This window comes from Rudanella lutea DSM 19387 (assembly GCF_000383955.1).
Classification (GTDB): domain Bacteria; phylum Bacteroidota; class Bacteroidia; order Cytophagales; family Spirosomataceae; genus Rudanella; species Rudanella lutea.
In genome coordinates this window covers 6225236-6328514 of record NZ_KB913013.1, presented here as the reverse complement: position 1 = coordinate 6328514, position 103279 = coordinate 6225236, and the positions used below count along the sequence as shown (strand labels likewise).

The 103279-nt window shown below is 54.3% G+C and carries 64 protein-coding genes; 41 read left to right on the top strand and 23 right to left on the bottom strand.

The genetic code is table 11. From position 1 onward, the window contains the following. The coding region (locus RUDLU_RS0125710; protein WP_211220230.1) for a beta strand repeat-containing protein at window positions 1-4448 on the bottom strand (4448 nt) is incomplete at its 3' end. Window positions 4449-5052: 604 nt separating this feature from the next. Between RUDLU_RS0125710 and RUDLU_RS30490 the strand changes: the two genes are divergently transcribed. Continuing rightward, window positions 5053-5187: a hypothetical protein gene (locus tag RUDLU_RS30490; RefSeq protein ID WP_281168795.1), complete on the top strand. Its 135-nt coding sequence runs from the start codon at window positions 5053-5055 to the stop codon at window positions 5185-5187. Window positions 5188-6388: 1201 nt separating this feature from the next. Here the strand turns inward: RUDLU_RS30490 and RUDLU_RS0125705 are convergent. Further along, window positions 6389-7654, bottom strand: coding sequence for a hypothetical protein (locus tag RUDLU_RS0125705; protein WP_019991327.1), 1266 nt, complete (start codon window positions 7652-7654; stop codon window positions 6389-6391). 253 nt (window positions 7655-7907) lie between these two features. On the opposite strand from RUDLU_RS0125705, the gene RUDLU_RS0125700 reads away from it, so the two are divergent. The 15 genes from RUDLU_RS0125700 to RUDLU_RS0125625 all read left to right on the top strand — a co-directional run bounded on the left by RUDLU_RS0125700 (window position 7908) and on the right by RUDLU_RS0125625 (window position 30322). Beyond that, the gene (locus RUDLU_RS0125700) at window positions 7908-9260 is read left to right on the top strand and encodes a sigma-54-dependent transcriptional regulator (protein ID WP_019991326.1); all 1353 of its coding nucleotides are present in this window, start codon (window positions 7908-7910) and stop codon (window positions 9258-9260) included. 278 nt (window positions 9261-9538) lie between these two features. Further along, the gene (locus tag RUDLU_RS28350) at window positions 9539-9640 is read left to right on the top strand and encodes a potassium-transporting ATPase subunit F (protein ID WP_245581724.1); all 102 of its coding nucleotides are present in this window, start codon (window positions 9539-9541) and stop codon (window positions 9638-9640) included. A gap of 36 nt (window positions 9641-9676) precedes the next feature. Then, entirely contained in the window at window positions 9677-11419 is a 1743-nt protein-coding gene (gene kdpA / locus RUDLU_RS0125685; RefSeq protein WP_019991325.1) for a potassium-transporting ATPase subunit KdpA, read from the top strand. 171 nt (window positions 11420-11590) lie between these two features. Next, window positions 11591-13663 carry a potassium-transporting ATPase subunit KdpB gene (kdpB, locus tag RUDLU_RS0125680; protein ID WP_027303385.1) on the top strand — a complete coding sequence of 691 codons (2073 nt, stop codon included), beginning with the start codon at window positions 11591-11593 and terminating at the stop codon, window positions 13661-13663. A gap of 20 nt (window positions 13664-13683) precedes the next feature. Beyond that, window positions 13684-14244, top strand: a complete 561-nt coding sequence (locus RUDLU_RS0125675; RefSeq protein ID WP_027303384.1) for a K(+)-transporting ATPase subunit C — start codon at window positions 13684-13686, stop codon at window positions 14242-14244. A gap of 52 nt (window positions 14245-14296) precedes the next feature. Further along, window positions 14297-15448, top strand: a complete 1152-nt coding sequence (locus RUDLU_RS0125670; RefSeq protein WP_019991322.1) for an outer membrane beta-barrel protein — start codon at window positions 14297-14299, stop codon at window positions 15446-15448. 31 nt (window positions 15449-15479) lie between these two features. Then, entirely contained in the window at window positions 15480-16616 is a 1137-nt protein-coding gene (locus tag RUDLU_RS0125665; protein WP_019991321.1) for a histidine kinase, read from the top strand. Then, on the top strand, window positions 16613-18400 hold the full coding sequence (locus RUDLU_RS0125660; RefSeq protein WP_019991320.1) for a HAMP domain-containing sensor histidine kinase: 1788 nt from the start codon (window positions 16613-16615) through the stop codon (window positions 18398-18400). The genes RUDLU_RS0125665 and RUDLU_RS0125660 overlap by 4 nt, the downstream gene beginning before the upstream one ends. Window positions 18401-19416: 1016 nt before the next feature. Then, complete coding sequence (locus tag RUDLU_RS0125655) at window positions 19417-22500, top strand: SusC/RagA family TonB-linked outer membrane protein (protein ID WP_019991319.1); 3084 nt, start codon at window positions 19417-19419, stop codon at window positions 22498-22500. Window positions 22501-22513: 13 nt separating this feature from the next. Next, complete coding sequence (locus RUDLU_RS0125650; RefSeq protein WP_019991318.1) at window positions 22514-23866, top strand: RagB/SusD family nutrient uptake outer membrane protein; 1353 nt, start codon at window positions 22514-22516, stop codon at window positions 23864-23866. 12 nt (window positions 23867-23878) lie between these two features. Next, window positions 23879-25204 (top strand): hypothetical protein, encoded by a 1326-nt coding sequence (locus RUDLU_RS0125645; RefSeq protein WP_019991317.1) that lies wholly within the window; start codon window positions 23879-23881, stop codon window positions 25202-25204. Between the two features lie 11 nt (window positions 25205-25215). Next, window positions 25216-26949 carry a hypothetical protein gene (locus RUDLU_RS0125640; protein ID WP_027303383.1) on the top strand — a complete coding sequence of 578 codons (1734 nt, stop codon included), beginning with the start codon at window positions 25216-25218 and terminating at the stop codon, window positions 26947-26949. After that, the gene (locus RUDLU_RS0125635) at window positions 26942-27541 is read left to right on the top strand and encodes a c-type cytochrome (protein ID WP_019991315.1); all 600 of its coding nucleotides are present in this window, start codon (window positions 26942-26944) and stop codon (window positions 27539-27541) included. The genes RUDLU_RS0125640 and RUDLU_RS0125635 overlap by 8 nt, the downstream gene beginning before the upstream one ends. 3 nt (window positions 27542-27544) lie before the next feature. Next, on the top strand, window positions 27545-28822 hold the full coding sequence (gene soxC / locus RUDLU_RS28345) for a sulfite dehydrogenase (protein WP_019991314.1): 1278 nt from the start codon (window positions 27545-27547) through the stop codon (window positions 28820-28822). A 21-nt stretch (window positions 28823-28843) separates the two neighbouring features. After that, window positions 28844-30322, top strand: coding sequence for a phytoene desaturase family protein (locus tag RUDLU_RS0125625; protein WP_019991313.1), 1479 nt, complete (start codon window positions 28844-28846; stop codon window positions 30320-30322). A 90-nt stretch (window positions 30323-30412) separates the two neighbouring features. On the opposite strand, the gene RUDLU_RS0125620 is transcribed toward RUDLU_RS0125625, so the two are convergent. Then, the gene (locus RUDLU_RS0125620; protein ID WP_019991312.1) at window positions 30413-31336 is read right to left on the bottom strand and encodes a LysR family transcriptional regulator; all 924 of its coding nucleotides are present in this window, start codon (window positions 31334-31336) and stop codon (window positions 30413-30415) included. Between the two features lie 96 nt (window positions 31337-31432). Between RUDLU_RS0125620 and RUDLU_RS0125615 the strand changes: the two genes are divergently transcribed. The 6 genes from RUDLU_RS0125615 (at window position 31433) to RUDLU_RS0125590 (ending at window position 44406) form a co-directional block, all read left to right on the top strand. Next, complete coding sequence (locus tag RUDLU_RS0125615; RefSeq protein WP_019991311.1) at window positions 31433-32869, top strand: NADP-dependent isocitrate dehydrogenase; 1437 nt, start codon at window positions 31433-31435, stop codon at window positions 32867-32869. A gap of 291 nt (window positions 32870-33160) precedes the next feature. Further along, window positions 33161-34141, top strand: coding sequence for a ThuA domain-containing protein (locus RUDLU_RS0125610; protein ID WP_027303382.1), 981 nt, complete (start codon window positions 33161-33163; stop codon window positions 34139-34141). Window positions 34142-34360: 219 nt separating this feature from the next. Beyond that, on the top strand, window positions 34361-35365 hold the full coding sequence (locus RUDLU_RS0125605; RefSeq protein WP_019991309.1) for an amidohydrolase family protein: 1005 nt from the start codon (window positions 34361-34363) through the stop codon (window positions 35363-35365). Between the two features lie 272 nt (window positions 35366-35637). Continuing rightward, entirely contained in the window at window positions 35638-36189 is a 552-nt protein-coding gene (locus RUDLU_RS0125600) for a GNAT family N-acetyltransferase (protein ID WP_019991308.1), read from the top strand. Between the two features lie 44 nt (window positions 36190-36233). Then, the gene (locus RUDLU_RS0125595) at window positions 36234-42938 is read left to right on the top strand and encodes a hybrid non-ribosomal peptide synthetase/type I polyketide synthase (protein ID WP_019991307.1); all 6705 of its coding nucleotides are present in this window, start codon (window positions 36234-36236) and stop codon (window positions 42936-42938) included. Between the two features lie 268 nt (window positions 42939-43206). Next, the gene (locus RUDLU_RS0125590; RefSeq protein WP_245581723.1) at window positions 43207-44406 is read left to right on the top strand and encodes a tyrosine-type recombinase/integrase; all 1200 of its coding nucleotides are present in this window, start codon (window positions 43207-43209) and stop codon (window positions 44404-44406) included. 76 nt (window positions 44407-44482) lie between these two features. On the opposite strand, the gene RUDLU_RS28340 is transcribed toward RUDLU_RS0125590, so the two are convergent. The 9 genes from RUDLU_RS28340 to RUDLU_RS0125545 all read right to left on the bottom strand — a co-directional run bounded on the left by RUDLU_RS28340 (window position 44483) and on the right by RUDLU_RS0125545 (window position 56388). Continuing rightward, window positions 44483-45442, bottom strand: a complete 960-nt coding sequence (locus tag RUDLU_RS28340; RefSeq protein ID WP_019991305.1) for an NAD(P)/FAD-dependent oxidoreductase — start codon at window positions 45440-45442, stop codon at window positions 44483-44485. Between the two features lie 13 nt (window positions 45443-45455). Next, window positions 45456-46667, bottom strand: coding sequence for a GTP-binding protein (locus RUDLU_RS0125580; protein ID WP_019991304.1), 1212 nt, complete (start codon window positions 46665-46667; stop codon window positions 45456-45458). A gap of 125 nt (window positions 46668-46792) precedes the next feature. Continuing rightward, window positions 46793-47860 (bottom strand): CobW family GTP-binding protein, encoded by a 1068-nt coding sequence (locus RUDLU_RS28335; RefSeq protein ID WP_019991303.1) that lies wholly within the window; start codon window positions 47858-47860, stop codon window positions 46793-46795. A gap of 226 nt (window positions 47861-48086) precedes the next feature. Beyond that, window positions 48087-49517 (bottom strand): TolC family protein, encoded by a 1431-nt coding sequence (locus tag RUDLU_RS0125570; RefSeq protein ID WP_019991302.1) that lies wholly within the window; start codon window positions 49515-49517, stop codon window positions 48087-48089. After that, a complete protein-coding gene (locus RUDLU_RS0125565; RefSeq protein ID WP_027303381.1) occupies window positions 49510-52713 on the bottom strand; it encodes an efflux RND transporter permease subunit in 3204 nt (1067 codons plus the stop codon). Before RUDLU_RS0125565 ends, RUDLU_RS0125570 begins: the two co-directional genes overlap by 8 nt. 103 nt (window positions 52714-52816) lie before the next feature. Further along, complete coding sequence (locus RUDLU_RS0125560; protein ID WP_019991299.1) at window positions 52817-53917, bottom strand: efflux RND transporter periplasmic adaptor subunit; 1101 nt, start codon at window positions 53915-53917, stop codon at window positions 52817-52819. Window positions 53918-53953: 36 nt separating this feature from the next. Next, window positions 53954-54256, bottom strand: coding sequence for a hypothetical protein (locus RUDLU_RS28330; RefSeq protein WP_019991298.1), 303 nt, complete (start codon window positions 54254-54256; stop codon window positions 53954-53956). Window positions 54257-54330: 74 nt separating this feature from the next. Then, window positions 54331-55695, bottom strand: coding sequence for a sensor histidine kinase (locus tag RUDLU_RS0125550; protein ID WP_019991297.1), 1365 nt, complete (start codon window positions 55693-55695; stop codon window positions 54331-54333). A gap of 21 nt (window positions 55696-55716) precedes the next feature. Continuing rightward, on the bottom strand, window positions 55717-56388 hold the full coding sequence (locus RUDLU_RS0125545; protein ID WP_019991296.1) for a response regulator: 672 nt from the start codon (window positions 56386-56388) through the stop codon (window positions 55717-55719). A gap of 166 nt (window positions 56389-56554) precedes the next feature. Between RUDLU_RS0125545 and RUDLU_RS0125540 the strand changes: the two genes are divergently transcribed. The 9 genes from RUDLU_RS0125540 (at window position 56555) to RUDLU_RS0125500 (ending at window position 68282) form a co-directional block, all read left to right on the top strand. Next, on the top strand, window positions 56555-58156 hold the full coding sequence (locus tag RUDLU_RS0125540; RefSeq protein ID WP_019991295.1) for a DUF1593 domain-containing protein: 1602 nt from the start codon (window positions 56555-56557) through the stop codon (window positions 58154-58156). A gap of 29 nt (window positions 58157-58185) precedes the next feature. Next, complete coding sequence (locus RUDLU_RS0125535; protein WP_019991294.1) at window positions 58186-58578, top strand: hypothetical protein; 393 nt, start codon at window positions 58186-58188, stop codon at window positions 58576-58578. An 84-nt stretch (window positions 58579-58662) separates the two neighbouring features. Continuing rightward, window positions 58663-61755 carry an efflux RND transporter permease subunit gene (locus RUDLU_RS28325; RefSeq protein WP_019991293.1) on the top strand — a complete coding sequence of 1031 codons (3093 nt, stop codon included), beginning with the start codon at window positions 58663-58665 and terminating at the stop codon, window positions 61753-61755. 6 nt (window positions 61756-61761) lie between these two features. Further along, a complete protein-coding gene (locus tag RUDLU_RS0125525; RefSeq protein ID WP_019991292.1) occupies window positions 61762-62925 on the top strand; it encodes an efflux RND transporter periplasmic adaptor subunit in 1164 nt (387 codons plus the stop codon). Between the two features lie 298 nt (window positions 62926-63223). Continuing rightward, complete coding sequence (locus RUDLU_RS0125520) at window positions 63224-64174, top strand: PDDEXK nuclease domain-containing protein (RefSeq protein ID WP_019991291.1); 951 nt, start codon at window positions 63224-63226, stop codon at window positions 64172-64174. Between the two features lie 349 nt (window positions 64175-64523). Then, window positions 64524-65237 (top strand): CPBP family glutamic-type intramembrane protease, encoded by a 714-nt coding sequence (locus RUDLU_RS0125515; protein WP_019991290.1) that lies wholly within the window; start codon window positions 64524-64526, stop codon window positions 65235-65237. Window positions 65238-65406: 169 nt separating this feature from the next. Then, the gene (locus RUDLU_RS0125510; RefSeq protein ID WP_019991289.1) at window positions 65407-65934 is read left to right on the top strand and encodes a DUF2975 domain-containing protein; all 528 of its coding nucleotides are present in this window, start codon (window positions 65407-65409) and stop codon (window positions 65932-65934) included. A gap of 3 nt (window positions 65935-65937) precedes the next feature. Then, a complete protein-coding gene (locus RUDLU_RS0125505; protein ID WP_019991288.1) occupies window positions 65938-66147 on the top strand; it encodes a helix-turn-helix domain-containing protein in 210 nt (69 codons plus the stop codon). 134 nt (window positions 66148-66281) lie between these two features. Then, the gene (locus RUDLU_RS0125500; protein WP_157580478.1) at window positions 66282-68282 is read left to right on the top strand and encodes a hypothetical protein; all 2001 of its coding nucleotides are present in this window, start codon (window positions 66282-66284) and stop codon (window positions 68280-68282) included. 61 nt (window positions 68283-68343) lie between these two features. Here RUDLU_RS0125500 and RUDLU_RS29040 read toward each other — a convergent pair whose 3' ends face one another. The 3 genes from RUDLU_RS29040 to RUDLU_RS0125485 all read right to left on the bottom strand — a co-directional run bounded on the left by RUDLU_RS29040 (window position 68344) and on the right by RUDLU_RS0125485 (window position 73913). Beyond that, window positions 68344-70047, bottom strand: a complete 1704-nt coding sequence (locus RUDLU_RS29040; RefSeq protein WP_019991286.1) for a S8 family peptidase — start codon at window positions 70045-70047, stop codon at window positions 68344-68346. 162 nt (window positions 70048-70209) lie between these two features. Then, the gene (locus RUDLU_RS0125490) at window positions 70210-71394 is read right to left on the bottom strand and encodes a PepSY-associated TM helix domain-containing protein (protein WP_027303380.1); all 1185 of its coding nucleotides are present in this window, start codon (window positions 71392-71394) and stop codon (window positions 70210-70212) included. A 92-nt stretch (window positions 71395-71486) separates the two neighbouring features. Further along, complete coding sequence (locus RUDLU_RS0125485) at window positions 71487-73913, bottom strand: TonB-dependent receptor (RefSeq protein WP_019991284.1); 2427 nt, start codon at window positions 73911-73913, stop codon at window positions 71487-71489. Between the two features lie 226 nt (window positions 73914-74139). On the opposite strand from RUDLU_RS0125485, the gene RUDLU_RS0125480 reads away from it, so the two are divergent. Both RUDLU_RS0125480 and RUDLU_RS0125475 read left to right on the top strand, forming a co-directional pair. Next, window positions 74140-74457, top strand: coding sequence for a DMT family transporter (locus tag RUDLU_RS0125480; RefSeq protein WP_027303379.1), 318 nt, complete (start codon window positions 74140-74142; stop codon window positions 74455-74457). A gap of 170 nt (window positions 74458-74627) precedes the next feature. Next, window positions 74628-75008, top strand: a complete 381-nt coding sequence (locus tag RUDLU_RS0125475; RefSeq protein WP_019991282.1) for a hypothetical protein — start codon at window positions 74628-74630, stop codon at window positions 75006-75008. 89 nt (window positions 75009-75097) lie between these two features. Here RUDLU_RS0125475 and RUDLU_RS0125470 read toward each other — a convergent pair whose 3' ends face one another. The 5 genes from RUDLU_RS0125470 to RUDLU_RS0125450 all read right to left on the bottom strand — a co-directional run bounded on the left by RUDLU_RS0125470 (window position 75098) and on the right by RUDLU_RS0125450 (window position 81553). After that, the gene (locus RUDLU_RS0125470) at window positions 75098-76651 is read right to left on the bottom strand and encodes a sulfatase family protein (RefSeq protein ID WP_027303378.1); all 1554 of its coding nucleotides are present in this window, start codon (window positions 76649-76651) and stop codon (window positions 75098-75100) included. A gap of 125 nt (window positions 76652-76776) precedes the next feature. Next, entirely contained in the window at window positions 76777-77946 is a 1170-nt protein-coding gene (locus RUDLU_RS28315; RefSeq protein WP_019991280.1) for a sialidase family protein, read from the bottom strand. Further along, window positions 77943-80291, bottom strand: a complete 2349-nt coding sequence (locus tag RUDLU_RS0125460; RefSeq protein WP_019991279.1) for a TonB-dependent receptor — start codon at window positions 80289-80291, stop codon at window positions 77943-77945. The genes RUDLU_RS28315 and RUDLU_RS0125460 overlap by 4 nt, the downstream gene beginning before the upstream one ends. A gap of 163 nt (window positions 80292-80454) precedes the next feature. Next, complete coding sequence (locus RUDLU_RS28310; protein ID WP_019991278.1) at window positions 80455-80826, bottom strand: hypothetical protein; 372 nt, start codon at window positions 80824-80826, stop codon at window positions 80455-80457. A 142-nt stretch (window positions 80827-80968) separates the two neighbouring features. Continuing rightward, window positions 80969-81553 carry a hypothetical protein gene (locus RUDLU_RS0125450; protein WP_019991277.1) on the bottom strand — a complete coding sequence of 195 codons (585 nt, stop codon included), beginning with the start codon at window positions 81551-81553 and terminating at the stop codon, window positions 80969-80971. Window positions 81554-81823: 270 nt separating this feature from the next. On the opposite strand from RUDLU_RS0125450, the gene RUDLU_RS0125445 reads away from it, so the two are divergent. Both RUDLU_RS0125445 and RUDLU_RS0125440 read left to right on the top strand, forming a co-directional pair. After that, entirely contained in the window at window positions 81824-82519 is a 696-nt protein-coding gene (locus RUDLU_RS0125445) for a response regulator transcription factor (protein ID WP_019991276.1), read from the top strand. After that, window positions 82516-83883, top strand: a complete 1368-nt coding sequence (locus RUDLU_RS0125440; protein WP_019991275.1) for a sensor histidine kinase — start codon at window positions 82516-82518, stop codon at window positions 83881-83883. The genes RUDLU_RS0125445 and RUDLU_RS0125440 overlap by 4 nt, the downstream gene beginning before the upstream one ends. 31 nt (window positions 83884-83914) lie before the next feature. Here RUDLU_RS0125440 and RUDLU_RS0125435 read toward each other — a convergent pair whose 3' ends face one another. Continuing rightward, window positions 83915-84493, bottom strand: coding sequence for a Crp/Fnr family transcriptional regulator (locus RUDLU_RS0125435; RefSeq protein WP_019991274.1), 579 nt, complete (start codon window positions 84491-84493; stop codon window positions 83915-83917). 8 nt (window positions 84494-84501) lie between these two features. Next, window positions 84502-85083: an NAD(P)H-dependent oxidoreductase gene (locus RUDLU_RS0125430; RefSeq protein WP_019991273.1), complete on the bottom strand. Its 582-nt coding sequence runs from the start codon at window positions 85081-85083 to the stop codon at window positions 84502-84504. Window positions 85084-85245: 162 nt separating this feature from the next. On the opposite strand from RUDLU_RS0125430, the gene RUDLU_RS0125425 reads away from it, so the two are divergent. The 5 genes from RUDLU_RS0125425 (at window position 85246) to RUDLU_RS28305 (ending at window position 101596) form a co-directional block, all read left to right on the top strand. Continuing rightward, window positions 85246-86727: a flavin-containing monooxygenase gene (locus RUDLU_RS0125425; protein WP_019991272.1), complete on the top strand. Its 1482-nt coding sequence runs from the start codon at window positions 85246-85248 to the stop codon at window positions 86725-86727. A gap of 579 nt (window positions 86728-87306) precedes the next feature. Further along, window positions 87307-93678 (top strand): SdrD B-like domain-containing protein, encoded by a 6372-nt coding sequence (locus tag RUDLU_RS0125420; RefSeq protein WP_019991271.1) that lies wholly within the window; start codon window positions 87307-87309, stop codon window positions 93676-93678. A gap of 529 nt (window positions 93679-94207) precedes the next feature. Next, window positions 94208-99748 (top strand): SdrD B-like domain-containing protein, encoded by a 5541-nt coding sequence (locus RUDLU_RS0125415; protein ID WP_019991270.1) that lies wholly within the window; start codon window positions 94208-94210, stop codon window positions 99746-99748. Between the two features lie 54 nt (window positions 99749-99802). Continuing rightward, on the top strand, window positions 99803-100225 hold the full coding sequence (locus RUDLU_RS0125410; protein ID WP_019991269.1) for a hypothetical protein: 423 nt from the start codon (window positions 99803-99805) through the stop codon (window positions 100223-100225). Between the two features lie 267 nt (window positions 100226-100492). Beyond that, entirely contained in the window at window positions 100493-101596 is a 1104-nt protein-coding gene (locus RUDLU_RS28305) for a sensor histidine kinase (RefSeq protein WP_044130896.1), read from the top strand. 8 nt (window positions 101597-101604) lie between these two features. On the opposite strand, the gene uraH is transcribed toward RUDLU_RS28305, so the two are convergent. Then, complete coding sequence (gene uraH / locus RUDLU_RS0125400; protein WP_019991267.1) at window positions 101605-102027, bottom strand: hydroxyisourate hydrolase; 423 nt, start codon at window positions 102025-102027, stop codon at window positions 101605-101607. A gap of 481 nt (window positions 102028-102508) precedes the next feature. Here uraH and RUDLU_RS29035 point away from each other — a divergent pair. Next, window positions 102509-103279: BspA family leucine-rich repeat surface protein (locus RUDLU_RS29035; RefSeq protein WP_169578080.1), on the top strand; the 771-nt coding region annotated here is incomplete at its 3' end.

Below are 103279 nucleotides of genomic sequence, written 5' to 3'. Positions count from 1 at the left end.
GTGGCGGTACAGCCGTTGACCCCCGTTACGGTCACGGAGTAGGTGCCAGCTATGCTCACGGTACGGGTTGCGCTTGTGGTATTGTCCTCCCAGCGATAGGTACCTCCACCGGTCGCGGTGAGTGTCGCGGTGGGGTTGGGGCAGGTGAGCGTTGTTGTGCTCGGGCTAATGCCAGCCGTAGGTGGCGTGGTGTTCCCCGATACAGTGACGGTCGCGAGTGCCGAGCAACCACCAGCGGCTGTAATCACCACCGAATACGTACCTGCTGCCGACACGGTGGCCGTATTGGTCGCTCCGGTTTGGTTCAGACCGGGTCCACTGAAGGCATAGCTCGCTCCCGCCGGTGACGCCGTGAGCGTCACGGTGGAGTTGTTGCAGGTGATCGTACCCGAGGCCACCAGCGAAGCATTCACCGCATTGGTTGCACTCTCCACGGTGGTCGTCGCCGAAGCCGTACAGCCATTGGCGGCCGTAACGGTCACCCCATAGACCCCTCCGGCCGAGACGGTGGCCGTGTTGGCGGCACCCGACTGGTTGAGGCCCGGACCGGTGAACCGGTAAGTACCTTGGCCGGCTGGCGACGCGGTGAGCGTGACGGTGGGGTTGGCACAGGTCACCGTGCCAGAGGCCGACAAGCTGACCGTTGGCGGAGTTTTGTCTTCGGAAATCGTCACCGACGCGGTGGCGGTGCAGCCGTTAGCAGCCGTAACGGTCACCGAATATGTACCGGCCGTGTTGGCCGTGCGCAAAGCATTGGTGCTGCCATCCTCCCAGCGGTAGCTACCCCCGCCCGACGCGGTGAGTGTCGCGGTGGGGTTGGTGCAGGTGAGCGTGGCCGAAGTGGGGGCGATGCTCGCCGTGGGCGGGGTGGTGTTCCCCTGCACGGTTACGGTGGCAACCGCTGAACAGCCTCCGGCTGCGGTAACGACTACCGAGTAGGTTCCGGCTGTTGAAACGGTGGCCGTGTTGCTTGCACCTGACAGGTTCAGGCCCGGTCCTGAGAAGGCGTAACTGGCCCCGGCGGGTGATGTCGTCAGCGTCACTGTCGGGTTAGCACAGGTAAGAGTCCCCGATGCGACGAGCGACGCGTTCACGGTGCTGGTCGCACTCTCCACGGTGGTCGTCGCCGTGGCCGTACACCCAGCCGCATTCGTGACCACTACGGTGTACGTGCCCGGCAATGAAACCGGGGCCGTGTTCCCGCTGCCCGACTGGCTCAGACCCGCCCCGCTGAAGGCATAGCTGCTGCCCCCTGTGGCCGTCAGTACAACCGAGGTCTGGGCGCAGGTCAGCGTGCCACTGCTGCTCAGGGTGGCCACCGGCAAGGCATTCACTGTGACCGTGCTGGTAGCCACACTGCGGCCATTGCCCGCTACCGTCAAGGTAAAGGTTTGCACACCCGAGCCTGCGGTTTGCCATACCTGGCTGAACGACAGGTTCGACGAGGTGCCCGAGCTGGTGCTGCTGCCGTTGGTGAGTGTATAGGCATAGCTGCCCGTTACGTTGCCAATCGTGGCGGTAAACGTAACCGGGCTACCCGTACAAACCGCCGTTGGTGAAGCACTCAACCCGGCAATAGTAGGTAGTGGCGCATACGTGAGGGTGAACCGGTTGGATGCCCCGTTGAGGTTGTTTGCCGCATCCTGAGCGACGCCGGCAACCACACTCACGGACACTAACCCAGGGGTTGCGGGCGTGAAGTTGGCCGTGTACGTGCTCCCCGAGCCAACAAACCCGCTCAGCCCCCCGTTGCCCACCGTGATGTCCTCCACCACAAACCCGGTGACCGACTCCGAGAAGGTGAAGGTAAGGGGAATGGGGCTGGTGGGGGTGGGGTCCGTCGCCGAGCTGGTAATGGTCACCGTGGGCGCATTGGTGTCGACGGTAAACGTGTTGGTATTGCTGTTCACACTGGTGTTACCCGCCCCATCCGTCGCGCGAGCCCGAACGGTATGAGATCCCTGCGCGAGCGGGGTGCTTTGGGCGAAGCTCCAGTTGCCGCTTGCATCGGCGGTGGCGGTGCCCACGGTTGATCCATCCACGATCACCGTCACGGTGCTCGCAGGCTCGGCTGTGCCGGTGTAGGTGGGCGTGTTGTTGCTCAGCAAAGCGCCGTTGGCGGGGGTGGTCACGACCGGAGCGGGGGGCGGGGTCGTGTCGACGGTAAACGTGTTGGTGTTGCTATTGGCACTCAGTATGCCATCGCGAAACACGCTGGCGTATACGGAATGAGGCCCGTCGGGTAGTGGCGACGAGGAGGTGATTGACCAGTTGCCGCTTGCATCGGTGGTCACCTGGCCTTCAATAATGTTGTCCACCCGTACAGTGACAACATCGCCCGGCGCGGCCGTACCAGTGTAGGTAGGCCGGTTCTGATTGGTTACGCTACCATTGGCTGGTGTGAGCACCACAGGGGCCAGAGGGGCCGATGAGGTGGTGAAGGTTTGGAGGTTGCCGTAGCTGGTGCCCGCCCGGTTGATGGCGTAAGCACGTACGCTGTAGGCGGTGGCGGGGCTGAGTCCGGTTACGAGCTGACTATACGTTCCCACACCGGCCCCCATCATCACTTTGGTGTTGCTGGTGGTTGGCGTGCCTGCCCCGGTCAGATACACTATTCCGACTTCAGTGACCGTCGCTCCTCCGTCGGCAGAAACGGTGCCGCCAAGGAATGCCTGCGTGCCCGAAATATTGTTTGGCGCGTCTGTCGAAACCGTGGCGGTGGTGCTTAGAACCAGGGTGTAGACGGCACTGACGCCCGTACACCCGTTAGCATCCTGAGCGCGCACGGTGAAGGTAAATGAACCCGTCTGGGTGGGTGTGCCCGCCAGTATTCCGGTCCCGCCTAGATTCAGGCCAGTGGGTAGAGTACCATTGTCCAGGCTAAAGGTGTAGCCTGCCTGCCCCCCGGTAGCGGTAAATGTGACGGAAAAGGGTGCATTGACGATGCCGGTGGTGGTGGTCGGTGTGGTAACGGTAACGACGCCGGTATTGCTGAACACGCTGGTGCTGGCGGTGGCCGTACAGCCGTTGGCAGCCGTGACGGTGACGGAGTAGGTGCCTGCCGTGTTAACCGTGCGTGTTGCCGTGGTCGTGTTGTTATCCCAGCGGTAGGTGCCGCCACCGGTTGCGGTCAGGGCGAGCGACGTGGTCGTACAGGTCAGGGTTGTACTGGTCGGTGTGAGAATGGTAGCCGAGGGGGCGGTGTTATTCTGAGTAATCACTTGGGTATCCACAGCTGTGCAACCGTTGGCACTAGTGACCGTTACCGAGTAGGTGCCTGCCGCGTTGACCGAGCGGGTTGCTGCGGTGGTGTTATTATCCCAACGATAAGTGCCCCCGCCGGTTGCGGTTAGAAGGATGCTTGGCACCGTACAGGTAATTTCGGTCGCAGGCGCCGAGATATTGGCTGCCGGGGCGGTGTTATTCTGCGTAATCACTTGTGTATCCACCGCAGTACAGCCGTTGGCTGCCGTGACTGTTACCGAGTAAGTGCCTGCCGCGTTGACCGAGCGGGTCGCGCTAGTCGTGTTATTGTCCCAGCGGTATGTGCCTCCGCCTGATGCAGTGAGGGTGATGGTGGGGTTTGCACAGGTAATCTCCGTGCTGGCTGTCGTGATGTTGGCCGTAGGCGGAGTGTTATTCTGAGTAATCACTTGCGAATCCACAGCCGTACAGCCATTGGCACTAGTCACGGTCACCGAATAAGTCCCGGCCGCGTTAACCGTGCGGGTCGCGCTAGTCGTGTTATTGTCCCAGCGGTAGGTACCCCCGCCCGAGGCAGTGAGGGTGATTGTAGGGACCGTACAGCTAACCTCGGTGACCGCGGCTGAGATGTTTGCGGATGGAGCCGTGGTGTTGCTGGTAATCACCTGAGTATCCACTGCCGTACAACCATTGGCACTCGTAACCGTGACCGAATAGGTGCTGGCTGCGTTGACCGAGCGGGTTGCGCTGGTGGTGTTATTGTCCCAGCGGTAGGTGCCGCCACCGGTGGCTGTCAGGTTGATGGTGGGGTTCGCACAGGTAATCTCCGTGCTGGCTGTCGTGATGTTGGCCGTGGGCGGAGTGGTGTTTTGGGTAATCACCTGGGTGTCTACCGCCGTACAACCGTTAGCCGAGGTAACGGTGACCGAATAAGTGCTGGCTGCATTGACGGTGCGGGTCGCGCTGGTCGTGTTATTGTCCCAACGGTAGGTGCCGCCACCGGTGGCTGTCAGGTTGATGGTGGGGTTCGCACAGGTAATCTCCGTGCTGGCTGTCGTGATGTTAGCCGTAGGCGGAGTGTTATTCTGAGTAATCACTTGCGAATCCACAGCCGTACATCCGTTGGCACTAGTGACCGTTACCGAGTAAGTGCCAGCGGCATTAACCGTACGGGTTGCTGCGGTGGTGTTGTTATCCCAACGATAAGTGCCTCCACCGGTTGCGGTCAAGAGGATACTTGGCACCGTACAGGTAATTTCGGTCGCAGGTGCCGAGATATTAGCTGAGGGGGCGGTGTTATTCTGAGTAATCACTTGCGAATCCACAGCCGTACAACCGTTAGCACTAGTGACCGTTACCGAGTAAGTGCCGGCCGCATTGACTGTGCGGGTCGCGCTGGTCGTGTTGTTATCCCAGCGGTAGGTACCCCCGCCTGAAGCAGTAAGAGTGATTGTAGGGACGGTACAGGTAATCTCGGTGTTTGACGCGGAGATGCTGGCCGTAGGTAATGGGTTGACGGTTAATGTTGCTGAAGTTGATGTATCCGTGCCACCGAGTCCAGTTGCTATGCAACGGTATTGATATCCATTTAATGCGCTGACATTACTAATCGTTAACGTAGTGCCGGTTGCTCCCGAATACGTGGAGTTGTTAGTCACGTTGACGAAGCCAGATCCTGTGTTTACCTGCCATTGATACGAGGTAGCATTGCTGGCTGCAATGGTAAACGTCGTGCCTAACCCAGTACAAATAGAACGGTTAACCGGATCTTGTGTAATAACTGGCGGTAGATTGTAGGTGTAGCTGAATGGAACTACGTAATTACAGGCGCCACCCGATGGGGTAATTTTGGCATACAGCGTTTGTGATCCCGTTGGAAGCCCTGAAGGCGAAAAGGTATTGGGTGCCGTGAACGTACCGGCCGACGTAGTAGCCGCCGAATTGGTGAAAATTCCGTTGACAGTGCCTGTAAACGTACCCTGATAGGTAAAAATGGTGCTGTTGGTCGGGTTTTCATTAACGATTACCGACCCATTATTATTCGTTATGGTGCCTGATAACGACCCGTAATTCAACACGCCACCACTCGAATTAGTAAACGTACCTCCCGGGCGGGTCAGTGTACCGTTTATTTGTATAAGCCCTAAGTTGTTTATACTTCCGCTGTAATGAGCAAAGTTATTAGAGACCGAGACTTTGCCACAGGCATTGTTGGTAAATGTAAGGTTTGAAGTACCGTATATACCAAAGTCAAAACTCGGTTGGCTGTAGGTTATTGTTCCGCTGTTGGAAAAGGTTAGTGGGCCACCATCATACGCAAAGGAATCGCAACCAACTATGTTGATGATACCTGTTGAGTTATTCGTTAGTTCCCCTCCAGTGGTTGAGTAAATATAAATGCAAAGGTAGAGAACGTTAAATGTAATTGTTCCATTATTGATGAATCTCCCTGCGTAAACATTTCCGTTGTATGTTAATCCATTTCCATCAAGAACTCCTCCACCCTCTGCTTGAAAATTAATGGTTCCATTATTGGTTACTTGGCCATTATCTTCTAAGGCAATTTGTCCAGTATAAATACCTCCACTATTAATTGTGAGGGTTACTCCATTACCACTGACAATGGCAATAAGTCCTTTTGCGTTAGTTCCGCTGTAGATTACAGGGTTGTTGGGAGATTGATAGATATAGGCTCGCTCTGAAATTGATGGTGCCCCTACAGGATCCCAGTTTGAAGCCGTTGCCCAGTTGTTACTCGTAGCTCCTGTCCACCGTCTGTCCACAGCGAAGCCGTCAAGAGACACGCCAAGGGTCAGCAAAAAAAGTAAGAGGTAAAGGTTCGGTTTCATACGCGTTGGATTAAAGGGTTCATACACTTGGGGTTTAGAAAAAGAGTAAGACGGCGGAGCAACGGGAGCTGCCCGGCCATGAGGGAGGAGGACTCGTAAGACAACTGGTTTGAGTAGGTTGGTTTGTGCCCGCAAGTACGGCCCTGGACCTCTGGTGCGCTAACACACACGTTTCATGGATTAACACGTATGTTACATTTTCGCCTAAAAAGGCCGTTATGTCCATGATGAAGCCCTTTATTCATAAAAAAACGCGACCCGGATCAAATCCGGGTCGCGCGGAGTAAACGAAGAGGGCAGGTGGGTTCAAAGCCACTAACCGTTAGGTGTACACGTCATTTGATTGGTGCGAAAAGGAGATTCTTTTTGTTCAACACCGTACCCTTCCATGTGCCGATTCCTTCCATTCTGTACGTCGGTGGTACGCCCATCATGGTTGCCACAATGCTGTGAAGTTTCTGACCCGGCTTCATGGTGCCATTCAGTGCGTCCACCACGGGTTTGTGGGTTTTCTCGTAATCAGGAATCATGGTCTGATACTTCACCAAAACCGGGGCAACCCTGATTTTGCTCGTGCCACCGAGGCCAAGCTGATCAAAGGCGTCGGCTTGCGTTTGGGCGTCATTGGCCGATCCGTTTTGCTTTTTGAAAAGCCGCAGAAACTCGTCGGCACTTTTGCCGTCGGCCGAAAAGAAATTGAGCCGTAAGAGGTACTCACCCGCGTCAACAGGGTGCGACGAGATGTTTTCGAACGTCGCGTCCACCACGTAATAATCGAGCGAGTAATCCACTTTGATAAGGTCATATTGCCGGGTAGCCGGGTCGGGGTTAAACTTGGTCAGGTTGTGCACTGTTATCCTGATCTCGTCGTTTTGCAGAATAGCATTGACCGGTATCGTTTGGGTCTTGCCCGTCACGGTTGGCGTAGTGCCCGTATTGGCGGTTGCGGGGGCGGCACCTAATCCACCAGCCGAGGTAACCGTAGCGTCGGAGAAATCAGTTGCCTGGTTGGCCACGATCGCCAGGCTAACCGGCGTATTGGCGGGTAGGCCGTCCATAAGTACTGTAGGGCGTAGCTTCTGGGCAACCACAATCTCCTTAATCTTACCCTGACCGCGCTGCCCTTTGAAGTTCTGATATTCCAGCAGGTCACCTATTTTCAGTGTCCCCTTTGGGTTGCTGATGGTTGTGAAATATTCATTGGCCCCATCGCCCAGAAAAGCTGTGGTGGTTTTAAACGAAAACGTTCGGTTAGCGGGCACGGTTGGGTTTGCCAAATCATGCGAGCCGAGCGTTTGCCCGGCCGATACGCCATCCCCCAACACATACAAGACCTCGTCGTATCGGGTCGACTGCCCCGCCGACAGGGGTTCGGCGAGTTCGAGCTGCGCGTAGCCTTTTAGAGCCCCGTTGCGAACAAGGCTAAATTCAGACCGGTTTTGAACGGTGCCACTCACTACCTTAAATTGAACCTGATACACCACAAACGGGTCTTGTTTGGCTGCGAGCGTGGCTTTGGTAAGCTGAATTTTGAAGCTCTGCGCGAACCCGGACGACGAATAATACAAGGCAACTGCCAGTAGAAGATGAATGCGTAGCATGGCTGGATGGGGCAAATGGTTGTCTGTGAGTCAATAATACACATTTTTAGTAAGTCTGCATTCTGGTGAGTAAGTATGGGTGTGAGTAGACCAATGCCAAACCTTTCGGGTTTCGATCGGAGGAGGGTTACCAACCGGTCGGTTGAATTGGCTTAAACCCTTCCGGAATGGTAGGGTCTCCGTTTGTTTTTTTGAGTAGCTTGCCCCGGCAAATATTACCCGCTACCCAGCGTTAGCCCGAATCGAGTTTATTTTGTCTGCTACCATCCTCATCATCGACGACGAACCCCGCCTGCGGACACTGCTGGCCCGGATGCTTCAACTGGAAGGCTACCTTGTGCTCGAAGCCGACGACGCCCGAACCGGCCTGAAAATCCTCGAACGAGAATCGGTGCAGGTGGTAATTTGTGACGTAAAGCTGCCCGATAAAAGTGGTATCGACCTGACGGCGCAACTCAAAGAGCTGTATCCAGCCACCGAAATCATTTTGCTCACCGCCTACGGTACCATTGCCGATGGCGTTACGGCCATAAAAAACGGGGCCTTCGACTATATCACCAAGGGCGACGATAACGACCGGATTTTACCCCTGCTGAGTCGGGCTGTCGACAAGGCCAACCTGCAATTTCGGATCCAGGCACTTGAGCAGCGCATGAATCGCACCCACGGTTTTGGCACCATCATCGGCGAATCGACCGCTATCCGGCAGGCTGTAGACCTTGCCCGTAAAGTGGCCGTGACGGATGCTACCGTACTGCTTACGGGCGAAACCGGCACGGGTAAAGAGGTATTTGCGCAGGCCATACACTACGGTAGCGCCCGGAGCACGGGGCCGTTTGTGGCTGTCAACTGCGGGGCGCTTGGCAAAGACATTCTGGAGAGTGAGCTGTTTGGCCACCGGGCGGGCGCTTTTACCGGGGCCATGCGCGATCAGAAAGGCCTTTTCGCCGAAGCCGACAAAGGAACTCTGTTTCTGGATGAAATTGGAGAGCTACCTCTTGACTTGCAAACGAAGCTCCTGCGTGTACTCGAAACCCGCGAGTATCTGCGCGTGGGCGATACCAAACCGACCAAAACCGATGTTCGGGTGATTGCCGCCACCAACCGAGGCTTGCAGACCGAAGCGGAAGCCGGTACGTTTCGACTCGATCTGTACTATCGTTTGTCGGTGTTTACCATTCCGTTGCCGCCCCTCCGCGAACGACCCGATGATGTGGTGCTGCTGGCTGAACAGTTTGCCCGACAGATTGGCGCTAAAATGGGTCGGCGCAACCTCCGTATCGATCCGGGTTTTGGTCGACAACTGCAAACCCACACCTGGCGAGGCAATATCCGCGAGTTGAAGAATGTCATTGAACGGGCCGTGATCCTGTCTGATCCTCAGCCGGATGGCTCGGTGGTGCTGACTCCCGATTTGTTGCCGTTCGAAACCGCTATGGGAGCAACCGCGTCAGACGAGACAGCTCTCCGGCTTTCCACCGTGGAGAAGAATCATATCCGGCGGGTGCTGCGCCAAACAGCGGGACACAAACCGGAGGCCGCCCGTTTGCTGGGTATTGGCCTTACGACGCTGTACCGCAAAATCGACGAATACGGTATTGAGTAAGGGCGGCTTGGCAGAACTGCTTTTTTCATTTTGAAAAAATGCGTTTTCAAAATGAAAGAAATAACCGGCTTTGGGCCCGTCTTCTGGCAATGAAGGCGGGTTTTATTGTGTTGTGGGTCAGGAGGTTGCTGTTTTTTTAGTTTGGCGTGGAGCAAAATGGAACGCTTGTTGGCCTCTGAACTGGCATAACCAACCAATCTGAAACACGCTATGGCTACCTGTTTGCTTTTGCTCGTGTCGGCGCTGCTTTGCTTCGCCCTTTTTTACAAGGCCATCGAGTGGTTCGAAAAAATCTGACCATGCTGACCTCCCTGTTTATTCTGGCGCTGCTGGTGTTCGCCTACATGCTGTACGTACTCCTTCGCCCCGAACGCTTCTGAATCGGGCTGTCTGCCCCAACTACTTCTTTCTTTAGTATGAATACCGAACTAATCGGCGTGGTGGTCACCTACCTTGCGACCCTACTGCTGGCTGTACCGCTCGGGCGGTTTATCGCTTCCTGTTTTCGGGAAAAGCCCGAACCAAATTCCCGCCCGGCAATGGGCTTTATGGCTCCCCTTGAACGACTGATTTTTCGTTTTGCCGACATCGACCCCGATCGGCAAATGAGCTGGAAAGAAAACCTGGTGGCCCTGCTCACAATCAATGCTTTGTGGTTTGTGTACGCGTTTTTTATGCTGCTGTTTCAGGACAAACTGCCCCTGAATCCCGACGGGAATCCGGCCATGACGCCCGATTTAGCCTTTAACACCGCAATCAGTTTCATGGTCAATTGCGACCTGCAACACTACGCGGGTGAAACAGGCCTGACGTACCTGACCCAGTTGGGCGTCATTAACTTTCTGATGTTTGTGTCGGCGGCCACGGGCATCGCGGCTCTGTTGCTCATGGTGCGGGCATTCCGGCCTGAGCGCACAGAGATATCAGGCAATTTTTATGTGTATTTCACCCGGGCCATTACCCGCATTGTGTTGCCCGGCTCGCTTATTCTTGCCTTTTTTCTGACGCTGAATGGCGTTCCTGCCAGCCTCGACAGGCGAGGCCAGTTTGTCTCGATGGAGGGCGACACGGTTCATGTTTCGCGGGGGCCAGCAGCTGCTGTCATTGCCATCAAACACCTCGGTACCAATGGGGGTGGGTACTTCGGCGCTAACTCGGCGCACCCACTCGAAAACCCCACGTACGGCACCAATATGGTCGTGTTGATGGCGCAGGTTCTGCTGCCTATTGCCCTCCTGTTGGCTTTCGGCTACTTGACCAACCGCCGACGCTTTATCTGGGTTGTGTTCGGGGTGATGACCACCGGGTTTTTGCTGTTGGTGATTCCGACGCTGATGACCGAGTATAGCGGGAGTCCGGCACTGGCTAACCTTGGCCTGGCGCAACCGACCGGCGCGATGGAGGGGAAAGAGGTGCGATTCGGCCCGTTATCGTCGGCATACTGGAGTATAGCAACCACGGCAATTTCGACGGGTTCGGTTAATTCGATGCACGACTCATCCATGCCTTTATCGGGTGCCTTCCAATTGCTGGGTATGATGACCAACGCGTTTTACGGCGGTTGTGGTGTTGGTTTCCTGAACTACTTCTACTACCTCATCATTGCGGTGTTCATTGCCGGTCTGATGGTTGGCCGCACCCCCGAACTGTTTGGTCGGAAAGTTGAAGCGCGCGAAATCAAAATTGCCTCGCTCGTAGCGTTGCTGAGCACCCTGTTGATCAAAGGCGGTACCGCGCTGGCTGCCTGGCTGGTGGTACAGCACCCCGAAGCAGTTGGCCCGCTCGTATCTGTCCACGACGCGTCGAATGCCAGCCATGCCGATCATTATCACGGCTTTACCCAGATGCTGTACGAATTTACCTCTGCGAATGCCAACAATGGGTCCGGGTTTGAAGGCCTGACCGACAACACACTGTTCTGGAATGTGGCCACGGGGTTTGTCTTGTTGCTGGGTCGGTTTATCCCGATTATCGGGCCGCTGACAGTGGCTGGGCTACTGGCAAGCAAGAAATACGTACCGGCAACCTCGGGGACATTACCTACCGACACGGCAACGTTTGGGTTGATGACCCTGGCCGTTATTCTGATTATTACCGCTCTGTCGTTTTTCCCGGTTCTGGTGCTGGGGCCGCTGGCGGAGTACTTTACGCCCAGGTAGTTAGCCGTGGTGCTTCTGATAGAAACAAAAAGCACTCACTAAATCGTCTTCGTTTCCGAGAATGCCTACTCGTTTGTGGGCCGTTTTGCCCAGACCCGTAGCTCGTTAGGCGAACGCACCCAGACTCATATTGTACGTCTGTATAGCTTCCGTTTTTTCAAAAATAACAAAATGGTTCAGAATCAATCCGCTCCCAACCTGTTCCGGCACCACGTGCTGCGTTCAGCGATTCGGGAGTCGTTTGTCAAATTAAACCCGGTTTCACTGATTAAGAATCCGGTCATGTTCACCGTCGAAATCGGTACGCTCATCATGTTTCTCGTAACCGGCTACATCGCTCTGTCGGGCGATAGTACGCAGGGCTCACTGATCTATAACGCGCTGGTTAGCGGGATTCTGTTGCTGACGGTATTGTTTGGCAATTTTGCCGAAGCCATCGCCGAAGCGCGGGGCAAAGCGCAGGCCGAATCACTCCGGCAAACCCGGCAGGAGACACCCGCTAAAATCGTGGTAGCAGGCCGAGGAAATAACCCGTCGGGGAATGAATATACCCTTGTTTCATCGGCACGGTTGCAGAAAGGGGATGTGTTTATCTGCGAACCGGGCGACATTATTCCGGCCGACGGGGATATTATCGAGGGGTTAGCTACTATTGATGAGTCGGCCATTACGGGGGAATCGGCTCCGGTCATCCGCGAAGCCGGTGGTGATAAGTCGTCCGTGACGGGCGGCACCAAAGTGCTGACGGACTACATCCGCGTTCAAGTAACTACCCAGCCCGGTGAGTCGTTTCTGGATAAAATGATTGCGCTGGTCGAAGGGGCATCGCGCCAGAAAACGCCCAACGAAATCGCCCTGACGATTCTGCTGGCCGGGTTTACGCTCATTTTTATCATTGTCTGTGTAACCCTTAAACCCTTTGCCGAATATGCCCATACACCCATGACCGTGGCGGCCCTGATTGCCCTGTTTGTTTGCCTCATTCCCACCACCATTGGGGGGCTGTTGTCCGCCATTGGCATTGCAGGCATGGACCGTGCGCTGCGGGCCAACGTAATTGCCAAGTCGGGGCGGGCGGTAGAAACTGCGGGCGATATTGACACCCTTCTGCTCGACAAAACGGGCACAATCACGATTGGCAACCGCCGGGCCACCCATTTCTACCCGGCACCGGGGGTATTGCCTGTCGATATGGTACGGGCGAGTGCACTCAGCTCGCTGGCCGACGAAACACCTGAAGGGAAGTCAATCCTTGAGCTGGCTCGCACGGGGGAGTTCGGTGCTGAGTTAATGCCCCAGCTCAGCACACGGGGCGCAAAACCCATCAAGTTTACGGCCCAGACGCGCTCGTCGGGGATCGATTTGGGTACCCAGCGGATACGAAAGGGGGCGCTCGACGCAATCCGTTCGTTGGTCGAACAGGCCGGAAACGAGTTTCCGGCGGCAACGGATGAGCAGGCGAAGTCGATTGCGGCTAACGGAGGCACTCCGCTCGTAGTGACCGAAAATGAACAGGTGATGGGCGTACTCGAGCTTCAGGATATTATCAAGCCGGGGATCGCCGAGCGTTTTGAGCGACTCCGTAAGATGGGGGTTAAAACCGTAATGGTCACGGGCGATAACCCGCTTACGGCTCGTTTTATTGCCGAAAAAGCGGGGGTTGATGACTACATCGCCGAGGCCAAACCCGAAGATAAAATGCACTATATCCGGCAGGAGCAGGCAAATGGCAAACTGGTAGCCATGATGGGCGACGGTACCAACGACGCCCCCGCCCTGGCGCAGGCTGATGTGGGGGTGGCCATGAACTCAGGCACGCAGGCCGCCAAGGAGGCTGGCAATATGGTCGACCTCGACAACGACCCGACCAAGCTTATTGAAGTGGTGGAGATTGGAAAGCAGTTGCTTATAACGCGGGGTACACTAACTACGTTCAGCATTGCCAACGACGTGGCCAAGTATTTCGCCATTGTACCCGCTTTGTTCATCACCTCCATTCCGGGCTTACAGGCCCTGAATATCATGCGGTTGCACTCGGCCGAGTCGGCCATTCTGTCGGCGGTGCTGTTCAACGCGCTCATTATCCCGTTGTTGATTCCATTGGCCCTGCACGGGGTGGCCTACAAGCCCATTGGGGCGAGTGCCTTGCTCCGGCGCAACCTGCTCGTGTACGGATTGGGTGGAGTTGTGGTGCCGTTTGTGGGGATCAAGCTAATTGATGTGGTGGTTGGGTTGTTTTTCTGATTATCAGTTTTCTACATACTATGAAAAAGCATTTTTCTCCCGCTATACGCCTGACCGGCGTGATGCTGGTTTTACTTTCGGTGGTGTATCCGTTGCTGGTAGCTGGTTTTGCCCGGTTTACGCCGGGTGGTGGAGCCGGCGAAACGGTCATAGCAAACGGTAAAGTGGTCGGCTTTGCCCGGATTGGCCAGTCGTTTAGGGACGATCGTTACTTTAACACACGCCCCTCGGCGGTGGGCTACAACGCGGCCGGTTCGGGTGGGTCGAATAAGGGGCCTTCAAACCCGGAATACCTGAAACAGGTTCAGGCCCGCATCGACACGTTTCTGGTGCATAATCCAGACATTCGCAGGGCAGATATACCGGTTGAGCTGGTGACGGCTTCGGGTTCGGGGCTCGACCCTGACTTATCGCCCGGAGCCGCTAAAATTCAGGTTGCCCGGATTGCGCGGGTGCGAGGCATCTCCGTGGATCGATTAAATACGTTGGTTGATGCCCACACCGAGGGGCCATTGTTCGGTTTGTTTGGACCGGCTCGTGTGAATGTGCTCAAATTGAATGTGGCGCTCGACGCTCTGTAAATGATATGAATGGGAAGTGTATCCGGCCCGGTTGGTTGGGGAAAGAAAAATGATGAAACCTATTATTTGTACGGCCGTGCTGATGACCGTTGGGTTGAAGGCCTATGCGCAGGTATCGACTAAAATGACGCCTGATACCCTCCGGCAGCGGGTCGATTCTGCCGGGCGTAGTGCCGTTGTGGCTCCGTCCCCGCTGGTACTCAGTGGGTATGTGGAAGCCTATTACGCCCATGATTTCACGGCCCCCAAAGTCGCTCCTGAACGGCCGGGTTTTCTGTACAACCACCGGCGCAACCGCGAGGTGAATATCAATCTGGCGTATGCAAAGCTGGCGTATGCCGATGGGCCGGTGCGCGCTAACCTGGCGTTGCAGGCGGGTACGTATGCGCAACACAATTACGCAGCCGAGCAGGAGCTGGTGAAAACTATTCTGGAAGCCAACGCCGGGGTGAAACTCTCGAAAACGGGCCTCCTCTGGTTCGACGCGGGCATTTTTACCTCGCATATTGGCTTCGAAAGCGCCATTTCGAAAGATTGCTGGACACTCACCCGGAGTCTGATGGCCGAAAATTCGCCGTATTATCTGGCCGGGGCTAAAGTCACGTACAACTCGCCAAACAACCGCTGGACGGTGCTGGGCATGGTAGCCAATGGCTGGCAACGTATTCGGAAAGTGCCCGGTCGCGGAGGGATGGCTTTCTCGGGGCAGGTGCAGTACCGCCCCAACACCAGGGTCACGCTGAACTGGAGTAGTTTTCTTGGCTCCGACCGGCCCGACTCGTTGCGGCAGGGACGATTTTTCAATAACTTCTACGCCATACTGAACCCGACCAACCGGCTTGGCGTGATTCTGGGCTTCGATATCGGCATGGAGCAAAAGCCGTTTGTTCGACAGACTGGTGAACGTGTTGCGGGGTACAACGTCTGGCTTTCGCCCGCGCTGATTGCCCGTTACCAGATAACAGACAAAACGTATGCGGCCGGGCGGATTGAGTACTACGACGACAACCGGGCGGTTATCATCGGCATACCCGGTTTTCAAACCTGGGGGTACTCTCTCAACTACGACTACGCCATCTGGCCGAACGCTCTTTGGCGTATCGAAGGGAAAGCGTACCAGAGCCGAACTGCTATTTTCGAATCGAAAAACGGCCTGACACCAACGAACGTTAGCCTGACAACGAGCCTGGCTATTTCCTTTTAAGCGAGAACCTGCTACTAAGTTCGCCACCGACATGAACCCAAACGACCCAAACCGCACCGGTGCGCCCGAACGATTTTTGAACCTCCTCCGCGAGTCGCGCCGGGGTAAGTTTAAGGTCTATATCGGGATGAGTGCGGGGGTGGGTAAGTCGTACCGGATGTTGCAGGAAGCGCACACATTGCTGCGGAGCGGGTTTGATGTCGCGATTGGATTTATCGAAACCCACGGCCGGGCCGAGACCGAAGCACTTGTGCCGGGATTACCCCAAATTGGGCGACGGCGATTATTTTACAAAGGGCGTCAGCTGGAGGAAATGGATACGCAGGCCATTCTGAACCGGCACCCCGAACTGGTCATTGTCGATGAACTGGCGCATTCCAACATTCCCGGTTCCAAACATGAAAAACGTTGGCAGGATGTGCTCGAAATTCTGGACGCGGGCATCAACGTCATCTCAGCGGTCAACATTCAGCATATTGAAAGTTTGTACGATGAGGTGCGTGGCATTACGGGCGTCGACGTAACCGAGCGCGTACCCGACCGCGTGCTTCAACTCGCCGATGAGGTTGTGAATATTGACCTGACCGCCGACGAACTAATCACCCGGCTCCGGGAGGGTAAAATTTATGACCCGGCCAAGGTGCAAACTGCCCTGAACCATTTTTTTCAACCCGAAAAAATTCTCCAGCTCCGCGAACTTGCCCTGCGCGAAGTGGCCTCGGCCGTTGAACGCAAAATTGATACCCTGTTGACGCCGAATGGCGTGAGTCGGCCGGAGCGGTTTCTGGCGGCCATCAGCAGTAGTGCCGAGGTGGCCCGGCGCGTGATTCGCAAAACGGCCCGGCTGGCGGCTTATTACAACTCACGCTGGTACGTGCTGTACGTGCAAACGCCCGCCGAAGCCCCCGATCAAATCCGGCTCGATGTACAGCGTCACTTGATCAACAACCTTAAACTGGCCACCGAGCTGGGGGCCGAAGTAGTACAGGTGAAAGGTACCGATGTGGTCGAATGCATTATGCAGGAGGTGCAGCAACGGGGCGTTACCACGGTTTGTATGGGCAAACCGCATGTTAATCTGGTACAGGTAATCTGGCGGACGTTTGCGTTTAACCGCTTGCTGAATCGCTTGTCGGAATCTGATACCGATCTGATTATTTTATCATGAGCATCAAAACCAAAATATCGCTCGCTCTGACGTTTTTGTTCGTCATTCTGCTGATGCTGGGCGGCCTGAGTGCTTATTATCTCAACCGGGTATCGAGTGATGCCGGGGCCATATTGCAGGACAATTACATTTCGCTGGAGTATGTCAGTGCCATGCAACGCGCCCTAACCGACCGGCCAAACCCCGACGCGCTAACCGATTTTGAAACCGCTCTGAGTGGCCAGGAGGCCAACGTGACGGAAGTAAGTGAGGGTCGGGCAACGCGTTTGTTACGACGTGCATTTGACCAGTACCGTAGGGGCGCAACGGATTCGCTGACTGTAGGCCGAATCGAACAAAGTTTACTGACCATTGCCGATCTGAACCGGCAGGCTATGATTCGCAAAAACGAAACGGCGAAAGAAACCTCCCGGCAAGCACTCAAATGGTTGGCACTCGTGGGTACAGCCAGTTTTCTGGTCCTGTTTTCGTTTATCATCAATTTCCCCGGCTATATAGCCAACCCCCTCCGCGAATTGACACGGGGAATTCGGGAGGTGGCCAGTCGTAATTTTGAAGAGCGACTTCATTTTCGGTCCGAAGATGAGTTTGGCGAACTGGCCCGATCGTTTAACTCGATGGCCCAGAAGCTCGACGAGTTCGAACACTCTAATCTGGCCCAGGTACTCCACGAAAAACGGCGTATCGAAACGCTCATTCAAATTATGAGCGAAGGCATTATTGGCCTCGACGAGAACCGCTGGATCCTGTTTGTGAACAACGTAGCGTGCCGGTTGCTGGGAGCCGAGCAGTCGGCCCTACTGGGTCGCTATGCGCCCGATCTGGCAGCCCAGAACGATTTGTTACGTACGCTGATTCAGGATGTGATGAGCGAGCCGGACGTTGCCATGGATAACACCGCTCGTGACGGTCGGGCACTCCTGAAAATCTACGACCCTGCGCCTGATAGTGCCGAGGGGCGTGGAAAAGAAGGGTACTACCATCGGCGTACGCACCGGGTTGAAGTAACCCGCACGGGTGAAGTGAGCGCCGAACTGGCTGGGTACGTGATTGTGCTCGAAAACGTGACTTCGTACAAAGAGCTTGACCTCGCCAAGACTAACTTCATAGCCACGGTTTCACACGAGCTGAAGACCCCCTTGGCGGGCATCAAAATGAGTTTGAAACTACTCGAAGATGCGCGGGTAGGTGCCTTAAACACCGAGCAACAGAGCCTGCTGGCCCACGTTCGCGCCGATGCCGACCGACTCCTGAACCTGACGGCCGAACTGCTGAATATGGCTCAGGTAGAATCGGGGCAGATTCAGTTGAAACTACGGCCGGTTGCGCCAGCGGATATTGTACACTACGCAATGCATGCGCTACGCCTTCAGGCCGAACAGAAGCAGCTCAGGATTGTGGAGTCAGTGCCCGACGGTTTGCCACCGGTGCTGGCCGATGCCGAAAAAGCGTCGTGGGTGCTTGTCAATTTCTTGTCAAACGCTATTCGCCACAGCGCAAATGAGGGCATAGTCGAGGTGAGTGTTGCGCTGTTGGCGGACGAAAATAGGGTTCAATTCAAGGTGCGTGATTACGGCGTTGGCGTTCGGCCTGAACACCAGCCGCTTGTTTTCGAACGGTATTTTAAAGTGCCCGAACAGGCGGGACAATCGGGAGGAACAGGCCTCGGGCTTGCCATTTCGCGTGAGTTTATCGGGAGTATGCACGGTCAAATCGGCCTCGACGCTGAGGTTACGGATGGTGCCGCGTTTTATTTTAGATTGCCGGTAAGCACAATTGCCTAATTTGTGAGTGATGGATGGCTTAGTCGGGGTTCTTCGTACAAAAAAACACCCGGCGCAGGCACAGGTTGGTATGAAATCATTATTAATTAACGTGAATTATGGATACTGGCTGTCGAAGGCCCATGTGTAGCAACTACTTGTAGGACAGGGGTTGTACAGTGCGCATTATCCATAACTCACGTTAATTAGTCTCGCCCGTAACCATCCCATCCGGTAGGTTCAGTGCAGTCTCTTTAGGTAAAAGCCCCCTTTTCGCCGACCCCCTGAATATAGTTGTTTAGTGTAGCCTCGGTTGTTTGTATGTTCTACGCTGATGCAGCAAGCCAAATAGAGCTGAGCAGAGTGCACAGCGAGGAAACCTTTATTATCATTTGTCTTGGTCAGACAGGAAATGCATGCGACGAGAAAAATTGCATTCTAAGCTAAACTGAGACCGCTCCCAACGCCAAAAAGATAACGCGGAGAAATATCCAGACATTTTTAAAATATTGAATACGAAAGTATTAAGTACATCTTGTCTTCACGGATACGCTTTGTATGTACAGTCATGTGCGATTGAAGTAGCCACAGCCGATACGAAAAAAACAAGAATAAAAATTTGCAGCCTTCCCCAATCATACCCTTTATTTGCATAAATCTATAAAATCAATAGATTATAAGTACTAATAGTCTATCTAACAGCAGGACTATAGGGAGAAAAGGTCTTTTAGGTATCTGAGGTATGGAAATCAATTGGCTCGCCTATTCGCTTTTGTCTTTTCAAATTCTGGTCGGATCAGAATATTGGATCACCCACGGCGTCACGCCAGAGAGGTTAAGTTTCCAGGCGGCCCTTGCGTTCGCTGGGGCATTTGTTAGCGTTGAGTAGCGTAAAGCCCAATTCTGTTGGCGGCAACCACTGGATGGGGAACAAAAAAGCCGGAACGGCGGCAACCGTCCCGGCTGGCTTAAAAACAAGGTCTTGGCAGCCGACTATGTCGGACAGACCTCATTTTTCACGTAACCAGTACAAAGTAATGCAAAAACGCGTACTTTTTGTAGTAGTCTGTCTACTACTGTCGGGTCGTTTGTTGGCACAAACGACGTCCGAAAACACGAACGGGCGACCCTCGAATGGGCGGCCCACAATTGGGCAGCCGTCGGCACGAATCACCGGAACCGTCCGGTCCGACAAAGGGGAGGCAATCCCCGGCGTCAATGTGATTATTCAGGGGCAGCAGCGGGGCACGGTGACCGACGCCAACGGACAGTACTCGATTGAAGCGGGCCCCGGTCAACTGCTCATTTTCTCGTCGATCGGCTACGAGGGGGGGCAGGCTCGGGTTGAAGAGGTTGGCGGTTCAACGAAGCTGAACGTTACCCTGCGCGAATCGTCGGCCCAACTGGGTGAGGTAATTGTGGTTGGTTACGGCACGCAGGAGCGTAAAAACCTGATCGGCTCGGTCACCAAAATAGACCCATCCGAAACAAAATCAATCCCGGTAGGCAGTTTCGATCAACAGTTGCAGGGAAAGGTGCCGGGCGTACAGATTTCGTCGGCGACGGGCGTACCGGGCGAACGAACAAACATCCGGGTACGGGGAGCTACCTCCATTAATGGCAGCAACGACCCACTCTACGTTGTCGACGGGGTGTTTATCAACGGCAATAGCCTGCAAACTATCGGCACAGGAGGCAAAGCAACCTCGCCCATTGCCGACCTGAACCCCGCTGATATTGAAAGCATCGAGATTCTGAAAGACGCCGAGGCTACGGCACTCTACGGCTCGCGCGGGGCCAACGGGGTTATCCTGGTCACAACCAAGCGGGGTAATTTCGGTCAGAAGCCCACCATTAGCGTCAATGCATCGGTTGGGGCTGCGCGGGCGGCCAAATTGTGGGACCTGACAACCGGCCCCCAACATGCTGAACTCGTGAATGAATGGTGGATCAACACGGGAAAAGATACCCCATCGCTGAACCGCACGTTTTCTAATCGGCCGTTCAGGCCGGTTGCGGAGGGTGGGCGCGGCCTACCCGAAGAGCAGAAAACCTACGACCGCCTGAGCGAACTGTTTCGGACGGCCCGATTGCAGAATTACGACATTGCCCTGTCGGGCGGAACCCAAACCACCAAATACTACATCGGTGCGGGTTTCAATAGTCAGGAAGCCATCATCCGGCCCATCACGTTCGATCGGGCTAATTTCAAAGTCAATCTCGATCAACAGGTTAGCGATAAGGTGCAGATTGGGGTGAGCAATACCTTTTCGCGCACGTATCGGAATCAGGCACGGGCTGGCGATGGCCCGGCGGGTGGATTGCTGCAAGCGGCTCTGCATACGCCAACGTACCTGTCGCCGGTCAATGAACAGGGCGTGTTGGTGGGCCGGGCCGGTTTTGATAACCTGACGCTGCTGCTCCAAAATTACGATGTCAACACCACCAGCCTACGCTACATCGGTAACCTCTACGCCGACGCCGAGCTGTTGCCCGGGCTAAAATTTCGGAGCAGCTGGGGCATCGATTACAACAATTACAACGAGTCGGAGTACTGGAATTCGCTCCTGATTTCGGGCAGCCCGAATGGGTTGGCGACCTCCAGCGTGAGTCAGTTTACGACCTGGCTAAACGAGCAAACACTCTCGTACCGCGTTCGGATTGGTGCCAGACACAACGTTGGTTTGCTGGTGGGCAACACCTTACAGAGCGATGTTCTCACCCGCACCTACGCCGAAGGACGGGGTTTTGCCAACAATGATTTCACCCAGATTTCGTCGGCAGCGACCACGGCTGCATCGCAAAGCTGGAGTAAGAACACGCTGGCGTCATTTTTCGGCCGGGCTAACTACAATTTCGGGGGTAAGTACCTGTTCGATGTTAGCCTGCGCGCCGACGGCAGCAGCCGGTTCGGGACCGACCGAAAATGGGGGTATTTTCCCGCCATTGGGGCAGCCTGGCGTATCAAACAGGAGCCCTTTTTGCAAAACGTCTCCCTCATCAGCGACCTTAAACTCCGGGGCAGTTGGGGCGTAACCGGCAATCAGAACGGCATTGGCAATTTTGCCGCTCAGGGGTTGTGGACCGGCGGCACGGGGTATCAGGGTAATCCGGGTATTTCACCCCAGCAACTGGGCAACCCCGATTTGCAGTGGGAGCGCACCGGGCAAAGCAGCCTCGGCCTCGACCTGGGCCTTCTGAACGAGCGTGTACGTTTTGAGCTGAACCTGTACCGTAAGTTGACCACTAATGGCCTGATTCAACTGGCCCTGCCCGCTACAACCGGCTTCAGCCAGTATTGGAGCAATGCCGCTGAAATCAGCAACCGGGGCTTCGAACTATCACTCTCAACGGTCAATGTACAGCGCGGCAACCTGACCTGGAGCACCAGTTTCAACATTGCCCGTAATGTAAACCGCATTGAGCGCTTACCCAACCCCCTTCGGTACGGTAGTCGCGATCTTATCCTGCAACAGGAGGGCTCTCCGCTGTACTCGTTCTGGGTGTACAAGCAGTTGTACGTGGACCCGCAAACCGGCAATGCCGTGTACGACGACGTAAATAAAGACGGGCAAATCACCGTGGCCGACCGGCAATTGCTTGGGAGTATCTGGCCTAAATTCTTCGGTGGGCTCACTAATAACCTGACCTACAAAGGGTTCGATGTAAACCTGTTCTTTGCGTTTCAGTACGGCAACCAGATTTATAACCACAACCGATTCTTCGGTGAAGGGGGCGGGGCCCGCGATGCCGCCCGGATCATTTTTGCCTCTAATCTGGTCCGCTGGCAGAAACCCGGCGACGTGACCGATGTGCCCCGAACCGACGGAATCAACGTAAACAACTACCGCGACGGCGGGAGCCGTTGGCTCGAAGATGGCTCGTTTTTGCGGCTACGGTCGCTGACGGTGGGCTACACCTTACCGAAAGAGCTGACCACAAAGGTTGGCCTGCAAAATCTGCGTATCTACGCCGTGGGAACCAATCTTTGGCTCCTCACCCGCTACACGGGTCTCGACCCTGAATCATCGGCGAGCAGCGACCCCAACGCGCAAGGTATTGATTTGGGCACTCCTCCACAGCCTATTGGTATTCAGGGTGGCATAAGCCTTACATTCTAACATTTCCGACCTCATGAAACGAATCAAATACATCGCTCTGCTGGGCGTTGGGTTGGCGGTTAGTGCCTGCCAAACCTTTTTAGACGTCAAACCGCTCGAATCCATCTCCGATGCGGTAACCATCAAGGACCAAACCTCGGCACTGACGGCCCTGCGGGGTGTGTACAGCGCCCTGGCCGATGCGGGCTACTATGGTACGAGTTTTCCGAGTATCGGCTACCTGTCGGGCGACAACATCGCCTGGACGGGTTCGCAGTCACAAGTGCAGGAGTTTATCAACAAGCGGGTAAGCGCCGAAAACGCAACCCTCAGCTCGGCCTGGATTGCCATTTACCGGACCATCAACCGGGCTAACAATGTGCTGGATAAAGTGCCCGCCGTGACCGATCCGGCCCTGACTCCAGCCCTTCGAAATGCCTATCTGGGGCAGGCCTATGCTATTAGGGCGCTGGCTTATTTCGATTTGGCCCGGACCTGGGGCGGGGTGCCTATTATCACGAAGCCAACCCTTGGCCCTACGGATAATGCTGGCATCCGGCGGGCTACGTTGGCGGAAACCTACGCGCAGGTGCTCAGGGATCTGGAGGCCGCCGAGCCGCTGTTGCCGCTCACCACCGACCGGTACAACGTGACCCGCAAAACGGTATTTGCCCTCAAAGCACGCTATTTTCTGTACAACAAAGACTGGGCAAAAGCCGAGGATTTCGCGGGCCGTTTAGTCGGTGATTCGACCAATTACCGGCTCCTGCGTCCGTTTGGCGCCTTTTTCCAGAACGACGCCCGGGGCACGCATGAGTCGGTTTGGGAGATTTTCTACAATGGTACTACCGAAGTGAACACCCACCGGAATCAGTGGCAACCCCAAACGGCTGGTGGCACCCGGCAGTGGGCACCCAACGACGCGCTGGTGGCCTTGCTGAACAACCCGGCTATCGGCGGCAACCGATCTGTGCTGGTAGCCCGCGACAATCAGAACCGCGCGTACGGTACGCTGTACTACCGCAACCCGGCCTCCGACCCGTCGTACATTTTCCGAATTGCCGAAGCGTATCTGATCCGGGCCGAGGCCCGTGCCCAGCAAAATAAGCTTGCCGACGCTCTGACTGACTTCAACGCCGTTCGCGAACGGGCGGGGCTTGCCCCGCTCCCCACCTCGGCCGTGGCTACGTCCGAAGCGTTGTTGCTGGCGATAGAAAATGAACGTCGTGTTGAGTTTGCGCTGGAGCCGCATCGCTGGTTCGACATTGTCCGGACGGGCCGCGCCCCCGCCGTGTTCAACCTGACCGACCCGAACCGGTATCTCATGCCCCTGCCCATTCAGCAACTGCTTTCTGATAAGGCACTCGAACAAAACCCTGGCTACTAAACCCTTGTCGTCATGAAGATCTCATTTATCCAGACCACCGCACTCCGGTTTGTGGTGCTGTATGTAGCCATCCAACTGTTGCCGATCGACGTCCGATTTTTTACGAACCTCTTCGATTGGTCGGGCGATACGGCCGCCTATGCCTTTACGCGTTGGCTCTTTAACCTGTCGCGGTATTCGCCCTCGTTTTTCGGTTCAGCCGATACGTTTGCTAATTGGGGAGTAGTGGTGCTACTGGCCGGAATTGGCACTTTTGTCTGGGGACAACGCCCGACGAATTCCGAAACAGATGGGCGCGTGTATGCCTGGGTGCGGGTGGCCGTTCGGTACCGACTTGCCTGGGCTGTGATTGCCTACGGTTTCCTCAAACTGTTTCCGATTCAGGCCCCGCTACCGTCACTCAGTAGCCTCAATACAGCCTACGGCGATCATTCGGCCTGGAAACTATTTTCGCTCTCGCTCGGGGTTGTGCCGGGGTATCAGGCATTTCTGGGTGGGGTCGAGGTGCTGGGCGGTTTGTTGTTGCTTCATCGCAAAACTACCGCCATCGGCACCCTGATTCTGCTGCCATTTTTGGGGAATGTATTTTTCTCGAACCTCGCCTATGAGGGTGGGGAGTACGTGTACAGCGGGCTGTTGGTCACGTTTGGTCTGTTTCTGTTTGGGCACGATGCCGTACGGCTGTTCCGCCTTGTGTCGCTCGAACGCCCAGCCCGACCCAATCGGGATTTTCTCGATTTATCGACTATTCCAAGAGCGGCTCGCTATGGGCTGAAAGGGGCATTTTTGGCTTTGGTTGTGGGTTTGTACGGGTTCACAACGGCGCTTACACCCCGTAACATTCGGTACCCACAAACGCCCGGCCTGCGGGCCGATGGTGTGGTAGGGCTGTACCGGGTAGAGACGTTTAAGCAGGATGGACAGGTTATTCCTTACGCAAAAACGCACCCGAGCCGCTGGCAGGATGTGGTTTTTGAGCCCTGGAATACGCTCAGCATCCGTTCGAATCGCCCGGTAACGATCCACCATGTTTCGACGGAGGAGCTACCCGCTGGGGCTGCCCAAAGTGATTACGAACTGGCGGGCTCGCAGGGGCGGCATTACTACCGGTACACAACCGATGCTGCCCGACGCGAGCTGACCCTACAAAACGCTAACCCCCATCACGCTACCGACCAGCTCCGGTTACGACTGACCCGATCGGCTAACAATCGGCTTACACTCCAGGGCACCGATTCGGAAGGGCACCGGGTGGAGGCTACTCTGGTGAAAGTGGACAAAAAATACCTGCAGCACGAAGCCGCTAAGGCTGGTCGGCGCGGCTCACTCACTCTTTAACTGACAGACTCATGGCAACCTATCCAATCACGCCTGAACAAATCGAACTCGGTTTAAGAAAACCGACTTCGGCGGCTGCTACGCCCCTAAATCCGCCGGTTTCTGCATCTGTGCCCGGCCATTCCTGGACCGAAGGCCAGAAAATCCTGTTCAGAATTGCGTTCGTGTTTTTCATCGCCATGTCGTTACCCAATGATCTGGCCTGGTACAAAAATGCCCTCGCCCTCGACTGGCTACACCCGCACTACCGCGATTTCTACGATCTGGCCCGGTTCGGGTCGGGCCTGGGGCTGTTCGGGAATCGTATCTTCGGGAGCACGCTTGACGGCTACGCCATTTGGGTAATCACGCTGCTGTTTGCCATTGGGGTAGGGGCCGTCTGGACGGTCGTAGTTCGGCTGCGTAAGGTGGAACCGGCTCATTATGAGCGCCTTTACTATTGGCTGCGGGTGGTGGTGCGGTACCGCGCGGGTATCGGCATTATCGGGTTTGGGTTCACCAAACTGCTGCCCACCCAGTTACCATACCCATCTTTGGGCGTGTTGAATACCGATTTTGGCGACCTGACGCTGCAAAAAATTTACTGGTTGTCGATTGGCATTGTGCCCTGGTACGAGGTGTTTACGGGTGTGGTCGAAGTGGCCGCCGGGGCATTCCTGTTTTTTCGGGCTACTACGTTCTGGGGGGCGGTGTTGTTGTTTGGAGCCCTGGCCGACATTGTGTACGTCAACTTTGCCTACGACGGGGGCGTGCATGTGTACAGTTCGTATTTCGTGCTGCTATCCGGCTTTCTGCTGGTCTATTACGTCGCCGATCTCTACAAATTACTCATTCTGGAACAGCCCGTCGTGCCAACGTACTTTGCCCCAAACTTTAAGGGCTGGCAGCAATATGTACGCATCGGGCTGAAAGCGGCTACCCTCGGCATTTTTCTGGTCTGGCTGTTCTGGCTCCAATGGACCAACTGGAAGTACGACCCATACAAACAGCCCGCGCAGAAAGGGATTAAAGAGCTGCGGGGCAACTACGCCGTAACCGAGTTCCGAATCCACGGCGGTCCCGAAACCGGCCAACTCCTGCCTGAGTCGCCCACAGACACCCTCCGCTGGCAACAGGCGACCTTTGAAAATTGGACCACGCTGACGTTTAAAACGGCCAAACCCGTCCAATTGGATTTGTCGAATGGTGGGGGAGCCCCCATGCGCGACATCAACCGGACGTTTGAACTAACAGGCGTAGCCGGTGGGCAGCGGGTGTTCTATTACGAAGCCGATACGGTGAATGGCGTGCTGTATTTGCAGGATAAAAATCGGGGTGCCCGGGCGAGCCAATCCGAAAATGTCACCCGCGAATATCTGGTGAACAACCGGGATCTGGGTGGGCAGGGTGCCCGGCCGGCGGGCCCCGGCGAGCCTCGCCCAAAACGCGACCCAGTTCAGGCGGCTAAAGACTCGCTCGAAGCCGTTTCATTCATCCCCAAAGCAGCTCAGACGGTCATCGGCCCGGAAGACCCCAAAATTCACCCGCTGGCACGTTCTACCCGGCGCACTAAAGGCATCCGGGCGGAGAGCAAACCCGGAAAACGCAACCGAATGGTGCTGGCCTATACGGTACAAAAGGGTGGTCAACGGGTCATTCTGCGCGGTATCAATGAACACAAAGATTCCATCTACGTGGTGCTCGATCGCTATGAACGCCCGTACGCACTCAGTCGAAGCACACTCGAAGCTGGTACGTATGAATAAGCGGATTGGCCTCTTGTTCGCGCTCATGGTCGGACTGGGCGGGTGGGTTGGTCAACACCCCTCGCCCAAATCTGGCTACTCCTTTGCGCAATCTGACTCTATTCCGGGTCGGTTTGGTTTCGGCCGGTTTGCATCCGCCCAACACCTGGCCCGACTCGACAGCGATGTACGCCCTGATGGGGTGGGCTTGCCGTCGGGTTGGGGTACGGCAGAGCAGGGCGCGATCCTTTTTCGGGCCAAATGTGCCGCCTGTCACGGGTCGGGCGGTACGGGGGGGCCAAACGGTGCCCTCGTTGCTACGGCTGGCGCTGACGCCCAGGCATCATCTGGCAAACGGCCCGAGCGCGTCATTGGCAATTATTGGCCCTATGCCACAACCGTATTTGACTATATCCGGCGGGCCATGCCCTTCAACGCACCCGGTTCGCTCACCGACAGGGAGGTCTATGCCCTGACCGCTTACCTGCTGTCGGCCAATAATCTAATGGACGCCAAGACGGTGCTCAACGCTAAAACGCTGCCGGCCGTCCGTATGCCCGCCCAGCAGCTGTTTGTCCCCGACGACCGACGGGGTGGCCCCGAAATTCGATAAACGATGAAGAAAAACGAACCAGATACAACCCAACATGTGAGCCGTCGGAGCCTGCTGGGCGGTGCGGCAACAGCGGCTGTGGCTTTGGTGCAAAACGCATTTGCGAAAGGCTGGCCTGCAACGTCGGTTCAGATTGGCATTTTGGAAGCCGAACGGGCCGTACTCGATGATCCGACCCGCGTACCGGGTTTACCGCCGGGTGAGGTCGGAACACGGTCGGCGTTTGAGAAGCTGGTCAAAAAGCCCTCCGATATTTCATCTCGTTCGCCCTTGCAGGATTTTCACGGTATCATCACTCCGTCGGACCTGCACTTTGAGCGACACCATAACGGGGTACCCACGGTCGACCCGGCCCGGTACGAGCTAACCATTCACGGGCTGGTTCACCGACCCACGGTGTTTTCACTGGCCGACCTGAAGCGGTTTCCGAGCGTGTCGCGGATTGCGTTTCTGGAGTGTTCGGGTAATTTTCGGACGGGTAAGGAAACCATGAGCCCGCAGGACATTGCCGGATTGACGAGCCAAAGTGAATGGACAGGCGTTAAATTGTCGACCCTCTTTCGGGAGGTGGGGGTGAAGCCCTCGGCCACCTGGTTTCTGGCCGAGGGGGGCGATGCGGCCCGGATGACCCGCAGTATTCCGGTGCAGAAAGGGCTCGACGACGCCATCATCGCGTATGCCCAGAACGGCGAAGCGCTCCGGCCCGAACAAGGCTATCCGGTGCGTTTGTTTTTACCCGGCTGGGAGGGAAATATGAGCGTTAAATGGCTCCGTCGCCTTGAGCTGGGCGACGCCCCCTGGCACACCCGCGAGGAAACGTCCAAATACACCGAGCCAGTACGCGCCCCCGGTGGAGGGCCGGGTAAGATCCGGCAGTTCAGTTTCGTGATGGACGCCCGGAGCCTGATTACCTACCCGGCCTACCCGGTACAGGTGGAACGAGGTTGGATCGAGATTCGGGGCCTTGCCTGGAGCGGGCGGGGCAAGGTGGTTCGGGTGGAGGTCAGTACCGACGCGGGGCGCTCGTGGAAAGTGACCGAATTGCAGCAACCTGTGCTCGACAAAGCTCACGTCCGGTTTCGGCATTTCTGGCGCTGGGACGGGGCCGAAACCGAAATCTGTAGCCGGGTAACCGATGAAACGGGCTACACACAACCGACACTGAAGCAATTGATGGATGCCCGCGGCCCCGATACGGGCGGTTATCACCTGAACCCGATTACACCTTGGGTATTAAAAACGGATGGCCGGGTGCTTCATAAACCTCAAAACTGGCGGTAGTTTGTCCGGTACAAATCCATAATGGGTACAGAAAAAAAATACGATGCGGTCATTGTGGGCGCGGGTCCCAATGGCCTGAGTGCCGCCATTGTGCTGGCGCGGGCGGGCCTGTCGGTGAAGGTACTGGAGGCACAGCCCACGCCCGGCGGAGGGGTTCGGTCGGGCGAGCTGACGCTGCCGGGCTTTGTGCATGACCTTGGCTCGGCCATTCACCCGCTGGCGGTAGCTTCTCCGTTTCTGAGTCGTTTGCCGCTGGCCGAGTTCGGGCTCGAATGGATAACTCCCCCCGTTGCGGCCGCTCACCCACTGCCCGATGGTCGGGCGGCCCTCCTGGCGGGGTCGGTAGCCGATACGGCCGAACGGCTCGACGCTGACGGCCACCTATACCGAAAGCTATTCGAGCCAATTGTCGAACAGCTGCCCGGCTTACTGCCCGATATTCTTGGTCCACTGCGTTGGCCGGGCCACCCGCTCCAGCTGGCTCAATTTGGATTGAATGCGGTGCAACCGGCCACATTGCTGGCCCGTCGGTTCCGTACGCCCGAGGCACGGGCGCTGTGGGCGGGTATGGCGGCCCATTCCATTCAGCCGTTAAGCAACCTGACTACCTCGGCCATTGCCCTGGTGCTGATGGGGGCAGGGCACCGGGTTGGCTGGCCTTTGCCCAAAGGCGGAGCCCAGCAGATTACCGATGCGCTGGTTCGCTATTTGCAGTCGCTGGGGGGCGAGGTCGAAGTGAATCGGCCCGTCCGCTCGCTCCATGACCTACCGCCCGCGCGGGCCATCCTGCTCGATCTGACCCCAAAAAGTGTGCTGCAGCTTGCTGGCGATCGGTTCCCGTGGTTGTACCGGAAACAACTGGAAACCTACCGGTATGGCCCCGGTATTTTTAAAGTTGACTGGGCGCTGGATGGCCCCATTCCGTGGACTAATCCCGATTGCGGCCGGGCGGGGACCGTTCACCTGGGTGGAACGTTGGAAGAAATAAACCTGGCCGAAAAAGTCACCTATAACGGCTATCACCCAGACAAGCCCTACGTGCTGCTGGCTCAACAAAGCCTGTTTGATAACACGCGAGCCCCGGCCGGTCGGCACGTGGGCTGGGCGTACTGCCACGTTCCCAATGGCTCGACAGTCGACATGACCGAGCGCATCGAGCAGCAGGTAGAGCGAGCTGCGCCCGGTTTCCGCGACCGGATTCTGGCTCGGCATACCCAGAATACAAAGCAGATTGAAGACTGGAACCCGAACTATGTCGGGGGCGATATCAACGGGGGCATTATTGATGTCGGGCAATTGTACACCCGACCCACGCTGAGCTTCACACCTTACCGGACCGGCGCTCCCGGCTTGTTTATCTGCTCCTCGGCAACTCCGCCCGGTGGTGGTGTACACGGTATGTGCGGGTATCTGGCGGCCCGTGTTGCCCTGCGCGATTGTTTCGGAAAAGATGTGCCCACCGATTTTTCTCGTTCCCCTCCTTCAACCCTGCCTATCTGAATGGGCAGTAGGCCTTGTACAATGCGTTACGAGGGTTTTAGTTGATCTATAGTTCGTTTCGTATTTATTGAAAGCTACTCGACTCCGTGCTCAAAAGAGCTTACACCACCCGAAGCCTTGTTCAATAATCTGCTCTTTATGTTCTTCCAGAGATTGTACGTATGCCTCGGCTACAGGCGACAGTTTTTTGTCTTTGTGCCAAATGAGCATCCAGGATGTTTGCAAGGGTAACCCTTCAATGGGAATAATCTGCAAATCGTTGTTGAGGAGTTCATTCCGGATACCAATTAAGGGCATAATGGAGTAGCCAAGACCGGCCAGGAGGGCTTGTTTTACCGCTTCGTTGGAGGTGAGTTCCAGACGCTTGCGAACTACGAGTTGATGATCGGCGATAAACGCTTCCATCATGGAGCGAGTCCCCGAACCCGCTTCCCGATAGATGAGCGGAAGCTTTTCCAGTAGTTGGGGTGTAGTGTCGGGGGGGACGGGCTGGTCAGGTCGACGCCCCACAAGAAAAAGCTTATTAGGCATCAGCTCCAGATAGTTTACCCCTAATTGATGGGGTATAATTGACATCAGCGCGAAATCGACTTCGTTGTTTGCCAGACTACTGATCACCTTCTGCCGGTTTGTCACATCCATTACCAATTCAATGCCCTCATGCTTGCGTAGAAAATCCGACAAAAAATAAGGCATCACATACTTTCCCGTAGATACCACCGATACTTTCAGCTTGCCATGCAGTAAACCCTTATAAGCTAATATCCGGTTGTTAATGGCATGGGTTTCGTTCAGAATTTTCTCGGCTGCCCGGGCAATTTCCCAGCCAAAATCAGTTAAGTAAATCCGCCGGCTGATGACCTCTGTGAGGGGAATTTCAAATTGATCCTGAAAGTTTTTTAACTGGATTGAGATGGCTGGCTGGGTCAAATGCAGCACCTCAGCGGCTTTTGTAATGCTTTGTGTTTGTGATATGGTCAGAAAGACATGTAGCTGGTGTAAAGTATAATTCATAAGTGAAGTTTATGTTTAACATCAAATATATAAATTATTATTTATAAACTATTCCAATCACCTTTGCCCTCGATTCACATACACACATTCAACACAATGACACGAATTACCGTAGCCAAAGGGGATGGAATTGGCCCTGAGATTATGGATGCTACGCTGTCTATTTTACAGGCGGCTGGTGCTCAATTGGAAATTGACGAAATCCAGGTTGGCGAGCAGGTGTACCTGGCTGGAAATATGTCGGGCATTTCGGCCGAATCATGGGACATCATTCGACGCAATAAAGTGTTTTTGAAAGCGCCCATAACTACACCGCAGGGGGGAGGCTACAAAAGCCTGAACGTAACTATCCGTAAAATGCTGGGGCTGTACGCCAATGTTAGGCCATGTACGAGCCTGCACCCGTTTGTCAAAACCAAGCATCCGAACATGGATGTGGTTATTGTGCGCGAAAATGAGGAGGACCTGTATGCCGGAATTGAGCATCAGCAAACCGATGAGGTGGTGCAATGCCTCAAGCTGATTAGCCGGCCGGGGTGTGAGAAAATTGTACAGTATGCCTTTGCGTATGCCCGTCAGTATGGCCGTAAAAAAGTAACCTGCTTTACAAAAGATAACATCATGAAACAGACCGATGGTTTGTTTCATCGGGTATTCGATGAGGTAGCCCCCGCGTTTCCTGATCTGGAAACCGAGCACTGGATTATTGACATTGGAGCCGCCAAATTAGCTGACACCCCTGAGGCTTTCGATGTTGTTGTGATGCCTAACCTGTACGGCGATGTCCTGTCCGATGTGGCGGCTCAAATTGCGGGTTCTGTTGGTTTGGCCGGTTCGGCCAATATTGGCGAAGAATGTGCCATGTTTGAAGCTATACACGGATCGGCTCCCCGCCGGGCCGGTCAGAATCTGGCAAACCCATCGGGATTATTGCAGGGGGCTATCATGATGCTCAACCACATTGGACAGGCCGAAGTAGCCGAACGCGTGCAGAATGCCTGGTTGAAAACCATCGAAGATGGCGTGCATACCTACGATATCTACAAAGAAGGTGTTAGCCAGCAAAAAGTGGGTACGAAAGAGTTTGCTCAGGCTATCATTGACCGGCTTGGTCAGCAACCGAGTATTCTGAAGCCGGTATCGTACGCAAACTCGCAAGCTATCGAATTGCCGGTGTATGAACGCAAACCGGCTGTTGCTAAAGAGTTACTGGGTGTTGATGTGTTTGTTCATTGGGCAGGTACTGACCCCGAAGAGTTAGCGCAGCAGGTGGGCGCCTTATCCACCCCTGAGTTGCCCCTAAGCATGATTACGAACCGCGGTATAAAGGTTTGGCCGAATGGCTTCAAAGAGACATTCTGCACCGATCATTGGCGTTGCCGTTTTCTGCCTCAAACGGGCAAGACAATCAGCAAACAGGATATTATCCAGATTCTGTCGAAAGCGATTGAGCAAAATATCGATACGATCAAAACCGAAAACCTTTACGCGTTTGCGGGAAAGCAGGCCTTCTCAATGGGGCAAGGACAGTAAAAAATCCTTCATAGGGGTGATTAACTCAGATTAAGCTGATAAGGCCGCCTGCTACACAAGCAGGCGGCCTTATCATTGCTTCATACCGAACCGAGAAGTTAACAGATCCATGTTCTCTCCCATCAACAGGCAACGACTCCTAAGATGAGTCTGTATCGGGCGCACGGGCGTTAAGCAGAGGGGGTAAAAATCCGCTCGTTCTACTAACTGAAAGTAGGGATGGTAGGCTTGTGCGCTTTTTTGGGCGTTACAACACAGGCAGACCCCTTACGATCTTAAACCCCTTTGTGCATGAAGCCCATCGCCAAATTTTCCGTCATAGCGCTCCTCTTGCTATGCCTTTTTAGTCTGACAACAGCCTTTGCCAAACCGGCTCCTCGCTTGCGGGCACTCATTATCGACGGCCAGAATAACCACGTTCAGTGGCCCAAGATCACTTTCATGATGAAGCGGTATCTGGAGGAAACCGGCAAGTTTTCGGTTGATGTGCAACGTACGTATTATACCTGGGAGGGCGAAGAGTTTATCCGAAATTATCCCCTCGACGGTATGCGGCCCACACGGGCGTTGCCCAAGGCGCGCATGGATTCGAGCTTTCATCCGAATTTTTCGGCTTACGATGTGGTGATCTGTAACTTCGGCTGGAACGCTGCCCCCTGGTCCGACGCTACGCAGGCCGACTTTGAGCAGTACATGAAGAAAGGCGGTGGGCTGGTGGTGATTCACGCGGCCAATAATTCGTTTCCGCTGTGGCCGGCCTACAACCAAATGATTGGGCTGGGTGGTTGGGGCGACCGTACCGAGAAAGACGGCCCCTATGTGTATTATGATCAGACCGATAAACTGGTGCGCGACATGCAGCCGGGCAAGGCGGGGTCTCACGGAGCTCAGGCTGAGTTTGTGGTTAAAGTTCGGGATACGAAGCACCCCATCACAAAAGGGATGCCGACGAACTGGCTACACAGCCGCGACGAGTTGTATGATCGGTTGCGGGGGCCTGCCGAGAAAATGGATGTATTGGCCACCGCTTTCTCGCCCAAAAGTAACCGGGGTACCGACCGGCACGAGCCCATGTTGATGACGGTCCGGTATGGCAAGGGGCGAATTTTTCACACCCCGCTGGGCCACGCTGATTATTCAGTTGAGTGTGTTGGCTTTATCACCTGTCTACAGCGCGGGACACAATGGGCCGCAACCGGCAAAGTTGATATACCCATTCCTGCCGACTTCCCAACCGAGCAACGGGCCAGTCAACGCAAATTCGACAAGTAAGACTTCTCCAGAAACTGGACACCCCGTCTGGTGGCGTCGATGGTTTAGCTACAAATCCATCAGCGCGCCGGGCGGGGTAATTTTTTTGGCGTCTTCCAAACGGTCATCACTCGCCTTGCCGGTAAATAAAGACATTCAAGCGGCACTTACTCTCTTGTATATATTGCTCGCTTTAGATAATCTTTAGTTTTTAGGTAACTCACTTGTAACTAATCGTTTATGAAGCGAATCGCTACTGGGTTTTTTCTGATCGTCACGGTGCTACAGGTGTGGGCTCAGCCTGCGCAAAAGCCATTGCCGATCATCGATATGCATTTGCATGCCATCCCGTACAATGATCAGGGACCTCCGCCAACAACCATCGGCGCACCGTACCGGGACTGGTCGGCGCTCGACCCCAAACAGGGTGGAGGGATGGGCTATATGAATCAGCTGCTTAAGTCGTCGACGATGTGTGAAAACTGTCTGACCTCCGCTCCGTCCGACGATGCATTACGAAATCAGACCCTAAGCCTGATGAAGAAATACAACATCATTGGGGTAACAAGTGGCCCAATGAGTTATGTGCAACGATGGCAGAAAGAGGCCCCCGATCGAATCATTCCGGGGGTATTGTTTACCCTGGGTGATCCACAACTGACGCTGGATTCTATGCGTCATTATTTCAAAACGGGCGCTGTGAAGGTCTTCGGCGAATTGTGTCTTCAGTATCAGGGTATAGCCCTTTCTGATTCGGTGGTCGAGCCGTATCTGGCGCTTGCCGAGGAATACGACATCCCCGTGAGTATTCATATCGGCACGGGCCCGCCGGGAGTGGCTTATTTTGGGGCATCGGCCTATCGGGCAAGGCTGCACAGTGCGTTTACTGCCGAGGAGGCCATGATTCGCCATCCCAAGTTACGGGTGGCCATTGCCCATGCTGGTTGGCCTCTGTTAGATGACTTGTTGGCCACGCTCTATACGCATCCGCAGGCCTATGTTGACCTGGGGGTAATCTGCTACATTTTGCCCCGGAAGGAGTTTTACGCCTACCTTAAACGAATTATGGATGCTGGGTTCGGTAAGCGAGTCATGTTCGGGTCAGATCAGATGGTTTGGCCTCAGGCAATTGAGGTTGGCATCAAAGCAATCGAGGAGGCCACATTTCTCAGTCCGGCCCAAAAACGCGATATTTTTTACAATAATGCGGCCCGGTTCCTGCGGCTGAAGGCTTCTTCAAAGTAAATCGTCTTTCGGTTGGAGCCTTTCCCCCGGCTTTACGCCTGAAAAGCATAGCGTTTAACGTCTGCCCGTGTCCGATACCTCTTCTGTGTATCGGACACGGGCGTTTTTGTCTGGTGAATTGTTGATTTAGATTTCAGGATTGCCCTAAAAATCGGGCCTACTAATTCGGTAAATCGGGCGAAATGAAACCTCCCGTCGTAAGCTGCATTGTTACCGAGTTCGGCTCAACTCGTCTATACTTTAGGAGACGTTCGTATAATTTCGTGTAACCTATGCAACTTGAATGTGGTCTGTGCCGCGTGCGGTCCTGGCAGTTTGGCGATGAAGAGAACCTTCATACCCATGCCAACAACCGCGCCATCTGGCTAAATCTGCGCGACAGTTTCCCGTTTCCCTACACGCAAGCCGATGCCCAACGATGGATTCAGTATGTGGTAGACCCGGCCGTAGAGCTCAATTTCGCGCTCGAGGTGGAGGGTGAAGCCGTGGGTAACATCGGCCTGCGATTCGGTGAAGACATTGACCGCTACTCGGCCGAAATCTGGTATTGGCTGGGTGAGGCATTCTGGGGAAAAGGAATCATTTCGGCCGCTCTACGCGCCTTCACGGATTATGCGTTTATGCAGTACCCGTTGACCCGCCTGTATGCGATGCCGTATGCACACAATCTGGGATCTATCAAAGTGCTGGAAAAGGCCGGATTTCAGCGGGAAGGTCTACTACGGAATAGTGCCGTGAAAGACGGCATTGTACTGGATAAAGTGCTCTACGCTTACGTATCGAGCGATTGGCTGAATGCCCCCGCCAACGCTCACGAATCATAGATTTTGTGCCAAACGGTACCAACGTCTATCCCCTCACCCATACTATGAATTCTCTCCCCAATAGAGACCAGGCTGTTGCCGGGCCAACCCTTGTCGATCTGCTGGTTGAACAGGCACAGCGTACCCCCGATCAGGTTGCTGTCGGGTTTGGGCAGCAGCAGCTCACCTACCGCCAACTCGACGAGCAGTCGAACCAACTGGCTCACCACCTGATGAGTCTTGGCGTACACGAAGAAACGCTCGTTCCGGTGTGCATGTACCGTTCGTTGTCGATGATTGTGAGTTTGTTAGGTATTCTGAAGGCGGGTGGAGCGTATGTCCCCATTGATCCAGACTACCCGGCTGAACGAATTCGGTACATTCTCTCGGACGTAAACGGACCGGTCGTGCTTGTTGATGAAGCGGCCAAAACCAAACTCCATGAACTGAATTCGGAAGCAACGTTGCTGAGCGTCGATGGTAAGTGGGACCGAATTGCGCTGGCACCAAACGGGCTACCGATCACCGCGCTAACCCCAGGCCATGCGGCTTACGTTATTTACACATCCGGCTCAACGGGGCAACCCAAAGGGGTGATTATTGAGCATCGGAACGTGGTTCGCTTATTTTTTACTGATTCACCCCTGTTCCACTTTGGCCCCGACGATGTCTGGACCCTATTCCACTCGTTTTGCTTCGATTTCTCGGTCTGGGAAATGTACGGGGCTTTACTTTTTGGAGGGAAGCTGGTCGTTGTTCCCGCATCCATCACTAAAGATGCCCAGCAATTTGGCGATTTACTGCACCGGGAAGGCGTGACGGTTCTCAACCAAACCCCCTCTGCTTTTTATGCCTTACAAGAGCAGGTGGTCGGTGGTATACATTCGTTGGCTCTGCGATACGTCATTTATGGGGGCGAAGCCCTGCATCCGACCCGATTGAAGCCCTGGTTTGAGGCATACCCCGACTGTGCGCTGATCAATATGTACGGTATCACGGAAACCACCGTACACGTGACCTATCTGGCACTTACCTCGGAGCACATACTGGATGGGGTAAGCGAGCACGCTGGGTCGCCGATCGGGGTGCCAATTCCTACCCTCACAACCTTTATTCTGGATCCCGACGGGCGCGAGGTGGGCGTCGGGGAGGTTGGCGAGCTGCATGTGGGCGGGGCCGGCTTGGCCCGCGGCTACCTGAACCGCCCGGATCTGACAGCTACGCGCTTTATCGCAAACCCGTTTGGTACCGAGCCCGGCGACCGACTGTACCGTAGTGGTGATCTGGCTCTTCGGTTACCCGATGGGAATATGGTCTATCAGGGCCGGATAGATGAGCAGGTGAAAATCAGGGGTTTTCGGATCGAGCTGGGGGAAATTGAAACCGTGTTGCTTCAGTATCCGGGGATACAGCAGGCAGTTGTGCTGGCGCGTGAAGACACCCATGGCGACAAACGGCTGGTTGGCTATGTGGTGATGCCGGTTGGCTTCGACCGGGTTGCCATAAAGACGTTTTTACAAACACGCCTACCCGACTACATGGTTCCTGCCCTGCTTTTGTCTGTCGAGTCCATTCCGCTTACCCGAAATGGTAAAGTGGATCGGCGAGCCCTTCCGAACCCCGATGCCTCCGATTTGTTGAGCAGCGCGTACGTGGCTCCTCAGAATCAGATTCAGCAGAATCTCATTGCGGTTTGGAAAGAAGTGCTCCAGGTGAGCCGGGTTGGGATTCGCGACAACTTTTTTGAGTTGGGTGGCAACTCCCTGCTGGCGATCAGGACCGTGACGGCGCTGAATCTGGCCTATCAGTATGACCTCCCCGTTACCAGGCTGTATGGCTACCCGACGGTAGAGGCCCTGGCCAATTTTCTGAACGGATCGGCTAAGTCTCCATTGCGCTCGCGGGACCGTAGGTCGCGCCTTACCGACGATACGGATATTGCGGTAATCGGAATGGCCGGGCGATTCCCCGGAGCCGCTTCGCCCGAGGCACTTTGGCAGGTGGTGGTCAATGGGCAGGAAACGATTCGTTTTTTTGCCGATGGGGAACTGGACCCCTCATTGGGGGCCTCCCTTACGGCAGACCCGGCCTATGTAAAAGCTCGTGGGATTCTGGAACACGCCGACCACTTCGACGCCGAATTTTTCAACCTGAACGGAAAGCTCGCGGAGGTGATGGACCCTCAGCAGCGCGTTTTTCTGGAGATTGTGTGGGAGGTGCTGGAAAAAACAGGCCACCTGCCTACCAGCTTTGACGGTGAAATTGGGTTGTGGGCGGGTTGCGGCAATAACACTTACTACCTGAACAACATCCTGACGAACCCCGATGTGCTCAATCAGATCGGGGCGTTTCAGGCCATGACGGTCAATGAGAAAGATTTCATCGCATCGCGAACGGCCTATCAGCTGAACCTGAATGGCCCGGCTGTTAGTGTCTACTCGGCCTGTTCATCGTCGTTATTAGCCATTACCCAGGCCGTTGACAGCTTGCGCCTGGGTCAGTGCGACCTGGCCCTTGCGGGTGGGGCCAGCGTAACGGCTCCGATCAATAGTGGACATTTGTACGAAGAAGGAGCCATGCTTAGTCGGGATGGTCATTGCCGACCGTTCGATGCCGAAGCCAGTGGTACGGTTTTCAGTGATGGCGCTGGGGTTGTTTTGCTGAAACGGCTGGCCGATGCCCAGCAGGATGGCGACACAATTTATGCCGTGATCAAAGGGGTTGGGGTAAATAATGATGGCGGGGGAAAAGGGAGTTTTACAGCACCGAGTGCTCAGGGGCAGGCCGTAGCGATCCGAAAGGCGCTCGATGATGCCAATGTTGACCCGGCTACAATCAGTTATGTCGAAGCCCACGGCACGGCAACGCCCCTCGGTGACCCAATCGAACTGGAAGGACTGAACCTTGCTTTTGGCCAAACGGATCGGAAGCAATATTGCGCCATCGGCTCCATCAAGAGTAACCTGGGCCACCTGACAGCCGCAGCAGGCGTTGCTGGTTTTATCAAAACGGCACTGGCCTTGCATCATCGGCAGCTTCCTCCTTCCATCGGTTATCAGCAGCCCAATCCGATTATCGATTTTGCCAGCAGCCCATTTTACGTGAATGACCGCTTACAGCCATGGCCTGACAATGTACCGGGCCTTGACGAGGCCAAGTCTGCGCATCCGCGCCGGGCGGGAGTTAGTTCGTTTGGGGTCGGAGGCACCAATGTGCACACTATTCTGGAAGAATACGCGCAAACAGTTGAACGAGATTGTTCGGTCCAGCCCACCCGTCGTACTCAGCTCGTTTGCTGGTCGGCCAAATCGGAAGCGAGTCTGAATGCCTATGCTGACCAACTGGCGACCGCCCTTTCTCAACCCGAAGCCCCCAGTTTGTCTGACGTTGCGTACACCCTTCAAACCACCCGGCCTTCGTTTGACCTCCGACGGTTTATGGTAGCCGATTCGACCGAAGAACTTGTCCATCAGCTTCGTAACCAGACACCAGAGCCCGCATCGACTGTTGCCGAAAGCCCCGGCGAACTGGTGTTTATGTTTCCCGGTCAGGGGGCTCAGTATCTGAATATGGGGAACGAGTTGTACCAAACAGAGCCTGAGTACCGGGATGCCGTTGACGCCTGCGCTGCGCATTTGCTTGGTCTATTGGATGTCGATATTCGAACCGTGCTTTTTGGGCCGGATAATGAAGAGGCTCAATCGCGACTCAAAAATACACGCTACACCCAGCCAGCTCTGTTTACAACAGAATACGCGCTAGCCCAACTCTGGATGAGCTGGGGTATCGCACCCTCGTTGTTTTGTGGGCACAGTATCGGGGAGTTTGTGGCGGCTCATTTGGCCGGTGTTTTCTCCCTCCCCGATACACTGACACTCATTGCTGCCCGTGGGCGATTGATTAGTGAACTGCCCGCGGGGCGTATGCTTTCGGTGCGGATGGATGCGGAAAAATTGCAGTTTATGCTTCCACCCGGTCTGTCGATTGCCGCCATCAACAGCCCGCAGCAGTGCGTGGTAGCTGGCCCCAACGAAGGGATTGAGCGGTTGGCTACTCTACTGGACAGACGGCAAATACCAAATCGGATGCTCGAAACGAGTCATGCGTTTCACTCGGCCATGATGGACCCGGCCGTGGCTTCTTTTGCGTCCATTGTGGGGCAAATTAGGCTTCAACATCCGCGCAAACCGATTGTTTCGACGGTGACTGGTACATGGCTGACCGATGCAGAGGCCACCGACCCCATGTACTGGGCTAACCATATGCGGTTGCCTGTGCAGTTTGCCCGCGCCTTACGAACACTCACCGAGGTACCTAACGCCCTATTGCTGGATGTAGGGCCGGGTACGGTTTCCACGGCTTTGGCCCGCCAACAGGGTTTTGAAAATCCGCTCCGGGTAGTCGCCAGCTTAGACACACAAGCCGGTAAGCAGTCGGAATCGCGGGCAATTTTAAAGGCATTGGGCACTTTGTGGACGTTGGGTGTCTCCCCCAGCTGGTCAGGCCTTTACGCGGCTGCATCCCCGCAAAAAGTCTTGTTGCCTACGTATGCTTTCGACCGGAAGCGCTGCTGGGTTGATCCAGTATCGCCCTCAGCATTAGTGCATTCAGGGACCATGTGTGCAGAAATGCCTTCGCAGGCAGATTTAACCCATTCAACGATAAGCATGTCAACTCCGAGTTCAAGAGTAGAAACACTGTTAGCCACTGTCAGGACGATCCTGACCGAAACGGCTGGCGTTGATAGTCGAAATGTAGGGCTGAGCAGCAGCTTTCTGGACCTTGGCCTCGATTCGTTGGCGCTTACGCAACTCTCGTTTCAGCTTCGCAAGAAATTCGATTTGCCCATCTCGTTCCGGCAGCTTTCGGCTGAGTACAATACGCTGGAAAAGTTACTCGCCTATCTCGATAGTAAGTTGCCCGCCGATGCGTATCGGCCCGTTGCCGCCCCGTCATCGGCAGTGGTTATGCCCGAGCGTCCGGTTGGGCCCGTGAATCAGGCTGTTGCTGCGCCTGTTCAGAACCAAGCGGATAGGCAACCGGTTATCCCGCAAGCTGTGGTGAGTAGCCTGCCCGATGCTCCTTCTGTGGTGAATCTGTTTGCGCAGCAGATTCAGATTTTGAATCAGCAACTGGCTATTTTACAGGGCGTTAATGTGGTTAATAGTGCGCCTGCACCTGCCCCGGTTCCCCAGCCTGCGGCTCAGGTTTCTCCAATTCAGGAGCCCGCAACAGTGGCCAGGCCATTTGGAGCTGGTGCCCGGATCGAGCGCCACATAACAGCCCTGAGTCCTTCGCAAAAACAGTTCTTACACGAACATGTAGAGCGCTACAACCAAAAAACAGCCAGTAGTAAAGCGCATACGCAGCAGTATCGCCCGTGGATGGCCGACCCCCGGGCGGTTACGGGTTTTAAGCCGTTGACCAAAGAAATTGTGTACCCGATTGTGGTTGATCAGTCGCTCGGTAGCCGGCTGTGGGACATTGACGGGAATGAATACATCGATGTCCTCAATGGTTTCGGCTCGATCCTGTTTGGGCACCGGCCTGATTTTCTGAATAAAGTTCTTCACGAACAACTGGACAAAGGGTACGAGATTGGACCGCAGCATCGGCTGGCTGGTGAGGTTTGCCAGATGATTTGTTCGTTCACCGGCTTTGAGCGGGCTGCTCTTTGTAACACTGGGTCTGAAGCGGTATTGGCTGCCATGCGCATGGCCCGCACCGTGACCGGCCGTTCGCTGGTGGTGGTGTTCACGGGTTCCTACCACGGCATCTTCGATGAAGTAATTGCTCGCGCGGGCGGTTCGCAGCAATCGTACCCGGCTGCTTTGGGAATTCCTTTGGAGGCTGTCCAAAATTTGCTCATTCTGGATTACGGTACCGACGAAAGTCTGGCCATCATTCGCAAACGAGCCAACGAACTGGCGGCCGTGCTGGTAGAGCCCGTACAAAGTCGACGCGCTGAATTTCAGCCGGTTGAGTTTTTGAAGAAGGTCAGAGAAGTAACAACGGAGTCGGGTACGGCCTTGATTTTCGATGAAGTTATCACCGGATTTCGCATGCACCCCGCTGGCGCTCAGGGGTTGTTTGGTATTCAGGCAGACCTGGCTTCGTATGGTAAAGTAGTGGGTGGCGGTTTGCCCATTGGTGTAGTTGCGGGTAAGGCAACTTTTATGGATGCACTGGATGGTGGTTTCTGGAATTACGGCGACGCGTCATATCCTGAGGCTGACATCACGTTTTATGCAGGAACCTTTGTGCGGCACCCGTTGGCCCTGGCGGCTGCCAAAGCCTCGCTAACGTATATGCAGAAGCAAGGCCCTGCGTTGCAACAGCGATTGACCGACAAAGCCCGCACCCTGGCTGATGCGATGAATCAGTTTGTAACTGACAATAAGCTGCCTATTCTGGTGTCGCAGTTTGGCTCCCTTTGGAGAATCAAGTTTTTGGAGGAGATCCCCTACAGTGAGTTGTTGTTTACGCTCATGCGCGAGCGAGGTATTCATATCTGGGATGGTTTTCCGTGCTTCATGACCGAAGCACACACGCCCGATGACATTGACCGAATCGTTGAGGCATTTATCGAGAGTATTCAGGATTTGGCTGATGCGGAGTTTATGCCCAAACTAGCTGTTCGAAAGAAAAATAAAAAAAGCACACCTCCGATTATTGGCGCCCGTTTGGGCCGAGACGAAGAGGGTAACCCAGCCTGGTTTGTCCCCGACCCCGAACGACCGACCAAATTTTTGCAAATAATCTCCAACTAAGCACTATACTGTAAGCAAATGTAGAATGTACCGTGTGTAATGAATGATGAAGCCTAATCGCTAATCAGCAGGATACGTTCTCCATTCAAATACGTGCTTTTCTCGCCCCGGTCTCATTTCACTACTGAAATTTGGCCGGGGCGGCTTGTTTGTGTGCACGACAGAGTAGACAACTGGTCTAAATCTTTCACCGTCTCATAAATTATGATTTGCGTGAATTGGTGAAAACCGGAAAATGTATGATCTTTGAATTGCTAAACCAATGATGATGAAGGGACTTCGTAAACTGGATGGGCGTACACAACAGGGGTTGGGGGCGATGCAATCGCGACTGACAGTGAGTCAGCTGATCCGGTACTTCGCGACCGACCTACCGAAGTCAAGTAATTACCCCCGGCATGCTCGCGCGTTTGTCGATGACTGTCTCCAGAAAAACAGGCCGATCGACGGAGTGAGCTTTGCGCAGTACACCGCCTATTTGCCACCCAATCGGGTTTCGCCGATTCGGAAGTTTATGTTGTTCTTCCAGCAGATTGGTCAACCTACCGTTGTGCCCGACCCGAGCGGCCCGACGCTGCCGCCCGCTATGAATGAGCTGGTACTTCGGTTTATTCGGGACGCTAAAAACCTACGGGGTGATCGTTCCAAAGAAACCTACACGAAGGCCCTGAATGCCTTTTTCGCTTACGTCGATGGGCAGTTGCACCTGGGGCAGACGGCTTCGTTGAGCGGGCAAACCGTAGCCGATTTTGTTCACCATCTGAAAGCGGAAGATTACTCGCCGTTTACGGTAAATCTGTACCTGTCGGCGGTTAAGCAATTGGCCGTTTGGTGCATCCGTAAACGGGAAAACTTAGGGCTTAATGGGCAGCAAATCAACGAATTGCGCGATATTAGCGATATTCGTGGGTTGGCGATTGAACGTACCTTTTACAAAGATAGCCTTGAAGCTAACGAACGGCGCGACTTGCTTGCCGTACCCGAGTCGGCGCGCGATTTAGCCATTATGGCTTTGCTGAGTCTGGAAGGGTTGCGAACTGTGGAAGTGACCCGCCTGCGACTCGGTGACCTGGATTTTGACCGGGGGCAACTGCGGGTGTTGGGCAAAGGGAAACATACGCGCAAACCGATCAAGTTTTTTGCCGAATGCCGTCAGGCGGTTGAAGCGTTTTTACGGGAAACAGAGCGCTGGCCCATTGTACCCGCCCGGCAAAACGAGTCTCTGTTCGACGAGCTAAAAACACACCAGATCCGTTACGTTGTCGACAAGTATTTGCGGCAGCAGGGACTGAAACGTAAAGGAATGTCGGCACACAGTTTACGCCACACCGCTGGGCAGCTTCTGCTCGAATCGGGTGTTAGTCTGGAGCACGTGCAACAGCATCTTCGGCACGAAACGATGGAAACAACGCAGTTTTACACCAAAAAACAGACACAAAAAACATACCTCGACCAAATGCCCGACTGATTCGGGATATCAAATTTGGTGGAGGTACGCTTCTGGCCTACCGATTTTGATGAGCCCGTGGCTGTATTTACACCTTTCACTGATCCAAATCGGCCAATTTTACAACACGCTCCTGCAATGAAGCAGTGAGTAACTCTCGATTAATCCAGGCCCCCGTTTTTGCACCGCTGGCAACCGCCTGACTCACTTGCCGATAAAGCGTTGTCGCGTCGCCCGCAGCAAACACGCCGGGTACGTTTGTCTCACCTACTTCACTAACTTTAATTAACCCAGTTTCGTGTAATTCACAACCTAACTGTTCGGGCAGGTCGGTATGTTGCCGGAAGGGGACGCGCGAAAACAGAGCTGTGAGTGGCACTCGGCTGCCATTATCGAATACGATGCCGGTAAGCATACTTGCTTGATGATCAAGTAAGGCGATTGGCGTTTCAACAATCGGAATGCCGAGTTGGGTCAGTGTATCCTTCTGCGTTTCGGTGAGCGTCGACGGGCCGTTGGTAAACAGCGTCAGGTGGCTAGCCCAGTGCTGAATGAGGGTAGCCATCTCGTAACCCACTTCACCGTTAGCTAAAACACCCAGCGGCTGCCCGTGTACCTCATACCCGTGGCAATACGGACAATGTAGTACCGAGCGGCCCCAGCATTCGGCAAAGCCCGGCAGGTCGGGCATGATATCGAATAAGCCGGTTGCCAGCAGCAGCTTTTTGACGATAACTTGCTGACTTGCAGAACCATCAGTAGGCTGTGACGTTACCAGAATGCCTTCAGTTGTCAACTGGGCGTTGACGACCGTTCCAGCGCGGAGCTCCACGTTAGGGTAATGGCTCAGTTGCTCGCGGGCAATGGCGAGGAGTTGAGCCGGTGATTCGCCATCGCGGGTCAGAAAACCGTGCGATGCGGGTGTTTGGCGGTTACAGGGTTGACCGGCGTCGATGACCAGCACCTCCCGGAGCGAACGGCCCAGAACGAGCGCGGCACTCAGGCCCGCGCAACTTCCGCCAATGATGATTACGTCGTAAATCTTGTTGATTGTCATGATGTGAATGTGTCTATTCCCAAACCGGGAAAGGGTCTTTGAAGACGCCGTTGTTTTCCATGTGCTTCAGTTCCAGCTCGGTACACAAACATTCCGCCAGTTCTGCGCGTATTTGTGGCTCGTTCAGATCCTGACCGATGATGACCAGTTCGTTTTGCCGGTCCCCGAAGCGTTTGTGCCAGCGACTTTCAATCTGGTCGCGGTTATCCAGAAACGAACCGTACCGAATACGCTCTTGAAACGGCATGGAGGCCCACCAGACCCCGGCTCGTTCGGCCCGGAGACTACCGCCAGCCTGGCTGAAATTGAGGGCTTCGTTGGGTCTTGAAGCCAGCCAGAACAGCCCTTTGCTGCGAATGATGCCGGCCGGAAAATGCTCACTCAGGTACTGCCAGAAACGTGCCGGGTGAAACGGCCGATGGTCGCGGAACACAAACGACCCGATGCCGTATTCTTCGGTCTCGGGCGTGTGGCCGATGCCGTTTTTGTGATTTTGTAGCTCCTGAATCCAGCCCGCCGACTGCGATGCCTCGTCAAAGTTGAATAGCTTAGTGTTCAGAATCTGAGCCGGATCGACTGTTGAAAACTGCGATTCAATCAGCCGCGCTTTGGGGTTCAGCTTATGCAGAATCGCCTTTAATTCGCCTATCTGTTGGCGACTGAGCAGATCAGTCTTGTTGAGGATGATGACGTTGGCAAACTCAATCTGATCGGTAAGCAGGTTCACAATTGTGCGCGTATCGGTGGGGTCATCATTCAGGTGTCTCCCGTACACGTTGTCGATTGAACCAAAGTCTTTGGGAAAGTTGAACGCATCGACCACAGTAACAAGGGTATCGAGCCGGGCAAACCGCGAAAGGTCAATTCCGTTTTCTTCATCTACAAAGGAAAAGGTTTGAGCTACAGGTAGCGGCTCCGATATACCCGTTGACTCAATAAGCAGATAGTCGAACCTGTTTTCGCGGGCCAGTTTTTCCACTTCCAGCATCAGATCTTCCCGAAGGGTACAGCATATGCAGCCATTGCTCATTTCGACCAGTTTTTCCTCTGTACGTGAGAGCGTACTTTGCTGGTTAATGAGTTGGGCATCTACATTGACCTCACTCATATCGTTGACGATAACCGCCACTTTGAGGCCCTGTTTATTATGTAGTATGTGGTTAAGAAGGGTGGTTTTGCCGGCTCCCAGAAAGCCGCTCAATACGGTGACAGGTAGTTTTTTCATGACCAAAGGGTACTCGTGCGAGTAGATTGCACCAGCAATCACACAAGGTTCTTTGGCAAAGGTATTTCTTTTTGCAACAACGTTGCAAAAAGAAATAAATAAAACTTGCCCTACGCGTTTTAGCCTTACAAGATGGGTGTTTGGTGAAGTAGGTCAGATGGGCTGGCATCCGGGTCCCTGGAGAAACATTGTCCGAGCATCGTTTCCAGCTCGGCGGTCTTCAAGCCGCGGCCGATGAATACAAGCCGGCTCAAACGGTCATCTTCGGTTTGCCACGGCGCTCCATCTACCAGCGTCAGTGTCTGACCAACTGACTGAACAATCCATCGCTCGGCCCGCGACCGGTCGTAAATCACTCCTTTGATCCGGTATAGGTCTTTGCCATGAAAGAGCAGCAGGGTAGTCAGGCGATGGTACAACCGGGTCAGGTCGAGCGATTTAGTAAATCGGAAGCTAACCGAAACCAGATTGCTATGCCGATGATGATGCGCTTTGGGAGAGGCCTCGGTCGAGTGGGCCTGCGGCTCTGGTATTGACTGAGCACCGGGCAAATTGGGGCGGGTGGGCGTTAGGCGAGCTATACCGGTCGTCTCAGCCACATCTCGAACCACCGCCAGCAGTGCTTTAATCGGATAGTCATCTTTATGACCCACCAGTACCTCGGCCAATGGGTTTATCTCGTGTAGGGTCGTACGGAGCCGGGCGAGGTAGTCGGGGCTTACCCGGTCGGTTTTGTTAATCAGAATAACGTCGGCAAACGAAATCTGGCCAATGGCCTCTTCTGTATCTCGGAGCTGATCTTCAATCAGTTCGGCGTCGACAAGGCAGATAACCCGTTTGATCGTGAACGCCTGTTGCACCGCTGGCACCATCATAAACGGAACGGCAATGTTGGCCGGGTCGGCAATGCCGGTAGTTTCGATAATCAGCTCGTCGAAGCTGTCCTGCCGTTGGCTCAGGGCGTCGAGCACGTCGAGCAGATTATTGCTGAGTGTACAGCACAGGCACCCGTTACTGAGTTCGGTAATATCGACATCCGGTCGAACGATCAGCTCGCCGTCGATGCCCTCTTCACCGAACTCGTTCTCAACCAGCGCAAAGCGTCGGCCGACTTGTTCGTTCAGCAGGGCGTTCAGGAGGGTGGTCTTCCCTGAGCCCAGAAACCCGGTCAGGATGGTTACGTCTTTTGGCATTGCGGTTTGGTTGGCAGGCAATTAGTTATAAATTTTAAATGGATTGGGCCAGAGTAGTAAGCAGAATGTTTCTATCTGTCATTTCATGCAATTCGCGATTTGCGAATTGCAAATTAGCAACTTTATATCTAATCGAACCCAAACAGACCAACTACACAAAAGCCGTCAGATAGCGCCTATTGGGGCTATCTGACGGCGTATATTTACTTAGATCGCACGCTGGTGCTTAATTCCAGCCACCACCGAGGGCGCGGTACGCATTGACCATTGCGTTTAGTTGTTGCATGCGGGTCTCTACGAGGTCAAACCGCGATTCGAGGGCGTCGCGCTGCGTCAGCAACACCTCCATGTAATCGGCCCGTGCTGATTTGAACAGCGTGTTCGAGATGTTCGTAGACTGCAGCAACGCGTCGACCTGCCGGGCCTTAAAATCATAACTCTTTTGCAGGTTATTCATATTGGCCAACTGATTAGCTACTTCGATGTACCCGTTCAGAATTGCTCGTTCGTAATTGTAAACAGCCTGGATCTGCCGGGCATTGGCGCTGGCGTACATAGCCTTAATCGCGTTTCGGTTAACCAACGGTCGGCTCAAACCACCCACCAGCGAGTAAAGCAGTGATTCGGGTGAGAGCAGCAGGGCCGGATTGTACGAGTTAAAACCCACCGCAGCGGAAAGGTCTAACGATGGCAGAAAATTAGCCCGCGCTACCTCAACATCCAAGCGGGCTGCTTCGAGTTCGCGCTCAGCCCGGCGAATATCCGGTCGGTTCTGCAATAACTGCGACGGTAGGCCCGCCCGCACGGGCTGAGGAACCAGCACGTTAAAATCCTGGGTACTCCGTTGTACCGGTTGCGGAAACCGCCCAACCAGAAAATTGATTCGGTTCTCTGTTTCGGTTATTCGCTGCTGAATGTTGTACTGGAGGCTCTGCGTGCCCAGTACCTGGGCCTCAAACCGGCGGACAGCCAACTCGGTTACCCGCGCCGATTCCTTCTGCGTCCGCACAATGTTCAACGCGTTCGTCTGAATCTCTACGTTTTTTCGGACAATATCAAGCTGATTGTCAAGGCCTAATAGCTCGTAGTACGAATTGGCGATCTCGGCTACAATGTTTGTAACGGCAAAGTTTTTCCCTTCAATCGACGACAGGTACCGGGTAGCAGCCGCCCGCTTTGCATTGTGCAATTTGTTCCAGATGTCGATCTCCCACGAGACATTGGCAGCCAGCCGAAAGTCGGGTAGTGGGTTTGGAAACCGATGGCCGGGTCGGATTTCGTTGTTTTCTTCCACAGCCCCCGGCCGGGTGTAACGCCCAACCTTGTCGACACCCGCATCGGCCCGCAGACCCACAAAAGGCAGGTACTCTCCGGTACGCGCCCGGATGTCGTTTTGGGCAATCTGAATTTCCTGCATCGTGATGTTCAGCTCCTGATTGTTGTGCAGAGCGGTGTCGATGAGGGCTGTCAGGTAGGGATCGGTAAAGAACTCCCGCCAGCTCTGTTTGCCTGTATTTACGGAATCCTGACCCGTTCCAAAACTAATTGGTACAGACCGGTTTTCTGTCCGCCCAACCAGCATGGGCGTTTTGCAGGAAGTGGCGGCCAGCGTTAGAAACGCTACGCCCAGACCACCTATACTAAGTCGTTTAAACATGGTTTTCGCGTTCTTCAATGGCAGGGAATGTATCAATCTGATGGACAAGGTTCTCGCTAAGGGGTTCATCTTCTTCATCCCGAATAAGCTTGCGCCCGTCGGCGAGGTGAGCGAAAATGTAGTACAGGCCGGGGATGATAACGACCCCCAGAATGGTGCCGAACAACATACCGCCCATGGCCGAAGCGCCGATGGTACGGTTGCCAATGGCGCCCGCGCCGGTTGCAATCAGGAGCGGAATAAGTCCGGCTACAAACGCGAAGGAGGTCATCAGAATAGGTCGGAAACGGACCTTCGCTCCCTCGATGGCCGCGTTTAGAATGGAGGCCCCCTCCTGTCGTTTCTGCACCGCAAATTCCACAATTAAGACGGCGTTTTTACCCAGAAGCCCCACCAGCATGATCAGACCAATTTGGGCGTAAATGTTGTTTTCGAGCCCCATCAGTTTAAGCATGAAAAACGAGCCGAACACCCCAACGGGCAATGAAAACACAACCGCGAGCGGAATAATAAAGCTCTCATACTGTGCCGCCAGCACCATGTACACGAAAGCCAGCACGATCAGGAACACGTACAAAGACTCATTGCCCCGGATAGATTCGTCGTACGAAAGCCCCTCGAAGGCAATGTCGTAGCCTTTGGGTAACGTTTGGGCTGCCACTTCCCGAATAGCCTCAATGGCTTCAGCGGTGGTGTACCCTTTGGCCGGCAGCCCCTGAATAGCCGAAGAGTTGTACAGGTTAAACCGGGTAATCTCGTTTGGGCCCTGCCCTTTTTTCAAATGCATGAAGGCCGAGTATGGCACCATCTCTCCCGCGTCGTTTTTCACAAAAAGCTTGAGCAGGTCGGTTGGGAGTCGGCGGAAACTGGGGTCCGACTGTACATAAACCTTAAAGAACTGGTTGAACTTGATAAAGCCTTGTTCGTACGTACTGCCAATCATGATGTTGAGGTTGTCCATGGCTTTGCCAATCGAAACCCCCTTTTGCATAGCCAGTTTATTGTCGATAACCAGCTCGTACTGCGGGTAGTTGGCCGCGAAGAATGTAAACAGACCGGTCAGCTCTTTGCGCTTGCCCAGATTTTCCATAAACTCCTTGTTCACCCGGTCAAACTCGCTGTAATCGGTATCGGTGTTCTTGTCGAGTAAACGCATGGAGAAACCGCCCGACGTACCAAAACCCGGAATGGCTGGTGGTTCGAAGAACTCGATAATGGCCCCCATACCGCGGGACTTTTCTTCCAGTTCTTCCATAATCTCTTTCACGTTATGGTCGCGCTCCGACCAGGGCTTGAGGTTGATCAGACAGGTGCCCGCGTTGGAGCCCCGACCTTCCGTCATGATTTCGTAGCCCGCCAGTGAGGAGATTGATTCGATTCCTTCCACGCCCCGACAGATTTTTTGTAAGGCCTGCGATACCTGATTCGTTTTCTCCAGCGTAGAACCCGGAGGGGTCTGGATAATGGCGTAAATGGTGCTCTGATCCTCATTCGGAATGAAACCGGCTGGCAGAATCTTGTTCTCGTACGCGATGCCTAAACAGAACAGAGCCAGTACTCCAAACGTGACCACCCGCCGGTTGACAATCAATTTAAGCAGGCCTACATAACGACCAGTCAGCTTGTCGAAACTCCGGTTGAACCGATCAAGTGCCCGGTTCAGCAACGTTTTCCGACGAGCATGGCCATGGTGGTTTTTGAGCAACATGGCGCACAAAACAGGCGTCAGCGTCAGCGCAACGAGGGCCGAAATCACGATGGACGAGGCCATCGTAATGGAGAACTGCCGGTAGAAGGTACCCACGGGGCCGGTCATGAACGAGATCGGGAGGAATACCGACACCATGACGGCTGTGATGGCAATAATGGCTCCACTTATTTCACCCAGCACTTTCCGGACGGCCCCAAACGGCGATAAGTGGGTCTCTTCTTCCATCTTGGCGTGTACGGCCTCGACCACCACAATGGCATCGTCGACAACAATACCGATAGCCAATACGAGGGCAAACAGGGTGATAAGGTTAATGGAAAGTCCGAAGAACTGAATCACAAAAAAGGCCCCAACCAACGATACCGGAACCGCCAGAATCGGAATTAACGTTGACCGCCAGTCGCCGAGGAACACAAAAACTACAAGTGCAACCAGCAAAAAGGCGTCGCGCAACGTGTGAATAACCTGCTCAATAGAAGCGTCGAGAAACTGTGAGACGTCGTAGCTGATCTTGTAGTCGACACCCGGCGGAAACGACCCTTTCATGGTTTCGAGCTTCGCCTTTACTTCATCGATAACCTCGCTCGCATTACTGCCGTAGTTTTGCCGCAACACGATAGCGGCCGATGCCTGCCCATCGAGGTTGGAGTAGATGTCGAAAAATTCGCTACCTAATTCAACGCGGGCAATGTCGCGCAGGTGAATGCTCTCGCCCTCGGCATTGGCCCGGATAATGATATCTTCGTATTCTTTCGGCTCACTATAGCGGCCTTTGTACGTCAGCACGTATTCGAGCGACTGAGCCGCGATACCCGAACTTTGCCCAATACGACCCGGCCGACCGATGATACTTTGCTCGCCCAGGGCTTTCATGACTTCTTCTGTCGAAATGTTGTAAGCCCGCATCCGGTCGGGGTTGAGCCACACCCGCATGGCGTACCGGCGGCTACCCAGAATCTGCGCGCGGGCAACGCCCTTGGTCCGCTGGATTTCGGGGATCATCTTGACGGTTGCGTAGTTGAACAGGAATTTTTCGTCGATGCGTTTGTCTTTCGAGTACAAGTTCACGTACATCAACATACTCGGCTGCACCGGCGTGATAATCACCCCTTCGCGTTGTACCAGTTCGGGGAGCAGCGGCATGACCTGATCGACCCGCGTTTTGACCCGGACAACGGCGTCGTTGGGGTCAGTGCCCGGTTCAAAAATAATGCGGAGGGTAGCCTCGCCCGCGCTTGTGGCGTCGGTGGCAATGTAGCGCATATCCTGCACGCCATTGATGGCCTGTTCGAGGGTGATGAGCGTCGATTTGACGAGTACATCGGCGCTGGCACCGGGGTAGGCAATAAAAATATTGACCGTGGTGGGGGCAATATCAGGGAATTGCGAGATCGGGAGCTTTTTGATCGCCAGTACGCCGACAAAGACGATCATGACCGATATGACAATCGCGAATACGGGTCTGCGTATGAATGTTGAAAACATAAAAAAGAAACGTTTACAGGGTACGGTTTACCAACTTCAGGTTCTGGCCCATTCGAGCTTTGGGGCAGCAAAACCGAAGGCAGTAAACGGCAAACCAGGTGGCCTATTCGGCGTAGAGGCTTAAGTTGGAGAGGACGGCTTCGGGCCGTTGGTATTTCACGTGTACTTTATCGTTTTCCTTTACCTGGCGCAGGCCTTCCAGAATGATGGTGTCGTCTTTTTTCAGACCACTCTGCACAACGAAAATGTGGGGCATTTCGGCGGCAATTGAGATTTCCCGCGACCGCACCACACCGGCTTTGTCTACTACGTACACGTACTTTTTCTCCAGCACCTCAAACGTTGCTTTTTGCGGGATGATGAGCGCGTTGCGGAGCGGGACTTTCATGCGAACAAGACCCGTTTCGCCATGACGAAGCAACCCTTGCGGGTTCGGAAAACTGGCCCGGAACGCGATGTTGCCGGTTTCGTTATTAAAATCGGCTTCGATGGTTTGTACCACCCCCGGATGCGGAAACACCTCGTTGTTGGCCATCACCAGATTCACGTTTACCCCGTTATCCTTCTGATGGGTTTTGTAGTCGAGGTACTCGGCCTCGGGTACGTTGAAATACACCCACATTTTGCTGTTGTCCGAGAGGGTTGTCAGTAAATCACCTTCATCAACGAGGCTACCCAACCGTACCTGAAAGTGGTCCATGATCCCACTAAACGGGGCTCTGATCTGGGTAAACTGTAAGTGGGTTTTGGCCAGCGCAACTTCGGCGTTGGCTTTGTCGAATTTAGCTTTGGCCAGTGCCAGCTCATTTTTCGAGACAATATTGCTGTCGGCCAGCCGCTTGGTGTTCTGTAACTCGATACCGACATAGTTGGCCTCGGCCTGCGATTTTTGCAGCTCGGCATTGTACACTACGGGCATGATCTGAAACATCAGTTGCCCATTTTTTACGTGCTGACCTTCGTCCACAAAAATCTTCTGCAGGTACCCTTTTTCCAGAGCCCGGACCTCGATATGCTGGATAGCCCGGACCTGACAAACGTATTCTTTGATGGCTGTTGTGTCTTTCAGCAGGGGGCTGGTTACCGGATAGCTGACCGCTTCCTCTTTGTGCTCTTCCGCTTTGGTCGAACAGCCCACGTTACCCAGCAAGGCACTGAGGCAGCTAAGCAGGAGAATTTTTCTGGTATGAACCGTAATGAACATGGTTGTATTAATGGGATTATGTTTGGGAGATTGAGATTACTTTGCTGAGGGATTCTGAACGGGATTCCGGCCGTTTGGTGGAGGGCTCTCGGTGATGTCCGTGGTCGAATCCATCCGGTTCGTCAACGGTGTATCGACCGTACGGAGCCTGACCTGCCCATCGGTGTCGTCGCCGGCGTGAGCGGTTGTGTTGCGCATTTCGTATTCGTAAATGCTGCGTGTATGGCTTTGCTTGATCAATAAGAAACCGTTGAACGCCAGTGAAAGGGCCAGCGCCAGTCCAAAGCCATACAGTAAAATCGATTCTGACCGCCGAGCGGGAATATTCCGACGTTGCATTGCCTGTGTCTCTGATTACAGACACAAAACAAGCGGCTCACATTAGAGCGGTATGAGAAGGAAATTAGAAGATATTAGAAGCGCTCCAGGGCGTTGGGCAGGGTGATCGTAACGGAGGTGCCCTGTCCTTCTTTCGACGTAAAATGAAGCGTACCCTGATGGAGGTCAATAATTTTCTGGGTAACCGCCAGACCAATGCCGTAACCCGGTACGCCATCAACATTTTTACCCCGGTACAAGGGATCGAGAATATGAGCAATGTCGGCGTCGGTGATGCCCCGCCCCTTGTCCATTACGGTTACGATACAATGCTCTTCCCAGGCGCGTAATTGTATCGAAACGGGCTCACTCGAGTATTTGCAGGCATTATCGAGCACATTCAGCAAAGCAGTGGTGAGCAGGGTTGCGCTGCCGCGAATGGTAAACGAGTCGTCATCGCCCGATACGAATTGAAGCGGCAGGCTCCGACCCGGATATTTTGCCTGCACTTGCGCGATGGCCGTCAGCAGGCAATCATCAACCTGAATCAGGCTCAGCGTGACCGATCTGTCGGTGACTTTGGCTAAGCTGAGTAAGCTGTTGGTCAGCGCAATCACTTTTTTCAGCTCATCAACGGCCACCTCCATACTGTCACGCCAATCGGCCGGATTCTGGTCGTACCGGAGCGACGTTTCGAGGGTGCCGAGCGTATTGGTCAGGGGGGTACGCAGCTCATGCGATGCGTGGGCGACAAAGCTGCGTTGGGAAATAAAGGCGTCTTCGAGCCGAAACAGCATTTGGTTGAAGGTCATAGCCAGTTGGGCGATTTCGTCCCGCCGGTTTCCTTCGTTGACCCGCTTGTGCAGATCGACGGCCGTGATTTGTTCCACTTCATCGACAATCTGCGAGATGGGCCTCAGCACGCGTCCCGAGAAATACCAACCCGCCAGAACGATCAAGGTGAAGCCCAGCAGGTTCGCCAAAAGGAGAATCTGCTGAAGGGTCTCCAGTTTTACCAGGCCGATTCGGTCGTAACCCGATGCAAAAATGTAAAACAACTGCCCACGATCCCGGTACGTAATCACGATTGACTCAAGGTGCCCACTCCGAAACTCAAAGAGTGAGATGGTGTCGAGTTTAGGGATCTTTTCTTTGTAATAGTCTGATTCTTTCAGGGTTCGGTTTGTGAATACGAGATTGTGTCGACTGTCGAAAATACTGATCTGCTCTTCAACGATGGACAGCAGATCCGTGCGGATCATGTTTTTGAAGAAGTCATCGTGCAAATGCCGCCGTGAAATCAGCACCCGACCAGCCACCCGGGCCGTCGACTCCAGCCGACTGTAAAACTCTTCCTGCCGATACAGCGAATAAAAGTACCAGACCAGCAGCGACAGGGTCACCTGGATAGCGGTGGCCAGAAGGGTAAACGTGACGGTCAGGCGGTTTCGGATAAGCATGAAGCGGAGTTGGAAATGGGGTTAATCTTCACGCAGTACATACCCCATGCCCACGATGGTGTGCAGGAGTTTAGGCGAAAAATCTTTGTCGATTTTTTTGCGCAGGTAACTGATATACACGTCGATAACGTTGGTAGCGCTGTCGAAATTGAGGCTCCAAACCCGTTCGCTGATATCAACGCGGGAAATAATTTTGCCCTTGTTCAGCATCAGGTACTCCATCAGGGCGTACTCGCGGGTCGTCAGGTCAATGCGTTTGCCTGCCCGCGTGACGGTCTTGGCGTCCAGATTCAGTTCCAGATCGGCCAACCGGAGTATTTGCCCGCGTTTGGTGCCGCTCCGGCGGGTGAGTGCGCGCACCCGGAGCAATAGCTCGGCAAATTCAAAGGGTTTGGCAAGGTAATCGTCGGCGCCAGCGCCAAAGCCGTCCGATTTATCCGCCAGGCTGTCCAGCGCCGTGAGCATCAGCACGGGTACAGCCTCATTTTCAGCGCGGATATGCCGACACAACTCAAAGCCATTCATTTGCGGCAGGTTGACATCCAAAATGATCACATCGTACACATCTCGGCGAAAGAGCGAAAGACCCATGCGCCCATCGTATGCCACTTCAACCTCGTACCCCTCGGCCGACATTCCTTTGCGGATAAAAGAAGCCAAACGTTCTTCGTCTTCCACCAACAGTATTTTCATAAAACGTTTGTGCGTCTAAATGCTAAGTATGGGCCTCGGTCGCCCGAATTGATTACCTGCGGCTAAGTTAATACGGCGGCTGCTGAATAGTATAAATCCACCGCTGGGTAGTTTACCTTGACGATACCCAATTGGACCTACCGAAGCGACCATAAACCCCTGACGCATGAAATTCAATCTGCCAGGCCTGGCTCTCTACCTGCAGGCTGTACTTGTTCTGATTGGCCTCGGCAACCTACCCGCAGCGGCTCAGGCACCAACCCGGCCACGTATTGTTGTCACGGCCGACCCTGAGCTGGATGACAACAACTCGCTTATCCGGTTTCTGCTGTACAGCAGCGATTTGAACATTGAGGGGCTGATTTATGCGAGTAGCGGCTACCACTGGAAAGGCGACGGTAAGGGAACCCGGTGGTTTGTGCCTGGCCGGGAATACACGCGGTTTGGCTTGAACCTGTGCCCCTGCGAATCATGGCGTTGGGCTAAAGACGAGCGCTTCATTCACGATATTGTCGACGCCTACGCGAAGGTGTATCCTAACCTCAAAATCCATAATGCGCGCTACCCGGCTCCGGCCGAGTTAAAAGCTAAAATTCGGTACGGGAACATAGAGTTCGACGGTGACTATTCTAAAGATACGCCGGGTTCCGACCTGATTAAATCATTGATACTCGACGATAAACCGGGGCCGCTGTACATCACGGCCTGGGGCGGGCAAAGCACCATTGCGCGAGCGCTCAAATCCATACAGGAGCAGTATGAATACACGGCACAGTGGGAGGCTATCAAAGCGAAAATCGGGCGTAAAGTGGTGCTGCTGCCCTCTGGTGATCAGGACGATACTTACGCTACTTACATCGCTCCCAATTGGCCAAACATTGAATACCGTCAGTTTAAGGGAGGGCCTAACTATGGGTATGGCGCTCAACTGGGGGCCCGCGCGGAGGATGCTCCGTACCTGACTGCGAATTGGATGAGCGAAAACGTAACGGCCCGCGGCCCGCTGGGGGCGCTCTACCGGGTTTGGGGCGACGGAAAGCAGATGGTTAAAGATGATAAGCTCGATTATTTTGGGTTGACAGGTTACACCAACGACCAACTCAAAAAAATGGGTTATGCCGTCTGGATGCCCGTGCAGCAGAAAGGGTCATGGCTGGGTGAGGGCGACAACCACACGTTTATGAATATGCTCGGAAACGGTCTCCGAGCCTACGAACTGGGCTCGTATGGTGGCTGGGGCGGTCAGGGAATAGATCGGGACGAGAGCAAGAAAAACTCGATGTTTGGTCTGTCTACATCCCTCGACACCAGTGCCAGCGCCATGGCCAATGCCCTGAGTACGGCTAACGCCCGAATCGCTAAAAACGCCAATACGTTCCCCAACTTTTATCCATATGCCCAGCGCGATTTTGCCGCCCGAATGAAGTGGTCGGTAACGCCCCGGTATGCTGATGCGAATCATGAACCCGTAGTTCGGGTGGAGGGGCCGTTGACGGTTATGGCGTCGGCCGGGCAAACCATTCGGCTCAACGGGCGGGTGTCTGACCCCGATGGGCAGTCGGTTGCTGTTCGGTGGTGGCAGTTTCGGGTGGGTAGCTACCCCGGCGAAGTCGTAATTTCCAACCCCGACCAACCCCGTACCGAGATACTGATTCCGAAAGATGCCAAAGGGGGGCAAACCATTCATCTAATTCTGGAAGCAACGGACACCGGCAGCCCGGCACTTACCCGGTACGAGCGAGTTGTTGTAAAAATCCGCGAGAACTAACGTACCTCATTTCTGCCTACCTTTGTCCCATGAAATCGGTGACCGCTTTGTGTTTGGGTATCCTGCTCCTGGTAGGCAGTCTGTTTCCGCAGACTGACGTGGAGGAGGTATTCAAGCTGCCCGGACTGGTCACCCATTACCAATGGCACAAACAGATTGCCAAGGGCGACATTGACATCTGGCAGTTTCTGGAGATGCACTACGGGCTGTCGTCCAAACATGCCAAAACGGATCACGAAGGGGTGAAAATTCCGCTGTACAATCACCTGTCGGCTGGTTTTGTTTTTGTGCTTTCTGCCCCTCAGTTTGTCCCGGCCCGATTAGAGACGTTTCTCAACTGGCCCTCGATTCACTTTACGTACGAGAATTTATACTCCTTTCTGCGGGTAGCTCCGCTTCTCCAGCCACCCCGGCTCGGATAACGCTCCTTTTTATGCCTTTGTGCGCCCGGTTTGTCGTCCCGACAGGCCGGGTTAAGGCTATTTTTCAACGCGTTATCCATTTTCATGCTACATAAAATCATTCAGTTCAGTATCCGCCAAAAGCTGATGGTGGGGCTGGGCGTAGTGGCGCTGATTGCCTGGGGTTTGTATGCCCTGCAACAGCTGCCTATTGATGCCATACCCGATATTACCAACAATCAGGTGCAGGTGATTACGCAGGTGCCTTCGCTGGCGGCTCAGGAAACCGAGCAGTTTATCACCTTCCCGCTCGAAACAACCCTCCGCAATGTGCCCGGTGTTACCGAAATCCGGTCGATCTCGCGCTTTGGCTTGTCGGTCATCACGGTGGTTTTTGATGAGGCTACCCCGACGTTTCTGGCCCGGCAGCTGGTGACTGAGCAGCTTAAAGCGGCCGAGGGAAACCTGACCATGGGTACCCCTCAGCTGGCACCCATTACCACTGGTTTAGGCGAAATTTACCAGTACGTGATTCATCCCAAGGCCGGCTTTGAACAACGGTACTCTGCTACCGACCTCCGAACAGTGCAGGACTGGATTGTGAAACGGCAACTGGCAGGTGTGCCTGGTGTGGTCGACATCAGTAGTTTGGGTGGTTACCTGAAAGAATACGAGGTACGCATTGACCCCGAGCGACTGCACGGAATGAACACGACCCTTGCCGAAGTGATGGACGCTTTGGCCGAAAATAACGCCAACACCGGTGGCAGCTATATCGAAAAAGGCCCCGAAGCCTTCTTCATCCGGGGTGAGGGGATGGTTAAAACCGCCGAAGAGATCGGGCAGGTGGTGGTCAAGAACGTGGGCGTAACCCCAATTCTTATTCGCGATGTTGCAGAGGTGGGCGAGGGGCATGCCGTTCGGTACGGAGCAATGACCCGCAACGGTAAGGGTGAGGTAGTTGGTGGTATTGTGCTGATGCTCAAGGGGGCTTCGTCCGAAAAAACTATCGCGGGGGTAAAAGAACGAATCGCCCAGATTCAAAAAAGTTTACCCGAGGGGTTGGTGATCGAACCGTTTCTGGATCGGAAAGTGCTCATTGACAAGGCCATTCATACCGTCACCAAAAACCTTATAGAAGGCGGCCTCATCGTTATGACCGTACTGCTTTTGCTGTTGGGCAATTGGCGGGCGGGTTTGGTGGTTGCATCGGTAATCCCGCTTTGTATGCTGTTTGCCCTGGGCATGATGCACGTATTTGGGGTGTCGGCAAACCTCATGAGTCTGGGGGCTATCGACTTCGGGTTGCTTGTCGATGGAGCCGTAATCATCGTGGAGAGCATGATTTTTACGATTGTGCACAACCGGGCCACGCAGTCGCAATCGATGGATGATGTGGCGTTGGATTCGGCCAGCCGACTAATGCGGTCGGCTCTGTTTGGTCAGCTGATCATTTTGATCGTCTATGTACCGATTCTGTCGCTCACAGGTATCGAAGGAAAAATGTTCAGGCCCATGGCGCTCACGGTGGGGTTTGCCATTCTGGGAGCTATGCTGCTGTGCGTCAGCTACGTGCCGATGATGGCCGCTACATTGCTGCGGAAAGATATTCAGGAGGAGGGCACCTTGGCCGACCGGATCATGAAATGGCTTTATCGGCTGTATGACCCCATACTCGAAGGGGCCCTGCGCTGGCGAAAAAGTGTGTTGGTTGCCTCGGCGGGGTTGCTGGTTGGAGCCATAGGGTTGTTTATGTCTATGGGGGGCGAGTTTATCCCTAACCTTGATGAAGGCGATATCGCCATCAGCCTGACGCTAAAACCGGGATCGTCGTTACGGCAGACTATCGAAACCACCCAACGAATGGAAACGATTCTGAAAAACGGTTTCCCGGAGGTTAACGATGTGATTTCGAAGATCGGCACCGCCGAAATCCCGACCGACCCCATGCCGATTGAAGCCGCCGACGTGATGGTGCTGCTCAAAGACCCAGTTGAGTGGACATCGGCGGGCACCAAAGAGGAGTTGATTATCCAAATGGAGCGTGCCCTCAGTGTCATCCCTGGCCTGACTGTAGAATTTACCCAGCCCATTCAGCTCCGGTTCAATGAATTGATGACGGGTGTAAAGTCGGATATTGCCGTTAAAATTTACGGTGAAGACCTGACTACACTATTTGCTAAAGCCAACCTGGCGACCGCTAAACTAAAATCGATCCCGGGCGTGGCCGACCTGAAAGTGGAGCAAATTAGTGGCCTGCCTCAGATGCTTGTTTCGTACAACCGGGCTCGTTTGGCTCAGTACGGTGTGTCGGTAGCCAGTTTGAACCGTATTCTGAAAGCCGCGTTTGCGGGTGAGGCCGCCGGGGTTGTGTTTGAAGGAGAAAAACGGTTCGATCTGGTTGTTCGGCTGGATAGCACCTACCGGCAGGACATCGAAAACATTCGACAGCTCTACGTTGATCTGCCGAGTGGGCAACAGGTTCCCTTGGCTGAGTTGGCCACGATCCGGTATCAGGATGCACCCATGCAGATATCGCGCGACAATGCCCGGCGTCGGATCACAATCGGAATCAACGTGCGGGGCCGTGACGTAGAGAGTCTGGTAGGTGAAATGAAAACCGTGCTCGAACAGCAGGTTCCATTACCGGCCGGGTACAGCTACACCTTTGGCGGGCAATTCGAAAATCTGGTCAAAGCCAAAGAAAGGCTGGGCGTTGCCGTGCCGTTGGCCCTCGTGCTGATTGGCTTACTACTCTATTTTACGTTTGGTTCGGCCCAGCAGGCTTTACTTATTTTTTCGGCCATTCCGCTCTCGGCCATTGGCGGGGTGGTGGCGCTTTGGTTGCGCGGAATGCCGTTCAGTATTTCGGCCGGGGTTGGGTTTATTGCCCTGTTTGGCATTGCCGTGCTAAACGGGATCGTGTTGATCAGCTACTTCAATGAGCTCCAGAAAGAAGGCGTGGCCGACGCCCTCACACGGGTCCGGCAGGGTACGAGGGTGCGTTTTCGGCCCGTGGTCATGACGGCGGCTGTAGCTTCGATGGGCTTTTTACCGATGGCCCTCTCAACCTCAGCGGGTGCCGAAGTGCAAAAACCGCTGGCCACGGTCGTGATTGGCGGATTGGTATCGGCCACGCTGCTTACACTGGTGGTGTTGCCGGTGTTGTATAGTATGTCTGTTCCCAAAACAAAGTAGTAATCCATGAAATCATCACTCATTTATAAGGTAATCATCATTGGTCTGATGGGTATGCTGTTGGCATGTTCGGGCAAAGAAGCAGACGCGCCGACCGAGACCCCTGAGACAAACCAAATCCGGTCAGTAACCATTACGGAAGCGCAGTTTCGGGAAACGGGTATCAAACTGGGGCCACCAGATACCCTCACCCTGGGCGATATGATTCAGGCAACGGGCAAAGTGGAGGCTCCGCCCGATCATTGGGCCACGGTGCACGCGCCTATGGGCGGATACGTGCGGGCCACTCGCTTGGTGGAGGGAGATTTTGTGCGTAAGGGGCAGGTGTTAGCCGTGCTTGAGCACCCCGATTATGTGAAGTTGCAACAGGAATATTTGCAGGCACTCACCCGCAGTCGGTTTGAGCAACAGGAATTGGATCGCCAAACCGAGTTGGCCCGCGAAGAGGTAGGGGCTCGGCGTAAGTTGCAGGAATCGACGGCGGCCTACGAAACTACCCGCGCCCTGCTCACTTCGCTTGAGGCCCAACTGGCTCAGCTGCACTTGCCGTTGGTATCGCTTCGGCGGGGAACAATCAGCCGCACAATCACGCTGCTGGCTCCTATCAGTGGGTATGTCGACAAGGTAAATCTGCGGCTGGGGCAGTACGTAGGCCCTACGGACGGGCTGGTCGAGATTGTGAACAAAGATCACCTTTATCTTGAACTGAGGGTGTTTGAAAGTGACATTCGGAAGGTGCGGGAGGGGCAACGTGTGATGTTTTCGGTGACTCAGCAGCAAACGGGTCCGTTGGAGGCTGTGGTATATCGGGTGGGCCAATCGTTTGATGACGAGACCCGAACGGTGCTTGTTCACGCCAACCTGAAAGTTAAAGATTACGGCCGGTTGTTTGCCGGTTCGTATGTACGGGCTACCATTCAGGCCAATCCGCGGCAGGTGCTGGCCCTACCCGAAGATGCCATCGTGCAGGAAGGCAATCGGGCGTATGTGTATGTGCGGCAACGGGGCAAAGCGTCAGGAGAATTTATTTTTACCCTCGTGCCGATCCAGGCCGGTGTTACTCAGAATCACCGAACCGAGGTGATTCTTTCCAAAGAGACCGACCCGGCGGCCATTGTTCGGCAGGGCGCTTACTTTATTAGTGCCGAACGGGCCAAAATGGCGGGTTAAGAAGTGTTTGAATGAGAATAGGCACGCGAATGACACGGATTGAATTGACTTTTGCAGATTGGCCAAGGTAATCGGTGTTCACTCGCCCGATTCGCGTCATCCGCGTGCTATTGTACTTCATGGGTGTTATTTAATGCCGTTATTTGTGTCGGTCAGTCGCAGGGAGCCCATTCATGAACCTGAATCCCAGTCGGAGTTTAATGCGCTCTACAACCGAAAACCGTTCGTCAACTGCATTCTATTTCCGTCAAACACGATAACCTACGCCCAATAACCCACAGCTAAATTTTTCAAAAGCATGAATACCGAGTCACCAACTGAACCCCTTGAACTGTACCGATACCTGCGAACGCTGGTCGAAGCGGCCCAATCTGACAGTGACCCAACGCCCAAATTCGCGCTTGTTGAGGCCTATTGGCATATTGGCCGAATAGTTGTCGAGATTGAGCAGCAGGGTCAGCACCGGGCCGATTATGGAATTCATTTGATCGAGGCTCTCTCCGATCAACTATCACAGGCGTTTGGTAAGGGATATGGGATGTCGAATATGTGGCGGTTCAAGCAGTTTTTTTTGGCGTTTCCAATTCTCGCCACAAACGGGCGAGAATTTACAAACCTTCGGCAACATCTTCGAACAGAACTGACCTGGTCTCACTACCGCGTACTCATGAGCCTCGAAAACATCCAGGAACGTGATTTTTACATTAATCAGGCCGCCGACGAACGATGGACTGTCCGGTTTATGCAGCGCATGGTCCGATCCCGCTACTACTACCATGTGGGGCTGGAAGACAATGAACTAATTCCCGACAGAGCAAACCGGCGGGAAGCCCCTAACGGGCTTGTAACCGGCTCCTCCCCTACCCCGTCCGTTGTGGGGGGCACAAAGCGAAGCCGACTGGCAGCCGTCAAAAAAATCTTGCTGGAACGGTACGTAGGTTTTGCCTTCGTAGGGCAACGCCAGTATGTGAGTGTTCGGGGAAAAGACTTTTGGGTAGAGCTCGTCTTTTTTCATATCATACTGGGCCGGTTTGTGCTGGTGCAGCTAAGTGGGCACAATCCGGCGGCACTTGCCGAGTTTCGACTCATTTTGGATAGTTACGCCCAAAAACAGCCCCCCACCATCCCTACCCTACCGGTCGGTCTGTTAGTTGATGAGGCAGCGCGGGTGAAATACGTAACCACAAGCGGGGAGATACGGCTCAGCTCGGATGAGGAAGCTGTGTTGCCACTATCGCTTTCAAACTGAGCACAAAAAAACTATCATGGTATATAACCCAGAAATAATGCCCATCTGATTCCTTACACAAGCAGTTGGGCCGTTAGCAACTCACAAAGTCAATGACAGAGTCGACCAGCTTACGATTCAGATGCTGTTGGGCTATTATTTACGTAATCACACATCATTTATCAGCGGATGGTTGATTACCAGTTTAAAATTTTCTCGCTGCGCTCCATCTGCACATCCCCAAAACAGACTGACTAAGTGTCTGGCCCAAATCTGAAAGGCCGAACCCATCCGGACCGTGCTGAAGCAGGTACCCGGGCAGTAGAGATACACGTTTAGGCTCTCTGCCTATAAAAACATCTTCCCGCTTATGAAACCTATCGCTTTACCCATTAGTGTCTTTACCATTCTGGCGTTTGCGCTGTCATGGTCGACCAACCGTTTGTTACCTGAGCTAAACGTTTCAAGCCTCAATCTGAAAGAAATTATCACGGGCTTTGGCCCGGCCATGTCGGGTCTCATTTGCTACAAACTGTTTGGTACCCCTAACACCTACAAGCTCTCGCTTGCCGGTAGCCGCCCCGCCTTGAGTTTAGGAATCGTTGCCTTGAGTCTGGCACTACCCATCCTGTGTTTAGAAAAACCCGACCCTGTTCTCTGGGCAGGTTTCGTAGTGACGCAGTTTGTGTACACGCTTGGCGAAGAACTGGGTTGGCGGCATTACCTTCAAAACGCTATTGCCCCATTGAACGGCTGGCAACAGGCTGTATTCATTGGATTTTGTTGGTTCTTCTGGCATTACGCCATCCTTGATGACCCCACTACAATGCTAACTGGGCAGTCAGCACCAGCCTTTATTGGTATTCCCCTCATGATTGGATTATTGGCCCTACTGTCGAAACTCCTGGGCGATATTGCCATCCGAACACAGGCCGTTTTTCTACCTGTTTCGTTACACTATATTGGTAAAGTAGGTAACAGCTATATGCTGCTCGTGGTGTTTGGTGTCGTAATGGCCACTCATATTTATTTCCAGAAACTAGCCCGGTTTAACGGACCCGGTTCTGCTGAAAGTAAGGCCTGATACAATTCGGCACCCACACCTCATTTGGTACATAAACTCTACAAGGCAAGAAAAATAACGCCCGGCCAGAAAGGCAGCCGGGCGTTATTTTTTATTGTTCGCTATATTTTTATTGTTTATCAATAAATTTTTATTGTCCTTTACACCATCAATCAGACATTAATAGCCAATGACAACCACAAACCAAACCGTATTGAAAACCATGAACGTGTTGTTCTGGGTCATTTTTATCGGGCTTTGTATCAAAACGGGAGCGCTGATCGTCTCGTTTGCCGTCAGCTTGTTGGTAAACCCCATAGCGGCAAAAGACCTGTACATGGGCCTCGACCTGTCCGACGTGCAACGCTACAGCCAAAACTACTACATTCATTTGGCCACGCTCACCATTGCCCTGAGTGGACTCAAAGCATTGATCGCCTATCTGGTAGTTAAAATCTTTTTGAAATTCGACCTTACCAAACCGTTCAACCCCGAAATAACCCGGCTCATTGGCACCATAAGCCACGTAGCGGTGGGCGCAGGCATTGTGGCCCTCATCGGAAGCAGCCTGAGCAAGTGGCTCACCAAGCACGGTGCCATAGCCGTACTCGATTGGGGCGCCAACGAAATTCTGTTTTTCGCCGGGGTGATCTACATTATCGCCATCGTGTTCCAAAAAGGCACCGAACTACAAATTGAGAACGATCTAACCGTGTAGCCCATGTCGATTATAGTCAATCTGGACGTCATGATGGCGAAACGAAAAATGTCGCTCAACGAGCTTTCTACCAAGGTCGACCTGACGCTTTCGAACCTATCCATTCTCAAAACAGGTAAAGCAAAAGCCATTCGATTTAGCACCCTCGAAGCCATTTGCAAAGCGCTCGACTGCCAGCCGGGCGATATTCTGGAGTTTCGGGAGGAGGAATAAGCGGTGTGTAAACGGTAATCCGAATTGAACGAGCAGGTCTGGTTCAGGTTACCGTTTACATATTTTTTTATATCTAACCACGGCGACAACCAATTAAATGACTTACATTGGTGGTTTTACTTACCACCATCTTCATGCAAAAAATAGTCTCCTTTACACTGATTATTTCAGCCTTGACCCACGCCACCCAGGCTCAACAACCCAAACCTCCCACCCTCAACTTTTCCACCGATTCAGTAGCCTTGTTCACGCTCGATCAGGACGCCCTGCAGCCGGGCAACGAGTTGCTTCGACAGCAGGGGTATGTTTCTCAAATTGAACCCACCAGACAGGGTAGCCTTCGATTTGGCATATGGCGACAACACAACACGTACCTGACCGCCGACAAAACCACCAACATCCGCACCGGCCTGAACACGTTACCGGCTCTCATGCAGGTAAGTTACACACCCACGGCCGAGGGGCCCGGCGGGTTTGGTCCAGTTCAGGACACACCCATTAGTCTGGCCAGTGGCCTTGCCCAACCCCTTTCATTTCGGGCTAACCAAATCAGCAGTTTACGGGGCGGGGTTCAAACGGACAAGGTCCTGGCCGATCAGACCTCTGCTACAGACCTCAACACCCTGCTGGCCGACAAAGAGGGAGCCGCCCGAGACATGGGTTACCGGGGCGACCGTTACATTAGCAGCCAATTCGCTGTTATTGGTAATGAGCTGGTTATTACCTATCAACCATTTCAGTTTGTACCGTTTTCGGCCCGCTACATACCCGATGGCGAGCCCACGATGCGGAAATCTCCGCTCAACCCGGAAGCTCGTAACGGCATTTTGAACACCTGCTACCCTCAACTCGGGCGGCTGAGCTACTACCACGCCAAAAACGGGGCCATCCTCACCATCGACACAACGGGCAAGGTGCTGGGTCAGGTACGCCTGACGGAAGACCTCCGTTTGACACCGGGGATGGTCCTGTACAAACGCGCCGAGGTGATTGGGCAACCGGAAGGTGAGCTGATTCGCCCATCCGGGCTCTCGCCCGTTGTAGCTACCGACTGGATTTTTGGGCCCGATGCTGCCCAGAAAGAAAACCCAACCCTTCGCGTGGTTCGTACCAACACCGATGGAGCCGTTGTGTTCGACCATTCGTTTACGATCACCTTCCCTGAGTATGGCCTAACCCAACTGGAAATGCTTTCTGATGAAGGCGGAGCGCTCGTGCATGTCACGCTGGGTAAAGGCCTTCTGAAATACCAGGTTGGTTACGCTTACATCACACCCAAAGGGGTTGCCTGGCAGCACATCTGGGACAAAAAAGACCCTGCCTCCATTATTCCCATCAGTGGAGGCAGCGGCCCGTTCCGCATCTTCCAGAATGCCACGCGGCTTGTGAGTTTACCCGACAGCCGGCTGATGGTCCTTTGCCAGTACGACAATGGCTACGGGGTGCAGGTTCTGGCCCCAACCGGCCTGTTTGAGCGGTATTACAGCATCAAGACCCGCGCAACTGAAGAGGGTACGCTGTTGAAGGCAGCTGACCTACACGTAGTGCCATTTGCTGATGGTAAGGTACTTCTGGTGGGGGGCGAAATCCGCAACGCCCGCGCATCCGTATTCGACCGCTTTACGACGGTTGATATGGAATTACAGCAAGGGCTTGCCCCCATGCCTAAAGCGGCACCGGGGCAAAAAAACCTGTTTTTCAACGTAACTACCGGCCCCGTTATGTTTCCCTCGACAGGTACCGCCCAAACCGCAACGCCTGTTCAGGGGGCTCGGATGGCACTGAGTCTACTCAAGGGCAAATCGGTGGAGGAGGCCGTCGCTACCAGTGGCGCGGGTGCGGGGAGCATTGGGCCCGATGGCCGTGTAGCCAAGTTTCGCCTATCGACCGAAACAAGCCAATACAACATAGCTCCCGTTTTATACCTGCTGGTACCTTCGGAGGGGACAGGGGCGGTTCGAGATATGGCGCGTTACGGCTACAGCTTGCCGGGCCAGCCCTTGTTTCTGGTGAACCCCAAACGTAATGAGGTGCTAATCCCTCTGCGAACGTTGCCCAGGACCACTCAAAAAGGCGCGCGCGCAAACAGCTACCCTCAGGCAGTTTTCCTTAAAATGGTGAAATGCACCTGGTAATGGGTTGCGAGACATCGGGCTGTTAGTAACATAAAAGGGGGCGATTGCCCCCTTTTTTTACTTAAAACGTCCGGCGCGGAATAGTCGGATCAACCGTGGCCGCATCCAGATCCACAAGTCCCCAACCAACTTCGGGGTGCCGATTCTGAAAGCCGTGGGTCGAGTGATTGATCAGGTGGGTCAGCACACGCGCAGCCGGTTCGTTGGGGTACCGCGACCATACCGACAGAAACATGGCGGCCATGGTGGCCGTTGCCGCCGACGAACCTGCAAACGAAGTTGGCTCGGTTTCGTTCAGGCGAGGAAGGGCCATCACCCGGCGAATGTTGCCGTTGAATTTCTGCATCAGCACCGCAAAGTCGACCTGCGGGCCGTACATACACTCGTTACAGGTGGATGGCACGGTGTAGTTGGCAATGGCCAATGGGTTATTCTGATTGTCGTACCGGATTTTCACACCTGTCACAGCGTACACCTCGCTCATAGTAGCCGGGAATACGACCAGACTTTTGGGCATCCAGTCTTCGGGGGTAGTGCCAGCCGCGCAGAACATAATTTTGCCGTAGCCAGCTGCCAGCATAATGGCATCGGCCATCACGCTATTGTAAATACTGTACAGAATCGTTCCGCTCCAGAACGGGACGCCCCCCATCGACATGCTGTACACTTTCACATCGGGCCGGGTAGCCAGTTGGGTAAACCCATCGGCGGCCCCGCGCCATTCGCGGGTGGTGTTTAGGAACACATCGAAACTCGCCCGTACACTAACCAGATTAGCCTCGTAGGCCACCCCGATGGGCGAAAGGCCGGTACGGGGAGCGGTCCCTATTGACGCGACGCAGGTGCCATGACCGCACCAGTCGTCGGGCGATTCGCTCACGCCCAGAAGGTTCTGCAAGCGGGTGTTCGGAAACGTCACCATCTTTTGAACCGTACGGTTGGTCGACATACCCGACGAGAATCCGCTGTTCATGCGGGCCTGTTCGGGCGATAACCCCGTGTCGAAATAGGCGATGGTCATACCCCGGCCGGTGGCGCTTCGGCTCCAGGCCGCAGGTAGCCCGTGCTGCACCAGATTCCAGGAGATTTTGCTGCTATTGGGCGTCGTAGAAGTGTAATCGATAATGTTGACCACCGGCGGTTCGGCATGTTCGTTGTCGCCACAGCCAAACGCATAAAAGGGTGCCCGTGCCGATTGCGCCTGCTTTTTACCGCCCTTTTCCGATTTGGGCTCATAATCAGCTGGCTCCATAAACCGGATCAGGCCCGTTTCACGCAGCTTCTGAACCGTGCTGAACTGCGTAATCTTCAGGTCGAAGTTGGGCATTCCGTGGCCGGGAAACACCACCACGTCTTCCGGCGTTTTCAAGTCTTTGTCAAATGCCTTTTCTTCAGCAAACACAATCGACAGAATCCGCTGCCGGGCTTCGAGCCAGTCTTTGGTTTTGAGGTTCAGCTTTGTCAGGTTTTTGGGGTCGAACGATGGGATGGCATACCCCACCGACAGCACATTGTTTGAATGCACCAACGCGCTCCAGATCATCCGATCAGAGGCCGTCGACCACCGAAACAAATGCTCTTTGTCCTTGTCGGCCTGTTGTTCGATAAAGGCATCGATTTCAGGCTTCGGAATTAGTTTATCGTCATTCGCATGGAGTGAAATATGCTCGATAGGGGCGTCTTTGGGCTCAACCACGATAGCGCGCTCGGGCGAACAGGCATACAGGGCTAGCACAGCCCCGATCGTAAGTAATCGTTTCGACATAAAAGCGTGTAGTACAGGTTTTTGTGGACCAATACTACGCTGCAAAGGCCGATTGCACGGTGGGCGTTTTACGAAAGCCTCCGCTGGGAAAATCAAGGGTCGTTTTGGTTTGAGCAACGGGTATCGGTCATACCCAAACGTACCCTTGCACAAGCGCGCGTACTACCGGGCTAACTCTTTCCTCCGTTTGGTTTGCGAAGCAACTTCTACCACACGGCTCCCCACTCGTTTGGGGGTTTTGTTACGACGGTTCCACCAGATCATGAAACCCGTAACGGGCAGACTGGCGGCAATCAGGCTCGCCAAAAAAGCAATGATTTTACCCGGCAAGCCCAAAATTGCCCCAACGTGAACATCGTAGTTGAGCCGGGCAATTTTATCGGCTACGGTCAGCGTCTCGTCAAATCGGCTGTACAGGTGTTTTACCGGAATTTCCTGCAAGGTGTATTGGTCGAAGTACCGATGATCTCCTTTCCAAAAGGTAGCCGCATCCGGGTTGGTCGTTACCGCAATCGACGCCGTCGGGGTTTCTGGGTAATGCACCTCAACGGTCTGGGCATTAGGGGCCTGGGCCGTAGTTTGGTGCCAGAGCCGATCGACGGCTGGGGCATTGGCCGCCACCGGTACCTTGGGAATAATCGACGTTGGTTCGTAGTAGTCCACCTGTGTTTCGCCCCCCGACGTCACCCAATACACCGACTTCGCAAACCATTGGAATCCCCAAACCAGCCCCGTGAGCGCCAGTAACAGCAACACCACGGACGCGTAGAAACCGAGCACGTTGTGCAGGTCGTAGTTTCGACGTTTTGGGGAGGCTTGCCATTTAACCGAAAACCGCTGCTTTTGGGCGGCTTTGTTTCTGGGCCACCACAACACCAGCCCCGAAATGAGCAACACCACAAACACGAGCGTCGACGATGCGACGATGGGCTGCCCGATGGTCGGGGGTAACCACAAATAATAATGCCCCTGCAAGACCTGGTAGAAAAAATCGTAGCTCATATCCTGCACGTGCAGCACTTGGCCCGAATACGGATTCACATAAGCCAGATAGTAGTAGGTCGGTTCGTAATGATAGTACGACAACACAGCCGCGCGCCCACCCGTGCGGTAGGTTACACTGTGCAGGTTTTTACCGGGCAAAAGGGCATGGGCGATGGCCTGCATGCGCGAAGGCGGCAACACAGGCCGCGCTTCGGCAGGTACGTACCGATATGATTGGGTCAGGTCTTCAATTTCGGTCTTGAACGCGTACAAACAGCCCGTCACGGCCACAATGAACACCACAAGGCCAGAAGCCAAACCAAGCCAAAGATGGATTTTACCGACTACTTTCTTTACTCGCATAGCACGTTGAGACACTGGTAAGGTTGAGGAAACGGTTATGGGTAGCAGGGCTCGCCGGTTGGGCGAAAAGCCCCGCTACCGGCCTACCGTGGTTACAGTTTGTAAGTCACGCTGGCCACAAAGCTGCGGAGCTTCTGCGGATTCATGGTGGTGTAGCCAATCCAGTACCGTTGATTGGTGAAGTTGTCGGTTTTGACAGCCACCCGGAATTTCCTGGCATCGTAAAAAGCCGAAGCATTCAGGACGGTGTAGGCGGGCAGAACAAACACACCCTGACTCACGCTGTTCTGAATTTTGTTGTCGCTGGCGTAATTGCCACCGACCCCAAATCCAAGTCCCTTTACCAGATAATTGGGCAACCGATAACTCACCCACAGATTGGCCAGATACGGCGATGAAGCTGTACTCGGACGCCGACCGTCGACATCTTCTGACGCCCGCACAATGCGCGAGTCGTTATAGCTGAACCCCGCCACTACATTCAGGCCATTGACCGGATTAGCCACCACATCGAGTTCAAATCCCTTGCTGGTCTGCATACCGTCCTGGGTCTGGGCAAAGCGGGCAGCGGCCAGGGGGTTCGGGTCGGTACGCAGCAGGTTTTTCACTTGAATATCGTAGTAGCTGACGGTGGTAGTCAGGCGGCCACCGAACGAGTTGAGTTTAACACCGGCTTCAAACTGATTGGCCTGCTCCAGTTTAGCAAATCGCTGTACCAGACTATCGGCATCCGCAGGGTCGTAAGCATTGTACACGCCCCGGTTGTTGAAGCTATTCTGGTAGTTGGCAAACACGGAAACCCGGTCTTTAATCGGCTGGTAAACAACCCCAAACTTGGGTGAAAACGCCGTTTGCCGGTATCCCTCCACAGCTGCTCCCTGTGTGCCCCCTTTGTTGTTAAAATGATCGACCCGGAGGGCGGCCAGTACACTCAGTTTATCGGTCAGGTTGAGCACGTCCGACACAAAGGCGCTGTACGTGTCGCGAACCCCCGTGACCGGGTACGTAAAATCGGGGGCTTTGCCCGCATACAACGCCCTCAGGTTAGTACCGTTGAAGTTGCTGTAGTCAAAATCAGTGGCAACCGGCACCGTATCAAACGTACTCCCGAAGAAAAGCTGATTGGAGTTGATGTGCAGATAATCAAGACCAAACACTACCCGGTTGCGCAGATCGCCGAGCCGGAAATCGCCATTAAGCAGTTGCTGTACCTCAAACACATCGTTGGTGCTGTTGCGCGTCGACTGATCGGCCCGAACCAGATTGATGTTGCCCGACGTAGCCCCCGGAAGCAGGTAGAAATAAGGCCCGATCCCGTTGGAATAACTGTGGCTTGAGCTGAGGTTGGTCGATGAGGTAAACGAAGGCGAAATGCGGTAGTTTATCTGCCCAAACAGGTTGGTGCTTCGCGAATTCTGAATCAGGCCGGGCCCCATGTACGAGTTACGGTAATCAATCTTCAGCTCGTCGGCACGGGTTGCCCCCAACGAGGCACCCGGTACATAAAAGAAGATAAGCTGCTTACCCACGTTGGTCGAGCGGAAAATCTCGGCGTCCACCGTAATCGAGAGCTTGTCCGATGGCTTGAATGTAAGGCTGGGTGCCAACGCCAGGTTCCGATTGAAGCCGACAGTCTGAAAAGTACCCTGATGATTGAATGCTGTATTGAGCCGGAACAGCACCGTTTTTTTTGCGGAAAGCGGGGTATTTACATCCAGGCTTACCCGCTGAAAATCGAAATTACCTGCCGAAACCGACACCTCCCCCCCGAAGGTTTGGTAGGGTTTCTTGGTTACCCGGTTAATGAGCCCACCGTACGAAGTCAGGGTACTGCCAAATAAGGTGGCCGAGGGGCCTTTAATAGTCTCCAGTTTTTCGAGGTTTACTGCGTCGATGTCACTTGTCACATTACCGGCAAGCCCATTCCGAAGCTGACTCTGAACAATAAATCCACGGGTGTTGTAGTACCCCCCGCCGTCGCCCGCGCGGCCGGTAGCTTCCCACATTTTCTGAACTCCCGGTGCGTTGCGCATGGCATCATCAACGGTAAACACCAGTTGCTCCGTCAACAACTCCTTACCGATACTGTTGTACACCTGCGGGTTTTCGATATTCGACAAGGGCATTTTGGATACGTAATCGCTGGTGGGGCGAGCAAACCGGTTGGTCAGGCTACCACTCACAATTACCTCCTGAAGCTGCGCGGTTGTCTCAATCAGCGTAAAGTTGAGCGTTACCGTTTCGCCTGGCCCTACCGTCACTTCTTTCTCAGCCGTTTTCAGGCCGACTGCCGAGACTTGAAGCGTGTATGTCCCCGCCTTAACCCGATTAAGAACGTACGCACCCTTCTCATTTGAAACAGCTCCCTGCCCCTTTCCTTTCAGCACAACTGTAACGCCCGCTGCCGGGTTGCTGTCTGACGTGGTCACGATACCCTGAATAAGTCCCTGTTGTTGAGCCTGAGCGACTACTGGTATTGCCAGCGCCAATAGTATATAAAACTTTACCAATGATTGCATTTTTAATCTACCTGCTTTGGTTTCTGATTGCAAAGCAAGGGAGAAATCACGGGATTCAAAAATTATTTGTAATTATTCTAAATAAATTTGATTGAGTGCTTTCAATTGGGTCTGTATCTATCCTGTAGTAATTTTACCGTCACGTCACACAAACTGACGCAGGAGGACGACCTCCCCCATAATGGGTATCAGACCGGGACGGCCCGACTTTTTACCACGCACCGTCATGTCCTGGATGTATCTGGTTTTAGCGGGCCTACTCGAAGTGGTTTGGGCCTATTCCATGAAGCAGTCAGCGGGTTTCACTCGACTCATTCCCTCCCTTGTAACGCTTGTTGCTATGATGGCCAGCTTCGGATTGCTGGCATTGGCTATGCGGTCGTTGCCGCTGGGTACGGCCTACACCATCTGGACGGGTATTGGGGCCGTCGGGGCTTTTCTGGTCGGAATTATCTGGCTACAGGAGCCCGCTACTCCCTTGCGGCTCCTGGCCGCCTTGCTGATTATAGCTGGGTTGGTGCTGCTGGAGCTCTCGTCGAAATAAAGAGAGGTCTGTTAAGAGCTAAATCTTGTAATTCTCCGTTAAAATTCATGAAATAAGAAGGAAAGCGCTCTGTGTGTGCTATTTTTGGTTCAGGCAATTGCACGACGGCCCAAACGCTGCCCAGTCATTGCTGCGTCTTATTCGCTTACCAATAATTCAAACTGACTTTTATGAAAAAGCCCCTGTTGACCCTTGCCTGTGCCATTGCGATTCTAAGTCTTACGTATGCATACACGGTGGCCGCTACTACGTCCGCTTCCTTGCAAACCCGTACCGTAGCTATGGCCGACTCGGTTGATCTGAATCAATACGCCGGTAAATTCAAGTTTGAAGGACTGCCGTTTGAGTACCTGACCATCGCCGTAAAAGAAGGCAAATTAACCGTTAGCACCGGCGAAGAAACCGGCGAACTGACACCCATCAAAGACACCCCCGACGCGTACGATGCCGCCGGACGGGCCAAACTGCAGTTTGTCCGCGACGAAAACAAGAAGGTGAAAGGTATCTCCCTCGATGCGCAGGGCATGATCTTCGAAGGTAAGAAAGAGTAGAGTTAGCTAAACACCACAGGCACCGGCCACCCGGCCAACCCCCTCCTGAAAACAGGAGGGGCTTTACGCGTAATGGCTCCGGCTCTACGCTACAGCAGCTTGACAGCATCGTCGTCTTTGTACTGCTCAATCTGGGCGCGGAGCCTGGCTTTCAGGTCGGCTGTGATGGCTTCGTAGCCTTTTTGTCCGTACAGATTGCGCACTTCGCGGGGGTCGGTTTTGAGATCGTACAGCTCCCAGAAATTGGTGGGACCGTAAAAGCGAACAAGTTTATACCGCTCAGTACGCAACCCGAAATGGGGCGATACATGGTGCGGTTCCGGGTACTCGTAATAGTGGTAATAGGCCTCTTTGCGCCAGGGGGTCTTCTCCCCTTTTAACAAGGGCAAAAACGATTGCCCCTGTATGTCGGACGGAATGGCGGCCCCGGCCAGATTGAGAACCGTAGGCGCCCAATCGATATTGGATACCAGCTGATTCAGTTTTGTGCCGGGTTTGATGACGCCCGGATACCGTATCACAAACGGGGTCTTGAGCGATTCTTCGTAAATAAACCGCTTGTCGAACCAGCCGTGTTCGCCCAGATAAAAGCCCTGATCTGATGCGTAAATCACCACCGTATTCTGGGCCAAACCCGTTTGGTCGAGGTAGTTGAGCAGCTCGCCAATGTTGCGGTCGAGCGAGTTGGCCGTAGCCAGATAATCGCGCAGATACCGTTGGTACTTCCACTCCACCAACGCCTTACCCGTCAGTTGCTTCTCGTCAAACTCACGGCTTACCTTCCCTTCGTAATAATCCGCAAACGCTTTGCGCTGCTCCGGCGAAAGCCGGCTGTAGGTAGTGTAGCCACCTTTCTGGTCATAGTTGGCGTGTACTTTGAGGTCTTCTTTCAGGCGCATGGTTTTGTCAATGGTCATGTCCTGATCGCGTGCGGCAGCACGGCCGTCGTAGTTGTCGTAAAAAGTCGAAGGGAGCGGGAACGTCACCTTGTCGTAAGCACCCAGATCGGGCAAATCGGGGAGCCACTCGCGGTGCGTTGCCTTGTGGCCTACAACCAGAAAAAACGGCTTGGCCGGGTCGCGCCCTTTGAGCCAATCGAGTGAGAGCTGCGTAGTTACGTTGGTCACGTAGCCGGGGTAGCGCACGGTTTCGTTGCGGCCGTTGATAAAATCGGGGTTGTAATACTGGCCCTGACCCGGCAACACATTGAGGTAGTCGAACCCGTGGGGCATACTGCCGAGGTGCATTTTGCCAATCCAGGCCGTTTGGTAACCATTTTTCTGAAGCATCTCCGGGAATACCGGCTGGTTCACCTCAAACTTCCGCTCATTTACCTTGTAGCCGTTCAGGTGGCTGTACTTGCCCGTAAGCAGCGTGGCCCGGCTGGGTCCACAGATTGAGTTGGTGACCAGGTTGTTGTTCAGAATAGCGCCTTCGCGGGCAATCCGGTCGATGTTGGGCGTGCGGGTTAGCTTACTCCCGTAGGCACTAATGGCCTGATAGGCATGGTCGTCGGAAAAGATAAAAATGATGTTCGGTTGGCTCGCCGGGGGCGAGGGAGCCTTCAGGGGCGTGTAGGCAGGCAGAGCCAGCAATAAGGCCGTGAGCGCTGTTAGTGAGACGGTTAATAGGTTTCGTTTCATGCAGAAAGGGGGTTGTGTTGGGCGCGTTGCGGCAACGGTCCACAAGGTCAAAGGTAAAAAAACGGGCAGGCCTACCCGAACCCAATCGGATAAGCCCGCTCAATATGGGGACAACGAAAGCTGTTTTATTTGACCCGGTCGGACACCCGCACCACCCGAAGTTCAGACGCTGACCCCTTCAACACGGTATAGCTCAGCAAAAGCCCCGAATCGGTTGTCAGTAACGTAGGCTGGGTGGCAATTTGGCCCGGCGGGGTGAGGTACTGCACCGGGCCATCGCCCACTTTCAGGCCCACTTTTCGGTAGGCGTCTTCGCCCTCCCCCATCCACTCTTCCCAGCACACCGCCAACAGGCCCGAAGCCGTACAGGTAGCCTGCGGGTAACGCATAGCCAGTTGCGCGGGGTTGAACGCCAGTCCCGCGGCATCGAGCGATTTGAGCCGGATACCGCCCCCTACCTCAGCCCCGCTGAACCACGTCACCCAAATGCCCGACGGATGAGCTACTAACTGCGCCCCACTGTGCGGACAAGCCCGAATGTTCCAGCGGTCGGGATAGAACAGGGTCGGCGACGAAAACGACCTGCCACCGTCGCCCGACCGAACGTAGCCGATGTCGCGGGTACCATCGGGCAGCAGATCGCGGTAGGCGGCATAGATAGAACCTCCCGGCCCCACCACGAGGCTCGTTCGGCAGCACTGACAGGCATTGGAATCGAGCAACACTTCGGCCCCAAATTCACCGTTGGCGCCGGTTTGGCTAAACAGCACCGAACGCCCTTCGCGACCGGGGAGTTTCTCGTCGAGCCAAACCGCGCCAATCTGACCGTTCGGCAGGCGGGTCAGGTCGTGAAACGAATGCGAGCCACCCACCCGGACCGATTTGTGGAGTGGCTTCAAGGCCGACCAGGTTTGCCCGCCATCGGTCGAGGTACGGTAAAGAATATCACCGGCGCGGGGCTGGGTCTCGGTGGGCTTGCGCACTTCAAAGGTAGCCAGTACGGTACCATCGGCCCGAAACGCCACTTTGGGTCGACCTTCGCTATGCACAGCCGTGCCGGTAGGCGTGGGCACCTGCACCACAGGCCCAAACGAACGCCCGCCATCGGCGGATACCCGATAACAGAGCACAGGGCCGTTTTTTTCGGTCGACACCCAGGCCACAACCGGGCGGTTCTGGTGGTCGGTGGTGAACCGGGGCAAGGTAGCCTGCGCAACCGGTTCCGACACGGGCGTCAGAGTTTGGGCAATAGACCCGATTGTCAAGATGCCCAGCAGGAAAACGAGTATTTTCATTTTGTCTTAGCGGTGAAATTGTACTGAACCCCCATCACAAACGTGCGGGGTGCGGCCGGTGTAAACGTAGTTCGGTCGGTGGGGTTGTTGCCCCGGCTTGCATTGGTAGCATAGAGCGCGTTGGTCAGGTTGAGCACGTTGGAAAATACCTCAACGCCCCGAAACGTGTACCCTACCCGACCATTGAAGAGGTCGTAGCCTGGATACCGAACCGTATTGATCTGATTCTGATACCAGCCCGACACGTGTTGCCACTCCACCGAAGCCCGGAAATTGGCTAGAAATGGCGGATAAAAACTTAGTTCGGTATTCCAGACAGAACGGGGGGCCGAGGGCATTTCTTTCCCATCGACATTCCGAACGGCATCGCCAACGCGCTCGCTCAACACGAACTGCTCAAACCGGTGTACCGCCGAGGTGCCGCCAAACCGAAACAACCACTGCCGCGACGGTTTTACGGTAACGCTTAGCTCGGCACCCCGGTGCAGAGTTTTACCCGCCGACTGGTAATCGGTGGAGTTGTCGGGCATTCTGACGTTCAGCAGTTCATCCCGGCCGCGCATCTGGTAAAGGGCGTAGTCGACATACACCTTGCCGGACCAGAACGCGGCCCAACCGCCCAGTTCCAGATTCTCAAACCGGGCCGAATGGAGATTGTAATAAAACTGGTCGCCGTTGGGTGCGGGTGCCGTTCGTTTCCGAAAAATCGAAGTCAGAGCCGGTGGAGCGAACCCCTGCGAGTAGTTGGCATACAGTCCCTTCCCGCGCCCCAGATCGTAGGTAGCTCCCAACTTGGGCGTCAGCTGACTAAACGTTTTGCGGCCCGTCGTGCGGTCGAGCCCATTAGTGTAATCGAACGCCATCCGGTCGAGACGCAACCCGGCCGACAGCCGCAGGTTGGGCAGGGGCTCCAGCTCCAGTTGGGTGTAGGCCGCCAGATTATGTATCCGGGCTTCGTAATCGGCCAGGGGGATGTCGGGCCGTTCGCGGGCAATTGTGTACCGTTCCACCGACCGCTTGTCGGGACGGAGTTGCGCGTTCAGATCAATCTGGTAGGCCCAGTACCGGTTCGGCGACTCATCGACGGTAGCGCCCGTGAGCAGTTTGCCGCTCAGCCAGCCAAGCGGTTGGGCATGCTGGGCGATGAACCCCAGGCTTTTAAAGTCATTGGAATTGACTTCGCCCCGCGCGGTAGTTTGCCCCGGTGTCCACCGAATGGCATAGGCCGGATTCTGCCCGTTGCGGTTGTTTCGGTAAAAGACCGTCACGAAACTTTGGCCCCCGCCCTTCCAGTCGTGTTCGAGAGTGAGTCGGCTCCGTACCGAAACCGTTTTGCGGTAGGTAAAGCCGGTTGTGCTCACATATTGCCGGGCAAAAAAAGCGACACTATCCACGCTGCCGCTCGTTTGGGAGAAGTAATCGTTGTACGAAAACGTACCCGTCAGGCGGGTTTTGGCCGTAAACTGGTATTCGGCCCGCCCGTAATACGACGTTTTATCGTAGTCAGAAGCCGCCATCCAGCCATTCCGTTGCCGACTAACCAGCCCGCCCACGTACAGCCCGAACTTGCCTTGCCTTGCCCCCGCACCCACCTGCACCCGGCGGTAGCCAAACTGATCGAACTGAACACCGGCCCGCGCAGTAGGTACAGCCGTTGGGCGCTGCGTGAGCACATTCACGGCCCCACCCACAGCCTCCGGGCCATACACTGACGAGACGGGTCCTTTCACGATTTCGAGCGAGCTGACCGTAAACTGATTCAGTTCGAGCAGGGCATTGTGGTTAAACACACCCATCGGGCGTATGGGAACGCCGTCTTCGAGGTACAGAAAATACGCGTTGGTGGTCATAGGTTGCCGAATAGCCATCGAGTGCTGTTCATTACCCAGATTAACCATAAGCGCTCCGGGGGCCTTGTTAATCACCTCGTACAGCGCAGTCGGCTTGGTTTCTTCCACCGTCCGGGCCGACAGCCGGGCAATCGCAATGGGCGTTTGGGTGCGAAGCGCGGCCTCGCGGCTTCCGGTTACCACTATGCCCTGCAAATCTTGCACCCGCTGTTGCAAACTCACCGTTACCTTGCCCGCGCCAGGCTTAATTACCTGGTCGGTATACCCCACCGATCGAATGGTGAGGGCGGTACAGGCTGCTGGGCAGGTCAGCCGGAAAGCCCCGTTGGCGTCGGTTGTAGTGCCAATTTGGGTGTCATTGGCCAGTACTGTAATCCCCGGCAATGGTTCTTTGGTTTGGGCGTCAAACACGACCCCTTCGGTGGCAATAGGGGCCTGAGCCCGTAGGGAAAGAGGTATCCCCAGGGCAAACAGAAATACTAAATATCGGAACATGTTGTTTCGGTTAACCGAACCGGCAAGCCGGTTGGTCCCGTAGCCGAATGGGCACGACGATTCACGCCAGTGCTTTGCAGCTTCGGGCAGTTTGAAAAAAGGTCATAGCCCTCCCGTGTAAAGGCGTTGAGCCAATACCGGTAGGGTATATACGCCGAAACAACTACGCGCAGGGGGGATGAAAAATGGCCGGGCCGGAGACAGGCCGGATGTCTGCCCGGTAGGGGGGCAACTCAGGGGTGGAGAGGGCAGTGGCCGCCGGGTCGAAGGCGTACTGCACATGCAGAGGGGCCATAAAGATGGACACCTCGGTGAGCCGGTCCCAATTAGCGGCCTGTTGCTGACGATCCGCTTCTGCCAGCTTTTTGGCCAGTACACACTGACCATTACAATTCAGTTCGGGCCGATTGCGGTTTTCGCAGAGCGTACGAACGATTTGTGGCTGATAGAGCTTGAACCAGGCCAGCACGAGCAACCGCCCGCTGTTTTGAAACAGCAGTAGGAACAGCAGCAGGTAAAGAATGGCCTTTTTCATTGGGGACATTATCCGATTTTTGGATACCCAAAGGTAAGGCCTGCCACACATCAAATCATGACAAATATCAGACCCACAGGTCTTTTATATCAGCCAGTTCATGAGCATCAGGGTTTTACGGGTCGTTTTTTTGCCAAAAAATTTAGAATCGACTGCTGCAGGCGGTCATTGGCTCAGGGTCAAAGTCGGTTTCCTTAGGCCGGGTTGCCGACTCAGATACGGGTTGACCATGCAGTACAGATTGTAAAAAAAGGCTTTCGAGCCCATCTTCGGCAAAGGGGATGTCAACCTCATGCGCCCAGTCGACTTCCCGGCAGGGTACTACCGATTTTTGGAGGAAAGGCGTCAGGTCGAAGGCGTCGCCTGTAAGGTGATATGGGTACGAACGGCCCATGTAGCAGGTATTAACCTCCAGCGTGTTCAACAGGGTATCAAACGCCCGTTGCCGGTAGCCATGAAACAGCTCAATCTGCCAATCGCCAATTTTTGATTCGAACCGGTTGACCAGAATGCTTATTCCCTCCCGGAAATCGTCGGTCAGCAAATCGGCAATAATCCGCCTGGGCGAATAGAAAAGCATTTCGGTGATGGAGGTGTCGAGCGTGGTGCCATAGAGCAGCACAACATCAACCTTTGGTGCGTCGATCTCTTCGAGGGCCAGCCGGAGGGTATGTAACGAAGAGACCCGAAAATCGGTTGGGATCAGAATTTTACGTCGCTCGATCATGGTTCTGTTTAAGTTTATCACCAAAAGTCTACTAACACCATTAGAGAAGTCTAAGAGGTTTGTTAGAATCCGATTAGAACCGACCAAAAGCGCCTTCTTTCGATTACATTTAGGTCCAAACTTGCCGTAAAAAGGTTTCTGGTTTATCGTTTTCAGTTTTTAGTTTCTTCTTGATACGCGATTAATAACGACGCAGCACACGCTCAAAAACCAAAAACGATAAACGAAAAACAGTTTTCTATCCAGTTCCCAACTAGCCAGTTCAACCGAATGAAACATATCCTGCTGGTCGAAGACGAAGTGAGCGTCGTTGAGTTTATTCGCCGGGGTCTTATCGAAGAAAACTACACCGTGTCGGTAGCTTTCAATGGATCTACCGGCCTCAAAATGGCGTTGGACTCTTCGTACGACCTCATCATTCTGGACATTATGCTGCCCGACATGAACGGGCTGGAGGTTTGCCAGAAGCTACGGAGTAATCACATGCTGACCCCCATCCTGTTCCTGACCGCACTCGGCACCGCCGAAAACGTGGTCATGGGCCTGAACGCCGGGGCCGACGACTATCTGGTGAAGCCCTTCAAGTTTATCGAGCTAAATGCCCGAATCAATGCCCTGCTGCGGAGGGCTAACCAGAAAGCCGAGCCCGAAACCACCAGCTACACAAATCAGTACGTGCTCGCCGATTTACGCGTCGACGATACAGCCAAGACCGTGACCCGCAATGAGCAACCGGTTCAGCTGACGGCCACCGAATACCGGTTGTTGCTGGCTTTGATCAAAAACAAAGGCAAGGTGCTGTCGCGCATCGACCTGCTCGAAAGTGCCTGGGATCTGAATTTCAATACCGGTACCAACGTAGTCGATGTGTACATCAATTATCTACGGCGCAAAATCGACGCGGCCGCCCCGGAGAAACTTATTCACACTGTGGTGGGCATGGGGTATGTCCTGAAAGAGCCATGAACACCCGTACCCGCATTGCCCTGATTCTGGTGGTGTACAGCCTCACCCTGCTGACCCTGTTTGGCACCGGGGTTTACCTGTTTCAGAATAACTTCGCCTACGTCGATTTTTACAAACGACTCGAAACCCGCGCGACCATCTCGGCCCGGTACAACCTGAAACTGGATTCGCTCAACCCCGAAAGTTACCGAACCATTCGCGAGAAACACCTCGAACGGCTCGACAGCGAACGGGAATACCTTATTCCGGTCAGCAAGGACGTATCGGCCAACCGGCTCGCCGACTCGCTGATGATTCCCGAAAGCCTCATTACGCAGATACTCGCCAAAGGTCGGTCGACGGCCAGAGAGGGTGCTACGTTTTATGCCGGGATTCGTGAGCAGGTGGGCCGTCAGCGGTATGTGGTAGTGGTGTCGGCCAACAATTACTACATCAATAACCACCTCAACTTTCTACGCAACATTCTGGGCATTGGCATCCTGCTGTCGTCGGTAATTGTGATCTATTTGTCGGTTTACTTTTCGCGCCATGTGTTTGAGCCTATCCGCCAAATCACCAACAAGGTGCGGCAAATCAGTACCGAAAACATCCATTTGCGGCTGGAAGAAAACGAGTACCGAAACGAAGTAGGCGAGTTAAGCTCAACGTTTAACGATTTGCTCAACCGAATCGAAACGGCGCTGGAAGTTCAGAAAAACTTTATCAGCAATGCCTCGCACGAGCTGGCCACGCCCCTGACGGCCATCATCGGCGAAGCCGACGTAACCCTCAAACGCGAGCGTACCCCCGCCGAATACCAGCAAACGCTGCAAACGATACTGACGCAGGCCGAGCGGCTCAACGACATCACCCGGTCGCTGCTGTCACTGGCGCAGCTGGGCTTTAAAAATGAAAAGCTGGTGTTCGAAATCGTGCGGATGGATGAGCTGATCTGGGAAGCCAAAACGATTATCGACAAGCTCAATCCGCAGAACAACATCCGGGTGGATCTGGGTTTTTTACCCGACGACCCACGCCGACTCAAGGTAAACGGCAACCGGCAGCTGCTGCAACTGGCACTTGTAAACCTGTTGAGTAATGCCTGCAAATACTCGTACAACAAACCTGTTTCGGTACATATTGCGGCTGGTACCGGGCAGGTGGTCATTGCCATAATTGATCAGGGCGTGGGTATTCCCGACGAGGAGATTCGGTTTATCTACGACCCATTTTTTCGGGCCTCAAACACCAAATTGTTTGAAGGTTACGGCATCGGGTTGCCCCTGGCCCGCAACATTATTGTGCTGCACCAGGGCACGCTCAACGTCACGTCAAAAGTGAACGCCGGCACCACAGTACAAATCCGATTGCCATCCATTATTTGACCGTTAGGAGAGGACAAGTGAAACTACGCTTTCAATTCCGTTTTCGTTGCCCGGCCCGAATCCGGCTCAGATGCCGGGGAGTTATGCCCAGCAAAGCCGCCAGATAATAGAGAGGTATCTGTTGCAGCAGTTGCGGTGTTTGGGTAAGTAGTTTTTCGTAGCGTTCTTCTGCGGTGAGGGCAATCAGGTCGTAACGGCTTTCTTCGATACAACAGATTTCACGTTCGAGCATAGCCGTGTAAAATTGGGCAAACCCTGGCACCTCTTTGCGGAGCCGGTCCAAATCAGTTTTGTCGATATGCCACACACGCCCATCTCGCACGCAACGGATTGATTCGGTTGCGGGCCGTTCGCCTATAAAGCTCCAGAGCGATGCCAGAAAGCCACTTTCGCCCACTACGTAGGTAGTTCGTTCCTCCCCTCGCACGAGCATGTAAAACATAAATAAGCCCGAATCCACCAGTCCAAGTTGCCGACAGGTGTCTCCTTCGCGCAGAACCAAATCGCCTTTCCTATACTGGCGCAGCTTAAACGACGCGGCTATGCGCTCGGCGTCCGATTCCGGAAAATGGGCCTGTTGAAAGTAGGTCGTGAGGGAATTAGAAGGCATATCTTAAACTAACGGTATTGATACCCGAGCTGCTCTACCTGGCTCAGCCAGCTGATAAGCTGCCCTTCGGTGGCATTACGTACAGGCCCAAAGTAACTAACCCGGACGGGGTTTACGCCACAAAATTGTAAAACACCCCGTTTTAACTGTTTCACACTGGGGTTGCCAAACGCCAGCTTGTAGTACCAAAATGGTTGGTCGAGGGTCGTGATAATTCGTGCCGAGCGGCCTGTCAATAATTTATCCCACCAAACCGAATTGGTGCGGTACTGAAACGTAAGACCCGGCAGAAACAGCCGATCGATGAACCCTTTCATTTGCGCAGGCAGCCCGCTCCACCACACAGGGTGCACCCAAACAAGGTGCTCGGCCCACCGGATAGTATCGAGGGCAGCCACCAAGTCGGGCTCCAGCTCCATGCGTTTCCGGTAGCCGTATCGCAAGTTTGGGTCAAACGCCAGTTCGCCTATGTTAATTGCCCGAACCGACGCACCGGCTCGCGTGGCCCCAACTGCATACGCATCCGCCAACCCCGCATTGAAGCTTTCGGGGTCGGGGTGCCCGTTGATAATTGCAATTCGTTTGTTCATAGAAGGCAGTTTATGGTTTGCTGTTTCTGGTGTTTGGTTGGTTCTCCACTCATTGTTTTGGTCGACAAAACTACCGGCTCACTCGCCCGCGATTCAGGACATTTGTCCAAATCCTCTACCCGTACTGTATCTTGCAGCCCGTTACAGTTCTGATGCATTTCCATGTCTTCCTCTCCGTTATTCCGCGACGACTCTCCCCTTGATGTACTTATTGTTGGCGCTGGCCTGTCGGGCATTGGCACGGCCGTATGGCTCCAGAACGAATGCCCCGGCAAACGCTACGCAATTCTGGAAGCCCGGCACTCCCTGGGCGGCACCTGGGATTTGTTTCGGTACCCCGGTATACGCTCCGATTCCGACATGTACACCCTCGGCTATGCATTCAAGCCATGGACGAATCCGCGGGCCATTGCCGACGGCCCTTCCATCCGCCAATACATTGAAGAAACCGCTCATGAGTATGGTATTATGCCCCACATTCGATTTGAGCATAAGGTAGTCGGAGCATCCTGGTCATCGCCCGACGCACTCTGGACGGTCGAGGTAGAGGACGTTGCCACGGGAGTTAAGCAGTCAATTCAGGCCCGGTTTCTGTACATGTGCAGCGGGTATTACAGCTACGAGCATCCGCACCGGCCCACGTTTGCGGGCGAAGCCGATTTCAAAGGCCCGATTATCTTACCCCAGTTCTGGCCACGCGATGTTTCGTATGCCGACAAGCGCGTAGTAGTGATCGGGAGCGGAGCCACGGCCATGACGCTTGTGCCCGCCATGGCCCAATCGGCCAAACATGTCACAATGGTGCAACGGTCGCCTTCTTACGTAGTGGCCCTGCCCGGCGAAGACACCTTAGCACAACGGATGCGACAACTCCTGCCCGAACGGCTGGCTTACCGGCTCATTCGTTGGAAAAATGTGGTGCAACGAGTAATTGTTTTCTGGATAGCCCGGCAGTGGCCAAAGCTGGCAAAAAAACAATTGGTGCAACTGGTGCGGGAAGAACTCGGCCCCGACTACGATGTGGACAGGCATTTCAGCCCGCGCTATAATCCCTGGGATCAGCGGGTTTGCCTGGTACCCGACGGCGACCTGTTTGGGGCCATTCGGGCCGGCAAAGCGTCGGTAGTCACCGATGAAATTGAGCGCTTCACGGCCGACAATCTGCACCTAAAATCGGGCGAACACGTACCAGCCGATGTAGTAGTCATGGCGACCGGCCTGACCATTCAACTCTTTGGTGGCATAGCGTTAACGGTCGATGGAAGGACCTACAAGACGAGCGAATTAATGGCTTACAAGGGAATGATGCTGAGCGATATACCCAATTTGTCCATCGCATTTGGCTATACAAATGCCTCCTGGACCCTGAAAACCGACCTGACTGCCAGCTATGTGTGTCGGCTGTTGCGGTACATGGACCGTCATGGGTACGCAACGGTCGTACCCCGGCGGCAGCCCCATGTGGAGCCCCGCCCCTTTCTGGATTTCACGTCGGGGTATGTGCAGCGGGCGGCACATTTACTGCCGCAGCAGGGTTCGCGCCGACCGTGGCAGGTATACCAGAACTACCTGAAAGACCTCTTTACCATTCGGTTTGGCCGGTTGAACGACGGGGTATTACACTTCGGAAAGAAAAGTGATTGAGCTTTCGCTCCAGGGCGTACAGGGGTAATTTTGTCTGCACTTCCATGCTGCTTTTCTCTGGTTGTAGGGGTATTAACAACTCGGTGATGTTTGACTGTATGGACGCGTGTAGCTTTACCATGCATCACGCTTAACAGACTCATAGCAACTTTTACTTAGCTTGATACAATTCGTAGCATGAATTGACTATGAACAGATAACCCTGGTCAGTTTTTTGCGTGCAAGCTGTAGACAATGCTATAAACGATAAGGCGTTTTTTCTTTCATTTATACGCAACTTATCCGACCCCTAAGACTAGTTGGCTTGAAATTTGCTTGCAATAAGTTTATGAATATTCGACAAAAGGTAACATAAATGAATACTAAGGCATTCTTTTATACGTTATCGTCGACAACTTAGGAACGAAATCATTTTTAAGCATTATTGCTCTATTCTCAGCGATAAATACACTTACGAATCCGCTATACACATATACAAACAGCCCTTTAAGTATTCATATATCGACCATATGGCACCTAAATTGCCCCGTATCACTGGGGTAATGGCACACCCATTTAAGTATTTATACAGGCCGGTCTATGAAAAAAATTTACCTCCCAACGTACCCAACCACAGGCAACTTTTTTGCGGTGTTACCCGGAAGGTGGCTAATAACCCTACTCACGCTCGGGATCTTTATTTTAGGTGGGCTTACAACCTCAGAAACCCTTGCCATATCGGCGCATAATAGGCTCAATTATAACGACTCAAAGGGCATAGCGGTTGCTAAACCGGCCCGACCATCAACAAACATCAAAGTTCTGACAGAGGACAGCCGCACAGTAGCGGCCAGCTTTTTTACCTGTCCTACCATTCTTTCATTTACGTCGCCCTCCTCGGGCACCATCACGCAGTGCGCAAACACGGCACTAACCCTGACCGTGACGAACAATGCTGTTGCCCCTGAGGTGATTCGGTTTGTGTATTTTACCAGTCCACAATCGGGAACGGCGATGTACTCCGGCGGTACCACCATAGGGACAATAGCCGCGTCGTCAATCAGCGGCACCAAATCGTCGAGCCGAATTGTAACGGTGCCCGCCAACGAAGGAACAGCTACGCAAACTTTATACGTGTACGCCATTGTCGACTCCGGGCTGGCAAACTGCTTCATCTTCGACAGCTTCGTTCTGAACGTACGACCTGCCCCCGCTACAGTTATTGGCGGAAGCACCACTGTTTGTCAGGGCAGCTCCACCACCCTAACACTCCCACCGGGCAGCGCCTACCGCTGGTCGACGGGGGCGACAACCCGCACAATTACGCCCCTCATCAACGCGGCCACCAATGTGTATTCAGCTACGCTGACTAATGCAAATGGTTGTGTGTCGGCGCCAGATACCTTTACGGTTACGGGCGAAGCCTGCACTTCCTGCGTGTCGGGTCCGGGCCGCATTGGCGGAGTTGTATATAATGATTTTAACGCCAACGGGGCTCGGTCCAACACCGACCCCGGTTTGTCGGACATTACGGTTCGTGTTTTCGCCTGCAGCCCGTCGGGGAGTAGCACGCTCGTAGCTACTACAACCACCGATCTGGCCGGTAACTACCAGGTAAGCGGCCTTACCGATGGGGTCACGTACCGGGTGGAGTTCTCGAATATCCCCACACAGTTTGGTCAGTCGATGTACGGTGCACAGAGTGGTACATCGGTGCAGTTTGTACGGTCGCCTTCCTGCAATGTCAGCCTGGGCCTGAGCGACCCTCGCTCGTATTGTCAGGACGACGCCCGGGTAGCCGTTGTGTGTTTTGCCCGAAACACCGACCTCACTTCGGAGCCGGTCATTATTGACTTTACCTACGCTGATGGGGATGATTTTACGGCGCGTCAGGCCACCGATAGCAATCGTGATTGGGCTATCCCATTGGGTACCTATCCGCTTGTTGCGAAGCGCACCATTGGCAACGTGGGTGGTGTGGGAACTACATTTGGCCTGACCTACGACAAAACCCACCGGCAACTGCTTACCGGGTCTTACATGCGGGCTTATGCCCCTATGAAAACAGGAAGCAACGGGTTTGGCGAAGGGGTCATTTATCGAATCAACTATACCACGACGACACCCGCAGCACCAACTACCTGGCTGGACCTCGAAACGGTGTTTGGCGCAGGCTATGCCGGTACATATGCTACCGATAACACGTTCCCAAGCCCCACAACATTCGGTATCACTAATAGCAACCCAGCCAAAATTGGTTATACTGGCCTTGGGTCGATGCGGATGGCCGACGATGACAGTGAGCTGTACGTGGTAAACCTCAGAACTCAGGAGGTTCTGGTCATTCCGGTCGATCAAACAACCGGAGCGGCTGTATCCACCCAAATAAAACGGTTCCCAATTCCAACCGATGCATGCCCGACCGGAACCTGGTCTGATGGACGCCCCTACCGGGCTGCTCTGGGTCTGGGTGTGCACCCCACCACAAAGCGGGTGTACGCCACGCTTACCTGTACCGGTCCTACGCTAACCAACGTACGCGGCCTGGTTTACTCGTTTGATCCCAAAGACACGACCCCTTCGTCGGCAGACTTCCGGCTCGAAACTACCATCCCGCTGAACATCACAATTCCGGCAACAAACCCCAACGACGCGTTCTGGTACGATCAGATTGTACACACCTGGGATGTGGTTACCCCCAACACCACGTTCTACGAAAATGGGTTTACCACAACGAGCCAGCATACACACCCCTGGCTTGGCGAGGTAGCCTTCGACCAGCAGCCGGACGGGAAATACGGGATGGTTGTGGCTACCCGAAACCGCTATCACGATATCATCCACTCGTCTGTTTACGTAGCGGGCGGGTTGCTGCACCGGGTTGCCAATACCGGTACCGATGCCGCACCCACGTGGCAGATGGAGGCCAATGCTGTAGCGGGTTCAATGGTATCGACCGTAAACTGGAGCGTTACTCAACCCAACTTTGCCGGGGGCAACACCAGCTCGCGGGGTCGGTTCTTTAAATATGTGGGTGCAGAAGGAGCCATGATGGCCGGTACCATTGACTACATTCCTGGCCGCTCAGAAATTGTGGCTCCTGCCATGGACAACGTCTACTTCAGCGGTACGTCGGGCGTAACGTGGCTGAACCGGGTAACCGGCGAGCGCTCTCGCGACGTTCGGATTTTGGGTGACTACACCAACGTTGGATTTGAAAACACCAACTTCACCAAGTCGAATAACTGGGGGGGCGTCACGGTATTGTGCAACCCAGCTCCAATTCAGATTGGCAACCGCGTATGGCGCGACGATAACCAAAACGGTATTCAGGACCCTTGTGAGCCACCTATTGCCGGGGCCGTTGTGCGGCTTTACAACGCCACAAAAACCACAATCATTGCCAGTGCTACCACCAACGCTGCCGGTGAATATTACTTCTCCAATACAGCCAGCACTACGGTGACGAGTACGTCGGCCGTTGTGACCACGGCCCTGCAAGCTAACACCACGTATGGACTGGTTCTGGCAAGCCTTGGCTCCAGTACGGTAGTAACGAGCCAGGGGCTGGCCCTCACCGATGTGTCGCCCCTGACGCCGGGCGAAAGTGGAACGCTCAATACAGGAACCACAACGATTAATAACGACGCCAAACTGGATGTAGTGAGTGGCACCAGCCTCCCGTGTATCAAGCTGACTACGGGTGATCCGGGCAGTACAAACCATACCTACGACTTCGGTATGGTGAAGATACCCTGTACGCTCACCGTCACAGCTCAGGCATCACCCAGCAATACGATATGCGTTGGTCAACCAGTGCGGCTTGTTGCCAACGTGACGCCGGAGGGTAGCTACACATACTCCTGGGCAGCACCCGCCGGGGTCGCGCTGACGGGGGCAACAACGGCCACTGCAACGGCCACAGCTCTGCCCGTTGGTGTTAATACGTTCACGGTGACCGTAACCAGTGCACCCAACTGCCGGTCGACAGTAACCGTTTCGGTAACCGTGAATCCCTTACCCGCTCCAACGGTAGCCAGCACAACCATCTGTGCAGGCTCATCAGCTGTACTAACGGTGCAAAACTGTGCGGGCACGGTACGTTGGTCGAATAATGCAACTACCCAATCGATAACGGTTGCGCCACAGACAACCACGCAGTACAGCGTGTCGTGTACAGTCAATGGCTGTGTGGGGACAACAACGGCAACAGTGACCGTGCTGCCTCCGCCTCTACTTAATCTCACCGCCAGTGCAACACTGGTAACTGCGGGCACAAATGTAAACCTGACGGCCAGCGGCTGCGTGGGCACGGTAACCTGGAGCAATGGCGCAACGGGTAGCCCCATCACCGTCACACCCACCCAGGCGACACAGACCTACTCAGCTACCTGTACCACCGGACCGGGTTGTTTCACGACGGCTTCCATTGTGATCAAGACGGCTCCACCAGCTAATCTGGTTGTCACTTCGGCAACGGTTTGTTTCGGTAGCTCGGCAACTCTCACAGCCAGCGGTTGTATTGGCACCGTCACGTGGAGCAACGGCACCACGGGCAACACCCTTGTTACACCGACACTGACACAAACAACAAGCTACACGGCAACGTGTACAGCAGCTACCTCAACCACCACGGCTACAGGCACCGTTACGGTTCTACCACGCCCCGTGCTCAACCTCACCGCCAGCTCGACCTTAGTCACTGCAGGAACAAATGTCACACTGACGGCTGCGGGTTGCGCAGGTACGGTTCGGTGGAGTAATGGGCAAACAACCACAAGCATTGTGGTAACCCCAACGCAAACCACTCAGACGTACTCAGCCACCTGTACCACCGGACCGGCCTGCTTTACCACGGCAAGCATCGTGATCAACACCGCTCCCCGTGCGAGTATTTCGGTAACTTCAGCGACAGTTTGTTTCGGCAACTCCGCCACGCTGACAGCCAGCGGTTGTACCGGTACAACTACGTGGAGCAACGGCACCATGGGCAACACATTGGTAACGCCAACTCTGACTCAAACGACGAGCTACACAGCTACCTGCACGGCCACCACCTCAAGTACCTTTGCGGTAGGCAACGTGACCGTGTTATCGCAGCCTGTTTTAAGCCTCTCGGCCAGCTCAACCCTGGTGACAGTAGGAACAAATGTGGTGTTGACAGCATCGGGTTGTGTTGGGACCGTACGGTGGAATACGGGGCAAACGGGTACGAGTATTATGGTGATGCCCACGCAGACTACCCAAACTTATTCGGCTACCTGTACCACCGGCCCGAACTGCTTTACTACGGCAAGTATCGTGATCAACACCGAACCACCCGCTAATTTGGTGGTTATCTCGGCAACGGTCTGCTATGGTTCGTCGGGTACCCTGACGGCCGCTGGCTGTGTCGGTACAGTGACCTGGAGTAATGGTACAACAGGTAACACCCTGGTAACGCCTACCCTAACCCAAACCAGCAGCTACACGGCGACGTGTACCACGGCAACCTCCACGTCGTCGGCTGTTGGAACGGTTACGGTTTTACCCCAGCCAGTACTTAGCCTCTCGGCCAGTTCAACGCTGGTTACAGCGGGCAACAGTGTTACGTTGACGGCCACGGTCTGTGTCGGTACAGTAACCTGGAGCAATGGTAGCACCGGTTCGAGCATAGTGGTACAGCCCACTCAGTCGAGCCAAACCTACGTGGCCACCTGCACAACGGGTCCTAACTGTTTCACAACGGCCTCAATTGTGGTGAACACGGTTCCGCCCTGTTCGGTAAGCCTGACGGTCACACCGGGTGCTTGTCTGTCGGCGACCAACACGTTCTCGGCCACCGCGACATTGACCGTTAATAACCTCCTCCAGCCCCAATCTGTTACTATTACGCTGGGGGGAACATCGCAGGTATATACCCTGTCGGCTTTGACAACGAATACCATTCGGATGACGGTTGATAACCTGGCGTCGAATGGTGCTTCGCTGACGGCCATAGCCCGGCTCTCGGCGGCCGATTGCGCTTTGGCAACAGCGGTATTCAACGCACCGACCAGTTGCGAGGGCAGTCCGAACTTAGTTCTGACTAAGCTGGTAAGTACTACGGTAGCACAAATCGGTGATGTGATTTCTTACACCATTACACTGACCAATACCGGACCGGTACCTGCTACCAGTGTGGTGGTTAACGATAGCGCTTCGGCAGGTGTAACCATTATTCCCGGCACCATCACGACATCGGCGGGTACCTTTACGCCAAACCTCACGGGCGGTACCTGGTCGGTTAGCACCCTGCCCGCTGGAGCTACAGCCACACTTATCTACAGCGTCAGCGTAAGTATTGAAGGGGTTGTTTATAATACCGCTTCGGTGCCCAATACTGATGTACGGGTTTGCACCACCATTCCGTACAAAGTTTGTAAAGGAGAGCCCTACGCCATTTTGCTGCAAGCCCCTGCTGGGTTTAACCGCTATCAGTGGTACCTAACCGCACCGGGCGCCACCACGGCTACGCTGGTATCCGATGGTACACTTAACTCCTTTACGGCTACCCTGCCCGGCGCTTATCAGGTGGTCATTGACGAGGGGCTTAACAGTGCGTGTCCGCCAACGGGTTGCTGCCCCATACTTATTGAGGAGGTAGAGGTGCCTCTGTTTACGGTGCTCACCCAGAACCCCACCTGCGTGGGCTCGGAGCCGCAGGCAAACGGGCAACTGAGCATTTCGGGTTTATCGGATACCCGTCGGTACACGTATCAATACTCAGTGGGTAGCAGCTTCGATGCGGCTTCGGCGGTGCCCGTACCTGCTACCAGCATCCCGACCAACGGGGTCATTGCTACGGGTCTGGCTACCAACAACTACACGGTCCGGCTCACCGACCGGCAGACTGGTTGTTTCCGGGATGTGACTGTGGCCCTGGTGTCTAATTGCGTTTGTCCGGAGGATGTTTGTGTACCGGTATCGATCCGCAAAATTACGTCCCGGTAAAATAGGCCCTGCACATGGATTATAGTTTGGTCCATGTGCAGGGCATAAAAACGACACTGACGCTATTGGAATTACCTGAACCGACGCTTATCGCCGGTTTCTTTATATCTACCAGACTTATTAAGATGTTAGCGTGGTGATCATTCATATCCAACAGCCAGAAATCAACTTCGGAGTTACCATGAATCCGAGCTTGTGAAGATGATATTACTCTGAATATGGGACCCTGGGTGAAAGAATTTACGGCATACTTTTTGGAGCCGTATAATTACTCACAATAATTTATATGAACTGACAAAAAATATTACGTGCGTAATTTGACTATCCATTCATAACAATTTACTGTAGCCTTCAGATACTAATAAAACCCCTAACCATCTATTTACTAAGTATTTATGCTAAATTTTAGATTGAGGCTATTAATTATACGTTATTTTTGTTACTACGATTTATACTTAATGGTCTCAAATTTGCATACCGGCAATGTTGTAGTAAATCTATAGTCGATTTAATATACTACTACCGGTCTATGAAAAAATTTTACGGTTACCTGACCAGCAAATCCTTGCTGGTCAGGCAGGCTTTTGGCTGGCTTTTGGTATGCCTGTTTGGAGCTATCCCAAGCCTTACTTCGGCACAGACCATTACAGGTACTGTTTTCCGAGATTTCGACGCCAATGGCGTGTACACACCCGCCCCGACCTCAGGCACCTATACCTATGGTGAACCGGGCGTTAGTGGTGTTATCGTCACAGCCTATGCCAGTAACGGAACATCCTTTTCCACAACAACCAATGCCTCTGGGTCATATACGCTTACAGTCGGCTCAAACAACCCGTTTCGTGTTGAATTTACGGGACTCCTGACGGGCGATTACGAAAGCCGAAGAGGTACACAGAACGCTACTTCGGTTCAGTTTGTTACGGGTGGAACAGCCGGGGTCAACTTTGGGGTCAACTACCCTCAGAACTTCTGTCAGGCCAGCCCGAACCTTGCTGTCGCCTGTTTTGTCAGTGGTGACCCACTGGCTTCCGGTAGTACCTCGGCAGCCGAAGATGCCATCGTACTGGTTCCATACGATATTCCCGATGCATCGACGACTAAACCGACCCCCCTTGCCATAGCTTCTGAGGTTGGTAGTGTCTGGGGCTCAGCGGTGCAGCGATCCACGCAAAAACTATTTTCAGCGGCTTTTCTGAAGCGGCACGTCGGTTTGGGCCGGTTGGGTCTGGGCGGTATTTACGTGACCACCCTCAGCGGACCTACCAGTACAACGTTTGTCGACATCGAGAACCTGGGTGTAAACCTCGGGCAGACCACCCTGGGAACCCGAAATTTACCGGCCACTGCAACCAACTCAAGTATTGATGCCAACGCGTTTAACCTGGTTGGCAAAGTGGGCCTGGGTAGTATGGCCTTATCCGATGATGAGAGCAAGCTTTACGTCGTTGATTTGTTTAACCGTCGGCTTATCCGGCTTGATATTGGCAATCCGGCTAAAGCAACCGTTACGGCTGCCGACATGCTCACCATCGCCCTCCCCACTACAACCTGTACCGATGGTGTTGCCCGGCCATTTGCCATTAAAGTGTACCGGGGCAAAGTGTACGTGGGCATCGTTTGTACGGGCGAAAATAACCTGGCCACCAGCCCTACCAACCTCAGAGCGTCTGTTTTCGAGATGGACGAAGCGACGTTGACGTTTAACAACACGCCGGTACTTAGCTTTCCGCTTGACTACACCAAAGGCTATATCCACTTTACACAGCAGACCCTGGGTAATGAGTGGAGCCCGTGGGTTAGTAACTTTTCGTCCCTTTTTCTGGGCGGTTCCTCAACGGCCGGTATTCGAATTGGCCGCGCCCAACCCATGCTGTCGAGCATCGATTTTACCGACCGGGGCGACATGGTATTGGGTTTAATGGACCGGGGTGGTCACCAACTGGGCTACCAACAACGCTCGACCGACGCTACCGATACCCAGCTTTACAACGGCTACATTGGGGGCGATGTGCTGATGGCCCGCCGAACCAGTGCCGGCTGGACACTCGAGAGTAATGGCTCACTGCCCGCTACGTCAACACTCCCTGCCTTTACTGGAACTGGGGTTGGTAACGCACAGGGGCCCGGCGGTGGTGAATTTTACGCACTCGACCGCTACCCCGAAACCGGTACACCTACCCACGAAGAAACGTTTCAGGGCGGTTTGGCCGTCATTCCCGGCAAAGGCGAAGTGGTGGTGACCGCCATGGACCCCCTGACGGTTTGGTCGGGCGGTTTCAACTGGTTCAACTCGACCAACGGCACCGACGAAAAACGGTATGAGATTTACCTCACCGTAGGAACTGGTGCCAACCCCATCACGTACGGAAAAGCCAACGGATTAGGTATTATTTCGGCCGTTTGCGCCCCCGCCCCTATACAGATTGGCAACCGGGTTTGGCGCGATCTGGACAATGATGGCGTTCAGGATGCGAACGAACCGGCATTGCCCGGCGTGGTTGTGACGCTCAAAGGGCCAGGCTTACCTACGGCCGGGGTGTCGGTCACGACGAATGCCAGCGGTGAATATTATTTTGCCAACACGTCGGGCACAGCAGCGACCGGCTATGCCTTTAGCCTGACGGGCCTGACGCAGGGCGGCAGCTATTCCCTGACGTTCCCACAAAGTACCAGTGCCAACACGTTGGTGCTCAGCCAAAATGCGAATACAGCGACTGGCACCAATGCCGATGCCATTGACACCGACGCCAACGGACAGGGACTTATCACGTTTACGTTGGGACAAGCCGGACAGAATAACTTCTCGTACGACGTAGCCTATGTAATCGAGCCCTGTGCATTGACAGCCACAGCCAATCCAAGCACCTGCGACCCCGTTACGAATCGTTATTCCGTAAGCGGCACCATCAGCCTTACCAATACGACGGGCGGTACCGCTACCATCACAGACGGCACGCGGTCAACAACTGTTTCGATAGCAGCCAGCGCGACTTCGGTAGCTTACTCGTTGACGGGTCTGACCTCAGGCACCGGATCGCATACCGTTACGGTAAGCCTGCCCAACTGCGACACTGCAACCATTACCTACAATGCACCAGCCAGTTGTACCGTAGCGGCTACGGTATCGGTCACCTCAGCTACGATTTGTTACGGTACCTCTACCACCCTAACGGCATCGGGTTGCCTCGGTACCGTAAGCTGGAGCAACGGAACTACTGCTACGACCCTCGTGACACCCGTTCTGACGCAGGCAACCAATTATACCGTTACGTGTACGACGCCCAGCGCCACCACGTCGGCAATAGCAACCGTGACCGTACTGCCGCAACCGGTGCTCAACCTCACCGCCAGCTCGACACTGGTCACCGTAGGCAGTAGCGTCACCGTGACTGCGCAGGATTGCGCCGGTACGGTGAGCTGGAGCAACGGCAGCACCGGGACTAGCATTGTGGTGATGCCAACCCAGCCGACTCAGACCTACTCGGCAACGTGTACCACCGGTCCGGCTTGCTTCACCACCGCCAGTATCGGGGTTAATACCGAGGCACCCGCCAACCTGATCGTCACTTCCGCCACAGTTTGCTACGGCACCTCGGCTACTCTGACGGCCGCTGGATGCGCTGGCACCATTGTCTGGAGCAACGGCACCTCGGGCAACACACTCGTAACGCCCGCGCTTACGCAGACCACCAGTTACACGGCCACTTGTACCACCGCTACCTCAACTACCTTCGCCGTGGGCACCGTTACGGTTCTGCCCCAGCCCGTGCTCAACCTGTCGGCCAGCTCGACACTGGTCACCGTAGGCAGTAGTGTGACTCTCTCGGCTCAGGATTGCGCCGGTACCGTTACGTGGAGCAACGGCAGCACCGGGACTAGCATTGTGGTGTTGCCAACCCAGCCGACTCAGACCTACTCGGCAACGTGTACCACCGGTCCGGCTTGCTTCACCACCGCCAGTATCGGGGTTAATACCGAGGCACCCGCCAACCTGATCGTCACTTCCGCCACAGTTTGCTACGGCACCTCGGCTACTCTGACGGCCGCTGGATGCGCTGGCACCATTGTCTGGAGCAACGGCACCTCGGGCAACACACTCGTAACGCCCGCGCTTACGCAGACCACCAGTTACACGGCCACTTGTACCACCGCTACCTCAACTACCTTCGCCGTGGGCACCGTTACGGTTCTGCCCCAGCCCGTGCTCAACCTGTCGGCCAGCTCGACACTGGTCACCGTAGGCAGTAGTGTGACTCTCTCGGCTCAGGATTGCGCCGGTACCGTTACGTGGAGCAACGGCAGCACCGGGGCCAGTATCGTCGTGACGCCGACCCAGCCAACGCAGACGTACTCGGCAACGTGTACCACCGGTCCGGCTTGCTTCACTTCAGCTTCAATCGTGGTTAATACCGAGGCACCCGCTAATCTGGTTGTCACCTCAGCCACGGTTTGCTTCGGCACGTCAGCAACGCTGACGGCTGCTGGGTGCGCTGGAACGATCAGCTGGAGCAACGGCACTTCGGGCAACACACTCGTAACACCCGCGCTCACGCAAACCACCAGTTACACGGCCACCTGTACTACCGCTACGTCAACTACCTTCGCGGTAGGTACCGTGACCGTACTGCCCCAGCCCGTGCTCAACCTCACCGCCAGCTCGACACTGGTCACCGTAGGCAGTAGCGTGACCTTGACCGCCACGGGGTGCGCGGGTACAGTTGCCTGGAGCAATGGTAGCACCGGGACCAGCATAGTCGTAACCCCAACCCAACCGACTCAGACGTATTCGGCAACGTGTACCACTGGCCCAGCTTGCTTTACCTCAAGCTCAATCGGGGTCAACACCGTCCCACCCTGCTCGGTTAGTCTGGTGGTCACGCACGGTACGTGTCAGTCGGCCACCAACACCTTCTCGGCAACAGCGACCCTGACCGTCATGAACCTGATCCAGCCCGAATCGGCCACCATCTCTATCGGGGGGACAACCCAGGTATTCGCCCTGTCGGCGCTGACGACGAACTCCGTTCAGATGACCGTCGACAACCTCGCTGCCAACGGCGCTTCGCTCCTGGCGACGGCCATCCTGTCGACGCCCCAATGCGCTTCCACACAGGCCGCGTTCGACGCCCCCAACAGCTGCGCCGGTAGCCCGAATCTGGTTCTCTCTAAGGCCGTCAGCACATCAGCCGCTCAGTTTGGCGATGTCATCTCCTACACCATCACCCTGACTAATACCGGCCCCGTGACGGCCACCAGCGTCGTCGTCAACGATGCTGCGTCGCCTGGCATCTCTATCATACCCGGATCTGTCACCGTATCGGCTGGTAGCTTTACCCCCTCACTCACGGGCGGCAGCTGGGCCATTGCCTCCCTGCCCGCCAACGCCACGGCTACCCTCGTCTACAGCGTCAGCGTTGAGACCGAAGGGGTCATCTACAACACGGCCTCCATCCCCGGCAACGACAATCAGGTCTGCACCTCCATCCCCTACCGGGTTTGTAAAGGACAGCCCTTCGCCATGCGCCTGGAGGCTCCAACCGGGTTCAGTCGCTACCAGTGGTACCTCACCGCACCCGGTGCCACCACCGCTACGCTGGTCGCCGACGGTACGCTCAACTCCTTTACAGCCACCCTGCCCGGTGCCTATCAGGTGGTGATCGACGAGGGCGTGAACGGTCAGTGTCCTCAGAGCGGCTGTTGCCCCATCGTCATCGAAGAAGTAGAAGTGCCCCTGTTTACGGTGCTCACCCAGAACCCTACCTGTGTAGGTTCGGAACCGCAGGCAAACGGGCAACTGAGCATCACGGGCCTGACCGATCCGCGTCGGTACACCTATCAGTATTCGGTGGGTACGAGCTTTGATGCGGCCACGGCGGTACCGGCAACCGCTACGAGCCTACCGGTCTCTGGGGTGATTGGCACGGGCTTGCTGGCCAACAACTACACGGTGCGGCTCACCGACCGGCAGACGGGCTGTTTCCGGGATGTGACGGTGGCGCTGGTAGCAAACTGTACCTGCCCAACAGACATCTGTATTCCTGTGACGATCAAGAAAATTGTTCGTTAACATACGCTGAGGTAGCCAGTCAGGCTACCTCAGCTACACTTCATGCTACACATCATGGACACAGAAAAAATTGCGCAACTGATTCAATCGTACCTAACCCTTCGGGCACGGGTTCTATCGAGCTTACAGGATAAAAGCCTGAACAAAAAAGAATTGCTCCAGACGGTAGCCCTTTCTCCGGTCCAGTATGCAAACCGGAAAGAAAAGGTAGGTAATTGGACCATCGACGAGACAATCTCACTGGCAGAGCGGCTCGGTTTGGGAAGCAAAGCTGCTACAGACATTAAACGGCTTAGCTCTCTGTTTCAGTTTTTACCCGAGCAAATCAGCCGGGACCTCTTGCGGCAGGCAGGTCTGGACCGAAAAAAAATGGTGTTGCGGCAACGCAACTATAACCTATGGAAAGCCGATGAGCTCCACCGACTGGCCACGGTCTGTTCAATGGTTGGACCCATGCATTCCTCAAAACGAATTTAGAGAACTGCCTTGGCTTAATTCCATAATAAAGCGGCACTGTCTTACTCAACAGTGCCGCTTTTGCATGTACCACTCCTGACAGATAGTAAAGCCGAATGAACAGGCCCCTGATAAATGCGTGCCGATTACGTTACTCTTAAGCGGTTTGGGTGTTCCTACAACTCGTCCCGGTTTTTTGACAATTGATACCAAAAGTTGTGCAGACGAGTGTAGTTTGGCACACAATCAACCGGTCCGCTGCGTATGTTTACGAGCAAACCTCGGCGTATGAATCATATGATTTCAGATAGATGGCTCCGGTGGGGCGGAATTAGCCTGGTTACCCTCTTTGCCTTCCTTACCGAACCGTTGGTGAGAGAGCCATTGACCCGCACCCATCTGATTCTGTTGGTCACCAAAGTGATTGCCATCACGTTGCACTGGTACCTAAACCGGGCCATTATCATCTACTTCCGACTCCGAAGCACATTACCGATTAGCAAACCCTCGGTACGGGCTATCACGCTGTTGGCCTGTACCCTCGGTACGGCGGTACTCGCCTGGGGAATCAACCTCTGGCGGCACATCGTCAACACCGGTACACCGGCCGGCTATAATGGCAAGGCCGTTGCCTTGCAGGTACACGTCGACAAAATTATACTGACTGCCAGCCCGTTTGGTTTCGACCTGTTTCGCTCGTTTCTGATTGCTGCCTTTTTCCTCATACTCTACGAACTGTACTTTTACAATCGGGACTCGTCGGTGTATAAATCACAACTGGAGCAACTGGAGCGCGAACGCGAGCGCCTGCAAATGGTGAATCTGCAAAGTCAACTGGAAGTGCTTAAGCAACAGGTCAATCCGCATTTTCTCTTTAACGCACTCAATTCGCTGTCGGCACTGATTAGTGAGGACCCCGAGAAAGCCGAAGTGTTTGTGGACAAACTCAGTAGCGTATACCGATATGTACTGCGTAGCGGCAACGAACAAAACCTGACCACACTGGCCGCCGAACTCCAGTTTATTGACGGGTACTACCACCTCCTGCAAACCCGCTATGGAAGCGGCCTAACTCTTAGTGTGTCCATTCCAGAGTCGGCCCGAAGTCTTCAACTGCCGCCCCTAACCCTGCAGTTACTGGTCGAAAACGCGGTGAAGCATAATGTTGTATCGGCCAAACGACCGCTACACATTCAGATCCAAACCGATCAGCTGGGCTGGCTCATTGTACAGAACAATCTGCAACACAAAGCAACACGAGCCCTCTCAAACGGGGTGGGTCTCAGCAACATCGTTGCCAAATACCAGATGCTCAACCTCCCGCAGCCGGTTGTCTCAGCCTCCGACACCGCCTTTGAGATTCGGCTTCCGCTGAGCCCTTCTGCCAATTAAACGAGCCATCAGCTTCCCCGATACGTTGAATACCCGTATGGCGACAAGGTAATGGGAATATGGTAGTGGTCAGACCCTTTGATCTCGAAAACGACCTCGATAAACGGGTAAAAACTGGCGACTCCATTTTTTTTGAAGTAATCGTCTACCAGAAAAGTTAGCTTGTACGTACCCGTATTGTCGGTTTTAGCGGGCAAGAAGTCCGAGATTCGTCCGTTCCGGTCTGTCGTTTTTTCATCGACACGCACCCATTGTTTGTTTTGCGAATTAAGCCGCTCCAACCGAATGGTAACATCGCTGGCAGGTTGTCCTTTTGAAACATCCAGAATATGACTTGATAACTGATAGGCAGACGCTTGTCCGAAACTCTGTGCTGACCCAAACAGGCCTATTGACACGGCCAACATGAAAAGAAAGAGGTAATTTTTCATTGTACGGATAGATTTTGACCCATTAACAAGCCGTAGAGCTGGCTTGTTAATGGGTTTAACATTTATTAGGAGAATACAAATTTTTGTCTGTGTTATAGCTACAAGTACACTTAGTTATTCAGCTCAGATAAAACTTTTTGTGGTTTCAAAATACAAACGGTCCCACAAACACAAAGCCCGTCACTTTATTCCTCTTCTAGCATTGTTACCTGCACACCAATCATAAGCACAACAACCCCTTAACAGTTTTTTTCACTGTAAGTCAGATGTTTACATTTTTGTCCACGCTTTTGTCCACGCCCCTGAATCACCAGATTCAGGGGCGTTTGTGTAGGTTCATGGGCAGTTACAATCCACGTCTCATGTAGTCTTGCAGGCTTTTTCCAGCAACTCATTCCATCCTATGCGTTTATCCTCTACCTCTCTCTTCAGGTCTCTGGTCAATCCACATTGCAGAACCTCCTTTTCTTACAAACTGGCCTTGTCAGGTCTGTTGTTGCTGTTTACCCTCACGGTGCAGGGGCAGACGCCCTTCGTCACCCGCTGGAACCTGGCCACGTCGGGGTCGGGGCCGAACCAGTTGAGTTTTGGAGTAGCCACCAGCGGCACGGTGAGCTACACCTGGACGACCGTACCCGCCAGCACATCGGGTTCGGGTACGTTTACGGGGTCAACAGCCACCCTTACCGGCCTGCCAGCCGGGGCCACCATCGACCTGAGCATTGCCCCAGCCAACTTCCAACGCATCATCATCGACAATGGCACCGACCGAAGCCGGTTGATCGATGTACGGCAGTGGGGGACGGTAAGCTGGACATCGATGAACAGGGCTTTTTGGGGATGTGATGGGTTAGCGGTTTCGGCCAGCGATGTGCCGAATCTGGCCGGCGTTAGTGATATGAGTTATATGTTCGTGAATTGTAGGTCACTCAATGGCCCGGCCAACATCGGGTCGTGGAATACGGCCAATGTTACGGTTATGTACGGGATGTTTTTGGGAGCCAGTGCTTTCAATCGAAACATCAACTCGTGGAATACGGCCAACGTTACGGATATGGGTGCGATGTTTTATGAAGCCAGTGCTTTCAATCAGAACATCAACTCGTGGAATACGGCCAACGTGACTACAATGCGTGGGATGTTTTTTGGAGCCAGCGCTTTCAATCAAAATATCAACTCGTGGAATACGACCCAGGTTACGAATATGGGTGGGATGTTTTTTGGAGCTAGCGCTTTCAATCAAAACATCAAC

Bases quoted from the DNA above. Each gene is read 5' to 3' on its own strand.
- RUDLU_RS0125705 (WP_019991327.1), bottom strand. From the start codon at position 7,654: ATGCTACGCATTCATCTTCTACTGGCAGTTGCCTTGTATTATTCGTCG.
- kdpA (WP_019991325.1), top strand. From the start codon at position 9,677: ATGAATACCGAACTAATCGGCGTGGTGGTCACCTACCTTGCGACCCTA.
- kdpB (WP_027303385.1), top strand. From the start codon at position 11,591: ATGGTTCAGAATCAATCCGCTCCCAACCTGTTCCGGCACCACGTGCTG.
- RUDLU_RS0125675 (WP_027303384.1), top strand. From the start codon at position 13,684: ATGAAAAAGCATTTTTCTCCCGCTATACGCCTGACCGGCGTGATGCTG.
- RUDLU_RS0125670 (WP_019991322.1), top strand. From the start codon at position 14,297: ATGAAACCTATTATTTGTACGGCCGTGCTGATGACCGTTGGGTTGAAG.
- RUDLU_RS0125665 (WP_019991321.1), top strand. From the start codon at position 15,480: ATGAACCCAAACGACCCAAACCGCACCGGTGCGCCCGAACGATTTTTG.
- RUDLU_RS0125660 (WP_019991320.1), top strand. From the start codon at position 16,613: ATGAGCATCAAAACCAAAATATCGCTCGCTCTGACGTTTTTGTTCGTC.
- RUDLU_RS0125655 (WP_019991319.1), top strand. From the start codon at position 19,417: ATGCAAAAACGCGTACTTTTTGTAGTAGTCTGTCTACTACTGTCGGGT.
- RUDLU_RS0125650 (WP_019991318.1), top strand. From the start codon at position 22,514: ATGAAACGAATCAAATACATCGCTCTGCTGGGCGTTGGGTTGGCGGTT.
- RUDLU_RS0125645 (WP_019991317.1), top strand. From the start codon at position 23,879: ATGAAGATCTCATTTATCCAGACCACCGCACTCCGGTTTGTGGTGCTG.
- RUDLU_RS0125640 (WP_027303383.1), top strand. From the start codon at position 25,216: ATGGCAACCTATCCAATCACGCCTGAACAAATCGAACTCGGTTTAAGA.
- RUDLU_RS0125635 (WP_019991315.1), top strand. From the start codon at position 26,942: ATGAATAAGCGGATTGGCCTCTTGTTCGCGCTCATGGTCGGACTGGGC.
- soxC (WP_019991314.1), top strand. From the start codon at position 27,545: ATGAAGAAAAACGAACCAGATACAACCCAACATGTGAGCCGTCGGAGC.
- RUDLU_RS0125625 (WP_019991313.1), top strand. From the start codon at position 28,844: ATGGGTACAGAAAAAAAATACGATGCGGTCATTGTGGGCGCGGGTCCC.
- RUDLU_RS0125620 (WP_019991312.1), bottom strand. From the start codon at position 31,336: ATGAATTATACTTTACACCAGCTACATGTCTTTCTGACCATATCACAA.
- RUDLU_RS0125615 (WP_019991311.1), top strand. From the start codon at position 31,433: ATGACACGAATTACCGTAGCCAAAGGGGATGGAATTGGCCCTGAGATT.
- RUDLU_RS0125610 (WP_027303382.1), top strand. From the start codon at position 33,161: ATGAAGCCCATCGCCAAATTTTCCGTCATAGCGCTCCTCTTGCTATGC.
- RUDLU_RS0125605 (WP_019991309.1), top strand. From the start codon at position 34,361: ATGAAGCGAATCGCTACTGGGTTTTTTCTGATCGTCACGGTGCTACAG.
- RUDLU_RS0125600 (WP_019991308.1), top strand. From the start codon at position 35,638: ATGCAACTTGAATGTGGTCTGTGCCGCGTGCGGTCCTGGCAGTTTGGC.
- RUDLU_RS0125595 (WP_019991307.1), top strand. From the start codon at position 36,234: ATGAATTCTCTCCCCAATAGAGACCAGGCTGTTGCCGGGCCAACCCTT.
- RUDLU_RS0125590 (WP_245581723.1), top strand. From the start codon at position 43,207: ATGAAGGGACTTCGTAAACTGGATGGGCGTACACAACAGGGGTTGGGG.
- RUDLU_RS28340 (WP_019991305.1), bottom strand. From the start codon at position 45,442: ATGACAATCAACAAGATTTACGACGTAATCATCATTGGCGGAAGTTGC.
- RUDLU_RS0125580 (WP_019991304.1), bottom strand. From the start codon at position 46,667: ATGAAAAAACTACCTGTCACCGTATTGAGCGGCTTTCTGGGAGCCGGC.
- RUDLU_RS28335 (WP_019991303.1), bottom strand. From the start codon at position 47,860: ATGCCAAAAGACGTAACCATCCTGACCGGGTTTCTGGGCTCAGGGAAG.
- RUDLU_RS0125570 (WP_019991302.1), bottom strand. From the start codon at position 49,517: ATGTTTAAACGACTTAGTATAGGTGGTCTGGGCGTAGCGTTTCTAACG.
- RUDLU_RS0125565 (WP_027303381.1), bottom strand. From the start codon at position 52,713: ATGTTTTCAACATTCATACGCAGACCCGTATTCGCGATTGTCATATCG.
- RUDLU_RS0125560 (WP_019991299.1), bottom strand. From the start codon at position 53,917: ATGTTCATTACGGTTCATACCAGAAAAATTCTCCTGCTTAGCTGCCTC.
- RUDLU_RS28330 (WP_019991298.1), bottom strand. From the start codon at position 54,256: ATGCAACGTCGGAATATTCCCGCTCGGCGGTCAGAATCGATTTTACTG.
- RUDLU_RS0125550 (WP_019991297.1), bottom strand. From the start codon at position 55,695: ATGCTTATCCGAAACCGCCTGACCGTCACGTTTACCCTTCTGGCCACC.
- RUDLU_RS0125545 (WP_019991296.1), bottom strand. From the start codon at position 56,388: ATGAAAATACTGTTGGTGGAAGACGAAGAACGTTTGGCTTCTTTTATC.
- RUDLU_RS0125540 (WP_019991295.1), top strand. From the start codon at position 56,555: ATGAAATTCAATCTGCCAGGCCTGGCTCTCTACCTGCAGGCTGTACTT.
- RUDLU_RS0125535 (WP_019991294.1), top strand. From the start codon at position 58,186: ATGAAATCGGTGACCGCTTTGTGTTTGGGTATCCTGCTCCTGGTAGGC.
- RUDLU_RS28325 (WP_019991293.1), top strand. From the start codon at position 58,663: ATGCTACATAAAATCATTCAGTTCAGTATCCGCCAAAAGCTGATGGTG.
- RUDLU_RS0125525 (WP_019991292.1), top strand. From the start codon at position 61,762: ATGAAATCATCACTCATTTATAAGGTAATCATCATTGGTCTGATGGGT.
- RUDLU_RS0125520 (WP_019991291.1), top strand. From the start codon at position 63,224: ATGAATACCGAGTCACCAACTGAACCCCTTGAACTGTACCGATACCTG.
- RUDLU_RS0125515 (WP_019991290.1), top strand. From the start codon at position 64,524: ATGAAACCTATCGCTTTACCCATTAGTGTCTTTACCATTCTGGCGTTT.
- RUDLU_RS0125510 (WP_019991289.1), top strand. From the start codon at position 65,407: ATGACAACCACAAACCAAACCGTATTGAAAACCATGAACGTGTTGTTC.
- RUDLU_RS0125505 (WP_019991288.1), top strand. From the start codon at position 65,938: ATGTCGATTATAGTCAATCTGGACGTCATGATGGCGAAACGAAAAATG.
- RUDLU_RS0125500 (WP_157580478.1), top strand. From the start codon at position 66,282: ATGCAAAAAATAGTCTCCTTTACACTGATTATTTCAGCCTTGACCCAC.
- RUDLU_RS29040 (WP_019991286.1), bottom strand. From the start codon at position 70,047: ATGTCGAAACGATTACTTACGATCGGGGCTGTGCTAGCCCTGTATGCC.
- RUDLU_RS0125490 (WP_027303380.1), bottom strand. From the start codon at position 71,394: ATGCGAGTAAAGAAAGTAGTCGGTAAAATCCATCTTTGGCTTGGTTTG.
- RUDLU_RS0125485 (WP_019991284.1), bottom strand. From the start codon at position 73,913: ATGCAATCATTGGTAAAGTTTTATATACTATTGGCGCTGGCAATACCA.
- RUDLU_RS0125480 (WP_027303379.1), top strand. From the start codon at position 74,140: ATGTCCTGGATGTATCTGGTTTTAGCGGGCCTACTCGAAGTGGTTTGG.
- RUDLU_RS0125475 (WP_019991282.1), top strand. From the start codon at position 74,628: ATGAAAAAGCCCCTGTTGACCCTTGCCTGTGCCATTGCGATTCTAAGT.
- RUDLU_RS0125470 (WP_027303378.1), bottom strand. From the start codon at position 76,651: ATGAAACGAAACCTATTAACCGTCTCACTAACAGCGCTCACGGCCTTA.
- RUDLU_RS28315 (WP_019991280.1), bottom strand. From the start codon at position 77,946: ATGAAAATACTCGTTTTCCTGCTGGGCATCTTGACAATCGGGTCTATT.
- RUDLU_RS0125460 (WP_019991279.1), bottom strand. From the start codon at position 80,291: ATGTTCCGATATTTAGTATTTCTGTTTGCCCTGGGGATACCTCTTTCC.
- RUDLU_RS28310 (WP_019991278.1), bottom strand. From the start codon at position 80,826: ATGAAAAAGGCCATTCTTTACCTGCTGCTGTTCCTACTGCTGTTTCAA.
- RUDLU_RS0125450 (WP_019991277.1), bottom strand. From the start codon at position 81,553: ATGATCGAGCGACGTAAAATTCTGATCCCAACCGATTTTCGGGTCTCT.
- RUDLU_RS0125445 (WP_019991276.1), top strand. From the start codon at position 81,824: ATGAAACATATCCTGCTGGTCGAAGACGAAGTGAGCGTCGTTGAGTTT.
- RUDLU_RS0125440 (WP_019991275.1), top strand. From the start codon at position 82,516: ATGAACACCCGTACCCGCATTGCCCTGATTCTGGTGGTGTACAGCCTC.
- RUDLU_RS0125435 (WP_019991274.1), bottom strand. From the start codon at position 84,493: ATGCCTTCTAATTCCCTCACGACCTACTTTCAACAGGCCCATTTTCCG.
- RUDLU_RS0125430 (WP_019991273.1), bottom strand. From the start codon at position 85,083: ATGAACAAACGAATTGCAATTATCAACGGGCACCCCGACCCCGAAAGC.
- RUDLU_RS0125425 (WP_019991272.1), top strand. From the start codon at position 85,246: ATGTCTTCCTCTCCGTTATTCCGCGACGACTCTCCCCTTGATGTACTT.
- RUDLU_RS0125420 (WP_019991271.1), top strand. From the start codon at position 87,307: ATGAAAAAAATTTACCTCCCAACGTACCCAACCACAGGCAACTTTTTT.
- RUDLU_RS0125415 (WP_019991270.1), top strand. From the start codon at position 94,208: ATGAAAAAATTTTACGGTTACCTGACCAGCAAATCCTTGCTGGTCAGG.
- RUDLU_RS0125410 (WP_019991269.1), top strand. From the start codon at position 99,803: ATGGACACAGAAAAAATTGCGCAACTGATTCAATCGTACCTAACCCTT.
- RUDLU_RS28305 (WP_044130896.1), top strand. From the start codon at position 100,493: ATGAATCATATGATTTCAGATAGATGGCTCCGGTGGGGCGGAATTAGC.
- uraH (WP_019991267.1), bottom strand. From the start codon at position 102,027: ATGAAAAATTACCTCTTTCTTTTCATGTTGGCCGTGTCAATAGGCCTG.